The organism is Streptomyces sp. NPDC048420 (assembly GCF_040651535.1).
Lineage (GTDB): Bacteria > Actinomycetota > Actinomycetes > Streptomycetales > Streptomycetaceae > Streptomyces.
Map to the genome: position 1 here is coordinate 311,189 of NZ_JBEZKG010000007.1, position 111,422 is coordinate 422,610.

At 70.4% G+C, this 111,422-nt stretch carries 86 protein-coding genes and 2 pseudogenes; 48 read left to right on the top strand and 40 right to left on the bottom strand.

What is annotated here, in order from left to right; all coding sequences use genetic code 11:
- Nucleotides 1–60: 60 nt before the first annotated feature.
- Nucleotides 61–615, bottom strand: coding sequence for a hypothetical protein (locus AB0D34_RS14970; protein WP_362661485.1), 555 nt, complete (start codon nt 613–615; stop codon nt 61–63).
- A 368-nt stretch (nt 616–983) separates the two neighbouring features.
- Here AB0D34_RS14970 and AB0D34_RS14975 point away from each other — a divergent pair, with 368 nt between their 5' ends.
- Together AB0D34_RS14975 and AB0D34_RS14980 are read left to right on the top strand one after the other, a co-directional pair.
- A complete protein-coding gene (locus tag AB0D34_RS14975) occupies nt 984–1,718 on the top strand; it encodes a MerR family transcriptional regulator (protein WP_362661487.1) in 735 nt (244 codons plus the stop codon).
- Nucleotides 1,715–2,554, top strand: a complete 840-nt coding sequence (locus AB0D34_RS14980) for a hypothetical protein (RefSeq protein WP_362661489.1) — start codon at nt 1,715–1,717, stop codon at nt 2,552–2,554. The genes AB0D34_RS14975 and AB0D34_RS14980 overlap by 4 nt, the downstream gene beginning before the upstream one ends.
- A 68-nt stretch (nt 2,555–2,622) precedes the next feature.
- Here the strand turns inward: AB0D34_RS14980 and AB0D34_RS14985 are convergent, their stop codons facing one another.
- Nucleotides 2,623–3,018, bottom strand: coding sequence for a DUF1330 domain-containing protein (locus AB0D34_RS14985; RefSeq protein WP_362661491.1), 396 nt, complete (start codon nt 3,016–3,018; stop codon nt 2,623–2,625).
- Between the two features lie 551 nt (nt 3,019–3,569).
- Here AB0D34_RS14985 and AB0D34_RS14990 point away from each other — a divergent pair.
- Nucleotides 3,570–3,701: pseudogene (locus tag AB0D34_RS14990) on the top strand (transcriptional regulator); the annotation flags it as partial.
- Nucleotides 3,698–3,880 (top strand): DUF397 domain-containing protein, encoded by a 183-nt coding sequence (locus AB0D34_RS14995; protein WP_362661493.1) that lies wholly within the window; start codon nt 3,698–3,700, stop codon nt 3,878–3,880. The pseudogene AB0D34_RS14990 and the gene AB0D34_RS14995, both read left to right, overlap by 4 nt.
- Here the strand turns inward: AB0D34_RS14995 and AB0D34_RS15000 are convergent.
- Together AB0D34_RS15000 and AB0D34_RS15005 are read right to left on the bottom strand one after the other, a co-directional pair.
- Nucleotides 3,870–4,427, bottom strand: a complete 558-nt coding sequence (locus AB0D34_RS15000; protein ID WP_362661655.1) for an N-acetyltransferase — start codon at nt 4,425–4,427, stop codon at nt 3,870–3,872. The two genes, AB0D34_RS14995 and AB0D34_RS15000, sit on opposite strands and share 11 nt — an antisense overlap.
- A 160-nt stretch (nt 4,428–4,587) precedes the next feature.
- Nucleotides 4,588–5,103, bottom strand: coding sequence for a putative immunity protein (locus tag AB0D34_RS15005; RefSeq protein WP_362661495.1), 516 nt, complete (start codon nt 5,101–5,103; stop codon nt 4,588–4,590).
- A gap of 277 nt (nt 5,104–5,380) precedes the next feature.
- On the opposite strand from AB0D34_RS15005, the gene AB0D34_RS15010 reads away from it, so the two are divergent.
- The 3 genes from AB0D34_RS15010 to AB0D34_RS15020 are packed head-to-tail and all read left to right on the top strand — an operon-like array spanning nt 5,381 to nt 10,781.
- Nucleotides 5,381–7,498, top strand: coding sequence for a serine/threonine-protein kinase (locus AB0D34_RS15010; RefSeq protein ID WP_362661497.1), 2,118 nt, complete (start codon nt 5,381–5,383; stop codon nt 7,496–7,498).
- 14 nt (nt 7,499–7,512) lie between these two features.
- Nucleotides 7,513–8,037: a hypothetical protein gene (locus AB0D34_RS15015; RefSeq protein ID WP_362661498.1), complete on the top strand. Its 525-nt coding sequence runs from the start codon at nt 7,513–7,515 to the stop codon at nt 8,035–8,037.
- Entirely contained in the window at nt 8,034–10,781 is a 2,748-nt protein-coding gene (locus AB0D34_RS15020; RefSeq protein ID WP_362661500.1) for a M48 family metalloprotease, read from the top strand. The genes AB0D34_RS15015 and AB0D34_RS15020 overlap by 4 nt, the downstream gene beginning before the upstream one ends.
- A 35-nt stretch (nt 10,782–10,816) precedes the next feature.
- Here the strand turns inward: AB0D34_RS15020 and AB0D34_RS15025 are convergent, their stop codons facing one another.
- Complete coding sequence (locus AB0D34_RS15025) at nt 10,817–14,161, bottom strand: BTAD domain-containing putative transcriptional regulator (RefSeq protein ID WP_362661502.1); 3,345 nt, start codon at nt 14,159–14,161, stop codon at nt 10,817–10,819.
- 133 nt (nt 14,162–14,294) lie between these two features.
- Nucleotides 14,295–14,600, bottom strand: a complete 306-nt coding sequence (locus AB0D34_RS15030; protein WP_362661504.1) for a hypothetical protein — start codon at nt 14,598–14,600, stop codon at nt 14,295–14,297.
- A gap of 146 nt (nt 14,601–14,746) precedes the next feature.
- Here AB0D34_RS15030 and AB0D34_RS15035 point away from each other — a divergent pair, with 146 nt between their 5' ends.
- Nucleotides 14,747–15,520, top strand: coding sequence for an intradiol ring-cleavage dioxygenase (locus AB0D34_RS15035; protein ID WP_362661506.1), 774 nt, complete (start codon nt 14,747–14,749; stop codon nt 15,518–15,520).
- A 44-nt stretch (nt 15,521–15,564) separates the two neighbouring features.
- On the opposite strand, the gene AB0D34_RS15040 is transcribed toward AB0D34_RS15035, so the two are convergent.
- Nucleotides 15,565–16,215: a DUF4360 domain-containing protein gene (locus AB0D34_RS15040; protein ID WP_362661508.1), complete on the bottom strand. Its 651-nt coding sequence runs from the start codon at nt 16,213–16,215 to the stop codon at nt 15,565–15,567.
- Between the two features lie 313 nt (nt 16,216–16,528).
- On the bottom strand, nt 16,529–16,939 hold the full coding sequence (locus AB0D34_RS15045) for a MarR family winged helix-turn-helix transcriptional regulator (RefSeq protein WP_362661510.1): 411 nt from the start codon (nt 16,937–16,939) through the stop codon (nt 16,529–16,531).
- Between the two features lie 64 nt (nt 16,940–17,003).
- Here AB0D34_RS15045 and AB0D34_RS15050 point away from each other — a divergent pair, with 64 nt between their 5' ends.
- Nucleotides 17,004–17,777 (top strand): alpha/beta fold hydrolase, encoded by a 774-nt coding sequence (locus AB0D34_RS15050; RefSeq protein WP_362661512.1) that lies wholly within the window; start codon nt 17,004–17,006, stop codon nt 17,775–17,777.
- 84 nt (nt 17,778–17,861) lie between these two features.
- On the opposite strand, the gene AB0D34_RS15055 is transcribed toward AB0D34_RS15050, so the two are convergent.
- On the bottom strand, nt 17,862–18,320 hold the full coding sequence (locus AB0D34_RS15055; RefSeq protein WP_362661514.1) for an Rrf2 family transcriptional regulator: 459 nt from the start codon (nt 18,318–18,320) through the stop codon (nt 17,862–17,864).
- A gap of 104 nt (nt 18,321–18,424) precedes the next feature.
- On the opposite strand from AB0D34_RS15055, the gene AB0D34_RS15060 reads away from it, so the two are divergent.
- Nucleotides 18,425–21,412 carry a beta-galactosidase gene (locus AB0D34_RS15060; protein ID WP_362661516.1) on the top strand — a complete coding sequence of 996 codons (2,988 nt, stop codon included), beginning with the start codon at nt 18,425–18,427 and terminating at the stop codon, nt 21,410–21,412.
- Nucleotides 21,413–21,463: 51 nt separating this feature from the next.
- Entirely contained in the window at nt 21,464–23,383 is a 1,920-nt protein-coding gene (locus AB0D34_RS15065) for an endo alpha-1,4 polygalactosaminidase (protein WP_362661518.1), read from the top strand.
- Nucleotides 23,384–23,401: 18 nt separating this feature from the next.
- Here the strand turns inward: AB0D34_RS15065 and AB0D34_RS15070 are convergent, their stop codons facing one another.
- The 5 genes from AB0D34_RS15070 to AB0D34_RS15090 all read right to left on the bottom strand — a co-directional run bounded on the left by AB0D34_RS15070 (nt 23,402) and on the right by AB0D34_RS15090 (nt 29,317).
- Nucleotides 23,402–24,919 (bottom strand): alpha-N-arabinofuranosidase, encoded by a 1,518-nt coding sequence (locus tag AB0D34_RS15070; RefSeq protein ID WP_362661520.1) that lies wholly within the window; start codon nt 24,917–24,919, stop codon nt 23,402–23,404.
- 21 nt (nt 24,920–24,940) lie between these two features.
- On the bottom strand, nt 24,941–25,906 hold the full coding sequence (locus tag AB0D34_RS15075; protein ID WP_362661522.1) for an arabinan endo-1,5-alpha-L-arabinosidase: 966 nt from the start codon (nt 25,904–25,906) through the stop codon (nt 24,941–24,943).
- Between the two features lie 272 nt (nt 25,907–26,178).
- Complete coding sequence (locus tag AB0D34_RS15080; protein ID WP_362661524.1) at nt 26,179–27,036, bottom strand: carbohydrate ABC transporter permease; 858 nt, start codon at nt 27,034–27,036, stop codon at nt 26,179–26,181.
- Nucleotides 27,033–27,971 carry a sugar ABC transporter permease gene (locus AB0D34_RS15085; RefSeq protein WP_362661526.1) on the bottom strand — a complete coding sequence of 313 codons (939 nt, stop codon included), beginning with the start codon at nt 27,969–27,971 and terminating at the stop codon, nt 27,033–27,035. The genes AB0D34_RS15080 and AB0D34_RS15085 overlap by 4 nt, the downstream gene beginning before the upstream one ends.
- Complete coding sequence (locus tag AB0D34_RS15090; RefSeq protein WP_362661528.1) at nt 27,968–29,317, bottom strand: extracellular solute-binding protein; 1,350 nt, start codon at nt 29,315–29,317, stop codon at nt 27,968–27,970. Before AB0D34_RS15090 ends, AB0D34_RS15085 begins: the two co-directional genes overlap by 4 nt.
- Before the next feature lie 180 nt (nt 29,318–29,497).
- Here AB0D34_RS15090 and AB0D34_RS15095 point away from each other — a divergent pair, with 180 nt between their 5' ends.
- The 3 genes from AB0D34_RS15095 to AB0D34_RS15105 are packed head-to-tail and all read left to right on the top strand — an operon-like array spanning nt 29,498 to nt 32,770.
- Nucleotides 29,498–30,124 carry a toxin-antitoxin system, toxin component family protein gene (locus AB0D34_RS15095; protein ID WP_362661530.1) on the top strand — a complete coding sequence of 209 codons (627 nt, stop codon included), beginning with the start codon at nt 29,498–29,500 and terminating at the stop codon, nt 30,122–30,124.
- A gap of 8 nt (nt 30,125–30,132) precedes the next feature.
- A complete protein-coding gene (locus AB0D34_RS15100; protein ID WP_362661532.1) occupies nt 30,133–31,365 on the top strand; it encodes an MAB_1171c family putative transporter in 1,233 nt (410 codons plus the stop codon).
- Nucleotides 31,358–32,770, top strand: a complete 1,413-nt coding sequence (locus AB0D34_RS15105; protein ID WP_362661534.1) for an FAD-dependent oxidoreductase — start codon at nt 31,358–31,360, stop codon at nt 32,768–32,770. The genes AB0D34_RS15100 and AB0D34_RS15105 overlap by 8 nt, the downstream gene beginning before the upstream one ends.
- 24 nt (nt 32,771–32,794) lie before the next feature.
- Here the strand turns inward: AB0D34_RS15105 and AB0D34_RS15110 are convergent, their stop codons facing one another.
- Together AB0D34_RS15110 and AB0D34_RS15115 are read right to left on the bottom strand one after the other, a co-directional pair.
- Nucleotides 32,795–33,643, bottom strand: coding sequence for an SMP-30/gluconolactonase/LRE family protein (locus AB0D34_RS15110; protein WP_362661536.1), 849 nt, complete (start codon nt 33,641–33,643; stop codon nt 32,795–32,797).
- Entirely contained in the window at nt 33,640–34,413 is a 774-nt protein-coding gene (locus AB0D34_RS15115; protein WP_362661538.1) for an IclR family transcriptional regulator, read from the bottom strand. Before AB0D34_RS15115 ends, AB0D34_RS15110 begins: the two co-directional genes overlap by 4 nt.
- A gap of 210 nt (nt 34,414–34,623) precedes the next feature.
- Between AB0D34_RS15115 and AB0D34_RS15120 the strand changes: the two genes are divergently transcribed.
- Complete coding sequence (locus AB0D34_RS15120) at nt 34,624–39,510, top strand: tetratricopeptide repeat protein (RefSeq protein WP_362661540.1); 4,887 nt, start codon at nt 34,624–34,626, stop codon at nt 39,508–39,510.
- Nucleotides 39,491–40,876: a hypothetical protein gene (locus AB0D34_RS15125; RefSeq protein ID WP_362661542.1), complete on the top strand. Its 1,386-nt coding sequence runs from the start codon at nt 39,491–39,493 to the stop codon at nt 40,874–40,876. Before AB0D34_RS15120 ends, AB0D34_RS15125 begins: the two co-directional genes overlap by 20 nt.
- A 15-nt stretch (nt 40,877–40,891) precedes the next feature.
- Here the strand turns inward: AB0D34_RS15125 and AB0D34_RS15130 are convergent, their stop codons facing one another.
- Nucleotides 40,892–42,115, bottom strand: a complete 1,224-nt coding sequence (locus AB0D34_RS15130) for a helix-turn-helix domain-containing protein (protein WP_362661544.1) — start codon at nt 42,113–42,115, stop codon at nt 40,892–40,894.
- A 3-nt stretch (nt 42,116–42,118) separates the two neighbouring features.
- Entirely contained in the window at nt 42,119–42,271 is a 153-nt protein-coding gene (locus AB0D34_RS15135) for a hypothetical protein (RefSeq protein ID WP_362661545.1), read from the bottom strand.
- A 221-nt stretch (nt 42,272–42,492) separates the two neighbouring features.
- Here AB0D34_RS15135 and AB0D34_RS15140 point away from each other — a divergent pair, with 221 nt between their 5' ends.
- From AB0D34_RS15140 to AB0D34_RS15185, 10 genes are all read left to right on the top strand, one after another.
- The gene (locus tag AB0D34_RS15140) at nt 42,493–43,482 is read left to right on the top strand and encodes a DUF3068 domain-containing protein (RefSeq protein WP_362661547.1); all 990 of its coding nucleotides are present in this window, start codon (nt 42,493–42,495) and stop codon (nt 43,480–43,482) included.
- 193 nt (nt 43,483–43,675) lie between these two features.
- Nucleotides 43,676–44,854, top strand: a complete 1,179-nt coding sequence (locus tag AB0D34_RS15145; protein WP_362661549.1) for a glycosyltransferase family 4 protein — start codon at nt 43,676–43,678, stop codon at nt 44,852–44,854.
- A 53-nt stretch (nt 44,855–44,907) separates the two neighbouring features.
- The gene (locus AB0D34_RS15150; protein WP_362661551.1) at nt 44,908–45,660 is read left to right on the top strand and encodes a class I SAM-dependent methyltransferase; all 753 of its coding nucleotides are present in this window, start codon (nt 44,908–44,910) and stop codon (nt 45,658–45,660) included.
- Nucleotides 45,657–49,853: an alpha-(1->3)-arabinofuranosyltransferase family protein gene (locus tag AB0D34_RS15155; RefSeq protein WP_362661553.1), complete on the top strand. Its 4,197-nt coding sequence runs from the start codon at nt 45,657–45,659 to the stop codon at nt 49,851–49,853. The genes AB0D34_RS15150 and AB0D34_RS15155 overlap by 4 nt, the downstream gene beginning before the upstream one ends.
- Nucleotides 49,850–51,217 carry a condensation protein gene (locus AB0D34_RS15160; RefSeq protein WP_362661555.1) on the top strand — a complete coding sequence of 456 codons (1,368 nt, stop codon included), beginning with the start codon at nt 49,850–49,852 and terminating at the stop codon, nt 51,215–51,217. Before AB0D34_RS15155 ends, AB0D34_RS15160 begins: the two co-directional genes overlap by 4 nt.
- The gene (locus AB0D34_RS15165; protein WP_362661556.1) at nt 51,214–51,951 is read left to right on the top strand and encodes a class I SAM-dependent methyltransferase; all 738 of its coding nucleotides are present in this window, start codon (nt 51,214–51,216) and stop codon (nt 51,949–51,951) included. The genes AB0D34_RS15160 and AB0D34_RS15165 overlap by 4 nt, the downstream gene beginning before the upstream one ends.
- Before the next feature lie 24 nt (nt 51,952–51,975).
- On the top strand, nt 51,976–52,881 hold the full coding sequence (locus AB0D34_RS15170; RefSeq protein ID WP_362661657.1) for a hypothetical protein: 906 nt from the start codon (nt 51,976–51,978) through the stop codon (nt 52,879–52,881).
- Nucleotides 52,878–53,087 carry a Trm112 family protein gene (locus AB0D34_RS15175; protein ID WP_362661558.1) on the top strand — a complete coding sequence of 70 codons (210 nt, stop codon included), beginning with the start codon at nt 52,878–52,880 and terminating at the stop codon, nt 53,085–53,087. Before AB0D34_RS15170 ends, AB0D34_RS15175 begins: the two co-directional genes overlap by 4 nt.
- Nucleotides 53,084–53,917, top strand: coding sequence for an FkbM family methyltransferase (locus AB0D34_RS15180; protein ID WP_362661560.1), 834 nt, complete (start codon nt 53,084–53,086; stop codon nt 53,915–53,917). The genes AB0D34_RS15175 and AB0D34_RS15180 overlap by 4 nt, the downstream gene beginning before the upstream one ends.
- Entirely contained in the window at nt 53,883–54,479 is a 597-nt protein-coding gene (locus AB0D34_RS15185; RefSeq protein WP_362661561.1) for a hypothetical protein, read from the top strand. The genes AB0D34_RS15180 and AB0D34_RS15185 overlap by 35 nt, the downstream gene beginning before the upstream one ends.
- A gap of 132 nt (nt 54,480–54,611) precedes the next feature.
- On the opposite strand, the gene AB0D34_RS15190 is transcribed toward AB0D34_RS15185, so the two are convergent.
- The gene (locus AB0D34_RS15190; RefSeq protein WP_362661563.1) at nt 54,612–55,664 is read right to left on the bottom strand and encodes a MerR family transcriptional regulator; all 1,053 of its coding nucleotides are present in this window, start codon (nt 55,662–55,664) and stop codon (nt 54,612–54,614) included.
- A gap of 137 nt (nt 55,665–55,801) precedes the next feature.
- Here AB0D34_RS15190 and AB0D34_RS15195 point away from each other — a divergent pair, with 137 nt between their 5' ends.
- Complete coding sequence (locus AB0D34_RS15195; RefSeq protein ID WP_362661565.1) at nt 55,802–56,677, top strand: hypothetical protein; 876 nt, start codon at nt 55,802–55,804, stop codon at nt 56,675–56,677.
- A 40-nt stretch (nt 56,678–56,717) separates the two neighbouring features.
- Here AB0D34_RS15195 and AB0D34_RS15200 read toward each other — a convergent pair whose 3' ends face one another.
- Nucleotides 56,718–57,425, bottom strand: a complete 708-nt coding sequence (locus AB0D34_RS15200) for a FadR/GntR family transcriptional regulator (protein WP_362661566.1) — start codon at nt 57,423–57,425, stop codon at nt 56,718–56,720.
- 206 nt (nt 57,426–57,631) lie between these two features.
- Here AB0D34_RS15200 and AB0D34_RS15205 point away from each other — a divergent pair, with 206 nt between their 5' ends.
- The 4 genes from AB0D34_RS15205 (at nt 57,632) to AB0D34_RS15220 (ending at nt 63,451) form a co-directional block, all read left to right on the top strand.
- Nucleotides 57,632–59,029 carry an SLC13 family permease gene (locus tag AB0D34_RS15205; RefSeq protein WP_362661567.1) on the top strand — a complete coding sequence of 466 codons (1,398 nt, stop codon included), beginning with the start codon at nt 57,632–57,634 and terminating at the stop codon, nt 59,027–59,029.
- 80 nt (nt 59,030–59,109) lie between these two features.
- Entirely contained in the window at nt 59,110–60,558 is a 1,449-nt protein-coding gene (locus tag AB0D34_RS15210; RefSeq protein ID WP_362661569.1) for an acyl-CoA synthetase, read from the top strand.
- A complete protein-coding gene (locus AB0D34_RS15215) occupies nt 60,551–62,221 on the top strand; it encodes a carboxyl transferase domain-containing protein (protein ID WP_362661570.1) in 1,671 nt (556 codons plus the stop codon). Before AB0D34_RS15210 ends, AB0D34_RS15215 begins: the two co-directional genes overlap by 8 nt.
- Nucleotides 62,222–62,413: 192 nt before the next feature.
- On the top strand, nt 62,414–63,451 hold the full coding sequence (locus AB0D34_RS15220; protein WP_362661571.1) for a rod shape-determining protein: 1,038 nt from the start codon (nt 62,414–62,416) through the stop codon (nt 63,449–63,451).
- An 86-nt stretch (nt 63,452–63,537) separates the two neighbouring features.
- On the opposite strand, the gene AB0D34_RS15225 is transcribed toward AB0D34_RS15220, so the two are convergent.
- Nucleotides 63,538–64,161, bottom strand: coding sequence for a ScbR family autoregulator-binding transcription factor (locus tag AB0D34_RS15225; RefSeq protein ID WP_362661573.1), 624 nt, complete (start codon nt 64,159–64,161; stop codon nt 63,538–63,540).
- Between the two features lie 128 nt (nt 64,162–64,289).
- On the opposite strand from AB0D34_RS15225, the gene AB0D34_RS15230 reads away from it, so the two are divergent.
- Nucleotides 64,290–65,384, top strand: a complete 1,095-nt coding sequence (locus AB0D34_RS15230) for a Gfo/Idh/MocA family oxidoreductase (RefSeq protein ID WP_362661574.1) — start codon at nt 64,290–64,292, stop codon at nt 65,382–65,384.
- Between the two features lie 25 nt (nt 65,385–65,409).
- On the opposite strand, the gene AB0D34_RS15235 is transcribed toward AB0D34_RS15230, so the two are convergent.
- Entirely contained in the window at nt 65,410–66,348 is a 939-nt protein-coding gene (locus tag AB0D34_RS15235) for an anti-sigma factor RsbA family regulatory protein (RefSeq protein ID WP_362661576.1), read from the bottom strand.
- Nucleotides 66,349–66,681: 333 nt separating this feature from the next.
- On the opposite strand from AB0D34_RS15235, the gene AB0D34_RS15240 reads away from it, so the two are divergent.
- The 4 genes from AB0D34_RS15240 (at nt 66,682) to AB0D34_RS15255 (ending at nt 70,307) form a co-directional block, all read left to right on the top strand.
- On the top strand, nt 66,682–67,353 hold the full coding sequence (locus AB0D34_RS15240; RefSeq protein WP_362661577.1) for an ANTAR domain-containing protein: 672 nt from the start codon (nt 66,682–66,684) through the stop codon (nt 67,351–67,353).
- Between the two features lie 377 nt (nt 67,354–67,730).
- Nucleotides 67,731–69,269 (top strand): APC family permease, encoded by a 1,539-nt coding sequence (locus AB0D34_RS15245; protein WP_362661578.1) that lies wholly within the window; start codon nt 67,731–67,733, stop codon nt 69,267–69,269.
- Nucleotides 69,270–69,555: 286 nt separating this feature from the next.
- On the top strand, nt 69,556–70,047 hold the full coding sequence (locus tag AB0D34_RS15250) for a DUF2975 domain-containing protein (RefSeq protein ID WP_362661579.1): 492 nt from the start codon (nt 69,556–69,558) through the stop codon (nt 70,045–70,047).
- The gene (locus AB0D34_RS15255) at nt 70,047–70,307 is read left to right on the top strand and encodes a helix-turn-helix transcriptional regulator (RefSeq protein WP_362661581.1); all 261 of its coding nucleotides are present in this window, start codon (nt 70,047–70,049) and stop codon (nt 70,305–70,307) included. Before AB0D34_RS15250 ends, AB0D34_RS15255 begins: the two co-directional genes overlap by 1 nt.
- A gap of 31 nt (nt 70,308–70,338) precedes the next feature.
- On the opposite strand, the gene AB0D34_RS15260 is transcribed toward AB0D34_RS15255, so the two are convergent.
- Nucleotides 70,339–71,823 (bottom strand): ricin-type beta-trefoil lectin domain protein, encoded by a 1,485-nt coding sequence (locus AB0D34_RS15260; protein WP_362661582.1) that lies wholly within the window; start codon nt 71,821–71,823, stop codon nt 70,339–70,341.
- A gap of 446 nt (nt 71,824–72,269) precedes the next feature.
- Here AB0D34_RS15260 and AB0D34_RS15265 point away from each other — a divergent pair, with 446 nt between their 5' ends.
- Nucleotides 72,270–73,106, top strand: coding sequence for a class II glutamine amidotransferase (locus AB0D34_RS15265; RefSeq protein WP_362661583.1), 837 nt, complete (start codon nt 72,270–72,272; stop codon nt 73,104–73,106).
- Nucleotides 73,107–73,404: 298 nt separating this feature from the next.
- Here the strand turns inward: AB0D34_RS15265 and AB0D34_RS15270 are convergent, their stop codons facing one another.
- The 12 genes from AB0D34_RS15270 to AB0D34_RS15325 form a co-directional block, all read right to left on the bottom strand.
- A complete protein-coding gene (locus AB0D34_RS15270) occupies nt 73,405–73,905 on the bottom strand; it encodes a flavin reductase family protein (protein WP_362661584.1) in 501 nt (166 codons plus the stop codon).
- Nucleotides 73,902–74,402, bottom strand: a complete 501-nt coding sequence (locus AB0D34_RS15275) for an NAD(P)H-dependent oxidoreductase (protein ID WP_362661586.1) — start codon at nt 74,400–74,402, stop codon at nt 73,902–73,904. Before AB0D34_RS15275 ends, AB0D34_RS15270 begins: the two co-directional genes overlap by 4 nt.
- Nucleotides 74,402–75,808: an MFS transporter gene (locus AB0D34_RS15280; protein WP_362661587.1), complete on the bottom strand. Its 1,407-nt coding sequence runs from the start codon at nt 75,806–75,808 to the stop codon at nt 74,402–74,404. Before AB0D34_RS15280 ends, AB0D34_RS15275 begins: the two co-directional genes overlap by 1 nt.
- Before the next feature lies 1 nt (nt 75,809).
- Entirely contained in the window at nt 75,810–77,135 is a 1,326-nt protein-coding gene (locus AB0D34_RS15285; protein ID WP_362661659.1) for an NtaA/DmoA family FMN-dependent monooxygenase, read from the bottom strand.
- Nucleotides 77,136–77,140: 5 nt separating this feature from the next.
- The gene (locus AB0D34_RS15290; protein WP_362661588.1) at nt 77,141–77,836 is read right to left on the bottom strand and encodes an isochorismatase family cysteine hydrolase; all 696 of its coding nucleotides are present in this window, start codon (nt 77,834–77,836) and stop codon (nt 77,141–77,143) included.
- Nucleotides 77,836–78,897, bottom strand: a complete 1,062-nt coding sequence (locus AB0D34_RS15295; RefSeq protein ID WP_362661590.1) for an LLM class flavin-dependent oxidoreductase — start codon at nt 78,895–78,897, stop codon at nt 77,836–77,838. Before AB0D34_RS15295 ends, AB0D34_RS15290 begins: the two co-directional genes overlap by 1 nt.
- Before the next feature lie 38 nt (nt 78,898–78,935).
- The gene (locus AB0D34_RS15300) at nt 78,936–80,063 is read right to left on the bottom strand and encodes an ABC transporter substrate-binding protein (protein WP_362661591.1); all 1,128 of its coding nucleotides are present in this window, start codon (nt 80,061–80,063) and stop codon (nt 78,936–78,938) included.
- A gap of 136 nt (nt 80,064–80,199) precedes the next feature.
- Nucleotides 80,200–81,054: an ABC transporter permease gene (locus AB0D34_RS15305; RefSeq protein ID WP_362661593.1), complete on the bottom strand. Its 855-nt coding sequence runs from the start codon at nt 81,052–81,054 to the stop codon at nt 80,200–80,202.
- A gap of 14 nt (nt 81,055–81,068) precedes the next feature.
- On the bottom strand, nt 81,069–81,917 hold the full coding sequence (locus tag AB0D34_RS15310) for an ABC transporter ATP-binding protein (protein ID WP_362661594.1): 849 nt from the start codon (nt 81,915–81,917) through the stop codon (nt 81,069–81,071).
- Between the two features lie 159 nt (nt 81,918–82,076).
- On the bottom strand, nt 82,077–82,502 hold the full coding sequence (locus tag AB0D34_RS15315; protein WP_362661596.1) for a hypothetical protein: 426 nt from the start codon (nt 82,500–82,502) through the stop codon (nt 82,077–82,079).
- A gap of 196 nt (nt 82,503–82,698) precedes the next feature.
- Complete coding sequence (locus tag AB0D34_RS15320; RefSeq protein ID WP_362661598.1) at nt 82,699–83,205, bottom strand: hypothetical protein; 507 nt, start codon at nt 83,203–83,205, stop codon at nt 82,699–82,701.
- A gap of 74 nt (nt 83,206–83,279) precedes the next feature.
- Nucleotides 83,280–89,804: an RHS repeat-associated core domain-containing protein gene (locus AB0D34_RS15325; protein ID WP_362661600.1), complete on the bottom strand. Its 6,525-nt coding sequence runs from the start codon at nt 89,802–89,804 to the stop codon at nt 83,280–83,282.
- A 316-nt stretch (nt 89,805–90,120) separates the two neighbouring features.
- Here AB0D34_RS15325 and AB0D34_RS15330 point away from each other — a divergent pair, with 316 nt between their 5' ends.
- On the top strand, nt 90,121–95,196 hold the full coding sequence (locus tag AB0D34_RS15330; protein ID WP_362661602.1) for a LamG-like jellyroll fold domain-containing protein: 5,076 nt from the start codon (nt 90,121–90,123) through the stop codon (nt 95,194–95,196).
- A gap of 73 nt (nt 95,197–95,269) precedes the next feature.
- Here AB0D34_RS15330 and AB0D34_RS15335 read toward each other — a convergent pair whose 3' ends face one another.
- Both AB0D34_RS15335 and AB0D34_RS15340 read right to left on the bottom strand, forming a co-directional pair.
- Entirely contained in the window at nt 95,270–95,959 is a 690-nt protein-coding gene (locus tag AB0D34_RS15335) for a response regulator (protein ID WP_362661604.1), read from the bottom strand.
- On the bottom strand, nt 95,956–97,638 hold the full coding sequence (locus AB0D34_RS15340; RefSeq protein ID WP_362661606.1) for a sensor histidine kinase: 1,683 nt from the start codon (nt 97,636–97,638) through the stop codon (nt 95,956–95,958). Before AB0D34_RS15340 ends, AB0D34_RS15335 begins: the two co-directional genes overlap by 4 nt.
- A 232-nt stretch (nt 97,639–97,870) precedes the next feature.
- Between AB0D34_RS15340 and AB0D34_RS15345 the strand changes: the two genes are divergently transcribed.
- From AB0D34_RS15345 to AB0D34_RS15355, 3 genes are read left to right on the top strand one after another with little or no spacing between them, the layout of a single operon-like run.
- Nucleotides 97,871–98,731 (top strand): ABC transporter ATP-binding protein, encoded by an 861-nt coding sequence (locus tag AB0D34_RS15345; RefSeq protein WP_362661608.1) that lies wholly within the window; start codon nt 97,871–97,873, stop codon nt 98,729–98,731.
- The gene (locus AB0D34_RS15350) at nt 98,728–99,609 is read left to right on the top strand and encodes an ABC transporter permease (RefSeq protein WP_362661609.1); all 882 of its coding nucleotides are present in this window, start codon (nt 98,728–98,730) and stop codon (nt 99,607–99,609) included. The genes AB0D34_RS15345 and AB0D34_RS15350 overlap by 4 nt, the downstream gene beginning before the upstream one ends.
- A gap of 48 nt (nt 99,610–99,657) precedes the next feature.
- Nucleotides 99,658–100,752 (top strand): ABC transporter substrate-binding protein, encoded by a 1,095-nt coding sequence (locus AB0D34_RS15355; RefSeq protein ID WP_362661611.1) that lies wholly within the window; start codon nt 99,658–99,660, stop codon nt 100,750–100,752.
- 190 nt (nt 100,753–100,942) lie between these two features.
- Here AB0D34_RS15355 and AB0D34_RS15360 read toward each other — a convergent pair.
- Nucleotides 100,943–101,332, bottom strand: a pseudogene (locus tag AB0D34_RS15360) (DUF418 domain-containing protein); the annotation flags it as partial.
- Between the two features lie 14 nt (nt 101,333–101,346).
- Between AB0D34_RS15360 and AB0D34_RS15365 the strand changes: the two are divergent.
- From AB0D34_RS15365 to AB0D34_RS15380, 4 genes are all read left to right on the top strand, one after another.
- Nucleotides 101,347–101,715 (top strand): hypothetical protein, encoded by a 369-nt coding sequence (locus AB0D34_RS15365; protein WP_362661613.1) that lies wholly within the window; start codon nt 101,347–101,349, stop codon nt 101,713–101,715.
- 346 nt (nt 101,716–102,061) lie between these two features.
- A complete protein-coding gene (locus AB0D34_RS15370; RefSeq protein ID WP_362661615.1) occupies nt 102,062–102,760 on the top strand; it encodes an SDR family oxidoreductase in 699 nt (232 codons plus the stop codon).
- 597 nt (nt 102,761–103,357) lie between these two features.
- Complete coding sequence (locus tag AB0D34_RS15375; protein ID WP_362661617.1) at nt 103,358–104,188, top strand: enoyl-CoA hydratase/isomerase family protein; 831 nt, start codon at nt 103,358–103,360, stop codon at nt 104,186–104,188.
- Between the two features lie 400 nt (nt 104,189–104,588).
- Nucleotides 104,589–104,999, top strand: coding sequence for a DUF4345 domain-containing protein (locus AB0D34_RS15380; RefSeq protein ID WP_362661618.1), 411 nt, complete (start codon nt 104,589–104,591; stop codon nt 104,997–104,999).
- Between the two features lie 314 nt (nt 105,000–105,313).
- On the opposite strand, the gene AB0D34_RS15385 is transcribed toward AB0D34_RS15380, so the two are convergent.
- Nucleotides 105,314–105,922 (bottom strand): TetR family transcriptional regulator, encoded by a 609-nt coding sequence (locus AB0D34_RS15385; protein WP_362661660.1) that lies wholly within the window; start codon nt 105,920–105,922, stop codon nt 105,314–105,316.
- 130 nt (nt 105,923–106,052) lie between these two features.
- Here AB0D34_RS15385 and AB0D34_RS15390 point away from each other — a divergent pair, with 130 nt between their 5' ends.
- Nucleotides 106,053–106,892, top strand: a complete 840-nt coding sequence (locus AB0D34_RS15390) for an alpha/beta hydrolase (protein ID WP_362661620.1) — start codon at nt 106,053–106,055, stop codon at nt 106,890–106,892.
- A 143-nt stretch (nt 106,893–107,035) separates the two neighbouring features.
- Entirely contained in the window at nt 107,036–108,103 is a 1,068-nt protein-coding gene (locus AB0D34_RS15395) for an alkene reductase (RefSeq protein WP_362661622.1), read from the top strand.
- A gap of 542 nt (nt 108,104–108,645) precedes the next feature.
- Here the strand turns inward: AB0D34_RS15395 and AB0D34_RS15400 are convergent.
- Nucleotides 108,646–110,211 carry a long-chain fatty acid--CoA ligase gene (locus AB0D34_RS15400; protein WP_362661624.1) on the bottom strand — a complete coding sequence of 522 codons (1,566 nt, stop codon included), beginning with the start codon at nt 110,209–110,211 and terminating at the stop codon, nt 108,646–108,648.
- Between the two features lie 191 nt (nt 110,212–110,402).
- Between AB0D34_RS15400 and AB0D34_RS15405 the strand changes: the two genes are divergently transcribed.
- Nucleotides 110,403–110,996 carry a TetR/AcrR family transcriptional regulator gene (locus AB0D34_RS15405; RefSeq protein ID WP_362661626.1) on the top strand — a complete coding sequence of 198 codons (594 nt, stop codon included), beginning with the start codon at nt 110,403–110,405 and terminating at the stop codon, nt 110,994–110,996.
- The last annotated feature ends 426 nt before the right edge of the window (nt 110,997–111,422 follow it).

Below are 111,422 nucleotides of genomic sequence, written 5' to 3' on the forward strand. Positions count from 1 at the left end.
TGCGCGTCAATGGTTCGCGCACGCCTCAGTGTTGGTCAGTGGTCCTGAGCGCAGCGCGGCTCAGTCGGCGAGACCGGCCCGTCGCAGCAGCTTCAGCCAGTCGTCGTACTCCACCAGGTCGTCGTCGACCAGGGCGAGGCGCTTGTACTCGTCGAACGTGGCCAGCCGCTCCAGGAAGTACGCCTCCACACCGGACGCGAGCTGCTCGAAACGCTCCGCGTCGACCCACTCCCAGTGCTCGGCCGGGATACCGAGGACGGTGCCGGCCGCGCGGTCGAGGAAGACCGGCGTCTCCTGGGTCATCCCGATGCAGAACAGCTTCTGCGGGGACAGGTCCAGCGGGGAGTCGACCACCGGCCCGCAGTAGAACTGGTGCTCCTCGGCCTCCGCAAGCCCGAAGAGCTGCACGGACGGTCCGCAGCTCGCGCCGTCCAGCACCCGGCAGAAGTCCAGGAACTCACGCGGCACCCCGTCGGCCTCCGCGGCGACGGCCGTCTCCTCGTCGATCGTCCCGCCGAGCGTGAACGACAGCACGTCCGGACTCTCCGCCAGTGCCGTCCGCAGCGCGTCCACCGTCGCGATCAGACGGGACGACGCCGGGCTCGCGCTGGTCATCTGGCCACCACTTGATGTCGATGTTGATGGGATTGCCGTCCGGAAGATCCTTGATCTGCGGGCGTATCTGCGCGTTGCCGATGTCCTGGTTCGTGAACCGGTCGAGCATCCGCAGGTTACGCCACGCGTCCGGACCACCGGTCTGGAGCTCGTTGGTGCGGCCGGGCTCCACCTTACGGGCGGCTTCGGCGGCCTCGGGACGTGGAACTCGACGAGGACGACGACGGGTAGCGGGAGCGGACTCTGGCCAGATACGTGCGCCGGCGAGGCCGTACCACTCCGGTGTGCAGACCCGCTTGAGTTTCCTTGCACTCGACGATGCCTTCGCCGCTTGACCTTGACGCAACGTCAGGGTTTTTACTGACGGCATGCGAATCGGAGAGATCGCCGCGCTCGTGGGGCTCACCACCCGGGCGATCCGGCACTACCACCATGTCGGGCTGCTTCCGGAGCCGCAGCGGCGCCCCAACGGCTACCGGGCCTACAGCGTCCGCGACGCCGTCCTGCTCGCCCGGGTGCGTCGGCTCACCGAACTCGGCCTCAGCCTCGATGAAGTGCGCGACGCCCTCGCCGACGATGCCGGGTGCGAACTGACCGAGATATTTGAAGAACTCGACGCCGACCTGGCCCGCCAGGAAGCAGACATCAGGGAGCGCCGCTGCCGACTCGGCGCCCTGCTCGCCGAGCCGCCCAGCGCGACCGGGCCCGTCTCACCCGCCCTCGCCGCGCTGCTGGCACAGGCCCCCCGAACAGACTCGCCGAGCGCGGCCAAGGACCGCGAGTACCTCACGCTGCTGGACGCCACCAGCACCGGTAACCAAGAGATTTTCGCGCTGCTCGGAACGCTGATCGCCGATCCCGCGGTCGTCGAACTGTACGAACGCCTTGACGCGCTCGCCGAAGCCTCCACCGACGATCCGCGGATCGCACCCCTTGCAGCTGACCTGATGGCAGCCGTCCCCGAGGAGCTGTTCGCCGCAATCCCCGGGGACGGGATGGTCGTGACCGGGTTCAAGGAGGCGCTGCTCGCCGAGTACACCCCGGCGCAGGCGGAAGTCGTGGGCCGGCTCATGGAGGCTTTCGTGGAAAGGGGCCGGGGATGAGCGGCCAGCCAAGGGGCGTACGGGCGGCGCGGATCGCGGTAGCCGCCGTACTGCCGGGGGAACTGGCCCTGGTGGCCTGCCTGGTGGCCGGGATCCGGCCGCCCGGGTGGGCGCTGGCGAGCGCCGAGGCGCTGGTGCTCGCAGTGCTGCTGGTGGAAGCCTGGGTGCTGCGCTCTCTGTACGTCGCCGCGCGTGCCCGCGGCGCGGACCGCCGGGCAGCGCTGCGAGCTGCCGTACGGGAGGCGGTGCCGGTGACGGTCCGCCGCCTGGTCCTCCACGAGTTGCGCGCCCTCGCCTCCCTGGGGCGGTGGGTCCGGCGCGGCACGCACGGGGTGCGCCCCGGGGACTTCGCTGCCGCGTACACCGGGCCCCAGACCGCGATGATGTACGGGCTGCTCTTCGTGATGGTGATCGAGACAGTGGGCCTGGCCTTCCTCATCCCATGGCCGGCGGTCCACCGGGTGATCCTGGTACTCGACCTGTACGGCGTCGTCCTCGTGCTGGCCCTGCACGCCGCCTGCGTCACCCGGCCGCACGTCGTGCGCCCCGACGGTTCTCTGCGGATCCGCTACGGAGCCCTCTTCGACCTCGCCGTACCGCCGGACGCGGTCGCCTCGGTCCGGGTCGACCGGCGCTGTCCGGAGGGCAGTCTGATCACCCTCTCCGAGGACGGGGTCCTCGACCTGATCGTGGGCAGCCAGACCTCGGTGACCCTGGAGCTGAACCGGCCACTCCCCTTCACCCGCCCGCTCGGCGCAACGGAAGCGGCCCACACCATCCGTTTCCATGCCGACGACCCGCGCGCGCTGGTCAGCGCGCTCCGTCAGCCCGCCTGAGCACCCAGGCCGGTTCCGGCCGCACGGCGGAGCGGTAGACAACTTCGCCCTCCCCATGCCGAGCAGTACTACGGAGATGTGCAGGAGGTCGGACGCCCATGGCCCTCGCCGCGACGTGGCGTCCCGGCGAGCGCGTCCCGCATCGCCTTCGCGGTGACCGCCGGGTCGTATCCCTCGGGAACGCCGTCGACGAGGATGATGTCGCCCTCGATGTGCCGCGAACGCAGGGGCGCGATCTCCTGGTACGCGGCTGAGTCCCACCATGCCCGCGCCTCGGCGATCCCGGGAAACCCGATCACCACGACGTGCCCGGGCCAGCCGCCCTCCTTCACCTCGTGCTGCGCGCCATGCACGAGGAAGCAACCGCCGTACGGTTCGAAGGTGGCGGTGATGCGCTCGATGTACTCGGCGATCTCGGAATGCGGCGTGGCTTCCCGAAGGTGGGCTATGGCGTAGGCGGTCATGGTGTCCTCCCGGTCGGTAGGGCTCCGTACGCCGACGAGCCTGGCACGCGGGGCGAACCGGGATCGATTACCCGAGAGGTAAGCGGGCCGGTCGCCCGGGGATCTCAGGGTCCGGGCGTCCGAGTACTTCGGCGAGAGGGGCACCGGTCCGCACCGCCACGATCCGCCGCGCTCGCAGCTGAGCCCTGGTGCGCGGACGGAACTTGGGCTCCCTGCCACAGCCACAGGTTTCACGCCCCTCGTACCGCAGACCGGCACCGAGAACAGCGGCCACCACGCTCCAGCCCTTGACGTCCCGCCGCCGAGGCGCCGCGAAGTCACGCCCGGCGCAGCTCATCGGCTCGGAGCACCGGGGACACAGATGCCCGCCGGGCCCGGGATGCCGCTTGAACGCGACACGGCAGGACACGCAGGCGTAGTGCAGCTTGTAGGCCTTCCCGGCGTAGTGGCACATGAGCCGAACGTACCGGGCGGTGCGGCGAACGGTGAACTGGTTTCAGTAGTACGGCTCCCAGGTGACCGGCGGGCCCCAGCGCAGCCCTCACCAGCCGCGAGCCGGACTGCTCATCTCCGACCCGAAAGAGGTCAGCGTTCTCCAACGGCGGTATGCCAGGATGCGCTCACAGGCTCCCACTCTCACGGACTCGGTGAGCCTGTTGCAGCGGATGCGAGGGGACGTATGAGCAGCACCGAACTGGACTGGTTCAAGTCGAGCTACAGCAGCGGTGGCGACGGCGACTGCGTAGAGATCGCCCGCACCCCCACCACCATCCACATCCGCGACTCCAAGAACCCACAAGGCCCCCACCTCACCGCCGCCCCCACCCCCTGGACCGACTTCCTCACCCATCTCACGAAGTGACCGCACCGGCCTCGGGGTCGCGCAGGCCGACGCAGTCGAAGGCCCAGAACACCTCCGAGTACACGAACGTGCCCGTCATCCACGGCTCGTGCGCGGACAACCGGGCCACCTGGAACGCGGGTTCAGGAATGCGCAGCGACGGTGAGCGGAAGCCCACCGCGCCGGCGCCCTCGAAGCCGCGTGTGCCGTAGTAGCGCGGTGAACCCTCCAGGAACACCAGCGGCACACCCTGGCTGTCGGCCGCGGCCAGGGCGTGTGCGATGAGCCGGGTGCCGATGCCCTGACGCTGGAACTCCGGGACGACGCCCAGCGGTGACAGGGTGAGGACGTCCACGATCCGGCGCGGGGCGTCCAGCCGCGCCGCGCTCAGCAGGACATGCCCGACGACCCGTTCGTCGACGGTGGCGACGAAGGACATCGGCGCCCACGCGGCCTCCGCGACGCGAAGCGCCTCCACGAGCCCGGGAACCCGCTCACCGTCACCGAACGCCCGCGTATGAACCTCCCGCACGTCTCGGTGGTCGCGAGCGCTCTCCGGCCGGATCACGGCATCATGTGACGTCATGGCCGCGAGCGTAGGTGGCGGGGCGGGTCGTACGCGAGGCAATTGCCCGCCACGCCACTGCTCCCTCGCCGATGCCGGACAATCTTTGTGAGGCGCTCGTGGCGATCAGCTACGTGTGGATGGCCTCGCGCCCGACGTGTGCTCAGCAGTCGAACACCGACCAGCAGATGTCGTTGCGCAATCGCTGGTCGTCGAGCACGAGCTCGCGAATAGCCTCGGGGAGCTGGTCGCGCTGCCACTGGCACTCAAGGCGCCCCGCGGCCTCGCTCTCGGCCTTTGGTGCGGCAGCGCGTACGGCCTTGATCGCATAGGCGGCCGCACCGAGCTCGTGCGCGGCGACGTGTGCGACGACTGCGGCCTGGCCCGCGGCGTAGGCGGCGTGTCGCGCCGCACCACGCAGGTCTCGGGCCGCGCCCATTGCATGGCCGCCCGCCGCGCGGGCCTGCATCATCTTGACCTCGCCACGCACCCAGGCGCGGGCATGCTCGATCGCCTGGCGCGGCCGTGGGTCCTCGGGCTGAGCCGACTCGAAGAGGCCGAGGACGTGCTCCGCGCAGGCTGCCGCCCACAGGGCGAGGAGATGGTGATCCGAATCAGTGAGGCTTCCACCGCGGCGGATCGTCACGAAACGAAGGTCCCTGACCTTCGGGAGGATCACGGTCGGCATTCCTTCCTGCTGGTACGAGGCGAAGCCTGCGAACGCGGCGACGAGGGTCCTGACCGCTCGAGGGTAGCCGCGCGAAGTCGTGTGGATCAGTGTGAGTGCGTCCTCGGTGAACAGCTCAGCCCAAGCGCCGAAGTGTTCGGCGAGGCCTTCCTGCAGGGGCGCCGGCGGTAAGAGGCTCGAACCGGCAGTGCCATTTCATCGTTACTCCATCGCCCTCTCCTACCTTCCCCCTCACAGCACACCGCCATGACGAGAAGGCAAGGGGCCCATGACGAACTGGCTGGCGCCCGGGTTCACCGAGATCCGGGAGTTGGGCGCGGGAACCACCGGGCGGACGGCGTTGCCACGGGACGACGGCACCGGGGATCTCGTCGCGATCAAGTACCTCTCCGCGCGGCTCACCGACGACACCACCGTCGCCGAGCGCATCCGGAGGGACACGGCCCGGGTGACCGGCGTACGGGACCCGAACGTCGTACGGATCGACGCGGTGCTCGACTCGCCGGACGGCGGGGATGTCGCCCTGGTCATGGAGGCCGTCGACGGTCCCACCCTGCGCGCGCTTCTGGCCGCTCGGCGCCCCCTGCCGGAGGCCGCGCTGGCACTGCTGCGTGGTTCGCTGCTCGGGCTGGCCGTTCTCCACGACCAGGGCGTGATGCATCGGGACGTCAAGCCGGAGAACGTGCTCATCGATGCCGCGCGGCAGGGCAAGCTCATCAGCATCGGCATCACGGTGCCGGCCGGTGAGGATGTCGCCGAGGGCACCGCTGCCTACCGGGCACCGGAACTGTGGCACGGCCGCCCCGCCCCACCGGCCTCGGACACCTACGCCGCCGCGGTGACGTTCGTCGAGTGCCTGACCGGCGTCGCCCCGTTCCGCGCCGACAGCACGGCGGGACTGCGCGCCCTGCACGAGAGCGCATCGCCGCCGCTGGACGACGTACCGGGACCGCTACGGCCGGTGCTGGAACGCGCGTTGGACAAGGACCCGCACGAGCGGTACTCCAGCGCGCGGGCCTTCGTGGCCGACCTGGAGACCGCCGCCGCGGCCACGTACAGGCCCGGCTGGCTGGCGCAGGGTGTGCTGGCCCTGACGGACGCGGCCGTCGTGATGACCAGTCCCCTCCTCGACGCCGAAGGGGCTCCCGCGTCCCGCAGGCCCGAGTGGGCGCACCTCCGCACCCGGCACAGGAAGGTGCTGGCGGCCGTGGCGGGCGCGGCCGTCGTGCTCCTTGTCGCGCTGCTGCCCATCGACGGCGGAAGCAGCGAACGGCAGGTGGTGCGGGCGCCGTTCGACCAGGCACTGGCCGCGCTCGCGAAGTCCCCGGGGGTCCGGTACCAGGACCAGAAGACCTACTTCACGTACTTCGACGTCACGGTCACCGCCACCGGCGAGCGGCACGGCACGATGGGCAGCAAGAAGGACGGGTCGGGGGCCAGCGACCAGGCTTTCATGACCATCGACGGCCGTGACTACACCAGCTTCGAGAACGACCCCGTCACGCGCGGCTGGACGTACGACCCCGGCGACGACGAGAAGAACACCGGCCCCGCCCTCAAGCCCTACCTGACACCGGCGAAGCTGGCCGCGACCCTGAAGAAGGCCCTGGCCGACCAGCCCCGCCTCCCGGAAGTGGGCGACAAGACGGCGGCGGCGGTCACCGTCGGCGGCACGCCCACGTGGAAGGCCGACACGGTCAACGGGTACCTCTACGTCACCCAGAACGCGCCCTACCGGGTGCTGCGTTGGGAACCGCCGGGCGTGGACACCGTGCACGACGCGGTGAAGGGATACACCGCGGACGGGCAGCTGCCGCGCTCCGTGGAGGCCAAGGCTCCGCTGGCCGACTCCCGGGGCATGGACATCACCCCCATCGCCGACGCCGGGCCGCTGTACGCCGCCGTCATCAAGAACACCAAAGCCCTCTCCGACGCCACGACCGGCGGGTCGGTCGAGATTCTCCAGCAGAACGGCGGGGCCAGCGGCGTCCGTTGCAGTTCCTCCGGCTGCCAAGTCCATGTGGCGTTCTCCGGGCCGGTGTACAACGCGACCTCGAAGGCCTACGCCTTGGACACCGTCTACATCGAACTCACCGTCGGCTCGATCAGCACCGGAGGTCAGGAGGTGGGCGGCTGCTCCAGCGGCCGACAGCCCTACGAACTGACCGGAAAGACCCTCAGCTCCGAGCTGACCTGCGACAACCCGGACGCCGGCGCCACCTACGACGCCGTCTCGGCCCAGAGCCAGGAACGGGCCGATGCCACCGGCCACAGCAGCTTCTGGGACTACGCGGACGACCTCGATCTCGTAGTCCATCCGCTGAGCCACGCCGAGATCGACCGCCTGGTCGCCAAGGCGCAGAACGAACTCCGATCCCGCGACTGAGGGGAAGGCCCAGCATGACCCCCACAGGGGAATTCACCCCGAATCAGGGCGACTTGCGGAACAGCATCGTCACCGCCGTCGTCACGGAACTCGCCCCCGAGGAACTGCAGATGGTCGAGTCGCTGCGCGGGCTCGACGACGAGACGGCACGCAAACGGCTGACCAGGCGGCCCCGCTGGGACGAACCCCTGGGTTTCGGGGTCGAGGTCGCCGCCGCGCTGCTGACGCCGGTCCTGTGGATCGCCGTGGACGAGGCGGTGCGCCGGGTCGTCTCGTCCGTCGAGCAGGAGGCGCGGACCAGGATGGTGCGGCTGCGGCTCTGGCCGTTCGGCCGCCGCCAGGAACCCGTGCCCGTCAGCGTCCCCGTGCTCACCCGCGAACAGCTGGAGACCGTGCAGCAGGCCGTGCTCGCCGCGGCCCAGCAGGCACGGCTGTCGAACGAGCGCGGCGAGCGGATCGCCGATGCGGTGGTCAGGCGGCTGGCACTGGCCCAACCGGCAGGCGGGCAGCAGGAGTTGCCGACGGGAGACGATGCGTGACCGCGAAGCCCGGCGCGGGTACCACCCAGCGTTTCGTCCTCCTCGTCGTCCTGTTCATCGCCGGCTCCCTGTCCATGCTGTCGGATCTGCTGTCCTCGCTCACCGATCCGCACAACTGGATGTCCGGCTGCGCGCTGGCCGGGGGCGGCAACCCCGAGCGCGACACCCCCGCCAACGTACTGTCCCAGGCCACACCGGCCTATCACGCCTGCATCGACCACTTCGTCGGCCGGTGGAAACTGCTCTGGCTGCCGATGGCCGCCACGGCCGCGGTGATCGTCCTCGCACTCGTGCTGTACGTGTGCATCCCTCGCTGGAAGGGGCGGCGGGCCCGGGGGGCGCCGCTGGAACAGCCCGATGTCATCGGCTGGTTGGCCGACCTGGCCGCCACGAGCGAGCTGCGCCGGACCCCTCGTTTCGTGATGGACCCGAACGCCCTGTTCAGCGCGAACGCCGTCGTCTTCGGCCGGCCGGGGCGCTACACGGTGCGGCTGGACCTGGGTCTGGTGAAGCTGTTCCACCAGGACCGCAGCGCGTTCGAGGCGACACTGCTGCACGAGTTCGCGCACATCCGCAACCGGGACGTCGACATCACGTATCTGACGGTCGCGCTCTGGCGGGTCTTCCTGATCGGGGTGCTGCTGCCGTTCGTCGCGGTGAACGGCTGGAAGCTGGTCGGCTCCGACCCGGCACCCCACCTGGCGCGCAACCTCGTCCTGGCCGCCTTCATGGTCGTACTGATGTATCTGACCACAGCAGATGTGCTGCGCACCCGGGAGATCCACGCCGACCTCGACGCGGTCGCGCAGGGCGCCGACGTGGCCTACTGGACGCGGCATGAGCGACAGCGCCCGGTGCGCCGTAGGGCCGTCTCCCTCCTGCTCACGCACCCCGACTGGGAGGAGCGGGTCGCCGCGCTGACCCGCTCCGCCGCGCCCGTCGCGGTCGGCGCCCTGCCCATGGTCCTCACCGGGGTGTCGGTCCAACTCCTCGGCCATCTGGTCTCGTTCGCGCCCGGGTTCGTCAACTACCTGCCGGTCTGGCTGGTCCCGATCGGGGTATGGCCCGCGGCAGCGCTGGCCACCGCCGTGGGCGGCTTCGCCGTATGGCGCGATGTGGTGCGGGCGGGTCCGGAGGGGCCCAGGCCGTCCGGGCTGTCCGCCGGACTCTGGCTTGGGGCGGGTCAGTTGGGAGGCGAACTCGCCGCCAGTTCGTTCCTGGCCATGCAGTGGGCTCCCGCGTTCCCCGAGGGGTTTCTGCTGCTGTTGCTGGTCGTCGTGCCGGCGGCGGTGCTGTGGTGGACCGCCGGATGCGCCGCGCTGTTCGCCGGTCTGCCACGCGTCCCCCGCCGGGTGGCCGCGGTGGTGACGCTCGCCGTCACCGGCACGGCGTTCGCCTGGTGGTACGGCTGGTGGCAGTCCGCCGGCACGATCTTCAGCGGCGGCCTGCCGTACTCGGCCTCCACGGCGCTTGCGTTGCTCAACACCGGTTACGCGCCCGCGGACCAACTGGTGCCGTCGACCACCACGCACGTCATCGCGGTCCTGACGGTGGTCGTCGTGTCCTTGTCGAGTCACGGCTGGAGCCTGTGGCTGACGGCCGGGCTGTGGATCCTCCCCCTGGTCGGCCTGGCTCGGCGTCCGTCACCGGCGGGGACGGCCCTCGGCCTGTTCTTCGGCGCCGCGGGCGGCGTCGGCGTCGTCTCCGTCACGCTCCGAGCCCATCAGTGGATCTGGCGCGCCCGCGAGCCGTTCGTCCCGAGCCTCAACATCTACACCGCCTGGTTCTTCGCCGTCTGCTTCTGCGGTGTCGTCGGGGCCGCCCTGGCCGTCGCGGTCGTGAGCCGCGGCAACGCGGGAGCGACGATGGCCGCGGCGGGCTCCGCCATGGCGGTCCAGCTGGCCGTCCTGCTCGCGATCGTCGGCACCGACGGCTGCGTACGGCCGCTGAACACCGTGCACTCAGAATGCGAGATCGCCGCCGACGGCGACTGGCAGGTGCTCACACTCTTCCTCCCGCAACTCCTCGCGTTCGCCGGGATGGCGACGCTGGCGGCGGCGCTTCCCGCCGCCGTCGCCACCAGGCTCGCCCTGCGTCTCCGCGGCGCCGTCGTCACCACCAGGCCTGCCCTACGCTTCCGCGCCGCCCCCGACCGCCCGCACCCACCACGCGGTCGCCGCCTCCCCCACCTCCGCCTGGTCTGCACGGCCGCGGCCTGCGGGATGCTGGTGACCCTGTGCGCGGCGGCCTACCCGGAGACGCGCGCCGCGGCCGGGCGCTCCGACCAGGCCGGTTTCGACCCCCTCATCACGCAACTCCAGAGGCCACCGCTGTCCAGCCGGAACCTGGGCCTCCAGGTCTGGGCCTGGGTGTCCTTCGGCGGGGCGGACCTCATGAGCGACTACGAACAGGCCCTGGCGGACATCGACCACAGCGTCAACCTGGACGGCAGCGTCAACGCTACGGCGATGAGGCGCGGCTGCACCGACATGCTCCACACCGTCGACCGGGCCGAGGCCTACTTCCCGATCCCCGCCGCCGCCCAGCAGTCTGTCTGGGCCGGTGTCCTGACCAGCTCCCGCAAGTCCGCACAGACCTGCCTCAACACCCTCCCGGTGACGGACTGGACGGAACTCCGCCCCGTGCTCACCGCACTCAATCCCCCCACACCCCCGGTGGCCGCCCTCTTCCACCAGCTGGTCGAACTGGCGAAGCCGAGCGGGATGAAGCTGGGGAAGGGGTGACCGCCACCCGTACGAGGGGGTCCCGGTCCCACCAGTCAGCCCGCGGGACGCTGCGGCCCGAAGTCCGGCTCCTCGGGTACTCCGACGTCCGCGAAGACGGCCCGCGCCTGTTGGCCCAGCAGTTCGGCGGCGGTGCCGTCGGTCGCCCGGTGGAGGCGGGCGAGTGCCATGAGGGTGCGGGCCTCGCCGAGGCGGTGGCCGGTCTCGCGGTGCACGGCGAAGGCCTGCTCGGCGAGTTCGAGGGCGGTGGCGTGGTCCTGCCCGGACTCGGCCGTCGCGGACAGCGCGGTCAAAGCCTGGCCCTCCACCACCCGGAAGGAGAGGGCGCGGGCCAGGTCCAGGGCCTGCTCGGCGTGGGCGCGGGCCGCGTCGGTCCGGCCCAGGTGCTGGTGGGTGAGAGAGAGGCTGACGAGGGTGTCGGCCTCGGCGCGTTTGTAGCGTGCCTCGCGAGCCAGGGCGAGGGCCTGCCGGTCGGCTTGGAGGGCCCGGTCCGGACGCGCCAGTCTTCGGTGGGCGGCGGCCACGGTGTTGAGAATGCCGGCCTGGATCCAGTACCGCTTCGTGTCCTTGACCTTGGCCAGGGTCCGCTCGGCCTGTTCCAACCCCTCCTCGTGGTGGCCGAGTTCGAGCCTGATCTTCGCGACGGCGTTGAACATCATCCCGCGGCCGTCGCTGTAACCGGCCCTCTGGTCCGAGATCACCGCCCGGCCGAGGAGGTCGATCCCGTCGGTGAGACGGCCGAGTTCCCAGTACACCCCGCCCAGCACCTGTATGGCCGGGCCGATGTCCCAGCGGGTGCTCTCCGCGTCGAGGGCGACGGCCCGCTCCAGATGACCGGCGGCCTCATGCAGCCGCCCCAAATCCCGGCAGGCCATACCGAGGCCGGTCAGCCCGAACCCTTCGAAATAGGGAATCCCGACCGCACGGAAGAGGCGTCTGCCGACGGTCATGTCGTCGTACGCGCTGCCGAGGCGGGCCATACTCCAGTTCGAGCAGGCCCGGACGGCGAGGGCCGACGCCTCGCCGGCCGCCCAGCCGAGTTCCCGGCTGATGTCCAGCGCGCGGGTGGCGTGCTCCATCGCCTGCGGGATGTGCCCCCAGTGCCACCGGGGTGCCGAGAGGCTCGAGTGCATCGCGGACTGGCCGAACAGGTCTCCTTCGGCCTCGGCCGCCTCCAGTGCCGTCTGCGCGATGGACTGCCAGGTCTGCCGGGACAGATGGACCCAGAACTCGTTGAACAGTGCGGAGGTCAGGTACCAGGCCACGGGACGAGGTCCGTGCCGGCCGGCGTGGTCGATGACGGCGAGGAGGTTCGCCCGTTCCGCGTCCAGCCATCGTCCGGGCTCGTCGGCCGACGGTACGCCCGGATGCTCGCCGGACCGGAGGCTCGCGGGCAGCTCCGGGAACAGCCCGGCCCCCGCGGTGGCACGTACGGCGTGCAGATACCAGAGCAGCACCCTCTCCAGCGCGGCCTCGCGCTCAGTCGCGGTCTCCTCCACAAGCGCCCGCTCCCCGGCGTACTCGCGCAGAAGATCGTGGAACCGGTACCGGCCCGCCGTCACCGGCTCGATCAGATGCGCCGCGGCCAGCGCGCCGAGCAGCCGGCGGGCCCGCGACAGCGGGGTGTCCAGGAAGGCCGCTGCGGCCTCGGCGGTGAAGTCCGCTCCCGGGAACAGGCCGAGCAGCCGGAACAGCCGGCGCGCGCCGGGTGCCAGGGCGCCGTACGACACAGAGAAGGCCGTACGCAGCGGAGAGCCGACGTCGCCGTCCGGCTCCAGGGCGTCCAGTCGGTTGCCCTCGGTCATCTCCGCGACCAGGTCGGCCGTCCGCAGCGCCGGATCGCCCGCGAGCCTCGCGGCGGCCACGCGCAGGGCCAGGGGGAGGCTGCCGCACAGGCGGATCAGTTCGTCGACCGCGGGCTTGTCCTCGTCGACCCGGTGCGCCCCGAGGGTCCGGCTGAGCAGAGCGCGGGCCGCGTCCGGCTGGAGGAGGTCCAGGGGCAGGGCGTGGGCGCCGTCGCGGGCGACGAGGTCGCCGAGGCGGTTGCGGCTGGTGACGAGGACGCAGCAGGTGGGGCCGGCCGGGAGCAGCGGCCGTACCTGATCGGCGGAGGCCGCGTTGTCCAGGAGGACGAGGACCCGTCGGCCGGCCAGCAGGGTCCGCAGGACGCGGGCCTGGGCCTCGTGGTCCGGGGGGATCTCCGAGGCCGCGAGGCCCAGACCGGTCAACAGCAGTTCGAGGGCCTCGCGCGGTTCCAGGGGGCGGCGGTCGTGGTCGAAGCCGTGCAGGTTGACATAGAGCTGGCCGTCCGGGAAGCGGTCGCGGACCTGGTGGGCCCAGTGCACGGCCAGCGCGGTCTTGCCGATGCCTGCGGCGCCGCCGATGGCTGAGATGACGACGGCGTTCGCCGGGCCCCGATCGATGGGCAGCAGTGCGTGGAGCCGGGCCAGTTCGCTGCCGCGGCCCGCGAACCCCGGTGTGTCGTGCGGGAGTTCGGCGGGGACGATGCCGTCACGCGTCCCGAGGGGAGCCGGCGGGGGAGGCAGCAGGAACGCGTCGTCCTGTCGCAGCACCGCCTCGTACACCCGGCGCAGTTCCTCACCAGGGTCCGCGCCGAGCTCGTCGCGCAGGAGTATGCGCAGGCCCTCGTACGCCTTGAGCGCCTCCGCCTGGCGTCCACGGCCGTACAGGGCCCGTATCCGCAGGGCCGTCAGCGACTCGTCGTAACGGTCGGCCTCCGAGGACGCGGACGCCCCGCCGACGGCGTCGAGGGCGTCGCCGAACCGGCCCAGCAGGACAAGGCACTTGACCCGTTCCAGCCGGAGCGTCCGCCGGCGTTCCTCCAGCCGCCGCCGCTCGTCCCGCGCGAACGGTCCCGGCAGGCCTGCCAGTGGCTCTCCCCTGAACAGCCCGATGGCGGACGCCAGTTGGTCCACGCCGGTGGCCAGATCCCCGGCCGCGACGGTGCGCAGCGCCTCGCCGCCCCGCTCCTCCAGCTCCACGGCGTCGAGCCGGACATCCTCGACGACGAAGCGGTACCAGCCCTTGCCGCTGCGGATCACCGACTCCGCGGGCGGTGTTCCTCGCGGATCGAGCGTCCTGCGGAGGGAGTTGATGTGGGTGGGGAGCACCTTGGGGCCGCCGGCGGGCGGCTCCGGTCCCCACACCGCGTCGAGCAGCCACTCATGACTGACCACGGCGCCCTGTCTCAGCAGCAGCGCGGCCAGCACTGCCTGCCGTTTGACCGGGCCCAGCTGCAGCGGTGTCGCGCCGCGCCAGGCCCGTAACGGTCCGAGCACCTCTAATCGGAGCAGATCGGGAGATCCCCCGTCCACAGCCGTACCTTCCGTCCCGTGGATCACCGGCATGTTCACCAGCATTGCAGCACCCCCGGCCGCGCTCAGGGACCGACCATCGCACAACCCCCACATTCCAGGAGCCGAGGAGCAGGCGACCCCACGGTCGCCCCGGCACCAACGGTGCGGCAGCGACAGTGGGGCCCGAAGCCGTGGGTCAGCCGGAAGCGACCGCCGGTCCGAAGTCCGCCTCCAACCGCTCCCTCCACCCCGCATCGGCCAGCCCCGCCCCCACCAGCACATCCCGCCAGTCCTCCTTGGCCAGCTGGACGGCGTCGAGGATGCGGTCCACCCGGCCCTGGCCGCACAGCAGTGTGGCGGCGGCGATCCGTTCCTTGTCCTCCTGGTCACCCCGGTCGGTCAGGTGGTTGACCAGCTCGGTGAGCAGATCCCCCACCACCTCGCCCTCCCGGCCGGGGAAGTCCTCCGCGATGCGCCGTTCGACCCGCATGGTAAGCCCCATTTACCCTCCTTGTCGGCATACGCCCCGATACGCTACCGCGCCCACCCCGTCCGACACCGCAACCTGTCTCGCAAGAAACTTGACGGTCCCTCACTTTGCCGAACTGACAGCCCACCTACAGAAACCGTCCCTAGGGTGCCGTGTTCATGACAGACACCCCCGCGAACGAGACCCCCGCGAAAGCCGTCATCACCCGCCGCACCGTCCTGGTCGCCACCGGCGCCACCGCCGCCACCCTCGCCGTCGGCGCCACCACACCGCCGCGGACGGCCGACACCACCGAAACGACCCCCGTGGCCGCCGCGGCGGTCTGCACCCTCACGAAGGAGATGACCGAAGGCCCCTACTACCTCGACGGCCAGTACGTCCGCGCCGACATCACCGAGGGCAAGACCGGCTTCCCGCTCAAGCTGGCCCTCACCGTCGTCGACGACGACACCTGCGCCACCATCAGCAACGCCCTCGTCGAGATCTGGCACTGCGACGCGCTGGGCGAGTACTCCGGCTACGTCGGCAACAACGGCCACGACGAGCCCGACAGCGGCACCTTCCTGCGGGGCGGAGTCCTGACCGACTCCGCCGGGGTCGCCAACATCACGACGGTGTACCCGGGTTGGTACGTGGGCCGCTGCGTCCACATCCACGTCAAGGTGCACGTCGGCGTCACGCTCACCTCCGACGGCTCCTTCACCGGCGGCACCGAACTCCACACCGGCCAGCTCTTCTTCAACGAGACGGTCACCGCCAAGGTCGGCGCGCTCTCGCCGTACTCGGCGAACAAGGTCACCCACACCACCCTCGCCCAGGACGGGATCTACGACGACGGCGGCGCCGCGTCCGGTCTCCTGACCCTGGCCGCCCTGGGCAGCAGCCCCTCCGCCGGCTACTCCGGCACCCTGACCCTCGGCGTCGAACGCTGACCACGCGTCGCCCGCCGCCCACAGGAGCGGCGGGCGACACCCGTTCACTTGGCCGGGCACTCCTTCCACGCCATGTGGTACACGGTGCTGATGTCGCCGTCGGTCGAGTCCATCGTCATGAAGCTGACCTTGGACGGCGAGGAGGTGCCCGCGCTGACGCGGATCTCGGTGTTGATGTTGAAGTTGCGCTGAACTCCACAGGGCGCCCAGACCAGTTGGGCCCAGTCGGTGGTGTCGGTCGCCTGCCAGTTGTCGTTGTAGGCGCCCGTGAAGGGATGGGTCTTCGCGGCCGTCTGTGACGAGCCCTGGAAGTAGTACGAGGCCCTCTGCACGGCGCTCGCCCCGGACTGGAGCGAGGCGAAGCCCCGGTAGTCCGCCTTGGCGATGGCGTACGTGAAGCCCGACGGGACGTGGACGATCAGGTTGAGCTGGCAGTTCTTGCGGAACGCGGTGGGGTCGGAGTTGCCGCCGACCTGCGCGAGGTAGTCGCTGTAAGTGACCGTGAACGCGGTGTTGTCCTCGGAGACGGCGACGGCCGCCGTGCCCGCGGGACAGCCGGAGCCGTTCACCGTGGCGACGTTGATGACGATCTTGTCCGGGGGCGGGTCGACGAACCCGCCGGACGGGTTGTGCGCGGGCACCGCCGCGGTCACGAGAGCGGCGACGGCGCCGCCCAGGAGCAGTCCACTTGCCATGGGGGGTCTCTCCTCTTCGCTGAAGGTTGAAGCGTGGAGAACCTGTGTGGTTTCTGTGAAGCACCGCGGCGATCGAATCGTAGGGAGCACCCTGTGGCGCCACCAGGGCGAACTCCAGCCATTCCGCGCGGTGCCCGAACTCACGTGTAACCAGGGCCAGTTGGGCAGCCCATCCACAGGTCATTCACAGCAGCAAGCAAGGACTTCGGCGACCAGGGCAACGCGACGGCGCGCCGCCGACCGACGACTCATACGGGTCAGGGCGCCACACCCCCGAACAGAGGCGCACCACACCCCTACCCGACCCGATCGCTCACCCGCCCTCGATCTTCCGCAGCAGCCCCAGCAGCGCCTCCCGCTCCGCCTCCGCCAGCCCTTCGAAGCACTCGGCGAGCACCGCGTTCGCGACCTCGTGGCCCACCTTCAGCACCCGCTCCCCCTCGGCGGTGAGGTGGTGTTCGATACGCCGACCATGCCCGGGCCGCCGGTCCACCAGCCCCTGCGCCACCAGCCGTCCGGCGAGGGTGCCGAACGCCTGCTCGCTCTGGAAGGTCGCCGCCGCCAGCTCCCGAGCACTGGCTCCCGGCGCACGGCCGATCGCCCGCAGCGCGTCCCACTGCGCGAGCGTGCTGCCGACGGACCCGAGGCGACTGTCGAGCGCCCGGTGCTGGCGGTACTGGACGGCTTTCACGGCCCGTCCGAGGATCTGCAGTTCAACGGCCATGTCCACCAGGTTAGCACCATGACTAAGCTTGCTTATATAAATATCCTTAGTTAGAGTCCGAGGCATGACCACGGACCTCAGCACTCTCCTGACCGTCACGGCATCCGGCCCCGCCACCGGCCGCCCCGTCCTCGTCCTGCACGGCGGCGGCGGTCCCGCGACCGTCGCCCCGATCGCCGAGCACTTCGCCCGGACCGCTCCCACCCTGCTGCCCACCCACCCGGGCTGGAACGGCACCCCCCGCCCCGAGAACCTCGCCCGCGTCACCGACCTCGCCGGCGCGTATCTGCGTCTCCTGCGCGAGCGCCGGCTGTCCGATGTCCTCGTCGTCGGCTCCTCGCTCGGCGGCTGGATCGGCGCCGAGCTGGCCGCGGCCGACCCGGACGGTCTGATCAGCGGGCTGGTCCTGATGAACTCGGTCGGCATCGAGGTCGACGGCGAACCGGTGCGGGACTTCTTCAGCCTCGACGCTCGGGGTCTCGCCGAGTACGCGTACCACGACTCCGAGCGCTTCTACGCAGACCCGGCGAGCCTCCCGGCCGAGCGACTCGCCCTCGTCCAGGGCAACATGGCCGCCCTGCGCGTCTTCTCCGGCGGCCCGGCCATGAGCGACCCCACGCTCCGGGCCCGCCTCGCGGCCGTCACCGTCCCCACCCTCGTCCTGTGGGGCGAGAGCGACCGCATCACGACCCCGGCCTACGGCAAGGAGTACGCCGCGTCGTTCCCGGTCGCGCGCTTCGAAGTGGTCGCGGAGGCGGGCCACTTGCCGCATCTCGAACGGCCGGAACGCACCTTCGCCCTGCTCGACGACTTCGCGGAGCGGACCGGGCGCGGCTGAGGCGGATCAGGGAGCGCTCGCCTCGACCCGTTCCCCCGCCGAAACCGCCGGCTCCCTCTCCGCCACCTGAGCGTGACCCGAGGATCAGGGGTTCTCCCAGGCCGCAGGCTCGGCCGCGAGCGTGCGCACCGGCTCCGGCAGTGCGTCCCCCGCGATGTCGGCGATGGTGACGCCCTCCAGGATCTTTCGGACGTTGGCCCGCAGGGCGATCCACAGCGGGAGCAGCGGCTGGGCGGAGCCGGTGTACTCCAGACCGGTGGGCCGCTCACCGCGCACCGACACGATCGGCCCGTCCACGGCCCGGATGACGTCCGCGACGGTGATGGCCGCGGCCTCCCGGGCGAGCCGGTAACCGCCACCCCCGCCACGCCTGCTGTCGACGATCCCGCCGCGCCTGAGGTCGCCGAGAATCCCTTCCAGGAACTTGTGCGGAATACCCTGGACCTCGGCGATGGCCTCGGCCTTCACCGGCTCCGCGCCCTGCCTCACGGCAAGCTCCAGCACCGCCCGTACCGCGTAGTCCGCTCGTGCAGAGATCCTCATACGACAATTGTGCTGCGTCCGGCGGTGGACAATGGCCACGCCACAATGGCACCACCGCTCACAGCCGCACCGCACGAGGACGGGCACGACCAGGAGGCGCTCCCTTGGAGCTGAGCAGACGTACATTCAACGCCCTCGCCGGCACCACGGCGCTGGGTTTCGCGCTCAGCGGCAGCGGCGGCGAGACGACCAGGGCGTACGCCTCCCACAGTGTGCCCACCGGGCCCGCGCCGGGCCCGCCCGCCGCCGACCGGGCGCGGCACACGGTCGGTTTCGACAAGTACTCGCTGCTGGTCGACGGCCGCCGCCTGGTGCTGTGGTCGGGCGAGATGCACCCCTTCCGGCTGCCGAGCCCCTCGCTGTGGCGGGATGTCCTGCAGAAGATGCGCGCCTACGGCTTCAACGCGGTGAGCGTGTACGTCGCCTGGAACTACCACTCCCCCGGCCCCGGCCAGTACGACTTCACCGGCGTCCGCGACCTCGACCTGTTCCTGCGCACGGCCACCGAGACCGGCCTGTACGTCATCCTGCGCCCGGGCCCGTACATCAACGCCGAGGTCGACGGCGGCGGCTTCCCCGGCTGGCTCGCGGCCACGGCGGGCCGGGCCCGCACCTCCGACCCGACCTATCTGTCGCACGTCGACGAGTGGCTGACCGAGGTCAACGCCATCGCCGCCCGTCACCTGTTCACCCGGGGCACGGGCACGGTCCTGCTCTACCAGATCGAGAACGAGTACGACGCCTTCGTCGACGAGCCCCTGGGCCGCGACTACATGTCCCACCTGTACAAGAAGGTGCGCGCCGACGGAATCGACGTACCCCTGTTCCACAACGACAAGGGCAGGAACGGTTATTGGACCCCCGGGTCCTTCAACACCGGGGGCGAGGAGCGGGGTTGGCTGTACGGCTTCGACGGCTACCCCTCGCCCGGCGAAGTACCGCCGGACTGGGGGGACTTCGGTGAGGGCGGTCTGAAGGGCGGGGCCACGGCCAGTCCCAGGACGCCCGGGTTCGTCCCGGAGTTCGGCGGGGGCTGGTTCGACCCGTGGGGCGGGGTCACCTTCGGCGGCAAGGGGTACGCCGAGGCGCGGTACACCCGGGACGCGGCCTACGAGCGGCGCTTCCAGCTGACCAACCTCGCCAACGGCATCACCGTGCACAACGTCTACATGACCTTCGGCGGCACCTCCTGGGGCTGGCTGCCCGCGCCGCAGGTCTACACGTCGTACGACTACGGGGCGGCGATCGACGAGGCCCGCCGGCCGACGCCCAAGCTCGCTCCCCAGCACCAGCTGGGCCATCTCCTGCGCACCGTGCCGGACTTCGCCAAGCTGGACCGGGCGGACGCCGTCAGGGCCGAGGACGAGCGGCTGAAGGTGTACCACCTGACCAACCCGGACACCGGCTCCCATGTCTACGTCGTGCGCAACGACACCGACGCGCCGATCACGACGTCGATCCCGGACGCCGGGATCGACGTGGCGTTCACCGTCGCCGCCCATGACGCCCGACTGCTCACCACTAACCTGCAGTTGGGCACCCCCAGGCTCAAGTACGCCACCGCGCAGCCCATGATGTACCTGAAGGTCGGGCGGATGGACGTCGCCGTGTTCACGGCCCCGCACGGCGAGATGGCGCAGGTCCTGCTGGAGTACCCGGAGGAGCCGCTGGTCACCCGGGGCGACGCGGAGCCCGCGTGGAACTACGACCTCGGCGTCCTCAGGATCACCGTGCCGGTGGGCCTCGACGGGCCGGCCCGGGTGCGGGTCGAGGGCGGCGGCAGCGACACCCCGCTGCTGCTGATCTTCGCCGACGACCCCTGGTCGCTGCGGCTGTTCCCGGTGGACACCCCGACCGGGCCGGTGCTGGTGTACGGGCCGTCGATGGTGCGCGGGGCCACCCTGGACGGCGCGACCGTCCATCTGACCGGCGACACCGTCCGCGGGACGGGCATGGAGGTGTGGGGGCCGCGCGGCCTGGACCGGGTCACCTGGAACGGCCGCCCGGTGCCCACCGACGTCACCCCGATGGGCAGCCTGCGAGCCGTGATGCCTCTTACACCGGGGCAGTTCCCGATCCCCCCGGTCGGCGAGGTGCGGCTGCCCGCGCTGGGCAACTGGCGGCGCCGTGACGAGAACTTCGAGGCCCTCCCGGACTACGACGACTCCGGCTGGACGAGGGTCGACCGCACGAGCTCGTACAGCGTCACTCCGGTCCCGAAGGGGCAGCCGGTCCTCTTCGCCGACGACTACGGCTTCCACTACGGCGACGTCTGGTACCGGGCGCGGCTGACGGACGCGGACGGCCTGGAGTCGGTGTCCCTCGCCTACAGCACCGGCACACAGGGCTTGCTGATGGCCTGGCTGGACGGGGAGCCGCTGGGTACGCACCGGATGCCGGTGCCGGACAAGGACACGGCACGGAAGGGGAGTTGGGCGGCGACGGCCACCTTCGAGACACCCCCGCCCGCGGGGCGGTCGCCCCGCGTCCTGTCCGTCCTGGTCCGGCGGATGGCGCACGACATGGACGGCGGGTCCGCCGACTCCCACAAGGTGGCCCGCGGGTTGACGTCGGTCACCTTCAAGGGCGGCTCACCGAGGGCGAGTTGGCGTATCCGGGGCGAGACGGCACCCGACCCGGTGCGCGGGCCGCTCAACAACGGCGGACTGTACGGGGAGCGCAAGGGCTGGCACCTGCCGGGATTCGCCGAAGCGCACTGGGAGGACACGGAGTTGCCGCGCGCCGACCGGCGCCAGGGGGTCACCTGGTACCGGACGACGTTCCGGCTCGCTGTCGACGCCGGCATCGACGCCTCGATCGGCCTCACCCTCGACGACGACCCGGAGCGCGCCTACCGCGTCCAGATCTTCCTCAACGGCTGGAACATGGGCCAGTACGTCAACGACGTGGGCCCGCAGCACACCTTCGTCCTGCCGAACGGCATCCTGCGCACCCGCGGCACCAACACCCTGGCGCTCGCGGTGCTGTCCGACGGGACGACGGAGTCCGGGCCGGGGGACGTACGGCTGTCCCTGCTGGGGACTTCGGCCGGAGGTGTACCGGTCGCACGGGTGGACTCCCCCGGCCGCTAGCCTGATGTCCTTGAACTTTCGATCACCCGTACTTCGGAAAGGTGACCCGCGATGTCGCTGAGCCCCGGCGACCCGGAGTCCATCGGCGGCTACACACTGGTCGACCGGCTCGGCAGCGGCGGCATGGGGGTCGTCTACCTCGGCCGTTCGGAATCCGGGCGGCAGGTCGCGGTCAAGCTGGTGCACCCCGCGTACGCGCTGGACGAGGAGTTCCGCACCCGTTTCCGGCAGGAGGTGGCGGCGGCCCGCCGGGTGAGCGGGGCGTTCACCGCCCCGGTGGTGGACGCGGACCCGGACGCCCCGCAGCCGTGGATGGCGACGCTGTACGTCCCGGGCCGTACCCTCGCGGAGGTCGTGGCCCAGGACGGCCCGCTGCGCGGAACCGCGCTGCGGGTGCTCGCGCTGGGCCTCGTCGAGGCGCTGCGGGACATCCACCGGGTCGGCATGGTGCACCGGGACCTGAAGCCGAGCAACGTCCTGATGGCCGAGGACGGGCCCCGCGTCATCGACTTCGGCATCTCGTACGCCGTCGACAACGAGGCGCTCACCATGACCGGGCGGCTGATCGGCACCCCGCCCTTCATGTCCCCGGAGCAGTTCGCCGCGCCGCGCGAGGTCACCGGGGCCTCGGACGTCTTCTCACTCGGTTCCCTGCTGGTCTACGCGGCCACCGGCAGCCGCCCGTTCGACGGCAGCAGCCCTTACCTGACCGGTTATCAGGTGATGTACGAGCCGCCGGCCCTGGAGGGGGTCACGCAGCCGCTGCGCGGCATCGCCGAACGCTGCCTGGACAAGAACCCGGGCGCCCGGCCGGAACTCGGTGAACTGCATGAGCTGCTACGGGCGTTGCCGGACACCGAAGCGACGGCCGCGTCTGCCCTGCCGGTCTCGCCGGTCTCGCCCGAGTCCTCGGCTCCTCCCGGCTCCGTGGCGACCAGCCATCAGGTCTCCGGAGCGCGCCCTGCCGCCAGGCACGCGGCCCAGGACGGAACCGCAGCGGTGGCGGACGTCATCCGAGCGAGCCGGGGCGGTCGGGGCAGCCGAGGCGATCGGGGAGGCAGCGGATCCCGGCGGCGCGTCCTCGTCGGGCTCGTCGGACTCGTCGCCGCCCTGGCCGTCACCGGGCTGGGCATCGCGGCGGTGCGGGCCGGGTCGGACAGCCGGAGCGCGTCCCCGTCACCGACAGCACGGGCGACCACCTCGCCCGGGTCCACCGGCCCCGCGTCCGGCGCCGGGTCATCGCCGTCCGCGTCCGCCGCCCACGTGACGCTCCCGCCCAAACACGTGCCCTGGGACTACCAGATCGGCGGCGCCTACCCTCCGGCGGCCGGTGTCCGGGTGGTGAGCCGCAGCTACGAGGACGCGCCCGCTTCAGGGCTCTACAACATCTGCAACATCAACGCCTTCCAGGCGGAGTCGGACGAGGAGCAGGACTGGCCCGCCGACCTGCTGCTGCGCGACGCCGACGGGAAGGTCGTCCACGACACGGACTGGGACGAGGCCGTCCTGGACATCCGTACGGCCGCCAAGCGCGAGCGCATCGCCGACCGGCTGGACACCTGGATCGACACCTGCGCGGCCAAGGGCTACCGGGCCGTGGAGCCCGACAACTACGACTCCTTCACCCGCTTCCCCTCGTATCTCAAGGCCGCGCAGGCCGAGGCCCTGATGAAGCTGCTGGCGGCGCACGCCCACGCCAAGGGCCTGGCCATCGCGCAGAAGAACACCGCGGAGCTCGTCTCCGACCGCGCGTCGGTGGGCCTGGACTTCGCCGTCGTGGAGGAGTGCGCGGAGTACGACGAGTGCGGCACGTTCGCCGACGCCTTCGACGACAACGTCCTCATGGTCGAGTACACGAAGAAGGGCCTGGCCAAGGCGTGCGCCACCTGGAGCAGCACCCTCAGCGTGGTGCGCCGGGACGAGGAGGTCGTGCCCGAGGGCGCCGACGGGTTCCTGCGCGAAACCTGCTGACGCCCTCGGGGACCTGGTTCAGCTCAGCCTGATCACGTTCCAGGACAGCGGCTCCAGTACGGCGGTGAGGGTGCCGTCCTTGAGCGCGGTGCCCTCGGCCGCGTGCGGGGCGACCCGCTCGGGCTCGTCGAGGGTGTTGCGGGCGTCCGGGTCGGCGTCGGCGAGGACGCTGTGCTCGACGATGTCCGTCAAGTCGAGTCCGGTCAGGGCGACTTCGAGCGGCAGCGGGTCGGTCCGGCTGCGGTTGACCGCGAAGACGGTGACCGTGCCGTCCTCGGCGCGCACGGCCGTGGCGTGCAGGAGGTCCGTCTCGCCGTACTTCTTCGTCTCGTACGTCGGCGAGTCCACCCGTACGTCGAGGACCTCGCCGCGGCCGAACCGCGCGGCCTGGGCGAAGGGGAAGAACGTCGTCTGGCGCCAGGCCGGACCGCCGGGCTCGGTCATGATCGGGGCGATGACGTTGACGAGTTGGGCGAGGCAGGCGACGGTGACGCGGTCGGCGTGCCGCAGCAGGGCGATGAGGAGCGAGCCGAAGACGACGGCGTCCAGGACGCTGTAGTTGTCCTCCAGGAGACGGGGGGCCTCCGCCCAGTCCCGCGCGCCGGAGTTCTCGATCTCGTGCCACTCCGAGATGTACCAGACGTTCCACTCGTCGAAGGAGAGGTTGATCTTCTTCTTCGACTTCAGCTTCGCACCGATGTGGTCCGCGGTGGCGACCACGTTCTCGATGAAGGACTCCATGTCGACGGCGGAGGCCAGGAAGGAGTCGACGTCACCGTCCTCGGGCTGGTAATAGGCGTGCAGGGAGATGTAGTCGACGAGGTCGTACGTCTCCTCCAGGACCGTCGCCTCCCAGGCGGCGAAGGTCGGCATGGCCTGGCTGGAGGAGCCGCACGCGACGAGTTCGACGCCCGGGTCCATCTGGCGCATCGCGCGAGCGGTCTCGGCGGCGGTCCGGCCGTACTCCTGGGCGGTCTTGTGGCCGGTCTGCCAGGGGCCGTCCATCTCGTTGCCGAGGCACCACAGCTTGATGCCGAAGGGGTCCTTGTCGCCGTGCGCGGCACGGAGGTCGGACAGGGCCGTGCCGGCGGGGTGGTTGGCGTACTCCTGGAGTTCGAGGGCCTCGGCGACGCCCCGGGTGCCGAGGTTGAGGGCCATCATGGGCTCGGCCTGGGGGCCTATCTTCTTCAGGAAGGCGATGTACTCGGAGAGGCCGAAGCGGTTGGTCTCGGTGGAGCGCCAGGCGAGGTCGAGGCGGCGCGGGCGGTCCTCGGCGGGGCCGACGGAGTCCTCCCACTTGTATCCGGAGACGAAGTTGCCGCCGGGGTAGCGGATGGCGGTGACGCCGAGTTCGCGGACGAGGTCCAGGACGTCGGTGCGGATGCCGTCCTCGTCGGCGCTGGGGTGGCCGGGCTCGAAGATGCCGGTGTAGACGCAGCGGCCGAGGTGTTCCACGAAGGAGCCGAAGAGCCGGGGGTCGACCTCGCCGATCCTGAAGGCGGGGTCGAGGGTGAAGCGGGCGGTGGACTTGCTCATGGAGACCTTTCAGGAACGGGGTTACTTGACAACGGGCCAGTCGTGAACCCAGCCGAGGCGGTTGAGGCCCAGCTTGGGGGTGCCGTCGTCCTCTGCGTCGTAGTAGTGGTACGCCAGCCAGTCCTGACCCTTCGCCTTGAAGACCGACTCGCCTCCGGTGCCGACGTACCTGCCGTGGCCGGCCAGCAGCAGGTCGCCGCCGCCGTCGAGCAGCGGCTTGCCCGTGCTGTCGAGGTAGGGGCCCGTGATCGTGGTGGATCTTCCGACCTTGATCTTGTACGTGGAGTTCACTCCCGCACAACAGGCGTCGTACGAGGCGAAGAGGTAGTAGAAGCGACCGTGCTTCAGGATGTACGGCCCCTCGACCGCGTACGGGGCGTCGGGGCGGGTGGCGAGGTGATGGACGGTGGCGCCGGCAAGGGCCTTACCGGTGCTCGGGTCCAGCTCGACCATGCGGATGCCGGTCCAGTACGAGCCGAACGACATCCACAGCCTGCCGTCCGCCCGGATGATCGCCGGGTCGATGGCGTTCCAGGAGTCGGTGGTCTCGGAGGTGAAGACCTTGCCGTGGTCGGTCCAGGTGCCGGGGAGGCCGCTGGGGGAGGTGGCCACGCCGATCGCGGAGTGGTTGGTGCCCCAGGACGAGACCGCGTAGTAGAGCCAGAACCGGCCCGCGCGGTAGGAGATGTCCGGGGCCCAGGGGTCACCGGTGCCGTTGTACTCGTACCACCAACTCGGCGGCTCGGCGAAGGCGTTGCCCGCGTCGGTCCAGTTCCGGAGGTCCTTCGAGACGCGGGCCCCGATCACCCCACCGGTCGAATAGGCCACGTAGCCGCCCGACTTGAGGTGGATGAGGGTGGGGTCGTGAATGATCTGCTGCCCGGCGAGAGGCAGCGGGTCGGGGTAGCCGGTGTCGGCCCGGGCCGTGGTCGGCAGCAGGGCCATGAGGGCGGCGACCATGACGGCCGCGAGTCTGAGACGCGTCAACTGAGGCTCCGTGTGTGGGTGGTGGCCCGCCGGGGGCGGGTCATGACTGACGCCGCTGCACTTTGCACCGACGCCGCGCGACCGCTACGGGGGCGGGGCGGGGGGCTGCCGCCGAGGCACGGCCGCAGCGGACGGGCCCGCCGTCCTTCGGCAACCACTGACGGGCCAGACCCTCGACTCACGCAGCCGCACCCTGCCCCGCCACCGGCTGCAAGGCACAGGCCGCCGCAGCGCGGCGTGATCCAAACGCGCAGGCCAACCCCCTTCAGCGATCACTGGCCCGCCAGGCCCGTGTGGGCCACGCCCGCCACGATCCGGCGTTGGAAGAAGACGAAGACGATGATCAGCGGGAGGCCTGCCATGAGGCCGCCGGCCATCAACTGGGCCCACTGGATGCCGTAGGAATTCATGACGGTCGCGATGCCGTTCGGCATGGTCATCAGGTCGGGGTTGTTGGTCACCATGTAGGGCCACAGGAAGTTGTTCCAGGAGGCGATGAAGGTGAAGATGCCGACCGCCGCCAGGGAGGGGCGGGCCAGGGGGACGACGATCGTGAAGAAGACCCGCCAGCGGCCCGCGCCGTCGATGAAGGCCGCCTCCTCCAGTTCGCGCGGGATGCCCTGGAAGAACTTGTAGAGGATGTAGACCATCGCGGCCGGCGCGCACTGGGGAAGGATCATGCCCCAGTAGGTGTCGACCATCCCCATCTGCTGGACCGTGGTGAACAGGGGGACGCCGAGGACCGCCGGGGAGACCATCAGGCCCGACATGACCAGGCCCATCAGCACCCCCTTGCCCCGGAACTCCGTGCGGGCGAAGCCGTATCCGGCGAGGGCGCTGACCGCCAGCACGACGGAGGTGACGCAGACCGACACCACCAGGGAGTTCACGAACCAGTTGGTGACGTTGCCGGTCTCCCACAGCGCCTTCCACGCCTGGACCGTCCACACCTTCGGCAGCCAGTGCGGCGGGATCTCGGCCGCCTCCGCCTCCGACTTGAGCGAGGTGAACAGCGCCGCGGCGATCGGCGCCACGAAGACCGCGGAGACGGCGACACCGATCAGGGTCAGGACGATCTGGCTGGGGGTCCAGGAACTGCGGGGCTTGAGCCGTATCTCGGTGCTGCTCATCGGGCTCCCTCCTCACGGGTGCGCAGCAGCCACATCCGCGCCAGCGCGACGACTGCGATGATCACGAAGAAGATGATGGACATCGCGGAGGCGTAGCCCACGCGGTAACTGGTGAAGCCCTGTTCGAGGGTGTACTGGACGAAGGAGCGGGTGCTCAGTTCCGGGCCGGGGCCGAAGTCCATCATCACCACGGCCTGGTCGAAGAGTTGGAGCGAGGCGAGGATCTGGAGCGCGATCACCAGCCCGGTGATGTTGCGCAGCATCGGCAGCGTGATGTGGACCATGCGGTGCCAGGCGTTCGCCCCGTCCAGCTTCGCGGCCTCGTAGAGGTGCCCGGGGATGCCCTGGAGGGCGGCAAGGTAGAGCAGGAAGCTGAAGCCGACCGTCCACCACAGGGTCATGATGACGATGGCGAGCATGGCGTACGACTTGTCGGTCAGCCAGGGGATGGCGATCCCGAAGGTCTCGTTGATCAGACCGATGCCCTGGGTGAACAGCCACTGGAACATGTTCGCGGCGACCGTCGAGGGCAGCAGGAACGGCACGAAGAAGCACAGCCGGAACAGCCACTTGCCGCGCTCGATGTGGTGGGCGAGCATCGCGAGCAGGAAGGCGAGAACCGTGATGCACGGCACGACCAGCAGCGTGAAGTACGCGCTGTGCCCGAGCGCGTCCCACATCGCCTGGTCGTGCAGGGCCTCGCGGTAGTTGTCGAGGCCGACGAAGCTCGCGCCCTCGCCGGAGATGTTGGCGTCCGTGAAGCTGAGGTAGACCCCGCGCAGCAGCGGCCAGACCACGAACAGCACGAAGAGCACCAGGAACGGCGCGACGAACCAACCCCCGTGCTGGAAGCCCTGTTTGCGGCGCACCGTTGCCGTCGCGGTCGCGGTCCTGGCGCGTGCGCCCGTGAGAACGGTCTGAGCACTGGTCGTCATACGACCGCACCTCCCTGCGCGGCGGTCCTGCCGTCCATCGGGTTCTTCGAGGCGAGGAGCTTGGTGAGGTGTTTCTTCATCGTCTGCGCGACCGAGGCGGGCTTCGCGGAGCCCATCGTCGAGGAGACGACGACCGGGCCGAGATCCTGGGCCAGCACCCCGGTGGAGCCCGCGAACCACACCTTCGGCTCGGTGGCCTGGTGGTCCATGGCGCTGACGTACTCGTTCTGCGGGGTGAGCTTCTTGTACGCCGCGGTGGACAGCGTCGGTGTGTACGCGGGGATGTGACCGCCCGCCGCCCACTGGAGGGCGTGGGTGACGACGTACGCGGCGAGTTCGTGGGCGCCCTCGTTGGTGGCCCCGCCCCGGTTCGCCTGGTGCGGCAGGACGAAGGCGTGCGACTCGGCGTGGGTGGCCTGCTTGCCGAAGACCGGGGGCAGCGGGGTCGCGCCGTAGTCGAGCTTGGCGCCGGTGAAGACCGGCACGGACCAGTTGCCCTCCCAGGTGAAGGGGGCGCCGTTGATGAACTGTTCGCCGGTGGGGGCGCCGGGGATGACGTACCCGTCGGTGACGTGCCTGCGGAGGAACTCCAGGACCTGGGTGGCCTTGTCGGGGTCGAAGAGGACCTCGGTGTTGGCGTCGTTGAACCACTTGCCGCCGAGCTGGGTGTAGAAGGCGACGAAGAACCACCACTGGAAGTTCTGGTCGTTGGTCCACAGGCCGATCGTCTGCAGGCCCTTCTTCTGGGCGGCCTTGGCCTTCTTCAGGACGTCGAACCACTCGTCGGTGGAGGTGACCGGGATCATCCGGCCGTCGTCGCCGAGCAGGTCGGCCTTCTTCAGCACGTCCTTGCGGTAGAAGCAGAGCTGGACGTGGATGTCGAGGGGGAGGGCGTAGAGCTTGCCGTCGATGACGCCGCGCTTCCACAGCGCGGGGTTGTAGTCCTGTTCGCGCACGCCGTACTTGGCGAGCAGGTCGACGTCCCAGGGGTCCAGGAGGCGGCCGGGCGAGAAGCCGGTGACCCGGCCCATGTGCATGACACCGAGGTCGGGTGCGCGGTTTCCGGCCGCCGCCATGGCGAGTTTGGTGTAGAAGGGGTTGCCCCACTGGAGGGTGGAGTCCTTGACGTCGATGTCCGGGTTGGCCTTACGGAAGGCGTCCAGCATCGCGATCATGTTGGCGCCGTCGCCGCCGCTGAAGAGGTTCCAGTAGCGCACCCGGGTGTCCGCGCCGGAGGCGAGCGCGTCGGCGCCGGTGCCGAGAGCCGCGAAGCCGAAGCTCGCGGCGACGGTCAGGCCGCCCGCCGCGGCGAGAAGTTGCCTGCGGCCCAGGTCAGGTCGTCCCATTCCCTGCCCTAACTGTTCGAGATTTCGAATTGCGCCCGTAACTTCGAACGTGGACGCTAGACAGGAAGCGCTTTCTGGTCAATGGGGTACGCAGCAAAAAAGGATCGCGTGACGGGATGGGGCAGGGCGCGTAGTCTCGAACAGCCCGTCCTGTGGCGGCGGGAGAGTTCAGGGGGTGGGATGGACATCGCGGGCGCGCGCAGGAGTGCGGCCCGGATCGCCTCGGCGCTACGACGCACCCGTGCGACCTCGGCCATGCGCGATCTGGTCTCCCACCTCACCGCCGCGGTCCGGGCCAGACCCCGTCCCCCGGTCGACGTGCCCGAGCTGTGCCGGGCCCTGTGCCAGGAGATGAGCGCCCGCCGCGGCGGCCGGCCCGTCGATCTGCGCTTCGAGCGGTTCCCCGACGAGATCGCGGTGACCGGACTGTGGGTGGAGTTCCAGGACTTCGACCTCGTCATCGTGGAGGAGCGGGCCGAGGAGATGCAGCAACTGGTCATCCTGGGCCACGAGTTGTGGCACCTGCACGCGGGCCACACCCACCATCACGCGGCCGCCGCGAACGCCCTCGCCGGGCGGCCAGGCTGGGACGCGGTCGCCCTGACCGTGGCAGCCCGCAACGGCTCCCGGGAGGCGGACGAGGCCGAGGCCGACGACTTCGGGCACCGGCTCGCGGCCGCGTTCCGGCCCTTCGTGTCGGGCCGGGGCTCAGGCGCGCCGTCCGGCCTCGTGTCCGACCGCGACCCCGGCACCCGGCCCGGCGCGGTCCAGCGAACCCTCGGCTACCGCGGAGGCGGAGCGCGGTGACACACCCCGTGACCCACCCCCACCTGGCCGAGGGGACGCTCGGGTCCCTCACCGGACTGAGCATCCCCTTCTGGCTCCCGGGCCTGGTCCTCGGGGCGGCCCTGGCGATCAAACTGCCCAGCATCGTCAAGCTGTGGCGGGACCCGCTGCTGCGTGCCGTGGGCGGCCTGCTGCTGTTCGCCTGCGCGGTGTTCCTGTTCGCGGCGCCGAGCACCGTCGCCTGGACGAACCGGGTCACCGGCGTCCCGAACATCGCCGCGCCCTGGGTGTACTCCCTGCTCACCGCGCTCTGCGCGTCCTGGCTGCTCCTTGTCGTGCACTGGCGCGACGGCCGCAGCGAGCACCATGCCCGCACGCGCCGGGCGACCCGGTGGGTGATCTGCGTGTACGCGGGTGTGGTCGTCGCGATGTGGGTGCTGTTCGCGCTCGCCGACGTGCCCGTGGAGCGGATCCGGGACCTCGACACCTACTACGCCGACACGCCGTTCATGCGTGAGCTGATCCTGCTCTACCTGCTCGCGCACACCGTGGCCAGTCTGATCACCTCCGCACTGGTGTGGAACTGGATCCGCACCGACGGTCTCGACGCCTGGCTGCGCTGGGGGCTGCGGTTCCTCGGGATCGGCTTCGCGACGAACCTGCTCTTCAGCGCCGCAAAGCTCACGGCCGTCGTGGCCCGCTGGACCGGGCACGACCTGGACTGGCTGAACACCAACATCGCGCCGGCGGCGGCCTGCGTCGCCGCCACCCTGGTCGCGGTCGGCTTTATCGTGCCGCACGCCGGCCAGTACCTCCACGAGCGGTGGCTGGTCCGCCGCCGCCACCGCGATCTGAAGGCCCTGTCCCGGCTGATGCGGACCGTCGCGGGCAGCCGCGAGCCGCTGGCCCTGCGCGCCACCGCCGAGATGCGGCTGATCCGCCGTGAGACGTTCATCCGCGACGCGCTGCTGCAGCTGTCCCGGTTCATCGACGAGGACCTGCGCGTGCGCGCCTACGACACCGCCGTCGCCCTCGGCTTCGAGCGCGGCCGGGCCCAGGCCCTCGCCGCCGCCGTGACGATCCTGGACGCCGTCGAGGGCAGGCGGGGCTCGCCGGACGCCGTGGGCGACGGCGACCCCGACACCACGTACCTGCTCCAGGAGATCGCGGCCGTGTCCGAGGTCCTGCGCAGCCCCGACGAGATCAAGGCGGTACGCGCCCGCGCGGCCGTCCCGGCAGAGAGCATGTCCACGCATGACTGAACGTCCCGACCCCGCGAGAGTCGCCGTCGTCCTCGGGGGATCCCACACCGGCATGCTCGCGGCGGCCGCGCTGGCGGGCCTCGCCGACCGGGTGGTCGTGGTGGAGCGCGACGCACTGCCCGAGGGGCCCGCGCCCCGCAGGGGTCTGCCGCAGGCCCGGCACGCCCACATGCTGTGGTCGGGCGGGGTGAGGGCGATGGAGGACCTCCTGCCGGGCATCACCGGCACGCTCCTGGACGCCGGGGCGCGCCGGGCACCGGTCACCACCGACATGGTCGTCCACTCCGCCCACGGCTGGTTCCGGCGCTGGCCCGAGTCCCACCACGTGATCCTGGCCGGCCGGGACCTGCTGGACGCCACGGTCCGGGCCCGGGTCCGCGCGGACGAACGGGTCGAGGTGCTCGGCGACACGGAGGTCCTCGGGCTGGTCGGCGACGCGCAGGCCGTCACCGGGGTCCGGGTGCGGGCGGCCGACGGCCGCGAGTCGACCATCGAGGCGGGGACGGTCGTAGACGCGACCGGGCGGGCCTCCGGGACGCCCCGCTGGCTGGCGGAGCTCGGGCTGCCGGAGCCGGAGCGCCGCGAGGTCGACTCGGGCCTGGCGTACGCGAGCCGTCTCTACCTCGCGCCCGAGCAGGCCCGCGACGGCTTCCCCGTCGTCAGCGTCCAGCCCGACGCCCGGGAGCCCGGACCGGGCCGGTCGGGCTTCCTGCTGCCGATCGAGGAGGGCCGCTGGATCGTCACCCTCAACGGCACCCGCGGCGGCGAACCCACCGCCGCCGACGCCTCGGGCGACGACTTCGTACGGTTCGCCCGCGAGGAACTCAGACACCCGCTGATCGGCGATCTGATCGCCCGGGCAGAGCCGCTGTCCGAGGTCGCCTTCACCCGTACGACCGTCAACCGGCGCTACTTCTACGAGCGGGCGGCGGCCTGGCCGGAGAACTTCACGGTGCTGGGCGACGCGTTGGCCGCGTACAACCCGGTCTACGGGCACGGGCTGGCCGTCGGTGCCCAAAGCGCCCTGCTGCTACGGGACTTGACGCGGCGGTACGGCTTCGGCGCGACCGGGCTGTCCCGTCGGGTGCAGAAGGCGGTGGCCCGGCCGGTGGGGGCGGCGTGGGACCTGGCCACCGGGCAGGACGTGTTCTATCCGGGGGCGACGGAGGGCGGCCCGACCCTGCGGGACCGGCTCGTGGCCGCGTACGTCTCCCGACTCATGTACACGGCCACGGGGAACGGTCGGATCGCCCGCCGGGTCACCGACGTGACGTCGCTGGAGCGGCGGGCGGAGGTGCTGTTGTCGCCGACGGTGGTGCTGGCGGCTGTGGTGGGGCCGTTGAAGCCCACACTTCCCGAACCGCCTCTGACAGCCGAGGAGTTGAAGAAGGCGGGTCTTCAGTAGGCCGGAGAAGGGGCGGCCCGTCGCTCACCCCGCGAACGACGGCTGCCGTACCCCCTTCCCCGCACCCGGCACCACCAGCAGCGAGCCCGCCACCGGATGCGGTGCGTCCAGGCCCACCCGGGCCGTGGTGATGTACAGGTCGGTGAGGTCCGGACCGCCGAACGCGCAGGCGGTGACGCGCGGGGTCGGGAGGGTGATCACCCGGTCGAGGGTGCCGTCGGGGGTGTAACGCCGTACGGCTCCCCCGTCCCAGAGGGCGACCCAGACACACCCGTCGGCGTCGACCGTGAGGCCGTCGGGGAACCCGGCGCCGTCCTCGATCCCTACGAAGGTCCGGCGGTTTTCGAGGTGGCCGTCGTCGTGGTCGAAGACGTCGACGCGCCGGGTGGGCGAGTCGATGTAGTACATGAGCCGCCCGTCCGGGCTCCAGCCCGTGCCGTTGCTGACGGCGACATCGTCGAGGACGGTGTGGTGCGTCCCGTCACCGGTGATCCGGGACAGGGTGCCGCCGCCCGGGGCCTCGTCGTAGCGCATGGTGCCGGCCCACAGTGAGCCGTCGGGGGCGACGGCGGCGTCATTGGCGCGGCGGCCGGGGACCGGCTCGTGGTGCAGCCAGCGGAAGGTGTCGTCCGGGTCCAGTACGGCCACGCCGTCCCGCAGGTTGAGGACGAGCCCGCCGCCGGTGCGCGGCTTGACGGCACCGATGTGCTGGTCGAGGACACGGACCGTGCGATGGCCGGAGACGGGGTCGTAGCTGTGCAGCCGGGCCCCGAGGATGTCGATCCACAGGAGCCGGTCACCGTCCCAGGTAGGCCCCTCCCCGAGGGTGGCCTCGGCCCGTACGGCGACCTCGTACTTCGAGAGGCGGGTCATCTCACGCTCCGGTGACCGAGGCGCTCGGAGAGTTCGGCGGCGCCCTTGGCGGCGAGCTGCTCCAGTTCGCCGCGGCGGTCCTCGCTCCAGCGGATCATCGGCACGGAGATGGAGAGCGCGGCGACGACCTGCCCGGTGCGGTCGCGGACCGGCGCGGCCACGCAGGAGACGTCCGGGTTGGACTCCCGGTTCTCGACGGCGACACCGCGCTGCCGGATCTCGTCGAGGGCCTCGCGCAGGGCGGTCGGGTCGGTGATGCTGTTGGGCGTCATGGCGACGAGCGAGCCGTCCTCCGGGATACGGGAGGCGAGCTGCGGCTCGGGGAGGGAGGCGAGGAGCATCTTGCCGACGGACGTGCAGTGCGCGGGCAGTCGCCGACCGGCGGCCGACACCATCCGCACCGCGTGCGTCGAGTCGACCTTGGCGATGTAGATGACGTCGGTGCCCTCCAGGATCGCCACGTGCACGGTCTCGTCACAGGTCTCGGCGACGGACCGGGCGACCTGCTGCCCCTCGGCAGCGAGGTCGAGCTGCTCGGCGTACCGGCTGCCCAGCTGGTACGGCCGAACCCCGAGCCGGTAGCGTCCCGGCTGGCCGGGGACCTGGACGATGTACGACCGGGCGGCGAGAGTGGTCACCAGCTCATGCACGGTGGTGCGTGGCAGCTGCAGCCTGCGCACGATGTCGGGGGCGGAGAGCGTCCCGTCCCCGTCGAGGAAGAGCTCGAGAATGTCGAGAGCCCGGGTCACGGCAGGTACGAGGCGTCCCACAACCGGCCCCCTCCCTTTACGTCTAAGGCGTCTGCGTTCGAAATTTCAACAGACGATCGGCATAACGAACACAGGCTAACGACAGGCTGTTTCCTCAGGCAATGGGCGTGCGGTTCATGAACTCCGCATCCGGCCCGTTTCCGCAGGAAGAGCACGGGCGGGAGCTGTCGGTACTACTGTATTCGTGTGCGACACGTCACATTGCGTCGCATGCGAATCGGGGGAACGGGGCACACGGGGATGATCAACGGGCGTCTGGCCGGTATCGGGGTCGGCGACTACACGGCGGGGATGCACAAGCCGCTCAAGTACGCCGTCGACGACGTGGTGGCGCTGTCCGAACTGCTCGGCGGCTCCTTCACCCGGAAGCTGCTCAAGAACCCGACGGAGGAAGAGGCTCGGGCCTTCCTGAAGTCGCTCAAGCGGTCTCAGCAGACGGAAGCCGGCTCCAGCCCGACGGACGGGCCGCTGGTCATGGTGTGGAGCGGGCATGGGTTGCCGGCGGCAGGAGGACTGCGGCTGCTGGCCAAGAACAGCGGCGCCGACGCGGATGACGGGCTGGCCGTGGCGGACATCGTCGCGCCGTGCGCGCTGTCCGGTGCGAACCAGCTGCTGTTCGTATTCGACACCTGCTTCTCGGGGGACGCGATCTCGGCCGAGGATCTGGCCACGCAGATCATGCGGGAGACCCAGGAAGCGGGCCAGGTGTGGGTGGGTGTCGTCACCTCCTGCCTGTCGCTCGAAACCGCGCGGGACGGCCTGTTCGGACAGCGCCTGCGCAAGGTCCTCGAGTCGGGGCCGGACATGCCCGAGCTTCAGGTGCGCTGGTCCGCACACAACCAGTACGTACGGGGCGACGACGTCTGCGATGCCGTACTGAAGGAGTGGGGCGGCGGGACGCAGTCGCCGGATTTCCGGTCCAGGGGAAGTGCGTGGTGGATGTTTCCCAATCCGCTGTACCGGGCGGGCGCACCGGAACAGGTGGTCGAACATCTGCTGCGGGCCGCGCGCAGCGGTGCGGAGTTGGACGAGCAGACGTGGTTCACGGGGCGCACGGCGGAAGTGAACACGGTCGTGCAATGGGTTCGGGAGCGGCGCCCCGGGGTGTACGTGGTGACCGGCTCGGCGGGGACCGGCAAGTCGGCGATCCTGGGGCGGGTCGTCAGCCTGTCCCACCCCGAGGAACGGGAGCGGCTGCTTTCTGACGGACATCCGTGGAGCCATGAACTGCCGGAGGAGCGGTCCGTTTCGGCTCATGTGCATGCCCGGGGACTGACGGCAGATCTGGCGGCCGATCAGCTTGCGGGGCAGTTGGTGCAGCGGGGAGTGCTGGCCGCTCAGGATGCCCGGCGTAACGCGAGCGAGTTGGTGGGGGAGATCCAGCGGGCGGTTGAGGACGGGGCTCCCCCGCCGGTGCTCGTCGTCGACGGGCTGGACGAGGCGCGGGGCCAGGCCTTCAAGGTCGCGGATGAGTTGCTGACGCGGCTGGCTGCGTATGCCGTGGTGATCGTGTCCACGCGGGAGATGCAGCGCGGGGACGAAGGGGCCTCGTTGCTGCGGACGTTGGCGCCCGAAGGGGCCGGGATTGACCTTGACGATGCCAGTAGGCGAGAGCGGGGCAGGGAGGACCTGACCGACTACCTGCGGCTGCGGCTGCGCGACATCGACTCCCTCATGGACCCTGAGGCGATCGCCGGCCATCTCCTCGGGCGGGACTCCATCGGTGCGCAGCAGACGTTCCTTCTTGCCCGGTTGGTGGCGGACCAGTTGTCCACGGCTCCGGTGGACACTTCGGCGAAGGGATGGGGGGACGCGGTCAGCCGTTCTGTAGAGCACGCGCTCGACTCGGATCTCTTCGGGGTTCTCCCGGCGCCGGGCGGAGAAGCTGCTGAGAGTCCGTCGCCTGCGGATCTGGCAAGGGTGATTCTGCATGCCCTGACATGGGGATTCGGTGCTGGACTCCCTGAGGAGGAGTGGCTCGTCGTCGCCAACGCGGAGGCTCCGGAGGGTGTCGAGGTGACCCGGGAGCACATCATCTGGGCCCTCGGCCAGTTGGGACGTCACATCGTGCAGGACGGCGAGGACGGGATCGCGGTCTATCGGATGGCTCATCAAAGTCTCGCTGATCATCTGCGTCCGGTGTATCGAGGATCACGTGAACTGCCGTTCAATCCAGATGCGTTGGCTGTGTCCCAAGCGCTGTTGCGCAGGTATCGAGCACGGCTCGATGCGGGTATCTCGGCGAAGAGTTCCTCCTATTTGTGGTTCTACGGCTGGCGTCACGCTGCGGATGCCGGGCCGGCGGGCCTTGCCTTGTTGCGCTCGTTGGCGGGGGAGACTGCTGCTCTGCTGCCTGACGTCGGAATGGCTGCGACGTCCATCGGTGATCGGTTGCAGTACTGGGGGCTCATGGTGGAGGCACTGCCTCACGCCGAGGAAGCCGTCGACTTGTGGCGGGCTCTGGCCGAGGAAAACCCCGCCCACCTCCCCAGCTTCGCCAACGCCCTCAACAACCTCGGCTCCAGCTACAGCGACGTCGGACGACCAACTGACGCCCTGCCCCCCACAGAGGAAGCCGTCGACATGTGGCGGACCCTGGCCGAAGAAAACCCCGCCCACCTCCCCAGCTTCGCCAACGCCCTCAACAACCTCGGCGTCCGCTACAGCGAGCTCGGACGACCAACCGACGCCCTGCCCCCCACCGAGGAAGCCGTCGACTTGTGGCGGGTCCTGGCCGAAGAAAACCCCGCCCACCTCCCCAGCTTCGCCAACGCCCTCAACAACCTCGGCAACCGCTACAGCGACCTCGGACGACTGACCAACGCCTTGCCCCCCACCCAAGAGGCCCTCGACTTGTGGCGGGTCCTGGCCGAGGAAGACCCCGCCCACCTCCCCGACCTCGCCGGCGCCCTCAACAACCTCGGTATCTGCTACAGCGACCTCGGACGACCAACCGACGCCCTGCCCCCCACCGAGGAAGCCGTCGACATGTGGCGGACCCTGGCCGAAGAAAACCCCGCCCACCTCCCCAGCTTCGCCAACGCCCTCAACAACCTCGGCGTCCGTTTCAGCAACCTCGGACGACCAGCCGACGCCCTGCCCCCCACCCAAGAAGCCGTCCGCCTACGACGGGTCCTGGCCGAAGAAAACCCCGCCCACCTCCCCGACCTCGCCGGCGCCCTCAACAACCTCGGCGTCCGCTACAGCGACCTCGGACGACCAGCCGACGCCCTGCCCGCCACCCAAGAAGCCGTCCGCCTACGACGGGTCCTGGCCGAAGAAAACCCCGCCCACCTCCCCGACCTCGCCGGCGCCCTCAACAACCTCGGTGCCAACTACAGCGAGCTCGGACGACCAACCGACGCCCTGCCCCCCACCCAAGAAGCCCTCGACATGTGGCGGACCCTGGCCGAAGAAAACCCCGCCCACCTCCCCAACCTCGCCAACGCCCTCAACAACCTCGGCAACCGCTACAGCCACCTCGGACGACCAACCGACGCCCTGCCCCCCACCCAAGAAGCCGTCCGCCTACGACGGGTCCTGGCCGAAGAAAACCCCGCCCACCTCCCCAGCCTCGCCAACGCCCTCAACAACCTCGGCGTCCGCTACAGCGACCTCGGACGACCAACCGACGCCCTGCCCCCCACCCAAGAAGCCCTCGACATGTGGCGGACCCTGGCCGAAGAAAACCCCGCCCACCTCCCCAGCCTCGCCAGCGCCCTCAACAACCTCAGCATCCGCTACAGCGAGCTCGGACGACCAACCGACGCCCTGCCCCTCGCCGAGGAAGCCCTCGACATGTGGCGGACCCTGGCCGAAGAAAACCCCGCCCACCTCCCCAACCTCGCCAGCGCCCTCAACAACCTCGGCATCCGCTACAGCGAGCTCGGACGACCAACCGACGCCCTGCCCCCCACCCAAGAAGCCGTCCGCCTACGACGGGTCCTGGCCGAAGAAAACCCCGCCCACCTCCCCGACCTCGCCAACGCCCTCAACAACCTCGGCAACTATTACAGCGAGCTCGGACGACCAACCGAAGAAGCATGGACAACCGTGCTCACCCAGGTCACGCCGGACGATGCCGCATTCCTTCTCCTGTCACGCTCGGTCAATGCAATGCCTGGCAACCCGGCCGCAATCGCATGGCTTGTCGACGTCGAGCAGATAGCCGCCACGGCCCCGGACTTCGATCTGGCGGACGTCCTGCACTCAGATGGCCGTCGACACCGAGCGGTCGACCACGAAGGGTTCGACAGCGCTTGGCTCCGACTCACCGGCAAAGAACCACCTGCCTGGCTGACGGTCGACCCCGAGCTGCTCGCGCAGGCAGCGGCCTGGATCGACACCGAGTCCTATGAGGCCGAACAGGACCATCTCGCAACACACCCCGAACTGCTCTCGCCAGAAGCCGACAACGCCGTGGACGAAGCTCTGCTCGGCCTCGGGCAGGAAGTAGCCGATCGCTATCGAGACCTGCGCCAACAGGCCCGGAGCACCGGCGTCGAAGCGGCCTACCGTCCTCTGTTGAACACGATCCTCGCGAGCGAGTTCGTCACAGCCGAGCCAGGCGTCCAGCGCACTCTCCTCGAAAGCCGTCACGTCGATCTGCTGGACGACAGCACACGCCAGGCGGTGGCCCGCTACACCTCCGACGACGACCCAGAAATCTCTCGAAGGGGCTACCGGGCGAACGCCCTCCTCACACTCGCACAACTCAACGCACAACACTCCGCGCTCGACGCCCTCGACGCTCCCGCCAAGTTCCGCGCCCTGCTCAGCGAGTCAGCCCGTAGCCCCCAAAGCCCCGCACTGGAAGCGATCGCGATTCTCGCCCTGACCGCAGCCACAGACGACGCCCTCGTAGCCACCGCCGAATACCACCTCGCCCTCGCCGCGGCCATCGACAACGACCTGGACTACGCCGACACCCTCCTGGCCTCCGCCTGCGACCGCCTCCCCGAAGCCGTCCCCGCCTGGATAGCCGACCTCGCGGACATCGCCCGCCACCACCCCGCCGCCCTCACCCTCATCTCCCGTCTCACCGAACGACTGTCCGCCGCGCAACCCGAGGAGCACGATGCCCCACTCCCCGACTGACCTGGTAGTCGTCCTCCCCGGCATCATGGGCAGCACCCTCCGCAGCCCCGACGGCCTGGTCTGGTCCCCCTCAGCGGGCGCCCTGCTCAACGCCGTGAAGACCTTCGGCCGCTCCCTCACCCGCCTGCAACTCCCCGAAGGCATCAGGGACGAGCACCCGGCCGACGGCGTCCACCCCGTCGCCCTCATGCCGGACCTCCATGTGCTCCCCGGTATCTGGACCCCGGTCAAGGGCTACGACCTTCTCCTGGAACGCCTGCGCTCCCTGGGATACCGCGAAAGTGCGAACACTCCCGACGCACCCGCCGGCAATCTTCTCCCCGTCCCCTACGACTGGCGCCTGTCCAACCGCTGGAACGGCCGCCACCTCGCCACCCTCGTAGAGCCGGCCCTCGAACGCTGGCGTGCCCAGGGCGGCCCCTACTCCGACGCTGAACTCGTCTTCGTCTGCCACTCCATGGGGGGACTGGTGGCCCGCTGGTACATCGAGCAGTGCGGTGGCGCCGAGATCACTCGCAAACTGATCACCTTCGGCACGCCGTACCGCGGCGCAGCGAAGGCACTGGAGCAACTGGTCAACGGGGTACGACGGGGTATCGGCCCGCTCGGTGTGGATCTCACCGCCTTTGCCCGAAGCCTTCCCTCGCTGCACCAACTGCTCCCGGAGTACGCCTGCGTGGAGACCTCGGGCCCCCTCGCCAAGACCACCGAGATCGACATCCCGGATCTGGACCACAAGCAGACAACCGACGCCATGCGCTTCCACACCCAACTCCGCGATGCCGAAGCAGCGCGCCCCGCCTCCCTCACCGCCACCCACGCCCTCGTGGGCATTCACCAGAACACCCCGACCACCGCGAAGGTCACGACGGACGGCGTGACTCTCCACCCCACCTACGAGACCCGGAACCTCTTCGGCGACGGCACCGTCCCCATCGTCGGCGCGTCCCGCTCCGACGTCCCCATGGCCAGCAACACCCTCCGCCGCATCCCCGACCAGCACGGAAACCTGCATCGCAATCCCGCCGCCCTCGATGAACTCGAAGGCATCCTCACCGCCGCCGACATCGTCGTACGCGCCTCGGAGACCACGGACCTGCGTGTGCATGTCCCAGAACTGATCACTGCGGACGAGGACTTGACGGTCACGATCTCCTCGGTCGGCGGAACGCGTGCGACCGTACGGCTCACCGTCTCCGACGAAGCCGGGCGACTCGAACAGGCCCGTGTCGTCACGATCGGCGCGGACCCCGTGGAAGCCGTCTTCGAGGAGCTTGCTCCCGGCGCCTACAGCGTCGACGCCGTCGGAGCGTCCCCCGCCGCCCGTATCGCGCCCGTCAGCAGCGACACGCTCGTCTGGGAGTGATCCGCCGAGCCCTCATCACGCCAGCTCCCCCCGCAACCGCCGAGCCCGCAACACCAGCTCCAGTTCGAAGCGCCGGTCGGGATCGTCGATCTCGTCGCCCCACAGTTCGCGGATCTGGCGGAGGCGGTAGCGGACCGTCTGGGGGTGGACTCCCAGGCGGGCCGCCACCTCCGGTGCCCCGCCCCGGGTCTCCAGCCAGGCCAGCAGGGTTTCCGCGAGGCGGCGGCCGTGGGTGGGGCCGCAGTGGCGCAAGGGGGCCAGGCAGCGGAGGGCCAGGTCGTCTATCAGTTCCTCCGGCTGGAGCAGGACCAGCGCCTCGGTGTGTTCCGTGCAGTAGAGGACGTCACCGGCGGGGAGCAGGTCGCGTTCCATCAGGTGTACGGCCGCCTCGGCCCAGCGCAGTGACTTCGCCGCGTCGGGCAGCGGGACCGGGGGGCCGATCGCGCCCGCCCAGCCGGTCAGGGCCCGGTGCAGGAGTTCGGGGCGGCCCGCCGCGTCCGGTTCCGGTACGACCATGCGGGGCTGTTCGTAGTCCATGTCCAGGAGGACTCCCTGGCCCACTGCGGGGGGCACCGCCTCCCGGGCCGGGCGGAGCAGGACGCCGACCGCCACCTTCTTCGGCAGGGGCCAGCCGATCCGGGCCGCGCGCTCCGTCAGCGCGTCCGCCGGGTCGCCCCGGTGGCGTTCGGCCAGCAGTAACTCCATCAGGCGGCGTTGGAGGCGAAGGCGTTCGCCCGCCTGGCGAGCCGCCGCCTCCGCATAGCCTCGGACCGACTGGTCGACCAGGCCGTCCAGGTACTCGTAACCCGCGTCGACCAGCTCGTACATCGCCGGCGGCGGGATCTCCACCCGCTGGCCGATGTCGGCGAAACGGCGCCAGGCCAGCCGTACGCCCATGCGGTAGATCGCCTGGAGGGAATCCAGGCTGCGGCCGTTCAGGCCCTCGCCTCTGCCGAACTCCTGGAAGACGCCCGGGGGGACCGTGGGGCGGCCCTCCGCCGTCTCCAGGTGCTGGACGAAGACCTCGATCGCGCGGCGGATGCCGACCAGGGCCATCGGTTCGCCGGACTCGTCCAGGACGACCGGCAGATGGGGGTACTCGCGGCGGATCTCGCGCAGGATCTCCTCCGCGAGGGCCGGCGCCTCGGACATGGCGATGGCCGCGAACCGGCGGACCTGGAGACGGGGGACGTCATGCCAGGCCGAGCGGGAGTTCACGGCTGCCGGGCGGGCGGCCACGGGTCAACTCCCCTGGTCCGCTTGCTCGTAGGTGATCAAGGGGGTGTTGGGCTGCTCGGGCGTCGCCTCCAGCAGCGCGACGATGCCGAGCGCGGCACCGAGGGCGAGCAATGCGGCGGCCACGACGGTCAGTGCGGCGGCGAGCAGTCTGGACATCGCAGGGGCAGCCTCTCTGAGCGGCTTCGGTCCGGCGCACGTCCCCACCCGGGACCCGGAATCCATGAGGACCCGGCCCGGTACCCACCCTGCCTGTCGGCCCAGTCTCGACACGACACTGATGCCCCGTCAAGACATTGACACTCCGTCTACGAACGCCTACGGTCTCCGGCCCATAGAGCGGCCCGAACTCCGTCATCTCACGCCCCAGGAGTGTCCGGATGCGCCGTACAGCCTCTCCAATCTCCCTGATTCTGCTGGGACTCGGCACGTTTCTGCTGGTACTGGCGCCGCTGCTCGCCTGGTACGTGGCACCGCGGGCGGCCGTGAATCCGATCGACATCGACCAGACCGCCGTCTACCGCGGGACGGGCAGCGTCTTCGACACCGAGGAGCTGGAGACGGTTCCCGATCAGCGGATCACCGTCACCCAGCGGGTGCGCGGAGACGTCGAGGACAGTGAGCGCAGCGGCCGGGCCGCGGTGTGGGACGTCACCACCACCGTCGACACCGACAAGACGCTGCCGGCCGCCGACCCGCACGACGCGCTGGAGTTCGTCCCGCACCGGTGGGTCATGGACCGGAAGACCACCAGGCCGGTGCACTGCTGCGGCGAGAAGCCGTACATCGAGGGTGAGGCCTACCTGAAGTTCCCCTTCGACGTGCAGCGACGCTCCTACCAGTGGTGGGACAACTCCCTGGGTTCGACAGTGACTTTGCGTTACCAGGGTACGAAGAAGGTTCAGGGGTACACGGGTTACCGGTTCACCGGCACGGTCGCCCCCACGCGGACCGGGACACGGCTCGTGCCGGGCACGATCGTGGACGAACCCGACCGGCCGCAGGTGCTGGCCGAGGAGTGGTACTCCAACCACGGCATCGAACTGGTCGTCGACCAGCGCACCGGCCGGGTCGTCTACGCACAGGTGGCCCCCAAGCGCACCCTGCGGGCCCCCGGCGCGAAGAAGGACGCCGTGGTCCTGCTGGACAGCCAGAAGATCGCGTTCACCACCGCGACGCAGAAGGAGGCCGTGCGGCTGGCGAAGCGGGACAGCGGACAGCTGCGCGCGGTGGGCGAGACGTTGCCGGTCGGGGCGGCTGTGGCCGGATTCGTGCTGACGGCCGTGGGGGGCGTTTTGGTGGTACGGGGACGCAGGCGCCCCGAGTCCACCGATATGGACAGTACGCCCCAGCCTGTTCTCACGATGTGACTGGACGTCAGCTCTAATAACGCCGGAAATTGTCACCTGCGTGAGTAGCCACGGCGAACGGGTGGGCGAAAACTGTGCCACCCCACCCGAGCACAACCCGTCCACACCCTCCTCCTAGGAAGCGCTCAGTCCCCCCACAACCAGCCTGAAACCCACCGCTGAGTTCCGCACCCTGAGACGAGTTGGAGCACCCATGCCCCAGCACGTGCCCCACCCGCTGCACACGCCTCCCCAGGCGTCGCAGCGGCAACCCTCATCGCACACCCCGCACCACCTTTCGGCGCTCCCCCCACCACCACGCCGAATCGTTTTTCTCGCCCATCGTGACCTCGACAACCCGGCCGCCGGCGGCTCCGAGCTCCTCGTCGACCGGCTCGCCGACGGACTGACCCGGCTCGGCCACCAGGTGACCCTGCTGTGCGGCGGGCCCGCCTCCTACCGGGACTACCGGGTCGTGTCGGCGGGCGGCGAGTTCGGCCACTACCTCCGCGCCCGTACGGCCTTCGCCCGCCAGGTCGGCGAGACCGACCTGCTGGTCGAGGTGTGCAACGGCATGCCGTACCTCGCGCCCCTGTGGCACCGCGGCCCCACCCTGTGCCTGGTCAACCACGTGCACACCGACCTGTGGAAGATGCGGTTCGGCGGGCCGCTGGCCCCGGCCGCCCGGATCGGCCGAAGACTCGAACACTGGGCCCTGGCGGGCGCCACCCGGCACCGGAGTCTGCTGGTCGCCGTGTCTCCGTCGACGGCTCATGCGCTGCGGGCGATCGGTGTCGAGAGAGACCGTATCCGGGTCGTGCACAACGGCGTCGAGGAGCCGGAGCCGCTCGTCCGGCGCTCGCCGGAACCGTTGTTCGTGGCCGTGGGCCGGCTGGTCGAGTACAAGCGGGTCGATCTGCTGCTGAGGCTCTGGGAGCGGGTACGGCCGGTGACCGGCGGTCGCCTGGTGATCGTCGGTGACGGGCCCGAGAGGGGCCGTCTGGAGCAACTCGCCGGGCCTGGCGTGGAGTTCGCCGGGCATGTCTCCGAGGCCGAGAAGCATCGGCTGTTGTGCGAGGCGTGGCTGCTGCTTCATCCCTCGGCCGTGGAGGGGTGGGGGCTGGTCGTCACCGAGGCCGCGACCCGGGAGACGCCGACCATCGCCTTTGATGTGCCTGGGCTGCGGGATTCCGTCGTGGACGGGGAAACCGGGGTTCTTGCGCAGGGTGAGTCCTCGTTCGCTGCCGCCTGGTGCACGCTGGCTCTGTCTTCGCATCGGCGGGAGTTGATGGGCAAGGCTGCTCGGGATCGGGCGGCTCGGTATCGCTGGCATCGGACTGTCAGACAGTTCCGGGCTGTTGCCGCCGAGGCGGTGAGGGGCTGGGGGCCGTGAGGCGGCCTCAGGTGCGTCGTGGCTGGTCGCGCGCACGCGGCGGTAGCCGCAAATTGAGCACTGCCCCGCGCCCCCAGACACTCAAGGACCCCTCGTTTCGACGTTCCCTGAGTCTCCTCCGTGCCTTTCGCCACGAGCAGGACGACCCCGAAGCCTGCTACGCACTGCTCGCCCGCGACGCCGCCGACCAGGTCGAGGCCTACGACGGCCCCGTCGCCGGCCGCACCGTCGTCGACGTCGGCGGAGGCAGCGGGTACTTCACCGAGGAGTTCCGCAGACGGGGCGCCGACGCCTTCCTCTTCGAGCCCGATCCCACCGAACTGGGAGAGAAGCCCCCCGACTCCACCGTGATCGCCGACGGCTACCTGCTCCCCCTGCGGGACGCCTCCGCGGACGTCACCTTCTCCTCCAACGTCCTTGAGCACGTGGCCGATCCGGAGATCTTCCTCAGTGAGCTCATCCGGGTCACCCGGCCCGGTGGGCTGATCTACGTGTCGTTCACCAACTGGCTGTCCCCGTGGGGCGGTCACGAGTGGGCACCCTGGCACTACCTGGGGGCCGAGCGGGCACGGGCCCGCTATCGGCGCCGTACCGGAAAGGCCGCCAAGCACACCCTCGGCGAGAACCTGTTCGCCGTGCACATCGGCCCGACCCTGCGGCAGGTGCGTGCCCGGGACGACGTCACGGTCGTCTCGGCGCGCTCCCGCTACTGGCCCTTCCTCGCGGAGACCGTCGTACGGGCTCCGGGGCTCCGCGAGGTCGCCACCTGGAACCTCCTCCTCATTCTCCGGCGGTGTCCACCATGACGACGTCCACGGTCCAGGCCCCTCCTCCGGCGGCCGCCCCCAGCACCGCGATCATGTCGGGCCCGCCGGAGGGTCCGAGGTCGCGGGGCTGGCTGCTGGGGTTCTGGGCCGTGGTGTTCGTGCTGTTCCTGGCGGTGCACCCCGGCAGGCAGACCTTCGACACCAAGCTGGGTGTCACCACGGACCCCGGGCGGTTCCTCGCCGATCTGGGGCAGTTGTGGCACGACCAGGGGTCCTTCGGCGGGATCCAGGACCAGTACGTCGGCTATCTGTGGCCGATGCTGCCGTTCTACTGGCTGGGCCACACCCTCCAGTTGCCGGTGTGGCTGGTGGAGCGGCTGTGGCTGTCGCTGATCGTGTCGGTGGCCTTCTGGGGTGCGCTCCGGCTGGCCGAGCGGCTGCGTATCGGCAACGGATCGGGAAGGCTGCTGGCCGCCGTCGCCTACGCGCTGTGGCCGACCTTCACCATCGTCATCGGCTCGACCTCCGCCGCCGCGCTGCCCGGCGCCTTCCTGCCCTGGGTGCTGCTTCCGCTGACCGACGAGCGCTACAGCGCCCGGATCGCCGCCCTGCGTTCGGCGCTGGTCGTCCCGTTCATGGGCGGGGTCAACGCGTCCTCCACGCTCGCGTGTCTGCTGCCCGTCGGGCTGTATCTGCTCTCCCGGCCACCCGGGCCCCGGCAGCGCAAGCTGATCGTCTGGTGGGTGCCGGGGTTGGTCCTGGCGACCGCCTGGTGGGTGATCCCGCTGCTGCTGCTCGGCCTCTACGGCGAGAACTTCCTGCCGTACGTCGAGAGCGCGCGGACCACGACCGAGACGATGTCGGCGACGGAGGCCCTGCGCGGGGGCGGGAACTGGGTCGCCTATCTGCATCTGACGGAGGCGTGGCTGCCGGCCGGCTGGACCGTGGCCTCCTCGGTGGTCGTCATCATCTGCTCGGCGTTCGCGGCCGGGCTCGGTCTCGCGGGCCTCGCGCGGCGGGACATGCCGGAGCGGCGATGGCTGGTGCTGACCGCGCTGACGGCCGTCCTGGTGCTGCTCGCGGGGTACGGGGGCGCGTTCGGTGCCCCCTTCCACGGGCTGGTGCAGGACTGGCTGAACGGCGGCCTCGCCCCCTTCCGCAACATCTACAAGTTTCAGCCGGGCCTGGCGCTCGCCCTGGTGCTGGGCCTCGCCCATCTGGTGGGCGTGGCCACCGAGCCGCGCGGGGCGAGAGAGATCAAGGGCCGCCGGTACGCCCCACTGATCGCGGCCGTCCTGATCCTCCCCGGGCTGATGTGGCCGTATCTCAACGGCTCGATCCTGAACCCGGGTTCCTTCCAGCAGCTCCCCAGGTACTGGCACACCACGGCCGACTGGCTGGAGAAGTACTCCCCCGACTCCCGCGCCCTCGTCGTCCCCGCCACCGCGCACGGCATCTACACCTGGGGCTCCCCCATCGACCAGCCCCTCGACGTGCTCGCCGAGTCCCGCTGGGCGCAACGGGACTACGTCCCCTTCGGCACCCCCGGCAACCGGCGTATGACGGACGCGGTCGAGCAGGCGCTGATGACGGGCGGCGAGATCCCGGGCCTGGCCGACTACCTGAGCAGGGCCGGGGTCTACTACGTCGTCGTCCGCAACGACCTCGACCCGGACCAGATCGGCACCGTGTCGTCCTCGGTCGTCAAGCGGGCCCTCGAACAGTCCGGCTACGAGCGGGTGACGGGCCTCGGGCCCCTCATGACGGGCGGGAAGATCGCACACGACACCCCGCTCCAGATCGAGGGGCTGTACCCGAGGCAGCGGGCGGTGGAGATCTTCCGGCCGGTGGAGTCCTCGGACGTGCCGCGGCCCGGGCAGGCCGGCCTGCTGCCGGTCGCCGACACCGCCCAGGTCTCCGGCGGCCCCGAGTCCCTGCTGCCGCTGGCCACCGAACTGCGCGGCCGGGCAACGGTGTTGACCGGCGACAACCATCCCGGGCTCGGCACCCCGCCGCTCCAGATCGCCGGCGACGGACTGCGGCGCGCCGACACCCGGTTCGGACTCGTCAACGCGAACACGTCGTACACGTACACCAGCGACGAGCGCAACGCCTCCGGGGCCGCCCAGGACGCCGGTGAGAAACCGCACCAGATCCTGCCGACGAAGGGCCAGGACCACCAGACGGTGGCCGAACTGCGCGGCGCCCGGTCGGTGACGGCGTCGTCGTACGGCAGCTGGCTGTTCCACCTCCCCCAGTTCGACCCGGTGAACGCCTTCGACGGCAACCCGGACACCGCCTGGGCGGAGGGCGTCGCGGGCTCGCCGGACGGGCAGTGGCTGCGGATCGGCTTCTCGGATCCCGCGTACGACATGCCCTCGTCGTTCAAGGTGACGCCGTTGCCGCAGGAGAGCGTGCGGTCGGCGGCGACGAAGGTGCGGGTGGAGACGGAACGGGGGTCGCGCACCAGCTTCCTGCGGGCCGACGGATCGACGCAGAGCATCAAGTCCCCGCCCGGGGCGACGGCCTGGATGAAGCTGACGATCACCGACTCGGTGGCCCGGCGGACCGGTCTCGCCGGTGCCGGGTTCTCCGAGATCGCCCTTCCGGACGTACAGGTGACGAGGCTGCTGCGGCTGCCGACCGACGCGGACACCTCGGACGCCCCGGCCGAGGTCGTCTCCCTGCACCGGGTTCCCGACCCGGCCGGGATCTCCCCGACCGGCACCGAGGCGGGCCTGCACCGGCGCTTCGACACGGCGACCGCGGGAACGTACTCGATCAAGGCGAGCGCGGTGCCGGTGACCGGCGAGGAACTCGACCGGATGCTGTACGAGGTCGCCCCCGACCAGCGCAACCGCATCACCGCCACCGCCGACTCCACGGCCACCCTCGGCACGGGTCTGTCCGCCCGCAACCTCACCGACGGCGACCTCACGACGGCCTGGATCGCGGGCGACCGCCCGACCATCCATCTGAGCTGGAACGGCAAACAGCCGGTGGGAGAAGTGGTGTTGGCCGCCGCGGGCGGCCTGTCCACCCGCCCCACCGAGGTGGACATCACCTCGCCGGACGGTGCCGCCATCGCCGGTGTCGACGAGAACGGCGCGGTGCGCTTCCCGCCCATCACCACCGACCGTCTCGACATCACGATCACCGAGACGGCCCCGCTGACCCTGCACAACCCGGTCGCCGACGAGGACCTCCAGCTCCCGGTGGGGCTCACCGAGGCGTACATCCCGGTCCTCGACCAGTACCGGACCCCGCAGCCGAAGGCCACCCGGAAGTTCTCCCTGCCGTGCGGACAGGGGCCGACGATGGCGGTCGACGGAAAGCTGTACCAGACGGGCGTCTCGGGCCTGGTCCGCGATCTGACGGATCGCCGCGCCCTGTCGGTGACGCTCTGCCAGAGAGGGCGCTCCGAGGCGAAGTTGTCGCTGAATGCCGGTGAACATGTCGTCGAGGGCGGCGACGCGGGCCCACTCGCCCTCACCGACATCACGCTGACCCGCGGCACGGTCGCCGAACCGACCTCCCTCACCCGGGAGTTGCGGATAGACGACTGGCTGGGCGACAAGCGCGAGGTGACCGTCGGTTCGGGCGCGGCCTCGTACCTCACCACGTACGAGAACTACAACGACGGCTGGAAGGCCACGTTGAACGGGAAGTCGCTGTCCCCGCTGCGGCTGGACGGCTGGCAACAGGGCTGGCGGATCCCCGCCGGCGCGGGCGGCACGGTGAAGCTGTCGTACGAACCCGCCACGACGTACGACGGCGCACTGATCGGCAGCGGGGTCGCGCTCGCGGTGCTGGTCGGCCTGGTGCTGTGGCGCCGCCGCTCCCCGAACCCCGACGAGCCGCAACGGGTGCCTCCGGCGCCGGGGCTGTGGCTCGGGCTGGTGGCGCTCACGCTGGTGGGCGCGGTGATCGCGGGATGGTTCGCCCTGCTGGTCCCGGCGCTGGCACTGCTCGCGCACCGGCGCCACGACCTCCTGGTGCCGATCGCCTTCGTGGCGTTGGCGGGAGCGGGGATCGCCGCGGCGACGGGCGCGGGTGAGCCGGTGGGCGCGGCGGAGGGCGCGTTCGGTCACGCGGCCCAACTGCTCGCCCTGATCGGGCTGTTCGCGGCACTGGTGAGTGTGCGGGAACCGGAGACACCACCCGACTCCGAGGCACCCACCCAGCAACTCCCGTCGGCCCCGGTGGAAAAGGGAAGGGACGAACCGGCATGACGACTCCCGCACGGATCCCGTTCCCGGTCGTGGACGAGGTGTCCCGCCACTGCCTCCAGGAGGAGGAACCGGAGACGGTCCACATCGAGGTGCATCTGCCGGGGCGACTGGATCAGGCCCGGCTCCGGAAGGCGTTCCTGGAGGCCCTGCGCAGGCATCCCCGGATCCTGATGAGGGAGGCCCCCGGGGGCTGGTACCGCCGCCGCTACGAGTGGGAGCTGACGGAGGAACCGGACGTGGAGGTGGTGAGCTTCCCGGCGCCGGGCCGCAACGCACTGCGGGACGCGAGGACAAGGGCCCTGACGGAGGCACCACCGCTGTCACTGTCCCCACCGATACGACTGGAGGTGGTGGAAGGAGCGGGTCCGGCAGAGGGCAGCGAAGCCACAGACTTGGTCGGCCTGCACCCACCTTTCAAGGGGCGCGGGGAACTGCGCGACCAGCCCCCACCGCCCCGCACCCGCAACACAACCGTCCTCTTCGTCACCATGAACCACACAGCCCTGGACGGCCCCGCCTGCCTACGGATCCTCGCCACGGCGGCCGAAATCTACGGCGGCAAGGACAACTCCCCCGCCGCGCCCCCCACCCGCACCCAAGGCCCCCCAGCACCCCAGGAAAACACCCCGTCCACTTGGACCCGCCCCGCCCGCGTAGCGCAAGGCACCCCGGAACCCTCCCCCGGCAACGGCCTCCTCGTCACCGAACTCCCCCTCCCCCAACGCCCCAAGGGCTCCCCCTACACGGTCAACGACCAGCTCATGGTCGCCACCGCCCTGACGATCGCCCACTGGAACAGAGAACACGGAGAAGCCCCCCGCCCCCTCCGCATCACCATGCCCGTCGACGACCGCCCGAGGGACACCACGATGCCGATAGGAAACGGCACCCGCCTGGTGGAAGTCCCCTTCTCACCGGCCGAGTTGACGACCGACGAAGACGACATGCCCGAGTTCCTGCGCCGCACGGCGGCCCGCACACGTGCCCTCAAATCCCTCCCCCGCCCCCAACTCGGCCACGGCGCGAGCCTGCTCACCGCCCCGGTCACCCCGGTGACCTGGCGCGCGGCACTCACCCGTGGCCTCCGCAAGGCGGCGGCCCCCTGGACCTCCACCACCCTGCTCAGCAACATCGGCCGGGTCCCCTACCCGCTGGACTTCGGCGAGGAGGCCGGCCGCGCGCACGCGGTGTGGTTCTCGGCGCCCGCCAGGATGCCCCGCGGCCTCACGGTCACGACCGCCTCGACCGTGGGCCGGCTGCACCTGGCCCTGCGCTGGTCGCGGGCGCTGCTCAGCCATGGCGACGGCGCCCATCTGCGGGACCTCTTCGAGCACTACCTGCACACCACGGAGGTGGCCCCGTGAACACGACCGCGCCTCCGCGCCGAGGCGGCCTCAGAGACTTCTACGAGAACCCCGCCGTCCCCGTCGCCTCCGGCACCCCCCGCTCCCTGCGCCAAGCCCGCATGCTGGCCAGGGCACTCGGAACCGACGCGGCAGCTCCCCGCACCGTCCTCGACATCGGCTGCGGCGACGGCACCGCGGCCGCCACCGCGGCCCCGTTCCTCACCGGTCACCGGATCGTCGGCGTCGACTGGTCCCAGGACGCCCTCCGCCGCGCCCGCACCCGGCTGCCGTACGCCGTCCGGGGCGAACTGACCGGTGTCGGGCTGCCGTTCAAGGACGGCTCCGTCGACGCCGTGCTGTTCAGCGAGGTCGTCGAGCATCTCGTCGACCCGGACTCCGCGCTCGACGAGATCCGCCGCATCCTGCGCCCCGGAGGTCATCTCATGCTGTCCACACCGAACCTGGCCGCCTGGTACAACCGCGGACTGCTGCTGGCCGGGGTCCAGCCGGTGTTCTCGGAGGTGAGCCTGCGGGCGATCCACGGCAGGCCGGGCCGGGAGGTCGTAGGGCATCTGCGGCTGTACACGGCGCGTGCGCTGCGGGAGTTCGTCGCGGCGGCCGGCTTCGAGGTCGTACGGCTGGAAGGGGCCCCGTTCCACGGAGTGCCGCGGCCGCTGCGCGCACTGGACCGGCTGGCGTGTGCGAGACCGTCCCTCGCGTCGATCCTGCTGCTGCACGCGCGAAAGACCTAGGGAGCGTGGACCGTGTGGTGGGGAGTGGCGGCGGCCCTGTTGGCGAACACCCTGTACAGCGTCGGATTCGTGCTGGAGAAGCGGGCGTTGAGCGCGCTGCCGGAGGTGACGATCCGTCAACCGGCGCGGCTGCTCGGGCTGGTGCTCAGAAGTCCGCTGTGGATCGGCGGCTCGCTCTCGCTGGCGGCCGGGTTCGCGGCACAGCTCGCGGTCTACCGGACGCTGCCGATCGCGGCCGCGCAGGGCATCTTCGTCTCCGGCCTGGTGCTGCTCGTGCTGCTGTCGGCGCGGCTGCTGGGCGAGGAGACGAGCGGGCGGGAGCGGTACGCGCTGGGGGCCATTCTCGCCGCGCTGCTGATGGTCGTGCTGTCGCTGAAGGAGGGTTCGGACCAGGTCAGCCGGGACGCCCCCTACCAGCTGATCCTGCTGGTGTGCGTGCCGTCGCTGGCAGCGGGCGTGTGGCTGTACGGGTCCGCCGAGCGGCGCGCGAGGCACCGGCACCGGATGCCGACGACCGGCGTCGAGTACGGCGTGGCGGTGGGCCTGCTGTACGGCGTCAGCTCGCTGGCGATCAAGGGCGTGTCGAGCTTCCTGTCGTCAACTGGATTCGGTGGAGCGGTACTTGAACTCCTGAGGTCTCCCTATCCGTATCTCCTGTTGTTCACCGGAGCCTTCGGCCTGGTGATGTCGCAGGCGGCACTGCAACGCTGCCGGGCCTCGCTGATCGTGCCGGTGTGCACGACGGTGACCTGCCTGTACACGGCGGTGCTCGGCACGCTCTCGTTCGGCGAGTCCCTGCCCCACGACCCGCTGCGGCTCGCGCTGCGCCTCGCGGGCACGGTGCTCGCCGTCTCCGTACTGCTGACCATGCCCAAGCACGATCCGGCACCCCAGCCCCCCATCGGTGCCAAGGAGTTGACGCCCCCATGAACCCCGACGACCCGCTGCTGCGGATCCTGGCCTGCCCGCTCGACAAGGGGCCCCTGCACCTCGTACCGCCGGACGAGGCCCTGTACAACCCGCGGCTGCGGCGCCGTTATCCGATCGTCGACGGCATCCCGCAGTTGCTGCCGGCCTCCGGCGAGCAGGTGACGGACGACGAGCACGAAGATCTCCTGAAACGGATGACTCCATGACCGGACCGGCTCGTACCTGGGCGGCGAGACTGGCCCCCCATCTGCCCACCCGCCTGGTCGCGGCCGCGGCCCGGGCCGTCTATCCGCGCTTCGAGCCCGAGTTGGCCCGCCTCGCCGACCTGTGCCCGGCGGACTGCGGGACGGCGGTGGACGTCGGCGGCTGGTACGGGCCGTGGACCCGGCGGCTGGCCGGTCGGGCGCGGCGGGTGGTGGCCGTGGAGCCGGTGCCCCATCTGGCGCGGCTGCTCGACGCGGCGGCCCCGGCCAACGTCGAGGTCGTGGAGGCCGCCGCCGCGGACCGGCAGGGCGTGGCCCAGCTGTGGCTGCCGCCGGACGACGCCGGTGACCGGGGTGTGTCCTCGCTGGTCCGGCGCGACATCCACGGCCACTGGCTGAACGTCCGCTGCGTCACGCTGGACGAACTGGGGCTGCGGGACGTCGGTTTCATCAAGATCGACGTGGACGGCAGTGAGCTGGCGGTGCTGCGCGGGGCGACGGGACTTCTGACCCGGGACCGGCCGGCGCTCTTCGTCGAGCTGGAGTCCAGGATCCAGCCGATCGCGCCTGTGGTCACCTACCTCGCCCTCCTCGGCTACAGCGGCTGGGTGCTGCCCCGTGCCGCCTGGGTCCCGTTGGCGGGCTTCCCGCTGGAGGCGCACCAGGCGACGGCGTCGTACGTCGTCACCCAGGGGCTGCTGCGCCGCGTCCTGCCGTTCCGCCACCGCCCGCGGTACATCAACTCGGTGCTCTTCCTGCCCGACGGCCGCCGCCCCGGTGTCAGTGCGGTGGGGGACGATGGGGGGCATGCCCTCCGGAAAGCCCCCGGCTAGTCCTTTCACCGTCCATGACTTCCAGCTGGTCCTGCTGCGCCGCATGGCCGACCACAATCCCGGCCTGGTGGAGGACGCCCGGCACACGCTGGGCGTCTCGATCGCGGACATGCGGGAGGCCAACAAGCGGTGGCAGGCGATGGTCCGCTCGCCCCGGGCCCGCGCCGCCGCCTCCCGCTATCGCTCCGTCCTCGGCACCCCGGAATCCGTCCTGGTCCGCAAGGTCGGCGACCTGGAGTGCGAGGCCCTGCTCTGGCCCGTTCCGCTCTGGCCCGACCTGCGCTTCGAGGTGCTCCTCTCCCCGACCGGCGCGGTCTGGAACGAGTGGCTGATCCGCGCCCCCGACGCCCCCGCCCCCACCCTGCGCACCCTCGCCGACCTCACCCCCTGGTCCTGCACGGTCGACGAGGCGGCCCACGCCTTCGCCCCGGCCCGCCCCCTGGAGGGCACGGCCCCGACCCGCTGGGGCCTGTCCTTCACGGCGCCGGACGAGCAGGGGGTACGGCGGGAGGTGGTCGCCGAGTTCACGTGGGGGTTGCTGCAGCGGATGAGCGTGCGGTGATCGCCCCAGGGGGTGCGTCAGGTCGCCCGGCAGACCGGCGCCGCGTCCCCGCGAGAGTGGCCGGTCCACGGCTCCCTCGTGCCGGGTCGGCCGGGGTGTCGGTGGGGGTCTTGCCGGTGCCGCGGCCAGGCGTCAGGCCGCTGTCGCCACCACGTCCGCGACCACGCAACTGACGTTGTCCGGGCCGCCGGCCGCGTTCGCGGAGTCGACCAGGGAGTGCACGGCCGCCTCGGGGGCGGGGGCGGCGGTGAGCAGGTCGCGGATGGCGGCGTCGGGGACGACGGCGCACAGGCCGTCGGAGCACAGGAGATAACGGTCGCCGGGCTCGGCATCGTGCAGTTTCAGATCCGGGGTGCCGGTCGTGAGCGCCTTCAGGAGCAGCGCCCGCTGCGGGTGGGTGACGGCCTCCTCCACGGTCAGCCGGCCCGCGTCGACCAGCGACTGCACCACCGTGTGGTCGTGGGTGATGCGGAACAGGGCCCCACCGCGCAGGAGATAGGCGCGCGAGTCGCCGATGTGGACCAGGGCGAGACGGGAGCCCGTCCACAGCAGGGCGGTCAGGGTCGTGCCGTTCTCCTCGGCCCCGGCGTCCACGCCCCGCACCGCCTCGCTCGCCCCGTGCACGGCGTCCTCCAGCAGGTTGAGCACGTTCCCCGCCGGGACGTCGTCGCTGTCCAGGAACCGCAGCGCCGCCACGGCCGCACTGCTGGCGGGCGCCCCCGCGGGGCCGTATCCGTCGGCGACCGCGAGCAGCCGGCCGCCCGCGTAGGCGGTGTCCTGGTTGGCGGGGCGGACCCGGCCGGGGTCCGAGTGGGCGGAGTAGCGCAGTTCGAGCATCCTGGTGTCCTTCCTCGGCGTCGCCGCCAGCTCGTCGGCGAGGAACGCGGCCAGATCCCGTCGTACGGCCGTCTCGGCCTCCACCTGCGCCCAGTACGCCCGGATCTCGTCGGCGGCGGCAGCGGGCGGCAGGGCGCACACCGTGCGGATCCTGGCCAACGGCATGCCGAGCCGCCGTAGCCACGCCACCTGCCGGGCCTGTTCCAGCTGGCCCGGTGTGTAGTAGCGGTAGCCGGAGTCCGGGTCCACGCGTGCCGGACGCAGCAGCTCCAGCTCGTCGTACAGCCGCAACGCCTTCGGCGACAGCCGGCTCGCCCTCGCGAAGGCACCGATCGTCAGCCATTCCATTCGGCTCCTCCGTTCCTCGTCGTCCCGATGGTGGGGCTTCACCGAGGGGGAAGGTAAATGGGTTGCCGCGGTTTCCTCCGCCACGGTTAGCCTGCCGGTCGAGCCGGAGCTGCAGCCGTACGAGAAGGGAATCCGCCGTGCCCCGAGTCGCCCTCGTCACCTACGACCCCCGTCCCGAGCCCCACCGCGACCGGGACCTGCCCGTGCTGGCGGCCGCGCTGCGCGAGGCCGGGGCCGAGGCGGACACCGTGTTCTGGGACGACGGTGACGTCGACTGGGCCGACTACGACCTGGCCCTCATCCGGTCCACCTGGGACTACAGCTGGCGGGCGGCCGAGTTCACGGCGTGGGCGGAGCGGTGCGGCAAGGCGACGCGGCTCGCCAATCCGGCGGAGGTGGTGCGCTGGAACACCGACAAGCGGTACCTCGGGGAGCTCGCGGAGGCCGGGGTGCCGGTGGTGCCGACCCGCTACCTCGCGCCCGGCGACCCGCTCGACCTCCCCGACGCGCACGAGTACGTCGTCAAGCCGACCTCCGGAGCGGGGGCGCGGTACGCGGCGCGCTACACACCCGACCAGCACGAGACCGCCGTACGACAGCTGCGGCGCATGCACGTCGAGGGGCTGACCGCGATGGTGCAGCCGTACATGCGGGGCATCGACGCGGGCGGTGAGCGGGCGTTGCAGTTCTTCGGGGGACGGCTGCTGCACGCCAGCCGCAAGCGGGCCGTCCTCGCCCCCGGTACGGCCTTCGACGCGGACAAGGTCGCCCATCCGGGCCTGGAGCCCTGGGCCCCGACCCCGGCCGAACTCTCCGTCGCCGAGCGTGCGTTGGCCGCCGTACCGGACGCTCCGGAACTGCTGTACGCGCGCGTGGACCTCGTCGACGGGGAGGACGGACAGCCGCATGTGATGGAGCTGGAGCTGGTCGAACCGAACCTGTTCCTGTTCCTGCATCCGGGGTCGGTGGGGCGGGTGGTGGAGGCGGTGCTGGCGGCGGCCATGCGGCGGTAGCGTCGAGCTCAAGTCGCCCGCGGGCAAACGCCGTTGCGGCTCAGCCGTCCTCCTCCGGCTCCCAGTCAAGCAGCCGTACCTTCGCCACCGTGCGGACATGGCGGCGCATCGCCGAGGCCGCCTGGCCGGGGCGCTGGAGGGCGATCGCGTCGAGGATCGCGCGGTGCTGGGCGAGGGAGCGCTCGGGGCGGTGCGGCTGGCGCAGGGACTCGGTGCGGCTCTCGGCGATCTGGTCGGCGATGGAGCGCATGAACTCGGCGAGCAGAGAGCTGTGCGCGGCCGCTGTCACCGCCGCGTGGAACAGGCGGTCGCCCTCGATGCCGTGGCCGCCGTCCTCGATCTCGCCGGCCATCTTCGCGAGAGCCGTTCGCATCGCGAACAGGTCCTCGTCCGTGCGGCGTTCCGCGGCCAGTTCGGCGAGCTTGGTCTCCAGGGCCTCGCGGGCGTCCAGGACGTCGGGCAGGCGTTGCCGCCGCTCGACCATCTTCTCCACGGGCTCGACGTCGAGGCTGTCCCGGACGAGATAGGTCCCGCCGCCGTGCCGTGCCTCGACCAGGCCCTGGACCTCGAGGACCACGATCGCCTGCTTCACGGAGGCCCGGCTGACACCGAGGCGGGTGGCCAGGTCGCGCTCGGGCGGGAGCCGGTCACCGGCCCGGAGCCCGGCCTCGGCGACGTACTGACGCAGCCGGTCGAGCACCTGCTCGTAGAGGCGTTGCTTGGTCATGGGGCGCAGGGCGTCGGTCACGGGTCCCCCTCTCGTTCGTCGGGAGAGTAACACCCCGTAACGCCCCCATAGGTGGCCAATTGGTCGAGTGGCTGAGCCAATTTTGCTCGCCCTCTTGACGTTCGGCACGCCCCGCACCACGCTAACCAGCCATCCCCATGTGGCTGAGTGGCTAAGTGGCTCAGCCAATTGACCAATCGCTCCGGGGCCCAACGACGGGAGCCCGTATGTCCCCCGAACTCATCTCGATCCTCGTCCTGGTCGTGGTGTTCGTCATCGCCACCACCCGTTCCGTCAACATGGGCGCCCTCGCCTTCGCCGCCGCCTTCGCGGTGGGCGAGCTCGTCGCCGACCTCGACGCGGACGGCATCTTCGCCGGCTTCCCGGGCGACCTGTTCGTCGTCCTCGTCGGTGTGACGTACCTGTTCGCGATCGCGCGGGCCAACGGCACCACGGACTGGCTGGTCCACGCGTCCATCCGGCTGGTGCGCGGGCGGGTGGCGCTGATCCCGTGGGTGATGTTCGCGATCACCGGCGCGCTGACGGCGATCGGAGCGGTCAGCCCGGCCGCGGTCGCGATCGTGGCGCCGATCGCGCTGAGCTTCGCCGCGCGGTACGGGATCAGCCCGCTGCTGATGGGCGCGATGGTGGTGCACGGCGCCCAGGGCGGCGGCTTCTCGCCGATCAGCATCTACGGCACGATCGTCAACGGCATCGTCGAGCGCGAGGGCCTGCCCGGCAACGAGGTGTTCCTGTTCCTGGCCTCGCTCGTCGTCAACGTCGTCATCGCGGGCGTGATGTTCGTGCTGTTCGGCGGGTTGAAGCTGTGGGCGCAGGGGGCGGTGCCGGTGGACGGGGCGACCGGGGCCACCGAGGGGGGCGGCAGTCCCGCCCAGCGCGACGCACCGACCGAAGGCACCGGCTCCACCACCCCCTCCGGCACAGCCCTCAGCGCCACCGGTACCGGCCCCGCCACCGGCCCCGCCACCGCCGTGTCCACCCGCCCCGAGGCCCCCGACACCACCCGCCTCACCCCCGCCCGGATCGCCACCCTCACCGCCCTGGTCGCCCTGGTCGTCGCCGTGCTCGCCTTCGACCTCGACGCGGGGCTCACGTCGATCACCCTCGCGGTGATCCTGAGCGCCGCCTGGCCGGAGGACAGCCGTAGGGCGGTCGGACAGATCGCCTGGTCGACGGTGCTGCTGATCTGCGGTGTCCTCACCTACGTCGGTGTGCTGGAAGAGATCGGCACGATCAAGTGGGCCGGTGAGGGCGTCGGCGGCATCGGCGTCCCGCTGCTGGCCGCCGTACTGCTGTGCTACATCGGGGCGATCGTCTCCGCGTTCGCCTCGTCCGTGGGGATCATGGGCGCGCTGATCCCGCTCGCCGTGCCGTTCCTCGCACAGGGTGAGATCGGGGCGGTCGGGATGGTGGCGGCGCTGGCGGTGTCGGCGACGGTGGTGGACGTGAGCCCGTTCTCGACGAACGGCGCGCTGGTGCTGGCCGCGGCACCGGACGTGGACCGCGAGCGTTTCTTCCGGCAGTTGATGATCTACGGGGGCATCGTGGTGACGGTGGTACCCGCGGTGGTGTGGCTGGTGTTGGTCGTACCGGGCTTCGGGTAGGAGCGACCGGCGGCCGCCCGCGGCAACCGGCCCGGCGGCCTCCGCGGCAGCAGAGCAACGACAGTTAAGGAGTACGACGCGTGTCCTCTCTCTTCCCGGCCCTGACCGGCGACTCGGCGGGGCGGGTCGCCCTGCGGTTCGGTGACCGCTCCCTGACGTACGCGGACCTCGCCGCTGCGACCGGCACGCTGGCGCGTCGGCTCACGCCCCACGACCGCGTGGCCGTCTGGGCGACAGCGGAACTGGAGACCGCGGTGGCCGTGGTGGCGGCGCTGGAGGCCGGTGTCGCCGCGGTGCCGCTCAACCCGAAGTCCGGGGAGCAGGAACTCGGGCACATCCTGAACGACAGCGCGCCGGGTCTGCTGCTCGCCGCACCGGGTGCCGAACTCCCCTCGGCCGTACGGCACTTGGAGCGCGTCGACATCGACGTACAGGGCACCGGCGCCGGCCCCGCCCCCGATCCCGGCACGCAGGACGACGCCCCCGCCCTGGTCGTCTACACCTCCGGCACCACCGGCCCCCCGAAGGGCGCGGTGATCCCCCGCCGGGCCGTGGCCACCACTCTGGACGCCCTGGCGGACGCCTGGCAGTGGACGTCGGACGACGTCCTGGTGCACGGTCTCCCCCTCTTCCATGTGCACGGCCTGGTCCTGGGCATCCTCGGCCCGCTCCGCCGCGGCGGCTCGGTCCGCCACCTGGGCCGTTTCAGCACGGAGGGTGTGGCCCGTGAGCTGAACGACGGCGCGACCATGCTGTTCGGCGTCCCGACCATGTACCACCGGATCGCCGAAACCCTGGCGCAGGACCCGGAGTTGACGAAGGCCCTCACCCACGCCCGGCTGCTCGTCTCCGGCTCGGCGGCCCTGCCCGTGCACGACCACGAGCGCATCGCGGCCGCGACCGGCCGCCGGGTCGTCGAGCGCTACGGCATGACGGAGACCCTCATGAACACCAGTGTGCGCGCGGACGGCGAACCGCGCGCCGGGACCGTGGGCGTACCGCTGCCGGGGGTGGAGCTGCGGCTGGTGGAGGAGGACGGGGCGCCGATCACGTCGTACGACGGTGAGACGGTGGGCGAGATCCAGGTGCGCGGCCCGAACCTGTTCACCGAGTACCTCAACCGTCCGGACGCGACGGCGGCCGCGTTCACGGCGGACGGGTGGTTCCGTACGGGGGACATGGCGGTACGTGACCCGGACGGCTACGTCCGGGTCGTCGGCCGGAAGGCCACCGACCTGATCAAGAGCGGGGGTTACAAGATCGGGGCGGGCGAGATCGAGAACGCGCTGCTGGAACACCCGGGCGTGCGGGAGGCGGCCGTGACCGGGGAGCCGGACCCGGACCTGGGCGAGCGGATCGTGGCGTGGGTCGTCCCTGCGGACCCCCAATCGCCCCCTCTCCTGGCCGAGTTGGCGGACCACGTGGCCCGGCGCCTCGCTCCGCACAAGCGCCCGCGGGTCGTCCACCACCTCGCCGCCCTCCCCCGCAACGACATGGGGAAGATCATGAAGCGGGCGCTGCATGCCTGAGCGCCTGTCCGCACGCGAGATCGTCGCGCTGGTCACCGACGACTTCGCCGAAATCCCGTACCCCGAACGGCAGTCGAAGCCCGACGGCCCGCTGGCCTGGCAGGGTTACGACGCCTCGCGCGCCCGCGCCGCCGAACGCACCGGCGAGTCGGAGTCCGTCATCTGCGGCACCGCGCATGTCGAGGGCACGCGAGCGGTCCTGATCGCCTTCGAGTTCGGCTACCTCGGCGGCTCGCTGGGCGAACGCACCGGTGACCGTCTGGAGGCGGCGTACACGTATGCCCGCGAACACCGCCTCCCGGTCGTCCCGTTGGTGGCCACGGGCGGCAGCCGTATGCAGGAGGGCATGCTGGCCCTCACCCAACTCCAGCGCGTGGCCCGCGAGTCGGCCCTCACCCGCGAGGCCGGCCTCGCCCAGATCGCCGTACTGCGCGACCCCACCACGGGTGGCGGCTGGGCCACCCTGGGCGCCGGCGCGGACGTGATCCTCGCCCTCCCTGGCGCGCAGGTCGGCTTCGCGGGCTCCCGGGTCCGGCCGCCGGACGCGGACCCGTCGGCGTACACGGCGGAGGCGCAGGTGGCGGCGGGGGCGGCGGACGGGGTCGTCAGGCCGGACGAGCTGCGGGCGGCGCTGGGGCGCTGGCTGCGGCTGCTGGGGAGGCGGGCGGTCGGCCCGACAGCCGCGCCGACCCACAGGCCCGCCACCGCAGCGCCCGACGGACACGCCGCGGTGCCGCAGGACGGAACCACTTCCGTACCGCCCGGCGAGAACACCGCGGTGCCGCAGGGCGGAACCACTCCCGTACCCCCCGGCGAGAACACCGCGGCCCCGCAGGACAAGCCCGCTGCAGCACCCCCAGACGGAACCACTCCCGTACCCCCCGGCAAGAACACCGCGGCCCCGCAGGACAAGCCCGCTGCAGCACCCCCAGACGGAACCACTCCCGTACCCCCCGCCGGACACGCCGCCCCGCCCGAAGACGGACGCGTGCCCACACCGCCCCGCGGAACACTGTCCGCGCCCACCCCCGCCCCGGTCCCCCCACCCCTCGGCGCCCCCACTCCCCCCGCCACCGGCTGGCACGCCGTCCAGCGCGCCCGCTCCCCGCAACGGCCCCGCGCCGAAAGCTACTTGGACGCCTACATCACCCACCGGGCCGCGATCTCCGGCGACCGCTGCGGCGGTACCGACCCCGGCATGCTCTGCGGCTTCGGTGAGCACGAGGGCCGTACCATCGCCTATGCCGCGCAGACCGGCACCGCGACCCGCCCCGCCGGCTACCGCACCGCCACCCGCCTGATCCGTCTCGCCGACCGCCTCGGCATCCCCGTGCTCACGCTCGTGGACACCCCGGGCGCGGCCAACGACGCGGAGGCCGAGCGGCAGGGCGCGGGCGCCGCGATCGCCGAACTGTTCACCACGGTGGCCGCCGCCCGCACCCCGATCACCACCCTCCTGATCGGCGAGGGCGGCTCCGGCGGCGCCCTCGCACTCGCCGCGCCGGGCGCCACGTACGCCACCCCGGACAGCTACTTCTCCGTCATCGCCCCGGAACTCGCCGCCGCGATCCTCAAGCGCCCACCGGAGGACACCGAGACCACGGCGGACCAACTGCGTATCCGGCCGCAGGACCTGGTGGAGCTGGGGGTGATCCGTCCCTGACGCGGCCGCCACTCGTGACCCCCCGTCACAACACTTACGCCACCTTTACGGGGTATAACAGACAAAACCCCCCATTCAGCCGCACCCCACCCGGCCCCCTAATAAAGGCGCCCCCTCCCCCACCCCCCGCACGATGCCACTAAGCCCGCCACCCGGCGGGCCGCACGGTCTGTGTTCTCGGGAGGACCCGCCATGACCGCCAGTCTGGAGCAGCTGCGTCGCTGCCACTTCGCCGTCGACCTGGGCGCGGCGCGGACGCGGGTGTACGTGAAGGGGGCCGGGCTCGTCGTCGACCAGCCGTCGGCCGCCGCCGTGAACACCAAGACCGGCGCGCTGATCGCGGTCGGTGAGTTCGCCGAGAAGATGACGGGTCGGACCCCCGACTACATCCGGGTCGTACGGCCCGTCTCCGGCGGCACCGTCGTCGACATCGAGATGGCCCAGCGCATGCTGCGCCACCTGCTCGGCGACAAGATCCGCCGCGCGCTGCGCCGCAAGCCCATCCTGCGGGCCGCCGCCTGCACCCCGCACGACGCCGACCCGCTCGCCCAGCGGGCCGCCATCGAGACCCTCGTGGGCCTCGGGGCCCGCCGCGTCGAGCTCGTCGACACCCTCATCGCCGCCGCGGTCGGCTGCGGACTGCCCGTGGAGCGCCCCGAGGCCACCATGATCATGGTGTGCGGGGCCGCCGCCACCCAGGTCGCCGTGCTGTCGCTGGGCTCGATCGTGACCGCCGAGCGCATTCCCGTCGGCGGTGAGGCCGTGGACCACGCGATCGTCCAGCACCTGCGTCACGAGCACGAACTGATGCTGCCCAGCCAGTCCGTACGACCGCTGCAGCTCGCCCTCTCCGGAAACGGCCTCACCTCGCAGGGCCCCGCCTCCACCGAGATCCACGGGCGGGACGTCGCCACCGGCCTCGCCCGTTCCGTGCAGGTCGACACCGCCGCCGTGCGGGACGCGATCGAGACCCCGCTGACCGCCGTCCTCGACGGTATCGGCCGGGTGCTGCGCAACTGCCCGCCCGACCTGGTGGCCGACCTCGCCGACCGCGGCATCATGATGGTCGGCGGTTCCGCCCTGCTCCCCGGCCTGGACCAGATGCTGCGGCACGCCACCGGGATGCCGGTGCACATCGCCGAACGCCCCGGCGTCTGCGCCGTACAGGGACTGGGGTACATGCTGGAGGGCAAGATCGAGCCCCTGTCTCTCGACCCGCTGGCCACCTGAGGCACAGGACAGCGCGGCCCGCGATCCACGCACCGAGGGACACCCGGCACAGCTCCCTCGACGTTCGCCTCGACATCAAGGGCGCCTCACACCGTTTCCAGCACACTGCCCTCCGGACGGAACCGCTCCATCCGCCTCGGCGGCACGATGCTCGGCAGCAGCATCTCCCACATGAGCGTGGTCTCCTCCGTCAGGTCGGCCCGCCCACTGAGGACTTGGGAACTGAGCTGCAGCCCGGTCCAGGAGCCGACGATCAGCCGCGCCACCCGGCCGGGGTCGAGGTCCGCCTTGACGTCCCCGCGCTGCTGCGCCTGGACCAGGCACTCCCGGAAGAGCTCGATCCACCGGGTGTACGGCTCGCTGACGATGCCCGTCTTGGAGCTCTGGTCGATGACCAGGCGGATACCGGCCCGCACCCGGACGTCGGCCACCAGCCGGCGTGCCATGGCGTGCACGATGTCGATGACGGTCTGCACCCCGGGCTTCGTGCCGTCGGTGACCGGCTCCAGGGCGGCGAACTGCTCGTCGATGAGGGCCTGCGCGAGCTCCTCCTTCGAACCGAAGTGGAAGTACAGCGCGCCCTTCGTCACCCCGGCCTCCCTGACGATGTCCCCCAGCGAAGTCCCGTGGTAGCCCTCGGCGTCGAAGGCGCGGGCCGCCCCGTCGAGGATGGCGGACCGGGTGACCTCCGCGCGTTCCTGCCTGACCATGCGTCCGTCCTCTGCCTGTGTCGCGACGAGCTCTCGGGATCAGTCTGCCTTCCCCGCCCACAAAAAAACCAACCGACTGGTACTTTTCTCGGCGGCCGGCAAAACACCGATCATCAGAGGGAGTTCACATGGCGGACAGGATCCGGGTGGGCGTCGTCGGCGCCCATGCCGAGCGGGGATGGGGTCGCAACATCCATCTCCCGGCGCTCACGGCGCTGGACGACTTCGAGATCACGGCGGTCGCCGGTACGACGCCGGAGTCGGCGCGGGCGGCCGCGGGAGTGTGGGGCGCGCAAAGGTCGTACGACGACGCACACGCACTGCTGACCGACCCGGACGTCGATCTCGTCACGGTCGCCGTCCAACTCCCCTCCCGGGACGGGCTGGTGGAGGCGGCCATCGCCGCGGGCCGCCATGTGTACAGCGAGTGGCCGCTGGCCCCGGACACGGCGACCGCCGAGCGCCTCGAGTCGGCGGCGCGGGCCGCCGGCGTACGGCATGCCGTGGGGCTGCAGAGCCGGCACCATCCCGAAGTGCGGCTGCTGCGGGACCTGTTGGCGCAGGGGCTGGTCGGCGAGGTGCTGTCGGCGTCCCTGCTGTACTCGCTGTCCACGGCCGAGGTGTGGTCCACCCGGTACGCGGCGCTGTTCGACGCGACGAAGGGCGTCAACCATCTCGCCGTGGTGGGCGGACACTCGCTGGACCTGTTCCAGTACGCCGTCGGGGAGTTCACCGAGGTGTCGGCCACCCTGGCGACCCGCATCGACCGGGTCACCATGGCGGAGACCGGCGAGAGGATCGAGGTGACCTCGCCGGACCAGATCGTGCTGGGCGGTCTGCTGGAGTCCGGTGCGGCGGCCTCGGCGCACTTCATGACGGGCGGTCCGCGCGGTGACGGCTTCCGGATCGAGGTGCACGGGCGGACGGGCCGGCTGGTCCTGGTGTCGTCCGACGACTCGCTGGTGGGCCCGCGGTTCACACTGACCCACGAGACGGCGAACGGCTCCCCCGCCCGGGAGGTCACCGTCCCGGACGCCTACCGGCCGCTGCTGGGCGACCCGTCGCCGGTCAGCAATGTCGCCCAGGTGTACACGGACCTGGCCCGGGCGATCCGTACGGGCGGTGAGTCCGGCCCGGACTTCTCCACCGCGGTCCGTACGCACCGACTGCTGGACGCCGTCAAGTCCTCGGCGCACAGCGGCAGTCGGGTGCGGTTGGGCTGAGCGCACGCGCGTCAAGGGGCTCCTGTCAACAGACGAACCAGCAGCGGACGGTGGTGCCTTCGGGCCCGGTGTACACGCGGACGAGGTCGGCGACGAGGTTGACGATGAGCAGGCCCCGGCCGCCCTGCCGGTCCCGGGAGGGCGGCCGGCGTCCTGCCAGCAGGTCGGTGAGGTGGCCCTTGTCGCGCACCTCGCACACCACGTACCCGTCCTCGGCCCACACCCGCAGGGAGCCCGAACCGCCGCCGTGCAGCACGCTGTTGGTGGTCAGTTCGGCGGCTGCCAGCGCCAGGTCGTCGAGCCGGGGCCGGACCAGCCCGAGCCGCGCGCCCGCTTCGGTGGCGAGGTGGCGGACCTCGCCGAGCAGGTCGGCGACGAAGGCGTGGGCCGGTACGCCGGGGGCCGGCGGCAGCGGTTCGTTGTAGCGGGCGTGCACGGCCTCGAAGTCGTACCGTCCGCTCTCCCGCTCCCGCCCGGAGTCGGCGTCGATGACCACGGGATGGGTGGCGTAGGCGTCGGCGACGACCTGCGGATCGAGGCGCCGGGTGTCGTACGGGCACAGGATGGTGACGTCACGGCCCTCGAAGGCCGCGTTGATCAGCGCCTCGTGCTGGACGCAGGCGGGGTACTCGGTGGCCGAGCGCCCGGCCCAGATCGGTTCGCCGACGATCCGCACCGGGATGCCGGGCGGCTGGGCGTCGGCGAAGGCGCGCAGCACGTTGGGGATGATCCGGCCGGGGTTGCGCCCGGCCTCCCGCATGTCGATGAAGCGCACGCCCGCGTCGGCACCGATCTCCGCCTTCAGCAGCCCGAGGTTCTCGGTGGGCACGGCGACGGCCACCGGTTCCCCGGCCGCGAGCGCCTTGCGCACGAACGGCACCACGCCGGCGAGGTACTCCCGCTCGTCACGGTAGAACAGCGCGGGATGGACGAACGGATCCGCTGATTCGGCTACGGCGTTCACTGCGGCGTCACCACGCTCCCGCTCACCGGAAGGCGGCGCCGTGACGCCTCGTGCCCGATGTCCACACCGACTCCCTAGTACTGACCGGACTCTCTCTCCTCCGATACGTCTCCCCTCCCGAAACGTCTCCCCGTCGATACCTGGACGAGACCGCGTTTACCCCCGGAGGGCGCCAGTCATTCCCCGAAGGGCCGGGTGTAGTCCTCGGCGGGCCGGGCAGGCGCACCCAAGCACCGCCCGGACCTCGCGCGGCCACACCCACGGCCCGGCCCGGGGACCGGCGGCGATCGGTGACTCAACGTCGTGACGACTGTGGGGAGCAGCGAGGCGGACATGAGCTCAGCGGCACACACATCGCTCGCGGGGCGCCTGAACAGCCTGACCATCGACGGCCGCGTGGAGGGGGACCGAGCCGTGCTCGTCCCGCGCGGAGACCTGGTGCACGGCTGCGCGGACGCCCTGGCCAGGGCCCTGAACGGGCTTCCGGACGGCATCGGCCGGGTCGACCTGGACATGGTCGGCGTCTGCTTCATGGACACGGCGGGACTGCAGTTCCTGGAGGTCCTCGACAGCTACGGCCGCCACCATCGCGTGCCCGTGACGGTGACCGGCTGGAACGGCCAGCCGCGCGGCGTCCTGGAGATGGCCGGCCTGGATCCCGAGGACCCGCTGAACGGCCCCGGGACGCACCGCGAGCCCGTGCCGTCCGTGGTGGTCCTGGAGCGCACACAGCAACTGGCCCTGCTGCGCACGGAGGTCGAGCAGCTGCGCCGGGCGATCGTCACCCGCCCGGTCATCGACCAGGCGCGTGGGGTCCTGATGGCCACCCACGCCTGTTCCCCGGACGAGGCGTGGAACGTCCTGCGGGAGGCCTCCCAGCTCTCCAACACCAAGCTGCGCAAGGTCGCCGCGATGGTCACGGCCGATGCCGGGGGCAGCGGCCCGCCGCCGACGCCCGAGCTGCGCCGGGCGCTGCGGACCGCGATCGACAGGTGTCTGAACTGACCTGGACATCGGGCGCCGGTCCGGCCGGCGTCAGTACGGCAGCAGTCGCCCCGACGGCGTCCTGCGGTCGATCTCCGGCTGCCGGGTGTCACGGGAGGACGAGGGGCGACGGCTGACACGAACACGGATCTGACGGTTCATGGCGCCCTCCTAGGGCCTGGTTTCCTGTTCCCCGACACCCCGGGACGACGGCCCGCCCTCGCGCTGCTCCCGGGGGTGGAGATCTACCCCCGGCCAGGAGAACCCATGCACGTACACCCATTCCCATAAGAGGGCATCAACCAGTCAAAACTTCCCAATGAACGCTTGTGAGCTTGTGCGGTGACGCCGATCATTGGCCGAATCCCGCCTGTACCGCTCATCCGCAGGAGCCCCTGGTGACCGCTGGCCCCATAACCTCCGAGCCGGCCGGTCCGCCGGCGGCAGCCGAGTCCGAACGCCAGAAGCTGCGCAAGCACTTCGGCCGTTTCGACATCCTGTTCTTCCTGCTGTGCACCATCGTCGGCGTGGACACCATCGGCTCGGTGGCGTCCTCCGGCGCGGAGGCGTTCACCTGGCTCATCGTGCTGGCCGTGGTGTTCTTCGTCCCCTCGGCCCTGCTGACCGCCGAACTCGGCGCCGCCTTCCCCGACGAGGGCGGCCCCTACATCTGGACCAGCCGCGCCTTCGGCCGCCTGGCGGGCGCCGTCAACAACTTCCTCTACTGGATCACCAATCCGGTATGGCTCGGCGGCACCCTGTCCGTCACCGCCGTGACGGCGTACACGACCTTCTTCAACGACGGCAAGGACCTGAGCACCCCCGCGTTCTACGTCTTCACCCTCGCCTTCGTCTGGATCGGGGTCCTCGCCGCGATCCTCTCCTTCGACGTCGGCAAGTGGATCCCCACCATCGGCGCCTGGAGCCGCTTCCTCCTGCTCGGCCTGTTCACGGTCACCGTCGTGGTCTACGGCGTTCAGCACGGCCTGCACGGATTCGGCCTCGGCGACTTCTCCCCGACGTACGCGGGCTTCGTCGTCCTGGTGCCCCTCCTGATGTTCAACTACGTCGGCTTCGAACTGCCCAGCACGGCGGGCGACGAGATGACCGACGCCCAGAAGGACGTGCCGTACGCCGTCTTCCGCAGCGCCGTACTCGCCGTACTCCTGTACGCCCTGCCGATCCTCGGCATCCTGCTCGTCCTGCCCGTCAAGGCCATTACCGGCCTCGGTGGTTTCATCGACGCGATCCGCCAGGTCTTCACGGTGTACGGCGGCCATGTCGCCGGCGACGGCACCGCGAGCCTGAGCGGCGCGGGCAGCGTGCTCGGGGACCTGGCAGCGATCCTGTTCATCCTCACGGTGCTGTCCTCGGGTGTCACCTGGGTGATGGGCTCCGACCGCGCCCTCGCCGTCTCCGGCTACGACGGCGCGGCCCCCCGCTTCCTCGGTGTCATCTCCAGCCGCTTCGGCACCCCGGTCCGCGTCAACATCCTCAGCGGACTGGTCTCCACGGCCGTCCTGATCCTGGCCCACGAACTGACCGACGGCAGCGCGGCGAAGCTCTTCGGCGCGGTCCTGGGCCTGGCCGTATCCACCACCCTGGTCAGCTATCTGGGCATCTTCCCGGCGCTGGCGGTGCTGCGCCACAAGGCCCCGGACGTGCCCCGCCCGTACCGGGCGCCCGCTCCCCTCGCCATCAGCATCGTCCTCACGCTGCTCGTCCTGTACGCCTGCGTGCAGTTGGTCGCGCCGGGGGCCCCTTTCAACTGGTTCGACCCCGCCTACGCCCCGGACGGCTGGACCCACGCCGAGCGCGGCAAGTACCTGCTGACGGAACTCATACCGCTCATCGGATTCATGCTGCTCGGCGTCCTGTTCTGGGCACTGGGCAAGCCGACCCGCACGGCCCGCACGGCCCGCACGGCCCGCACCTGACGATCGGCCGGGGTCGCGGTGGGCGAGGGCGAAGGCCGCCCTCCAGCGCGGCAGCCCACAACGGCGCCCGCGGCAGGACGAGTTCGGTGGTCAGGAGGTGCTTCATGGCCTGCCGGGCGATCGGGACGGCGGACAGCAGTCGGCCGACCGCCTTGGAGTGGACCTTGACCAGGACGTCCGCCGCCCGGCACACCTCCCGCGAGCCGATCCTCGCCGCCATCCACCCCCTTGCCCGATCTATCGAAACTCGATAGATTCCCATCGTGATTCGATGGGAGAAGAGGTCATGGGACAGCTGACCGTGCGTGCGCTGCGCGCCGTGCTGATGGTGGTGCTCGTCGGCACCGTACTCGTACAGGCATTGATGGTGTGGACGTTGGCCACCGGCAACGACCCGGAGGACGGGACGCTCCCGCTGACCGCGCTGCGCGTGATCACGGTCCTGGGCATGGTGGCGGTCCAGGTCGCCGTGGTCTGCGTAGGGCGGCTGGTGACGATGGTGCGACGCGGAACCGTCTTCTCCCACGCCGCCTTCCGGTACGTGGACGGAGTGATCGGCGCGATCGTGGCGGCCGCGCTCCTGTGGTTCGCGGTCACCGCCGTCAACGCACCCGGCCAGCGGGACGACCCGGGCGTCACCGTCATCATGGCCGGGATCGGCGTGGGCATCCTCGGCATCGCGCTGATCGTGCTCGTGCTGCGGATGCTGCTCGCCCAGGCCGTCGCACGCGATGTCGAGGCCTCGCAGCTGCAGGCCGAGCTGGACGAGGTGATCTGATGCCGATCGCCGTCGACATCGACGTGATGCTGGCCAGACGGAAGATGTCCGTGGGCGAACTCGCCGAGCGGGTGGGCATCACCCCAGCCAACCTGGCCGTACTCAAGAACGGCCGCGCCAAGGCCGTACGCTTCGCGACCCTCGCGGCACTCTGCGAGGTGCTCGAGTGCCAGCCGGGCGACCTGCTGCGCTGGGAGGCGGAGGACACCGCGGGCGGGGTGGTCCGCGCGAGCGCCGAAGCGCCGCCGGCCTCGCCGTGAGGCGAGGCGCGACGGCGCCGGGGGTTCGGTGTCAGCTCCTGGTCCACTGCTGGTTGGCGCCGCCGTTGCAGTACCAGACGTCGACCGACGTGCCGTTGCCGGTGCCCGCTCCGGCCGCGTCCAGGCAGAGCTCCGGGTTCGCGACGCTGGTCACGGAGAGGTCCGCGTTCACGTTCCACTGCTGTGCGGCCGCGCCGGTGCAGTCGGTGATGACCACGGGGTCTCCCGCCGTGGTTCCGGTGCCTCCCACCGTCATGCACTTGTTGCCGTAGACGGTGAGCTGCTTGTCCGCGGTCCAGTTCCAGGTCTGGTTGCCGCCGGCGTTGCAGTCCCAGAGGTCGAGCTGGGTGCCGTTGGCCGTGCTGAAGCCGGGCACGTCGACGCAGCGGCCCGAGGCCACACCGCGCAGGACCTCACCGGGAGGCGCGGGCGGCAGGTCGTTGACCGGCGGGGTCGTGCCGAAGCCGTAGCCCCAGCGCAGCAGCGCGACTCCGGTGGCGCTGTTGTCCACCAGGTTGCCGTCGGCGTCCAGCGACTCGATCGAGTAGGCGTCGCCGAAGCGCAGCCCGGGCCAGTACACCAGCCCCATCCCCTTGCTGCGGGCGGTGTTGGCCACGGCCGCGAGGTACGAGGTGTAGATGTTGCCGTTCCACGCGCCGTAGTTCAGGCCGATGGTCATCGGGGAGCCGGCCTCGTCGATGACGGTCCGCCCGGCGTACTTGCCGATCCGGGCTTCGAGGTCGGCGGTCCAGTCGGACTGCTGGGTGTAGCTGTTCCAGAAGCCGTAGAAGTGCAACGACAGCAGCGTTCCCCGCAGTTCGGGTGCCGCGCCGACGCCGGTGACGTTGTCGTTGTAGCCGGTACCGCTGATCACGACACGGCCGCGCGGGACGTCCTTGTGCTGGGCCAGCCAGCCACTGGTGACGGACACCCACTGGTCCAGGGTGTAGCCGTGCGGCTCGTTCATGGGCTCGAAGTAGACCCGCGGGTTGTACTTGTACTCCCGCACCACGGTGTTCCACATCGTCTTCCAGGCGGCCGTGTCGTCGACCAGCCCGTCCTTGCTGGAGTCGGCCTCCCAGTAGCTGACGATGACCTTGTCACCGGAGGCCGTGGCCGCGTCGATCGTCGCCCGGTACGACTTCCACCAGGTGGTGCCCACGCTCGCCGGGTTGATCGGCAGTCGCAGCGTGTTGGCGCCCAGGTTCTTCCTGAACCCGCTCACCATCTTCTGCGTGGTGCGGTACACGGTGCGGTAGCTGTCGGTCACCTTCAGCCCGCTCGGCACCACGGCGTCACTGGCGTAGTTGTCGCGCGGGTCGGCCCAGTTCACCCCGCGGAAGTCACTGGTACCCCCCTTCGAGGCGGGCTGCACCGGCGCGTACGAGGCGGCCGGCTTCTCGGTGGCCTGCTGGGCGAGGGCGGGGCCGGGGGCGGTCAGCAACAGGAGCGTCGCGCCGAAACCGGCCGTGAGCACACTGGCCAGTCTTCGCGACCTCGTCGGGGTCTTGGTCATGTCGTCTCCAGTGACGGGAAATCGTGGAGGGCGGAGTGCGGGTTCGTCACCTGAGCCGAGCCACGGATGAGCCAGGGTTCGTTACAGATGTCCCAGACCTGCGTAAACCAACGATGGTTACGTAACCATCGCCCGGACACTCGCACGGTGCGCGCGCCGGTGACAAGACCCGTGACGCATCCGAAACACGCCGGAAGCTCGCGGGACCCGGAGTCAGTTCACCGACGACGGGGCTGACCGGCCGATCCGCGCCCCCATGGCGATGCGCCGCGAGGGAGGCGAAAATGGGATCGGGACAGGAGCCAACCGGTCATCGGCCACGGCGTCGCCCTCGGCGCAGTGCCGGAGTGACCAGGTGACCGGCGGACTCGTCGAAGACTCCGGACGCCGCGAGCGGGAGATCAGGGCGCTCCCGCGGGTGCGGGCAGGAACACAGGTGATCGTTCATGTGCCGATGGCTCGCTTACTCGGGAACACCCCTGCTTCTCGACACCATCCTCTACAGACCGGCCCACTCGCTGATCGATCAGAGCCTCCACTCGCGACTGGGTGTCGAGACGACGAACGGCGACGGTTTCGGCGTCGGATGGTACGCACAGGAGAGCATCGGCACCCCGGCCCTGTTCACGGACGTCGGACCCGCCTGGAACAACCGCAACCTGAGGGAGCTCGCGGATCATGTCCGCTCCCCGTTGTTCTTCGCCCACATCCGGGCGACGACCGGCACCGCGGTGCAGCAGACGAACTGCCACCCGTTCCGGCACGGCCGCTGGATGTGGATGCACAACGGCGCCATCGCGGATTTCCACCTCATGCGCCGCGACCTGTCCCTGCTCGTCGCCCCCGGGCTGTACTCCGACATCGAAGGGACCACGGACTCGGAGCTGATGTTCTACCTGGCACTCACCTTCGGCCTGGACCAGGACCCGCCGGGCGCCGTGTCCCGGATGGTGGGCGTGGTGGAGCGCAGCGGCCGCGACCACGGTGTGGAGTTCCCGCTGCAGATGACGATCGGCGTGACCGACGGCGAACGCGTATGGGCCTTCCGCTACTCGAGCGAGGGCGCTTCCCGGTCCCTGTTCTACAGCACCCGCGTGGACGCACTGCGCAAACTGCACCCCGATGCGGCGTTCCTGAGGGAAGTGTCCGACGACACCCGCCTCATCGTTTCCGAACCTCTCGGCGACCTGTCCGGCGCCTGGAACGAGGTACCGGAAAGCAGCTACAGCGTCATACAGGACGGGGCGGACGACCTGTATCCCTTCGTCCCGGAACCTGCGTGACGTGGCGGGCACGTTCTTCTTACGCGTGGCCTTCTCCATGCCTGCGGCTGAAGCAGGTCCTCGATTTCGGGCAGACCGAGGTCGGGCGGCGACGTTCGTGGTTGTGGTCTCGGGCTGGGTCGGTGCCGGCAGGCGGACGGTGTTGGGGTGCGCCCGGCCCGCCATACTCCCAGGTTGGACGGCGTCGGTAGGCGCAGGGCCGACCGGCAGCCGTACCCCGCCGCAGCCAAGCCCGGCGGGGTGGTGAGATGCTCCCGCCACGCGTCGGCCGCGCGGACGTCATGGCACCGGCATCGCCTCAGTCGGCCAGCATCTTGAACGTCCGTTGGTGCCAGACGAGCGGATTGCGGTCGTCGTCGGCCATCATGGCCAGCACCCGCAGAACGATGATGTCGTGGTCGCCGGCCGGGTAGTGGTGCTCGATCGCGCATTCCAGCCAGACCGGCGCGCCCTGAAGGAAGATCGCGCCGGATGCCGCTTCCGCCGTGTCGAGGCCCGCGAACCGGTTTTCCTTGCTGGGGGACGCGAGTTGCCTGGCCCTGTCGCCGTGTTCCTCGCCCAGGACGGACACGCCGATCGTCCGAGCGCGGGACAGCACCGGCCAGGTCGTCGAACTGTGCTGCACGGCGAAGGAGACCAACGGCGGATCGGCGGAGACCCCGACGGTGAACGACGAGACGATCATGACGATCGGTTCGCCGTCGACGCGCGCCGACAGGGCGGCGACTCCTGAGGGGAACGCGGCGAACGCCCGCTTCAACTCGCCGAGATCCGAGGTGAGGGTTTCCATGGTCGTCATCGTGCGGTCCTCGTCTTCGCGGCGTCGAGCACGGTCCGGCTCCACTGCCCGGTCCAGCGGGCGAGTGAGTCATCCGTCGTGTAGGTGGAGTCGAGCTGGTAGAGGCCCTGCGCGGGGCAGGTCGCGCCGAGTTCGACGAGTACGGGTTTGAGGGTGAGTTCGGGGGCGAGGGCGTGCGCGGGTCCCGCGCCGAGCATGAGGGGCAGCGCCACCTGGCCGGCGAGGCCGGTCGCCGTGGGGAACTGGTCGAGGAAGAGCTTGAGCAGGCCGGTGTAGGTGCCCTTGTAGGTGGGAGTTGCCGCGATCACGATCTCGGCGGACCGCACCCGCTCGACGGCCGCGGTGACGTCCGGGTCACCCCAGGCGAGCAGACCGGCTCCGAGTTCGGCGACTTCGAGGACCTCGCAGTCCAGCCCGAGGGCCGCTGCGAGGCGTTCGGCGGCATCTCGGGTGCGCGAGCCCGCCTTGGGGTTTCCTATGACGGCGACAGCCTTCATCAGGCGACTCCTGTCGGTAGATGGGGAGCGGCGGCGGACGCCGCGGGAGAGTGGGCCCCTGGCCGGTCGAGCCGGAGGGACACGGAGGCGAGGAGACAGAGCAGCCCGGCGGCGGCGAGTCCGCCGAGGGTGGCGGCGTAGCCGAATCCGGCCAGGAGGACTGCGCCGGCGGCGCTGCCCAGCACCGCGCCGAGTTGCTTCACGGCGTTGAAGGCTCCCGACGCCGCCCCGACCTCGTCCGCCGCGACCGTGGTCACCGCCGCGATCGACAGTGGTGACCAGACGAACGAGTTGCCCACTCCGTACAGCGCGAAGGCGGCGGTCAGGGCGGGAATCGGCGCGTCCGTCGCGACGAGTACCGCCGAGGCCGCGATGGACAGGACGAGTGAGGACGAGCCGAGGACGGCTACGGCGCGGGGCCCGATCGTGTTGTTGAGCCGGGCCGACAGCGGAGCGCCGAGCAGGCACACCACACCCATCGGTACGAGCGTGAGTGCCGCCGCGCCCGGGGCGAGCCCGCGTTGCTGCTGGAGGTAGAGCATCAGCGGGATCATGGCCGAGCCCGCGCAGAAGGCCGCGGCGGCGCCGCCCCAGGCCGCGGTGACGAACCCGCGGCTGCGCAGCAACGAGACCGGCAGGAGCGCCCGCAGCCCGTCGCGGCGCTGCATCCACACCACGGCCACGACGACCAGCGCGCCGGCGGCGGCGAGCACCCAGCGCGGTACGCCCCACGCGTCGGCGCTCACGGCATCCGTGCCCTGGATGCCGAGGACGAGCGCGCCGACGCCGGTGGCGTTCGCGCAGATCGCCCACACCGGGATGCCCGCCTCCTGACGGGGCAGGGCGGGGACGAACGCGGACACGGCGACCATCGCGGCCACGCCGACCGGGACGTTGACCCAGAACACCGCGGGCCAGCCGCCGACGGCGACGAGCAGGCCGCCGACCAGCGGCCCGACGGCCACCGCGGCGCCCCCGACCGCGCCCCAGACGCCGAGCGCTACGGCGAGGCGCGGCGGCTGGAACAGCGCCTTGATGAGGGTGAGGCACTGCGGTGTCATCAGCGCGGCACCGACGCCCTGGACCACCCGCCATCCGATGAGTGCCTCGATGGTGGGAGCCGACGCGCACAGCAGCGACCCGAGCGTGAAGGCGGCGAGTCCGATCAGGTGGACGCGCCGGTGGCCGTAGCGGTCGCCCAGTCGTCCCGCGGTGAGCAGGGGCACCGCGTAGGCGACGAGGTAGCCGCTGTTGACCCAGATCGCGAGGGTCTCGCTGGTGTGCAGGCCGGTGATCAGCGCGGGCAGCGCGACCGAGGTGACGGTGCTGTCCAGCAGCAGCATGAAGAACCCGGCGCACAGGCTGCCGAGGGCGAGCCAGTCGCGTCGCCCGCTTGCCGCGGTCATCTCACACCGCCAGGTTCTCGCGGAGCGTGGCGCCGGGGTGGGCGGGCGCGAGGGCGCCACGGCGGCGCAGCTCGGGCAGCAGCAGCTCGCTGATGTCGTTGAAGCCGGAGGGCATGGCCAGCGGGCAGGAGATCATGTAGCCGCCGCGTGATCCGGTCGCGGCGAAGTTCTCCTCCAACGCGTCGGCCACGGTGGCGGCGCCGCCGACGACGCTGTGATCGAGTCCCGTCGCGCTGCCGCGACCGTGGGTGAAGAACTCGTCGCGGCTCATCGTGTGGTCCTCGCCGAACTCCGCGATGAGCGAGCCGATGAGACCCGCCGGGCTGGCGTTGGCCGCGACGATCTCGTCGCGCAGCTCGGCCAGTCGGAAGGAGTGCGGCAGCGTCGAGAAGTCGTACCCGGCGTTGTGCGACAGATAGGTGGCGACGGCTTCCTCGTTCCAGAACTCGTGCACCGCGTCGCGGCGGGCCCGTGCCTCGGCCGTCGTGCGGCCCACGACGACCTGCGTGGCCCACAGGATGCCCACGCGGGCCGGGTCCCGCCCCTCGGCGAGGAGTGCCTCGTCGAGCAGCTTGCGGTGGCGCTGCTGGCCCGTGAGGCTGCCACCGAAGCCGAACACCAGATCGGCGAACCGTGCCGAGGCGGCGATGCCGCGGGGCGAGTTGCCCGCCTGGACGACGAGCGGGTGGTGCTGCGGACTCGGTACCGACGCCAGCGGGCCCTTGACGGTGAAGAAGCGCCCCTCGTGGTCGATCGGGTGCACCTTCGCCGGGTCGGCGAACCGGCCCGTGTCCCGGTCCCGCACGATGGCGTCGGGTGCCACCGAGTCCCACAGCGCGCGGCAGACGGCGACGAACTCCTCCATCCGCTCGTAGCGCAGGCCGTGGTCCATCAACTCGCCGAAGCCGTAGTTCGCCGCGTCCGCGCCGCGCGTCGAGGCGACCACGTTGAAGGCGATACGGCCGCCCGTCACATGGTCGAGCGAGTTCAGCAGCCGGGCGACGTAGAACGGGTGCATGAACGTCGAGGAGTACGTCAGCCCGAAGCCGACCCTCTCGGTCACGGTGGACATCGCCGCGATGACCGGTGACATGTCGTGGCGCGGCCACTGGATGCCCCACTCCACCGCCGGCTCGATGCTCCCCCGCCAGGTGCTCGGTATTCCGCTGCCGTCGCCGAAGAACAGCATCCCGACGCCGGCGCGCTCGGCCGTCCGCGCCAGCTCCATGTACATGCGTACGTCGGGGAAGTCCCGCCCGACCCAGGAGCCCTGCCGGGCCCAGGCGCCCTCGGTGTGGGTGAAGGAGAGGTCGAAGGCGATGTGCATGCCGGTCACAGTGCTGCCTTCTTCCACAGTTCGACGACCTCGTCGGTGTCGCCGAGCACGGCCACATTGAGTCCCAACTGCACGAGTGCTGCGGCATGGACGTCGAGGTCGTAGGCGGCCGTGGCGTCCCGGGGGACGACGACGGGCCAGTCCAGTTGCACGGCGTCCTGGGCGGTCGCGTAGACGCAGCACTCGCTCGTCAGACCCACGACGGTGAGCCAGTCGCAGCCGGCCGCGCGCAGCAGCGCCTCCAGTTCGGTGCCGAGGAACCCGCTGTACGCCCGCTTGACCACGCGCGGTTCGCCCTCGGCGGGCCGCACCCGGTACCACTCGGCGCCCGGCGTACCGAGCACGCACGGCTCCTCCGGGCCCATAGGGGCGTCGTGGTCGCCCCCGCGCAGCCAGTTGCTCGACCGCCAGGGCCGCGCGGGGTCACTGCCCAACTCGACCCAGACGACGGGCACTTCGGCCGCACGCGCGGCGTCGACGAGTTCGCCGATCCGAGTGATGGCCTGGTCGAGCGCCGACAGCGCGGCATCCGTCAGGCCGTATTCCGTGAGGCACTCCGGATCGGCGAAGTCACGCTGTACGTCGACCACGACCAGCGCGGGCCTGCTGCCGGGCCGGGTGAGGTGGGCGAGTTGCCGTTCACGCAGATCTTGTTTGTCATGCAGATCTTGTCTGTCACGCGAGTCGGACATCAGGACGCCACCTCGTCACGGGCGCGCAGCGCCGGCAGCACGGTCTCGCCGAACAGCAGCATGTCCTTGTCGTACTCCGGGAAGATCAGCATGAGTCCGTCCAGGTCGGCCTCGCGCACGATGTACTCGATGTGGTCGGTGACCGTCCGCGCCGATCCGGCGACGTACGGCGTCTGGAACGCCGCCTCACCACCCGCGCCCTCGGCCCACGCGCGGGCCTGGTCCTCGGGCATGCCCCAGGTGCGGCGCATCTGGGTGAGCGCCTCCCGGTCGAGACCCGCGCTCCACTCCTTCACCTTCCGGGCGGCCAGTTCGTCGGTCTCGTCCTGGACGACGGTGAGCATCGAATAGGTCTTGCAGACCCGCCCGTTGGCCTTCGCCCGCTCGTGGACGTCCGCCGAGAGCTCCCGCATGTCGTCGAGGCTGTCGGCGGCGAGGAAGGCGCCGTCGGCGTACCGGGCCTGGAAGCGGCGGGCCTCCTCCGACCGGCCCGCGTTGATGAGGGTCGGGCGGACGGCCGGATGCGGGCGGGACTCGCAGTCGACGAGGTCGAAGTACGGCGTGTCCATGGTGACGGAGTCCTCGCTCCACAGCCGGGTGACCGCCTCCGTCCACAGCTCCGTCATGTCGTAGCGGTCCTCGTGACTGAGCCGCGGGTCCCACATGCCGAACTGCTCGAACTCCCCCGCGTAGGCGCCGTTGACGATGTTCATGCCGGCCCGGCCGCCGGAGATGTCCTGGAGGGTGGTGAACATCTTCGCCGCGATGGCGGGGTTGTGGACGTTCGCGTGCATGGTCGCCCAGATCTTGACCCGGCTGGTCGCCTCGGCGAGCGCCGACATCATCGTCATCGACTCCAGCGAACGGCCCCAGTGGTCGGTGCTGCCGCCGAAGCCGCGCCACTTCGCCATCGACATGATGAAGTCGAGGCCGATGGTCTCAGCGTGCAGGGCCGCGCGCTTGTTCCACGCGTAGTCCGCCTCGGGGTGGGGAGCGGTCGTGGACAGCATCCATCCGCCGTTCCCGATGGGGAGGAAGATTCCGTACTCTTTCGCGGGCATGTGTGCGCCTTTCGTGAGATGTCTGATCCGCGACGCGGCTACGGGGCGGGCCAGACGAGCTTGCCGCCTGCGCCTGCTCCTGCGTAGACGTCCTTGACGTAGGAGGTGTCGAACCAGCCCTCCGCCCGGGCGGCGGTCACGCTGCCGGGCACGATCTCGAACTGGTGCAGCATGTCCACGATCCCCGCGACGTTCTTGGGGTCGATGCCGCCCAGCGGCTGCCCGGGCGTCGGATGGTCCTTGACGTACTGCGTCTCGGTCTTCCAGATGGTCGTGTTCAGTTTCTTGTCGTACGTCGGTCCGGACAGCCCGGCCGCGAACCCGACGCACTCGGCGATGTGCGCCTCGCCGGCGTTGCAGTAGTCGTAGGCGTGCAGCGCCGCGCGCAGGATGTCCTCGACGGCGTGCGGGTGCGCCTTGGCGAAGGCCGGGTTCACCGCCATCGCGCCGAGCGAGCTCGGGACGCCGTAGTCGACCGGCTTCCACACCGTGACGGGGTGGCCGGCCGCCTGGAGCTGGTTGGGCTCGTTGGAGAGGAATCCCGTGAGCGCTGCGAGGCCGTCCTGCCTGCGCGGCAGCACGGAGGGGTCGTAGCCCTGCTTGACCAGCTTGAGCGAGTCCCACTTGACCCCGGCCTTGACCAGCATCGCCCTGACGGTGGCGGGGACGTAGCCCTTGTGGCCGACGACCTTGCCGTCGAGCTGCGTCAGCTTGGTGATGTCCTTGTTCGTCATCAGGACCTCGAGGCCCGCGTTCGAGTACGAGGAGATGCCGGTGATGTCGATCCCGTTGGCCCGGGCCTGGATGAGGTCCTGCTCGGCGACCGGACCCACGGTCGCCTGACCGCTGGCGAGCAGCTTGGTGTTCTGCGCCGTGTCGCCGCTGCCGGGCTTGAGGTCGACGTTCAGGCAGAGGTCCCTGAAGTAGCCGAGCTTGCTCGCGGCGACGTATTCGAGGATCGACACCGACGACTGGTACTGGTAGCCCGACAGGTAGGTGATCTTGCCGGCGGCCTTGTTCTCGGCGCAGCGCTTCGCGGAGATCGCGGAACCCGCCGAGCCCGCCGAGGTGTCGGCGGCGGAGTCCGCGCCGCATCCCGCGAGGCCGGCCGTCAGCGCGACGGCGGCGAGGGAAGTGAGGCTGGTTCTGATGAAGCGGTACGGCATGGGTGACTCCAAACTGGCGGTGGCCGCCTGGAAACGGTGCACATGAGGGCATGGGTCGCCGAGCGCCCCGCCGTTGCGGGCCACTGGCTGAGCGGGGAAGCGGGGGAGGAGAGAGCGGGGAGGGACGGCGGCCGAGTCAGTCGTGCGCGCTGTCGTGCCAGTGCAGCACGCGGCGTTCGACCAGCGTCACGGCGAGCAGCAGCAGCACACCCATGACGGCCAGGACGAGAATCGAGGCGTATACGACCGGCAGCTGGTTCATGGACGAGGCCGTGCTGATCGCGGTGCCGAGGCCGCGGGTGGATCCCGACGCCGACATCTCCGCCACCACGGCGCCGACGATCGACAGCGGGAAGACGATGCGCAGCGCCGCGAACAGGAACGGCAGCGCGTTGGGGATGCGCACGTGCCACAACAGCTCGAAGCGGCCCGCGTCCATCGTCCGGTACACCTGCAGCACTTCCTTCGGTACGGAGCCCAGACCGGCCGCGGTGTTGATGAGGATCGGGAAGAAGCAGATCAGGCCCGCGATGATGAGCTTGGGCAGCGGACCGAAGCCGAAGGCCACCACCAGGGCGGGAGCGATCGCCACGAGCGGGGTGACGTTGAGCACGACCGCCATCGGCATGACCGCCCGGCGCAGGAGCGGCAGTTCACTCGTCAGCACCGCGAGGACGAACGCGGCGACGAACCCGATCGCGAGGCCGGCCGTCGCCTCACCCAGGGTGACCAGCGCGTTGTCGAGGTAGTAGCCGAACTGGGCGGTCAACGAACTGCCGATCTTCGGCAGCGGCGGCAGCAGGTAGGGCAGTTCCTCGGCCGCCCACTGCCACAGGACGGCGAGGAGCACCAGCATCACGAGGAGGGGCGCCCATACGGAGGGGCGGATCCACGCGATCCGGGACTTCGGATGCCTGAGGCTGAAGCGCGACGGCTCGACGGGCTGCTCGCTCTCGGCCGCCGGGGTGGCGCGTTCGTCGGTCACGGTCATCTCCGGGCCCCCACTCATGCGGCTTCGCCGCGCCAGGCACGGCGCAGTCGGTCTCGGACCATGTCCTCGTACTCGTGGAAGCGGCGCTCCCCGAAGAGGCGGTCACCGCGGGGCCGGGGCAGGTCGACATCGATGACGTCCACGATGCGGCCGGGGCGCGGGGCCATGACGACCACGGTGTCGGAGAGCCGTACGGCCTCGGACACGGAGTGGGTGACGAACAGCACCGTCGTCTTCAACTCGTCCCACAGGTCGAGCAGTTGGTCCTGCAGGCTCTCGCGGGTGAACTCGTCGAGCGCCGAGAACGGCTCGTCCATGACGAGTACGTCGGGTCGCAGACCGAAGGCGCGGACGATCGCCGCACGCTGCCGCATGCCACCGGAGATCTGCGCCGGGAGCTTGTGCATGGCCTCGCCGAGACCTGCCTTGACGAGGAGTTCCCGCATGTCGGGGGCGGACGGCGTGGACTGTGCGGGCTGTGCGGACTCGTGCTCCGCGAAGCCGGCGATGCGCTCGCGACGCCTGGCCGACCCCTTGTTGATCTTCTGTGGCAGCGTCACGTTACGGAGCACGGACAGCCACGGCAGCAGGGCGGGGCTCTGCGGCACGAGCCCGATCATCTTGGCGGCGCACGCCTGCGCGGGCGGGACGCCGTGCACCCGGACCTCGCCCCGGTCGGGCAGCTCCAGGCCGGCCGCGAGACGCAGCAGTGTCGACTTGCCGCAGCCGCTGGGCCCGATGAGGCTGACGAAACGGCCGGACGGCACCGTCAGATCAACGTCGTCGAGGGCATTCGTCGCTTGCGGCCCGAATCCGTAGACCCGGTGCACCGATCGCAACTCAAGTGCTGGCGTACCAGTCACCTTCACGCTCCCATCCATGTAGCGAGCGCGAAGGCTCGATCCTGGAAGTCGGAGAGCGTGCGTAGCGAGTGCGAGACTGCGACGCGGAAATCCGCTTAGGTGCTCCGGACACTAGGAGCCCTGTGTTACGGCGCCCGACCGCGCCGTGTTTCGTGAACTTTACGTTCGGCCGCCCAGTGTTACGACCGTGCTTCCGTCGAAGACGTAGACCTCGATGCCGAGGTCCGCCGCCGCGCGTGCCACCCAGCCGCCGAGAGCCTGCACGATCACCTCGGTGACGAGGAGCACCGCGCGCTCGGCGGTCGGCACCGAGTCCCGCAGCCAGAGCAGCTTGAACATGTCCGCCATGACCTTGTTGCGGTAGGCGGGCTTGTAGGCCCCCTGATTGCTGACGAGCTGCACGAGCACACGGCCCGCCGCGTCGATTCCCTCGACCTCGACGCGGCTGTTGTCGGGCAGCATGAGCGGCTTCGGACGCAGGCTGGTGCCGAGTCGGTCGCCGAGGGCCAGCAGCATGCGGCGTTCGATGGACCCCTCGGTGAACCGGCTCCACTCGGTGGAAGCGTCAAGGACGGTGATGTGCACGCGCCGGAGTCTAGGAAACGCCCGTTTCGCCCGTGTTTCATGCTGCCGACGCCGTCCAGGACAGGACCCAGGAATCCACATCCGGGCTCCGCCTGTAGAAACCGGCTCCCGGATCTCGGCGAACACCAGGAGAGTCCGCGAGAACAGGCACGCTGAACCGTGACCCTCTGTACCCCTGCTCCTCCCCCTACGGCTCTCAGCCGACCGCCATCCAGACGGCGCCGGCGGCCGCCACCACGGCACACAGGAGCAGAGCCCCGTCGGCGAGGGGGATCCAGGTCCAGCGGACAGCCCGGACTGCCTCGGCGTCCGTGTCGGCGTGGTTCGCCGCCCGCGCCGTACGGAGCCAGTCGTTGATCTTCCGTGCCGCCTCGCCGCTGGTGCCCCGGAAACGGTCGACGACGGAGCCGCCGAACCCGAACACCCGGATGCCCCGGCCCCCGGCGAGACGCACCACCAGCGTGCCGTCGTCACCGACCGCCCCCGTACGGATCCTCGACGCCGGGACGACATGGGTGCGCAGCGGGTTGACCACCAGCAGCTCGGTCTCCCGCAGGACGACCTTGCAGTTCGCGATCCTGCCGAGGATCCCCACGACGGCCAGGTACACCGGAATGCCCTGCCATCCCTCACGGAATCCGTGTGCCGAGGTGACTCGGTACACCGCCGCGACCAGTCCGATCCCGAGGCCGACGATGACCACCCCGGAAAAGGCCGGCCAAGAAACCCGTCTCAGTACGACTGAATTCATCACCGTCGCCTCTCGTTCTCCAGACCTCAACAATAGCCCGTGTGATAAACGGGGCTTGCGGCACCGGCTCCGCAGAATGTCGTCGAGAGGCCCGTATTGATGCTCACATTGGCATAGGTGCGACCCCAGTCGACCACGTGTCGGTAGCCGTAGATGGTCACGTTCTCGTCCTGGAAAACGCTCTTGACTCGAATACGGCTCGCGATGGCGGACTCCGACCAGGAACCTCCGAGCGCCCTTGCCGCGACCCCTCCGGCAAGGGTCCAGGCGAGGCTCCGGCCGGCTGCGGTGTAGTTCCACTTCCCTGTGGTCAGGCCGTCCCCGACGAAGGTCGCCCCCACGATGGCCACTCCCACTCCGGTGCACAGGCCCGCCGAGAGCACAAGGCAGGCGCCGAAGCCGGCGACGGGCAGGACCCGGTTCTTCCAGCCGTCCCACGTGCCGAACGTCTGCTTCGTCCAGCTCCAGGACTTCGACCACCAGGACCGGTGCGGCTGGGGCTTGGGCGCGGGCGGCGTGTAGCCGCTGTCGGTGACGGGGTTGCTGTAGTGACTGCTGATGGAGGCCGCCGTGCCCTTGGGGACCACCGTCCCCCGGCGGTAGTCGGCAAGGCCCGTCTTCGGGTCGTAGCCGACTTCCTTCTGGACCTTCTTGGAGCAGTACGACAGGTCGTACTGGCAGGAGTTGGGGCGCGAGCCGATCTCCTGGCCGGTGGGGTCGGAGAAGGTGACGGGGTTGTCCGAGGCGTAGGCGTAGCCGCCGAGTTCCTGCGGGCTGTCGTCCTCGAAGACGGGGTCGAGGCTGACGAAGCGGCCGAGGGCGGGGTCGTACTCGCGGGCGCCGATGTCGGTGAGCCCGGTGGTGGTGTCGGTGGTCTTGTCGAGGAAGGTGCGGTTGTCGGCCCAGCTCGTGGTGGTGCCGCGGGGGTTGCCGTAGGGATCGAACTGGCGCCAGGTGGGGGTCTGGGCGGTGTTGTCGAGGTAGAGGCTGTTGGTGCCGTGCTGGTCGGCGGCGAGTTCGAAGCCGTAGGCGGTGCCGGTTCCGGTGCGGACGATCGTGGCGCCGCCGGGGGCGGAGTAGTAGCGCACGCCGGTGGCGGTGCCCGCGGTGTTGTCGAGGGTGATCTGCTCGCTGCCGAGGTAGAGGGTGGTGGTGGTCGGGTCGGTCTGGAGGAGCAGGTTGCCGTCGGCGTCGTAGATGTAGCTGGTGGCGGTGCCGGCGGTGGCGTCGGCGACCTTGGTCAGCTGGTCGTCGTTGTTCCAGGTGAGGGCCTGGTCGGCGGTGCCGGTGTGACGGGTGGTGGTGTTGCCGGCGTTGTCGTAGCCGTAGCTGGTGGAGGCGCTTGAGCCGCCGGTGGTGGTCGTGCTGGTCAGGGTGTTGGGCTGGCCGCTGGAGTAGCCGCTGGTGGTGACGGTGTCGCTGCCGGTGCCGGAGACGGTGTGCTGGGTCTGGGCGAGGCGGTTGCCGACGGCGTCGAAGGTCCAGCTGGTCCAGTAGGCGCCGCCGGTGATGCCGTCGCCGACGGTGCTGTGGTTGCCGCTGGTGGGGGTGGCGGCGCAGTTGTCGGTGGCGGTCCACGCGGTGGTGAGGCGGTCGAGGGTGTCGTAGGCGTAGCACTGGGTCTCGGCCGTCGTGCTGGAGCCGGAGCGGGTCTCGGTCTGGCGGGTGATGTTGCCGGACAGGTCGTAGGTGTAGGCGGTCTCGTCCACGCTGGACGGGGTGGCGGTGGAGCGGGTGACGAGCTGGTCGGTCAGGTCCCCGGTGTGGCTGTCGTAGGCGTCGGTGACAGTGGCGTAGGACGTTGAGGAGCCCAACTGAACCTGCGCGACCTGGTCGTTGGCGCTGTACGTGGTGCTCTGGACGTAACCGTAGGCACCGGCCAGGGCGTTGGGTTCGTCGTCGTTGTTGTAGCCGTGGGTGACGGTCTCGGCGGGCAGACCGCCACCGAGGGCGTAACCGTCGGTCCACAGCAGGCCGTTGACACTCGTGTACGAGTGCGTGATCTTCCAGGTTCTGCCGAGGACCGAGCCCTGTGCGGCGGAGGGCACGATGGTCTCCTCGCCCAGGGACTCGCCGAAGACGTTGAAGCCGACGGCCTGTCGGACGTAGGCGTAACCGCCGCTGTACGAGGTCGCCGTGGTGACGTGGCCGACCGGGTAGGTCATGCCGGAGACGGCGGAGTCGGCGTTGTCGTACACCCAGGCGGCCGTCTGGTTGCCCGGTGAACTGCTCGACGTGTAGGCGGTCTGGTCGGCGGTGGCGGCCGCGTACTGGCCGGTCTTGCGGTCGAGCGCGTCGTAGGTCAGGGAGACGTACGCGCCGCGGGAGTCCTTGGTCTGGAGCAGGTTGCCGTCGGAGTCGTAGGTCATGGTGGAGGTGCCGGCGGTGGGGTCGGTCTTGGCGGTCACCTCGTCTGCCAGGTCGTAGGTGCTGGTCCAGGTGTCGCCCTTGGCGTCGGTGGTGGTGGTCTGCTGGCCGTGACCGTCGTAGCCGTAGGTGGTGGCGCTGGTCGTGCCGCCGGTCAGGTAGAAGGTGCCGGTGGTCGTGTTGAGCGGGGTGGTCAGCGAGGGGGCGGCGGTGTACTCGTCGAGTTCGCTGGTACGGCCGAGCGCGTCGGTGCGGGTGGTCTTGATGACGCCGCCGGTGGGCGGGATGACGGTGGTGGCGTCGCCGTTGTAGACGGTGGTGGTCGTCGAGACGAGCGAGCCGTTCTTCTCGGCGGCGTCGTAGATCTGCCGGCCCAGGCCGTCGTAGGTGAACACGTCCTGGTCGGAGACCTGGTTGTCGGCCACCGACTTCAGCGACAGGGCCGGGGTGGTGGCGGAGTCCCAGTAGTCGTTGTTCTGCTTCGCGGTCCAGCCGCGCGAGTCGTACAGGGTGTCGTCGATCAGCCGGCCGCCCTGCGGGGTGTACGCCTGCGTCTGCCGGGTGCGGCCCAGGGAGTCCTCGATGGTGGCCGAGGTGAGGTAACCGCTGTTGTCGTTCAGGGTGTTGGTCACCACGCCGGACACCGAGGTGTTCGACAGCGTGTAGGCATAGGTCTCGTTCGCCAGGGAGCTGGTCGCGCGGGAGTTCTTCCACACCGAGGTCGTCCGCCCCAGCGCGTCGTAGTGCGTGGTGGTCACCACGTGGTCGGCGTCGGTGCTGGTCAGGGTCAGCCCGCGCTCGGGGTCGTACGTCTCGCTGGTGGTGTGGGCGACGCCGGAAACCGTGGGCTGGGCGACGCTCTGTCCGGTGGTCAGGTAGGCGGAGTCGACCGTGTAGGTGGTCGTGGTGGTGTTGCCGTTGCCGTTGGTGGTGCTCGCCAGGCGGTGGTAGGTGCTGTCGTAGGTGTTCTGCGCGGTGGTGCGCCAGGTGAACGCGCCCGCACCGTAGTCGGTGGCTGTACGGGTCATGGTGACCAGGCCCATGGTCGGGGCGCCGGCCTGCGGGAACGTGGTGGAGAAGCTGGTGTCGTCGTAGTACGTCCGGGTCGCGGAGACGACCTGGTCGGGTCGGGTGACACTCGTGGGCGCGCCGAGGGTGTTCAGTCCGTCGGGAACGGAGGAGGTGGAGCCCTCGGTGAAGCCGGAGCAGGCCACCGAGTCCTTCTCGGTGCCGGAGACCAGGCCGACGAGGTTGGCGCCGGTGTTGGCCGGGGCGTAGGTGGTGGCGGTGCACGTGTCGTAGTGGGAGTCGGCCGGCACGGTGTGCGCGTAGGTGTAGGTCGCCAGGCCGAAGTCGTCGTCGGAGCGGGTGGCGTCGTAGGTGGTGTCGGTCTCGTCGTACCGCCAGCCGGTGGTGCCGCCGTCGGTCAGGCGCTGTCTGCTCCACTCCTCCGCGGTGCCGGTCGCGTTCGCCGTCAGGTCCGGCAGCCCGGAACGGGTACGGGTCGCGGTCGCCGCCGAGATCCAGTACGAGGTGATCGTGGAGTGGTCGACGCCACCGCCGTCACCGAGGTACGACGTGGACTCCAGTACCCGACCGGCGAGTTGGGCGGAGTCGGTGTGGTGGCCGCCCTGCGAGTCGGTCAGCGAGATGCTGCGGGTCGAGGTGGCGGAGAGCCAGTCGCCGTCCATGCCCTGGTAGTAGGAGTCGACCTGCTTGGTCTTCGCGTCCCCCGAGCCGTTGCCGGTGGTGGTGGTCACCTGCTGGTAGCCGCGCCACTGCCCGTACGTGCGGTACTTCGCCTTGGTGTTCTCGTCGTCGTCGTAGTGCCAGGCCGCACCGCTGTAGGCGTAGTCGGTCTCCTTCGTCGCCGACCCGCCGGTGGTGTCGGTCTCCAACACCTCCTGCACGGCGTACTTGTTGAACCAGTCCAGCATCGGGCTGATGTAGCCGCTGGGCGTCCAGTACACCGGGAAGCAGGACGCCGTGTTCGAGGACGGGGTCGCCGAGGTCGAGCACGCGGTCGGCAGCGTGTACGAGACACCGATCACGCCGCCCATCTCGGTGGTGATCGCCGTGATCCGGTAGCGGAACAGGCCCGGATAGGTGGCGGTGCTCACCCGGTTCTCCAGCGCCGAACCGGTGAACTGGACCGCCGGCATGGTGATCGAGGAGGTCGAGCCGCCCGCGGTGGTGTCCGCGCCGGTGCGCTGGACGGAGGACAGCCACAGGGTGGCACTGGTGGCGTCGCCCGTGGACGGCTCCGTCTGGGTCAACGCATAGGAGTCCACGGTCACGTACGCACCGGAGGAGGCCGAGTACTGCTGGGTGGTGATCGAGCTGAGGCGGACGGTGGAGAAGTACGACGGCGCATGCGCACTGCACGTCGCTCCGGAGGCACAGCTCAAGTCGTAGGGCACGTCCGGGTAGTAGGCCGCGTTCGACGTGGTCTCCGCGCTGCCGCAGTTGGCGCTGGTCGAGGTGCAGCGCACCGACGTGCCGTAGACGATCTTGTCGGGGACGGTGCCGTAGGGGCCGGTGGCGGTGGTGAAGCCGTAGTCGACGTGCGCGAGGTAGGAGTCGCGCACGTACTTGACCTCGGAGTCTCCGTTGTGGGCGCCGTAGTAGTTGGTGTCCTGCTTGTAGTAGTACGCCATCGCCGCACCCGTGGCAGTGGTCACGTAGTCCAGGTGCCACTTCGAGGCCATCGTGCAGTAGCTGCTGGTGGCCGTGGAGTCGTAGCAGGGGTCGCCGGAGTGGGCCGCGTACACCCGCTGGGAGTCCACCGAGTTCGTCGTGCCGTCCCCCGACGCCCAGCCGGGCAGCTCGTTGCGGCCGAAGTAGTACTTGGTGCCGTCCCGCTCCGTGATCACCCAGTACGACGTGTCATACGTACCCGAGCCGTTGGAGGAACCGGTCACCTTGCTGACCGTCGCGCCCTTGTCGTCGGCCAGCTTGTAGGTGGACGTGTCCTTGTCGTAGACGATCGACGTCGAGGAACCGTTCAGCGACAGGGTCAGGACGGGGCCGTCGTAGCACTCGTCCGAGGTGGTCACCGACCCCGCACTGCCTTCCGGGGAGTCGTCGCACGGGGTGAACTCCTGTGCCACGAAGGAGTCCTGGGTGCTCCAGCCGTCGCCCACCCAGGAGGCCTGGGCCTCGGTGTTGGCCGTTTTCCCGTCCACGCTCCCGGAGTCGTAGCTCAAGGACGCGTCCGGCGCCAGCGACGTCGAGGCGCCGGGCACCTCCACCTTGTAGGTGTAGGTGAAGTCGCCCGACGAGCCCGACTGGGCCCAGGAGCCGGCCGAGGAGAGGGTGGAGGCGTAGGTGCCGCCCGCTCCGCCCTCCTGGCCGGTGGAGTCGGTGGCCGCGATCACGGTCGCCGCGCCCGAGGTCGAGGCCGTCTGTGCCGAGGCGACGGCGGAGGCCGGGCCGTTGTAGACGGCCGGCACAGCCGCCCCCGCCCCAGGCCGACCGGCTCCCGTCGAGGCGGGCTGCACCGAGGAAGCCGCGGGGAAGGTGACAGCCGCCGACACGGCCGCGTTCTTGGTGTCGTTGCGGGAGGTCAGCGGGGTCTGCCGGCGGCACTTGGCCAGTTGCGGGGTCGTCAGCGCGCAGGCGGGCAGTTCCACCAGACGCAGGCGTGAGGCGTAGTTGCCGCCGACGGCCTGGCTGAACGCCCCGTAGTCCAGGCCCACTTCCACCCGGCCGGCAGCAGGGGTCCGGCCGGGGGTGAGGGACCAGACGGGGCCGGAGACGCCCAAGCGCGTGGACAGCGACCTGGGCCGGACCTGGACGCCCAGCGTCCTCGGGCCGCTGTAGGAGCCCTTGCCCGGCGCGACGGCCTGCGCCCACACGGGCGTTCCCGACGCGGTGGCCTTGGAGCCGGTGGTCGCCGGGTGCCGGGGCACTCCGAGTTCCAGGGTCGCGGTCCTGGCGACAGGCCACGCGGTCCGGGTCGGCGCCGCTGTGTGACGCGTGGCGTCCGAGGTGCGCACGTCCTTGCGCGGAACGGACTTCAGGCCCGTGACGGAGCGGCCGAGGTCCGGTTTCGGCTTCGCAGCTGTCCTGTGGGGGGAAGGAGGTGCGCCCGCCGTCGACCCGAAGGCCGGACCCACACACAGGGACCAGGCCAACAGCGCCGTCCATCCCACCGCCACGAGCCGCGTGCGTCTACCGGACACCGGATCCCCCCTTTTCACTCACGACCATCAAGCCGAACTGAAGAAATACCCGAAAGTTCAATCGCGGAGAATATGGGATTGGAAAAAACCAACCCATGAAGAATCCGCAAACGGCGACAGATCCATACATCCACGACGCCTATTCCGTGTGACCTGGATCACATCGACTCGCATGCTGCCTCAACTCCCCATACGGTGACGCGGCCTTGGATATCCGCGATGCGGGCCCATCAGCGGGCCGATCACCAAGGGTTTCCCAACCGGATTTTGCAGAACGCTTTGACTTCTTTAGCAACCCAGGAATTGGGGGAAAGAAATGCAAAAGAATGGGTCGGCTTCTCCGCCCCGCTCATGGGCGCGCCGCGCGGTCGTCGGCGCCACCGTTCTCGCGGTCGCCGGCGCGGTCGGCAGCCCCGCTCTCGCCAACGCCGCCGTCCCGGCGCACTCCCCCACCGCCACCAGGACACCGGCCGGCTCCTCCCCGGGCCTGACCGAGGACCAGGCGCTCGCGAAGGCACGCTCCACGGGCAAACCGGTCCAGGCGACTGCGGCCACGACGGACTCCTCCACGCTCACCGCCAACCCGGACGGCACACTGACGCTCAGACAGACGATCGCGCCCGTACGCAAGTTGGTGGACGGGAGATGGAAGAGCCTGGACGCGACGCTGGTCCGGCACGCGGACGGCACGATCTCCCCCAAGGTGGCGACGAGTTCGCTGACCCTCTCCGGCGGCACGGCGGGTACGCCCCTGGCCACCATGCGGGCCGGCAGCGGCTCCCTGGCCGTGTCGCTGCCCTCCGCGTTCGCGCTCGGCACTCCCACCCTGTCCGGCCCCACCGCGACGTACCACGACGTGCTCCCCGACGTGGATCTCGCGGTCACCGCACAGGACAGCGGCGGGTTCAGCGAGGTCCTGGTCGTCAAGAACGCCAAGGCCGCCGCGAACCCCGCCCTCACCGCCCTGGCCCTCGCCACGAAGGCCACCGGGGTCACCCTGACCGGCGACAAGGCCGGTGACATCACCGCCAAGGACCGCGCCGGTCGGACCCTGTTCTCCGCCACCGCCCCCACCATGTGGGACTCCACCCGGCCCGCCGCGAACACCCCGAAGGCGACCGACCCGCACACCGGCCAGAGCGTGGACCGGCACAACGGCGCCCCCCTCGCCTCCAGTGCGGCCGCTCCGGGCGACGCGGCCCGCAGGGCGAGCCTGAAGGCCACCTACCGCGCGGGCCGCATCGGCCTGTCCCCCGACCGCGGCCTGCTGACCGGCGGGCACACCACCTACCCGGTCTACATCGACCCCACCTTCACCGCATCCGGCCAGACCGACACCGTCCAGGCATGGGCGTTCGTCGACAACGAGTGGCCGAACACCGCCTTCTGGAAGCCCGGCTCCTCCAACCCCGGCCCCCTGCACGTCGGTTACACCGACTGGACCTCCGACGTCTCCACCAACCGGTCGTTCTTCCAGACCAGCGTCCACAGCGCCCTGTGGAACTCGACGGTGATCTCCTCCGACATCTCCTTCTACGAGAACTGGTCGGCCTCCTGCACCGCCAGGGCCCTCGACCTGTACTGGACCGGCTCGATCTCCTCGTCCACCACGTGGAACAACCAGCCCTCCCGGCTCAGCAAGATCGGCTCGCAGTCCGTCGCCCACGGCTGGTCCACCTCCTGCGGCCCCGCCGACGTCACGTACTCCCTCACCTCGCTGATGCAGCGCGCCGCCGACAACCACTGGTCGAAGGCCACCTTCGGCCTGCTCGCCGCCGACGAGAGCGACGACCTGGCGTGGAAGCAGTTCAGCAAGCAGGCCACGATCACCACGACCTACGACCACACCCCCACCACCCCGACCTCGCTGACCACCAGCCCGGCCACCAACTGCACAGCCACCACGCCGACTTCACTGGGACTGGGTGACGTCACCCTGCGCGCCGCGGTGTCCGACCCGGACGGCACCACCAGCCCGCTCACCGCGAACTTCACGCTGAAGAACATGGCGAGCGGTACGACCTACACCCGGGCGATCAACGCCACCAGCGGCACCACCGCGAGCACCCTCTACTCCCACACGGCCTCCGGGCCCTTCAACGCGCTCACCGCGAAGACCGAGTTCGCCTGGTATCTCACCGTCACCGACCAGCATCTGACGAGCAGTCAGTCCAAGACCTGCCACTTCTACTACGACCCCACCGCCCCCGGCGCCCCCACCGTCAACGCCGTCACCTCCACCACCAGCGAGTGCGCCGAACTCACCGACAGCCCCTCGGGCGACAGCCTGTGCACGGTCGGCACATCGGCGAGCTTCACGATCACGGACACCAACACCACCAGCGCACCCGGCAGTTACCGCTACCAGCTCAACGGCGGCAACCCGGTCACCGTCAGCGCGTCCGGCTCCAGCCCCTACACCGCCACCATCTCGCTCAAGCCCACCACCCAGACCAACGTCCTGACCGTCACCGCCGTCGGCAGCAGCGGCAACGTGGGCGACACCTACGACTACCGGTTCATCGCCCAGGCCCCCGCCACCGCCACCGGCGACGACCTCAACGGCGACGGCAACGCCGACCTGCTCACGGTCGGCGGCAAGAACTCCCTGCCCGCAGGACTCTGGCAGGCCACCGGCAACGGCGGCGGAAAGCTCAACCCCGTAGCCCGCAACATCGGCATCGACGGCAACGGCGTCTCCACCACCCAGACCGCCACCTCCTTCACCGGCACCCAGGCCGTCACCGGCCACTTCTTCACCGGGAACGGCTTCAACGACGTCCTCGACTACGGCTACGACAACTCGACCGGCGCCGTCAGCGGCGAGATCCTGCGCGGCCAGGGCGACGGCACCGACCTCCAGCCCGTCGACTCCCTGCCCGTCACCAACGCCACCGGCGTCTTCGCCCTGACGACGACCACCTTCAACGACGACGGCACCACCACCGACACCACCACCCCGGCCACCTCCATCGCCGGCGGCGGCGGCCTCTACAACACGGTCAACGGCAACACCGCCACGGGCTATCCGGACCTCCTCCTGGTGATCAACGGCTCGCTCTACGACGAGAACTCCGCGCCCGCCGCAGGCCTGTACCCCGGCGCCGACCAGGCCACCGACCTGGCCGACTACAACCCGTACTGCCTCGCCCAGAACACCGCCACCACCACCGGCTGCACCACCGGCTGGAGCGGCTGGACCCTCACCAGCACCCTCGACGCGAACGGCATGCCGGAACTGTTCGCCCGCGACACCAGCACCGACACCGGCGATCCCTCCCACGGCCAGCTCTGGTACCTCAGCCCCGCCAACCTCCAGACCCTGACCTACGACGCCCTCTCCAACGGCGCCACCGACACCACCCTCACCTCCACCGAGGCCGCCGCCTCCGGCTGGGACTCCAGCAGCCAGCCCACCCTCCAGGCCGCGGACATCAACAACGACGGCACACCCGACCTGTGGACCGTCGGCAGCACCGGCACCGCCACCGCCCATGAGATGACCCTGTCCGGCACCACCGCCACCTTCACCACCCCCACCGGCCAGGCCCTGAGCACCGACACCCACGACTGGCCCCTCAACGACTACGACACCACCGCACTCACCGCCGACGACGCCGGAACCAGCGCCATCACCCTCACCGGCACCAGCGGCGTCACCGCCCCCACCGGCGGCTTGTTCGACCCCGACGTCGCCCTCGACGCCGGCGACCACGACTACCTCCAGGGCGCCAAGGCCCTGGACCTGACCAAGTCGTTCACCGTGTCCCTCTGGGCCGACCCCACCGCCTACGGCGGCGCCGTCCTCTCCCAGAGCGGCAGCGCCGACTCCGGCATCCTGCTCCTGCCCACCACCGGCGGCTGGCAGTTCAGCCTCAACACCGGCTCCGGCACCGCCTGGACCTTCGACACCGTCACCGGCGGCACCGTCCACCTCGGCACCTGGGCCCACCTGACCGCCACCTACGACAAGACCACCGGCGTGATGAACCTCTACGTCGACGACGTCTTCGTCGCCACCGGCGACCACACCGCCCCCAGCACCGGCGCCAGCGGAAACCTCCAGCTCGGCGACGCCCTGAACGCCTCCGCCCGTACCGACTACTTCACCGGCGAACTCGCCCGCGTCCGCACCTGGACCGGCTCCGTCGTCCCGCCCGCCCAGCCCTACACCCCGGCCGGCTACCACCAGGCCGTCACCCCGACCCGCATCCTCGACACCCGCAGCAGCAGCGGCCTGACCTACACCACCGGCGTCACCGCGGGCACCAGCACCATCGCGTCCGGCTCCGTCACCAGCCTGAAGATCGCGGGCGACAGCGTCACCTCACCGGTCGGCGGCGTCCCCAGCACCGTGCCCGCCTCGGTCACCGCGGTCGCCGTGGACGTCACCGCCACCGGCGAGAGCGACTCCGGCTATGTCACCACCTACGCCGACGGCACCCAACGCCCCATCACCTCGTCCACCAACTTCGCCTCCGGCGTCACCGCGACCGGCTACCAGATCGTCCCGGTCGGCAACGACGGCAAGATCGACCTCTACACCCACGTCGACGGCAGCAGCGGCACCGCCGCCCTGGTCGTCGACCTCACCGGCTACTTCACCAGCGACCCCACGATCACCGGGGACCAGACCTACACACCGCTCACCAGCGCCGTCCGCGCCCTCGACACCCGCTCCAGCGTCGCCCACACCAGCCTGACCAGCACCGGCACCGTGGCCGCCGGCGCCAACTTCACCCTCCAGATCACCGGCCTCAACGGCGTCCCCGCCAACGCCACCGGCGTCGCCGTCGACCTCGCCGCCTCCGACGCCGTAGGCACCGGCTACCTCCAGGCATACGCCACCGGCTACGCCCCCACGACCGACACCAGCCTCAGCTTCAACACCGGCAACAGCATCGCCTCACTCTCCGGAGACGTCCCCATCGGCACCAACGGAACCATCACCATCTCCGTCCACGGCAACGCCACCGCAGTCCTGGCCGACATCTCCGGCTACTACACCACCAGCACGACCGGCCAGAAATTCCACACCCTCAATCCCACCCGCCTGGTCGACACCCGCAGCGGCATCGGCGGAACCAGCATCCCCGTGGCCGCCAACAGCGCGTACACCCTCACCACCGCCATCACCCAGCAGGTCACCATGGCCACCACACCCACCCTCGCCGCGATGGTCACCGTCAACGGTCCGACCGCGGGTGGATACGCCACCGTCTACCCGACCAGCGTCGGCAAGCCGGCCACCAGCAACCTCAACTGGGGCACCGGCGACACCATGGCCAACCTCACCCTCACCCCTACCGACACCAACGGACAGATCAGCATCTACAACAACAGCGACGGCACAGCCGACTTCATCGTCGACACCAGCGGCTACCTCAGCTGACCGGCACTCTTCTGTGAGACACCGAGGCCGGGCACCCGACAGGTGCCCGGCCTCACCAGCCACCTGCGTCCGCTCAGTGCGCGATGCGGTAGAGGTGCTCGGGGCGGCCGGTGGCCCCGTAGCGAAGTTCGAGCCGGACCATGCCCTCCTTGACCAGGTAGGAGAGATATCGCTGAGCCGTGGCACGAGAAACCCCGGTGCGTTCGGCGGCCTCCGCGGCCGACAGGGCGTCGTGCGCTCCGCGCAGGGTCTGGTGCAGGAGGGCGAGCGTCGGCGCGGAGTGCCCCTTCGCGGGGACGCGGGGCACGGCCGGCGGCCGGGCGGCGCTGAACAGCGCGTCCACGTCAGCCTGTTCGGTCTCGGGGACCGCGCCCAAGGCGTCCATACGGTGCTGGAGCTCCCGGTAGGCGGTGAGCCGCTCGGCGAGGTCGGGTGCGCCGAAGGGCTTGACCAGGTATCCGACGGCGCCGAGCTTCATCGCGATCCGTACCGAGGTGATGTCCCGGTCGGCGGTGATCATGATGGCGTCGGGGCGGTCGCCGCCCTCGTCGCCGCTGAGCCGGCGCAGCACGTCCAGTCCGCTGCCGTCCGGCAGGAAGATGTCGAGCAGCAGCAGGTCGGGATGGAGGTCGCGCACCGCGGCCAGTGCCTCGGCCACGGTCGCCGCCTGGCCGACCACCTCGAAGCCTCGGACGCGGGAGACGTAGTCGCAGTGGATGTGGCTCACCCGGAAGTCGTCGTCCACCACCAGGGTCCGGATCACCAGCGATCACCTCCTGCCACGCCGTCCAGTACCGGCGAAGCCGTCGTGAACAGGGCGCCTCGCGGGCCGGGCGCGTTATCGGGCACCGGCAGCATCACGGTGAAGACGGCGCCGGGGCCTTCGCTGACGGCGATCGTGCCGCCGTGCCGCTGCACCAGCCGGTGGACGAGCGCGAGGCCGAGGCCGCGCCGGGCGGTGCCGCGGTCCGGACGGGTCGACCAGCCGTCCTCGAAGATGGACTCGGCGCTGTCCGGCGGGATGCCGGGACCGGTGTCGGCCACCTCCACCCGCACCGCGCCGACGGCCTCGATCAGCGTGAGACAGACCTCGGCACCGCCCGACGGCGCCGGTCCGGTCGCGGACGCGTCGATCGCGTTGTCCAGCAGGTTGCCGACGATGGTCAGCAGCCGACGCAGATGCGGCGGGTCCTCGCCGAGGGCGGAGTCCTCGCTGAGGACGATCCGCACCCCGCGTTCCGCGGCCACCGTGATCTTGGCGACGATCAGTCCCACGAGCAGCGGGTTGCCGATCCGTTCCCGTACGGATTCGGTCAGCGCCTGCTCGGCACCGGCCGTGTCGACGGCGAACTCGTAGGCGGCGTCGTGGTCGCCGATGTCCAGCAGTCCGGCCACCGTGTGCATACGGTTGGTGAACTCGTGCTGCTGGGCGCGCAGCGCGTCCGTCAGCCCGCGCACCGAGTCCAGTTCGCGCAGCAGACCGATCAGCTCGGTGCGATCGCGAACTGTGACCACGGCGCCCAGTTCCCGGCCGTGCAGGGCGACCGGCATCCGGTTGACGACCAGGCAGTGGTCGTCGGTGAGCACGCTGATGTCGCCGCCCGCGAGGGTGCCGTCCAGGGCGCGGCGAAGCCGCCCGTCGGGCAGGACCTCCGCCAGCGTGCTGCCGAGCGCGGTGCCGAGTCCCAGCAGGTGGCGGGCCTCGTCGTTGACCAGCGTGATCCGGCCGTCCGGGTCGAAGGCGACGACTCCCTCACGGATTCCGTGCAGCATCGCCTCCCGGTCCTGCAGCAGCCCGGCGATCTCCTCCAGCTCCAGCCCGAACGTCGTCCGCTTGAGCTGCCTGGCCAGGAGGAACGCGGCGGTGGAGCCGAGGGCGACGGCGACGGCGCTGTACAGGCCGAAGGTGGGCAGCTCACGCCACAGCTCACCCAGCACATAGTGCTCGGGGATCCCCGCGGACACCTCGCCGACCAGCTTGCCGGTGGGCCCGTACAGCGGGGCCTTGCCGTTGGCGGAGCGCCCGGTCGCGCCCTGGTCGGTGCCGACGTGCGTCCTGCCGTCCAGCACCACGATCCGGTCCCCGGTCGGTTCACCGACCAGCGCCGGGTCGGGGTGCGAGTGGCGGACACCGCGCAGGTCGAGCACGACCACGTACGACGCGCCCGACGCCTTGCGGATCCGCTCGGCCACCGTCTGCACCACGTCGCCGCCGCCCCCGTACTGCATGGCGTGGCGGATCTGCGGTTCCGCCGCCGTGGTCTCGGCGATGGCCAGGGCCCGCTTCTCGTAGGCACGGTCGATCTCGCCTCGCTGTGCGAAGGCGAACAGCACGAAACCGATCAGCCCGGTCAGCGCCAGGATGACCAGTTGGTTGGCCAGGATCCGCGCGGAGAGCCGCCCCTTCCCACCGCGGCCGATCGGGATGCGGATGCGTGTCACGGGTGTCTCTGCCTGTCGTGCGGGGCCGGGGGCGGCCCCTGCGCCGTACCCGTGGTGGCGTGATTGTGCTCCCGGCACCGGCCTTCTGCCCACCCCCGGCCGTTGAGCAGAACGAGCAAAAGCACGGCTAACACGGCTAACGCGGGATACGGAGGAAACAGCGACGTAACACCCGGCGGCCTCTAGCGTCTGCCTTCCTCGACCTCCGAGGTCAGGAAGGAGACGATCTCAGATGGCTTCGCGAAACGACGCGGCGGTGAGCCCGGTCGCCGAGAAAACCGGCCAGGACAGCGCGCGAGTCGAGATTTCCGGACTCACCAAACGGTTTCTGACTCCCGCGGGCGAGGTGTTCACGGCGCTGCAGGACGTTTCGTTCACCGTGGAGCCCGGCCAGTTCTGCGCGGTGGTGGGCCCGACCGGCTGCGGGAAGTCCACGACGCTGGGCATGGTGTCCGGGCTCGACCGGCCCAGCGAGGGCTCGGTCAAGGTCGGCGGCCGTGAGGTGAACGGCGTCACCGACGGCGTGAGCTTCATGTTCCAGGCAGACGCGCTGCTGCCGTGGAAGACCGTCCTGGGCAATGTGCTGATGGGCCCGGTCTTCCGCAGGGTGCCGAAGCAGCAGGCCCAGGCGACGGCGCGCGACTGGCTGCGCCGGGTGGGTCTGTCGGGGTTCGAGGACCGCTACCCGCACCAGCTCTCCGGCGGCATGCGCAAGCGCGTGGCGATGGCCGCGGCGCTGATCAACGAACCCCGGATCCTGATCATGGACGAGCCGTTCGGCGCCCTGGACGTGCAGACCAAGGCGATCATGTCGACCGAGCTGCTCGGTCTGTGGGAGCAGATCCGTCCGTCGGTCATCTTCATCACCCACGACCTCGACGAGGCGGTGGCGCTCGCCGACCGGGTCGTCGTCATGACGTCCAGCCCCGGATCGGTCAAGGCGGTCTTCGACATCGACCTGCCCCGTCCGCGCGGCTCGGTCCAGGAGATCCGTTTCCAGCCGCGGTTCACCGAACTCCAGCACCAGATCTGGGACTCGCTGCGCGAGGAGGTGGAGCGCGCCTACGCACGCACCGCAGGAGGTACGGCATGAGCACGACGTCCGCTGTTTCGCCCGCTCCCGTCGAGGTCGGCGCGCCGGGCTCGGGCGCGGCCGCCGCCAAGCGCGCTCTGCGGCGCCGCGTCGCCCTGGTGTGGGCGGGCCGTATCGGCCTCGCGATCCTCGTCATCGGCGGCTGGCAGGCCTTCACCACCTGGGGGATCGTCGACCCGTTCTTCTTCGGGCAGCCCTCCGGCATCGCCAGACGGCTGGTCGACCTCTTCCAGAACGGCACCGAGTTCGGTTCCTTCTACGCCAACATCTGGACGACGATCCAGGAGGCGCTCGCCGGCTTCGCGCTCGGGGCCCTCACCGGAGTGGTCTTCGGTGTCGCACTCGGTCAGAGCCGCTACCTCTCCGACGTGCTCGGCCCCTACATCAAGATGGTCAACGCGATCCCTCGGATCGTCCTCGGCTCGATCTTCATCGTCGCGTTCGGCATCGGCGTGCTGCCCAAGATCCTGCTCGCCGCGGTACTGGTCTTCTTCATCGTCTTCTTCAACGCCTTCCAGGGCGTGCGTGAGGTCGACCGCAACATTCTGGCCAACGCCAGGGTGCTCGGCGCCTCCCAGATGCAGATCATCCGGCACGTCATCGTGCCGTCCGCACTGACCTGGATCATCGCCAGCCTGCACAGCGCCTTCGGCTTCGCCATCGTGGGCGCGCTGGTCGGCGAGGTGCTCGGCGCGCAGAGCGGCCTGGGCCTGGTCATCAAGACCGCGCAGAACAACTTCGACCCCAACGGCGTGTTCGCCACGATGCTCGTCATCTCGGTCATCGTGCTCGGCGCCGAGTGGCTGATCGGCAAGCTCGAACACCGGCTGCTGTCCTGGCGCCCGCCGGCCCCCTCCGAGGCCTCGAACGCCCTCTGACCCCCTCCCTCCCCTCTGATCCACCTCAGCAAAGGAATGTGGCCCGCCATGTCCAGACGACCCGTCGCCGTCGCCGCGTCTCTCCTCACCGTCCTCGCCCTCGGTGCGGTCAGCGCCTGCTCCGGCAACTCCAGCGCCGGCACTTCGAGCGGCGGTTCCGGCGGCACGCCGACCGTCAAGCTCATGGCCGGCGGCCTCGACAAGCAGATCTACCTGCCGTACCAGCTCGCTCAGCAGCTGGGCTTCTACAAGAAGTACGGCGTCGACGTCCAGCTCAGCACCGAGCAGGACGGCGGCGTCGGCGCCGAGGAGGCCATGGCCTCGGGGCAGGTGGACATGGCCGGGGCCTGGTACAACCACACCATCGAGTTCCAGGCCAAGGGCAAGGCGGTCGAGGACGTCGTCCAGCTCTCCGGCGCGCCGGGCGAGCGCGAGATGTGCGCCAAGAAGTCGGGCGTCACTTCGGGCGCCGACTTCAAGGGCAAGACCGTCGGCGTCACCGACCTGGGTTCCGGCACCGACACGCTCACCCAGTTCCTGGCCGCCAAGAAGGGCGTCAAGACCAGCCAGTTCCACCGGATCGGGGTCGGCGCGGGCTCAACCGCCATCGCCGCGCTGCAGAACGGCAAGGTCGCCTGTGTCATGACGACACAGCCGACGGTCGCCGCGATCGAGAAGAAGGGCCTGGGTACGTCCGCGATCGACCTGGCCACCACGAAGGGCACGACAGCTGCGATGGGCGGCGCCTACCCCGCGGCCGGTGTGCTCGCCCGCACCGACTGGGTGAACTCGCACAAGGACACCGTGCAGAAGGTCGTCGACGCGCTCGTCGCCACCATGCACTGGATCGACACCCACAGCGCGGCCGACATAGCGAACAAGCTGCCGGCATCGTTCGTGTCGAACCAACTGGTCAGCAAGGCCGACTACATCACGGCCCTGACCCAGGACAAGGGCCAGTTCCTCCCGGACGGCATCATGCCGGCAGGCGGCCCGAAGACCTCCCTGGCCACGGAACAGCTGGTCGGCGACGTGACGGGCTCGGTGGATCTCAGCAAGACGTTCACCAACGAGTTCGCCCTCCAGGCCGACAAGACCGAGGGCTTCAAGACCACCACGGCCCCGGCAGGCCCGACCGGCTGAACCCCCACCCGACACGGGGCCGCCCAGGTGACACCCACCTGGGCGGCCCCGTTCAGCCATCGTTGTGCGTCCGACCTGCGCCCAGAACGCGCCCTGGACGGAGGCGCACACCCGGTCCAGGAGCAGATGCTGGGTCCATGAGCGGCCCGGGCCGGGGTGGAGTGCGGAGGTTCACACCTTGGCCCGGGTCTCATCGGATGTGCTTCGCAGGCTTGGTGGCGGCGTTGAGCAGGTACTCCAGGGGGCCGCGGCGGAAGAAGCGGGACCAGATCGCGGCGAACAGGATGGCTGCGAGGACGTACATGATCAGGGGCAGCCAGGACTGCTGGGTGCCGGTTCCGGCGGGCGTGGACAGTGCGGTCTGTGCGAGGAAGTGGCCGACGTGGGCGGTCAGGGACATGGTGCCCACGGCGACGACCGGCCTGGCCAGGCGGCGCAGTCTCGGGAGGCGGTCCATCGCCACCGTCGCGCCCACGATCACGAGGATCGCGATTCCGACGCTGCCGATGATGTCGAACGTGGTGCCGCTGTGCGGGCCGGCCGTCAGGGGCGTCGACGACGGCATGTCGGGGGCGGATCCCGCCGGGCGATCTGATGTCGAGGGTCGCCTCGGACACCACGCTGCCGCGGGCGGTCAGCACCCAGGCGGTCGTCTCCGCGGCCACCGGCGCGATGGCCTTCGTCGCGGCGGTCGTGGTGATGGCGTTCCTGGACGTCGTGCTGCTGGGGGTGACGCTCGGTGTGATCGTGTTGGCCGGTGCGACCGGCCCGCCCGGCGTGGGCCGGCTGATGGGGGTGGACCTGGCCCGCGGCCTGGCGTCTTCGGCATGTACGCGGTTCAGGCGGAGCGGCGTACAGGCGGAGAAGTCGCCAGCTGCCGGCGGTCGACGTGGCGCATGTCGTGACGTCGCGTTCGTCGGCGGGTTTGGCGGTGCCGGTGACGAAGCCGCGGCTGAGAGGTGAGTGGACGACGGAGCCGAGGCCCAGTTCATCCACGACCGTGAAGAGCTGCTCGACGTCCCGCTCGAAGAGGAGTGCTCGGCCTGCAGACGAAAGCCGGGTGCACGGCATGCGCCTTGCGGATGGTCTGCGGGCCAGCCTCGCTCAGGCCGAAGCGCTTGGCCCTGCCCGCGTCGATCAGCTCCTTGACGGCGCTCTGGCAAGGTGCCCGGCGCAGTGTTTCGCCAGGCGCATCGGTTGCGATCACCGACTCGGCCTGCTTACTATTACGACCGTAATTCAATTGACCTGGGTCACACCACACCATCAGCGCTCTGGTCGCCTCCTCTCCACTTCACCGGGAACCCTCATGGACCTCTCCGCCAGCACCGCCCTTGTCACCGGAGCGAACCGGGGCTTCGGCCGGGCCCTCGCCGCCGAACTGCTCAGCCGCGGCGCCACCGTCTACGCCGGCGCCCGCAATCCCGACCAGGTCGACCTGCCCGGCGCCAAGCCGATCGCACTCGACATCACCGACCCCGCCTCCGTCGCGGCAGCCGCCGCGGCCACCGGCGACGTGACCGTCCTGGTCAACAACGCCGGCTCCTCCACGGGAGCCGACCTGCTCACCGCCGACCTGGACGACATCCGCCTGGAGATGAACACCCACTACCTCGGCACCCTCACGGTGGCCCGCGCCTTCGCACCCCAGATCGCGGCCAACGGCGGCGGGGCCATGCTGAACGTCCTGTCCGGCCTGTCCTGGGTCAGCTTCCCGGAGATAGGCGCCTACTGCGCCGCCAAGTCCGCGGAGTGGTCGCTCACCAACGCCCTGCGCGTGCAACTCGCCGACCAGAACATACGGGTGGCCGGACTGCACGTCGGCTACATGGACACCGAGATGGTCCGAGCCGTCGACGCGCCCAAGTCCGACCCGGCCGACATCGCGCGCATCGCCGTGGACGGCATCGCCGCCGGCGCCTACGAGATCCTCGCCGACAACGCGGCCCGCCAGGCACAGGCAGCACTGTCCGGGGGCGTTTCGGCGCTCTACCCGCAGCTCCCCTGAGGAGCCGCGCCTCCACCGGCCAACCGCCAGGTGCGTCCACCAAGGGACCGTCACGACGCAGCAGCACAAGCAACCGGTTCGAGGCGGCAGCTCCATCCGGGCGTGGTCATCACCAGCGTGGCCGGATTCATCACCGCACTGGACAGTCTGATCGTCACTACCGCCCTCCTCTCCATCCGTGAGGATCCCGGCGGCGGCGTCGCTCGACAGTGAGGATCTCTTTCGCCCGCCCGACCGTTCCCGCTCCCATGCGTTTCCGGACGGTCTCGACGGCTGCGGTTCGCCGGTCGGCCATACGTGCGAAACGGCCGGCGATGATTCCCCCGCATGTCGGGTCTTGCCTGGCGAGTCACTTCCCGGCATATTGCATTACGATCGTAAGATAAATGGTGGGAACGAGCGCCGGCTCGCCATCAGCTCGAACGAACAGAGGCCACACCCTGCCGCACGGGTGCAGGCGGGGCCGGCACAGCCGATGCAGCTCCGACTGACAAGTCGGCGACACCCGCACCCCACCAGACCCCACAGCCCCGTGGTCACCGGACGCGATCACGGCCACGCAAGCCCAAGCCCCCTCCATGAAACGGAAACCACGCCATGAGCCAGCCCAGCACGATCCGCCTTGAGCGGACGACTCCGCGGACCGCGAGGATCACGTTCTCGAATCCTCCCGTGAACCTGGTGGTTCCCGAGTCGATCGTGACGCTGCACAAGATCGTCTCGGAGCTGGAGAACGACCCGGACATCCAGGTCGTCGTCTTCGCCAGCGAACTCCCCGACTTCTTCATCAACCACTTCGACGCCGCCGCGGCCGCCGACCTTCCCTTGCCCGAGCACGAGGACGACAACCCGCTCTGGACCGACATGGTCCTGCGGCTGAGCAAGGCTCCGTTCGTCAGTATCGCGGCCATCCGGGGCCGTACCCGGGGCGCCGGCAACGAGCTGGCCCTCGCCTGCGACCTGCGCTACGCCAGCCGCGAGAAGGCGTTCTTCAGCCAGCCCGAGGTCGGCCTCGGCCTTGTCCCCGGCGGAGGCGGCGCCGAGCGGCTCCCGCGCTCCATCGGCCGCGACCGGGCGCTCGAGGCCATCCTCGGCAGTGCCGACTACGACGCCGACCTGGCCGAACGCTGGGGATGGGTCACCCGGACCCTGCCCGACGCGGAACTCGACGCCTTCGTCGACGCGACCGTCGCCCGCCTCGCCTCCTTCGACCGGCAGGCAATTGCCACCGCGAAGTCCCAGGTCAACCGGGCGACACTGCCGCCGGACGCCCACCTGGTCGCCGCCTTCGGCGAGTTCGCGGGCACCCTGACGCAGCCGGGGTTCGCCGCGCGTGCGGTCGGGCTCGGCGCACTGGTCGCCGAAAAGGGCCTCGACGTCGAGTACCAGCTGGGCGAGTACATCGGCCGGGTCAGCGAAGCCCTCTGATCGCCCCGGCGGCGCCCACGACCGACCGCAGCGCCCCACTGGGCGCCCGTGGGCGCCGCGACACCCCGGGCGGGTTCCCTCCCCGGCCCACCAGGGCCCCATGGCGGCCGGGCACGCTTCCACGGCGGCCCGGCCGCCAGCTCCCGGCCGGAGGGCACCGCCCCGCCCGCCGGGGCCCGAACACGGAGGCTGTGTCCGGCACCTCACCGAGAGGGTTGGACTTCCTTGATCCGGCGTCCCGTGCTGGTCGCGTACGGCGAGGACGACCGCAGGCTTCCCACACGAGCTACCCCGATGCCGGCCATGGCGGCGTCTTCCAGCACCACAAGCACCACGAGCAGTTCGTGCCGCATGTTCCGGAGCTTCTTCGATGAGCTCCCACGCCGGAGGTATCAGAAAGATGCGTCTGAAAGAGCTGGTTCTTGGTTCCGCGGGCCTCGGGCTCGCCGTGATCGGGTTGATCTATCTCCTGGCTCCCCACCTCTTGCTCGACGTCTACGGGGTCGACATCCAGTCACCATCGGAGGCGAACATTTTCAGGAGCGGTTCCGGGTCACTGTTCGTAGCCATGGCGATCTTGTTCTGCCTGGGAGCCTTTAACGCGCGTTACACCAGGACTTCGCTCATCACGCTGTTCACCTTCATGAGCGGCCTGGCTGTGGGGCGCCTGGTCAGCATCGCGGTGGATGGGTGGCCCCATGCGCTGCTCATCGCCGTTCTTGTCGTCGAGGCTTCCTACGCCGGCGCTGCGGCCTTTGCGTTGCGGGTGGAGGACTCCTCCCCGCAGCTGAAAGAAACCGCCTGCCAGTAGTGTCACGCGATACCGACCGCACTGCCTGATCGCTCGTTCTCGCAGTACAGAGGCGTGACCTGCGAGAACGGGGACCTGCGGCTCGATCGCACACTGGACCGGCTCGGGAGGCCGACCGGCGTGCCCCTGGCGTGGGGCGTTGCACGCCCCACACTGTTCGGACCCCGACGGCTCTCGAACAGCCCAGGCCATCAAGCCCATCATGGAACGTCTGCCCATGGCGCTGTTCAAAGAGTGCATCGTCCGGATCGACGGTGACACCGCCCGCCTGCGCTGCCGGCCTCAAACGAAACCGCCGACCACGAAGGACAAGCTCAGGCTTTCGGGCCCAGTGCCGCCGACTGGTCACCGCTGCCGTCTGCCAGCGAGGCGAGAATCTCCTTGCGGCAGACATCGAGGATTTCGTCCGCCAGCGGAGAATCGTCGGGACATGCCCGCGACAGCATGATCGCTCCGACCGAATGGGCGAGCATGTCGATCACCATGGTGCGGGCCGCAAGCTGGTCTGCATCCCCCGATGTGCCGCTCGCGGGCTGAAGGGCCGTCAGCAGGTTCTCGATCCCGGCTGCGAACTCTGTTTTGATGTCCGCCGGCTGACGTGCGGCATCGCCGCTGAGAGCCCCGATGGTGCAGCCGTCGCCGCGCCCGTCGCGATGCTCCCGGGAGACGTAGCTCTCGACGAACTCGGCGGGGCCCAGGCCTTCTGCCCGCGCCGCGATCTGCGAGAGCCCGCTCGCGGACGCTTCGGCCATCAAGTCGGCCTTGGAGCGGAAGTGCTTGTAGAACCCGCCATGGGTGAACCCGGCGGCCGCCATCAGTTCCGCCACGCCGACACCGTCATAGCCGCGCTCGCGGAACAGCTGGGCGGCCGTCGCGACGATGTGCGCACGGTTCTGCTCCGCCTGTGCCTTGGTCACTCGCATGTCCAGCCGCCCTTCCACGGTCGACGCTCGACAGCCAAGCATACATAGATGTCGTTCGACATCTAAGAGCTTGACTTTTTGAATTACGACCGTCATCGTATTGCTCATCCCCTCCAGAAAGGCCCAGGCCATGAGCGATACGCACGCGACCGCACCGACCCAGTACGTCGAGGTCGACGGCGACCGGTTCGCCTACCGACGCTGGGGCAAGCCCTCCGGCGTCCCGATCTTCCTCGTCCAGCACCTCCGCGGGGGAATGGACCACTGGGACCCGCTGCTCACCGACGGCCTGGCCGAAGGCCGTGAGGTCATCCTGTTCAACGGGCGCGGCATCGCCTCGTCATCCGGCACCCCGCGCAACCGGATGGAGGACATGGCCGACGACATCGCCGCGGTCATCCGGGCGCTGGGGCTGGAGCAGGTCGATCTGCTCGGCTTCTCGATCGGCGGCTGGCAGGCAGAGGAAGTCGCGCTGCGCCACCCCCAGCTGGTGCGCAAGCTCCTCCTGCTCGGCACCGGCCTCCGCGGCGGGGACCCGACGATGGACCCCAAGGTGCCCGAGGTGGCGACGAATCCGGTCCCCACCGTGGAGGACTTCCTCTTCCTGTTCTTCGGCCGCTCTGAGGCCGCGGTCGACGCGGGCCGGGCCTTCTGGGAGCGCCGCCACCAGCGGGCCGACCAGGACCCGCCGAGCTCGCTCGCAGTCGCACAGGCGCAGCTCGAGGCAGTTGCCGCCTACGCCGAACCCCTGCCCGGCGAGAATCCCTACGCCTACCTGAACGCGATCACCCAGCCGACGCTGGTCCTCAACGGCGAGAACGACGTGATGATCGCCTCGATCAACTCCTGGCACCTCGCCCAGAACATCCCCAACGCCCAGCTGCTGATCTACCCCGACGCCGGGCACGGAGCGCACTTCCAGTACCCCGAGCGGTTCCTGAAGCACGCCCTTCAGTTCCTCGACGAGTAAGCAGCCGCGCAAAGGATTATGTTCGTAATGTAAATATTCATCCTCATGGCGGATGCCTCATCGGATTCACATGCCTCATCGGATTGACAGCCCGGAACGCGGGTCTGCCGGATGTCCGCCACCAACAACCTGAGGAATCACGCATGCTCGACAGCCTGTGGACCCCGACCGTCGCCGGAAAGATCTCCCTGCCGCACCGTCTCGCGATGTCCCCCCTGACCCGCAGCAGGGCCACCCCGGACGGCGTGCCGACCGATCTCAACGCCGAGTACTACGCCCAGCGCGCCTCGCACGCCCTCATCATCACCGAGGGCACCCAGCCCTCCGCCGACGGCCAGGGCTACCCGGTGACCCCGGGCATCTACACCGACGAGCACATCGCCGGCTGGCGCAAGGTCACCGACGCCGTACACAAGGCCGACGGACGCATCGTCATCCAGCTCATGCACGCCGGGCGGATCTCCCACCCCGACAACACCCCCCACCACCGGCAGCCGGTGGCTCCCTCCGCGATCAAGCCGGCAGGCCAGACGTTCACCGGCTCCGGGATGCAGGAGATGCCGGAGCCGCGCGCACTGTCCACCGAGGAGGTCACCGCGACGGTGGACGACTTCCGGCGGGCCGCCGCGGCCGCCATCGCGGCCGGCGCCGACGGCGTCGAGATCCACGGCGGCAACGGCTACCTGGTCCACCAGTTCCTCTTCCCCAGCACCAACCAGCGCACCGACCAGTACGGCGGCTCCCTCGACAACCGCATCCGCTTCGCGGTGGAGGTCGCCACCGCCATAGCCGACGAGATCGGCGCCGACCGCACCGGCATCCGACTCTCCCCCGGCAACCCCTTCCAGCTCGGCGACCTCGCGGAGCACGACACGCACGAGCTCTACCCGCACCTCGTGCGCGCCCTCGCCCCCCTCCACCTCGCCTACCTGCACCTCGCCCACGGCGGCGACGAAGAACTCCTGGGCACGCTGCGTGAGCTGTGGCCCCACACGCTGATCCTCAACCGTGCCGGCACCGACATCGCCACCCGCGCCAAGGACATCTCCAACGGCATCGCCGACGTCATCACCGTGGGCTCGATGGCCCTCGCCAACCCCGACCTGGTCGAGCGCCTACGCGCCGGCGCGCCCCTGAACACCCCCGACCCCGCCACCTTCTACGTCGGCGGCGCGGCCGGCTACACCGACTACCCCGCCTACGCCGCCTGACCCAGCCCCCTGCGCCCGGCGCCCGAGGCCATCGCCTCCTCGGGCGCTTCGGCGTACGCACGGCACAGCCAGGCAGCGGTGAACCTGCGCTCGCGACGCGAGCGGTATGCCGGCGATGACCACGAGGTCCCGCCCCGCGGCAACGAATCCGCACTCGCCGCACGGGACGTGGACTCAGCCCCATCCCATGCCCGTCGAGCTTGCCGAGGATCGCGTGCACCACGCGATCACGTGCCAGACGCCCCGGCGGCACCGGCGGACCCGGCAGCGCCACGGCCCGAAGGGCGACCTCGGCGCCGTCCACGGCCACTGCACCGCGGCGCCGGGCTCAGGCGGGCGGGCGGTCGTCGGCATCTTCCGGGTGCGGGACCGGAAGATCGTCGAGCACTGGCTCTCCGGACAGAAAGGTGCCGGAGGCCTCCGTCAACGACCACATGATGTTCTGGGACAACGCGGTTCTCTGCCGTCGCGGACCCACCTCAGATTCGGCCGCCTGGCTCGGCCGGCCGGCCCTGCCGCCTGAGCAGAGCCAGCCGGCCTGCTCAGGTGAGTTGGCGCTTGAGGATCTTGCCGGTGGAGGTCAGGGGCAGCTCGTCGACGAACTGGAGGATGCGCGGGTACTTGTACCCGGCGAGCCGTTCCTTCGCCCAGGCCATGAGTTCGGCCTCGGTCGTGCCGCTGCCTGCCTCCTTCACCACGACGGCCTTGATCTCCTCGCCGTGGGACTCGTGCGGCACGCCGATCACGGCGACCAGCGACACCGCGGGGTGCTCCACGAGCACTTCCTCGATCTCGCGCGGGTAGACGTTGAAGCCACCCCGGATGATCATGTCCTTGGACCGGTCGACGATGTAGTAGAAGCCGTCCTCGTCCCTGCGGGCGAGGTCGCCGGTGCGGAACCAGCCCTCCTGGATCGCCTCGGCCGTCGCGCCGGGCCGCTTGTAGTAGCCCTTCATGACGTTGTGTCCCCTGATCGCGATCTCCCCGATCTCCTCGGGGCCGCCCTCGGCATCCGACCAGTCGTCGCGGACGAGCTTCATCTCCACGCCCGGGATGGGCACTCCGATCGAGCCGACGCGGGGTTCCTCGCCGAAACGGGAGAAGGACGCGATCGGCGAGGTCTCGGACAGCCCGTAGCCCTCGAGGATCGTCACGCCGAAACGGTCCTTGAACTGCTTGTGGATCTCGGCGGGCAGCGCCGCGCCGCCGGCCGCGGCCACGCGAAGGTTCGCCGCCAGGCGGGCGACGTCGACCGTCTCGTCGAGCGCCGCGAGCAGACCCCAGTACATCGTCGGGACCCCGGCGAAGAACGTCACGTCGTGGTCGAGCATGAGACGCAGGGCCGCCTGCGCCTCGAACCTGGGCTGCAGCACGATCGTGCCGCCGAACGCGAAGGCCCCGTTCTGGACGACGGTCTGGCCGAACGCGTGGAACAGCGGCAGCACACACAAGTAGGTGTCGGGGCGCCCGGAATCGGCGGCGAACAGGTCGCGGCCGATGAGCGCGTTGTCGTACACATTGCGGTGCCGCAGCTCCGCGCCCTTGGGACGGCCGGTCGTACCGGAGGTGTAGAGGACCACCGCGGTGTCGTCCTCGTCGCGTTCGACCGTACGGAACGTCACGGGCTGCTCGGCGACGACCGCCTGATACGACTCCGGCGTCCCTCCCCCGGCCGGCGCGGCGGCACCGCTCTCGATCAGGAAGAACTCGGTGCAGCCCTCGGTCGCCCCGAACCCCTCCCACGCGGCCTGCCCGATCGGCAGCTCCGGCGTGCCCTCGAACGCGAAGTACGCCTTCGCGTCGGAGTCGGCGAGGTGATAGGCGATCTCGCCGGACCGCAGCAGCACGTTCAGCGGCACGACCGCGGCACCGGCCTTGAGGATGCCGAAGTAGACGCTGGAGAAGTGGGGCAGGTTGGGGCAGGACAGCGCGACCTTGTCGCCCGGCCGGATCCCGCGCGAGACGAGCAGGTTCGCGACCTGGTTGGCGGCGGCGTCGAGGGCGGCGTACGTGATGCGGTCGTCACCGAAGACGATCGCGGTGCGCTCGGGATATCGGGACGCGGTGTCCGTCAGCAGTCGCGACACGTTGCGGCTCGGGCTGAGCATCATCGCTCTCCTGGTTCTGCGGGTGGGGGCGGTCGCGCCGGGTAACGGTCACCACGCGGGCCCATGGTCTGCCGTCCGCTGGGCGGCAGACCGGTCCCACCATCACCTGTCGACCGTAATATTACATACGTCAGACCATAGATTAGGATGGGATACGAGGCAATGGCCCGGCAAAGTTGGGGAGGAACCCTGTGGCGCGCTACACCAAGGAGCACAAGCAGGTGACGCGGCAGCGGATCATCGAGCGGGCCGGCCACCGTTTCAAGCAGGACGGCATCGACGGCTCCGGCATCTCCACGCTGATGTCGGACGCCGGACTCACCAACGGGGCCTTCTACGCCCACTTCGAGTCCAAGGACGACCTCGTCGCGCACGTCGTCGCCGAGCAGCTGCGCGCGCAGGTGGAGCAGTTCGGCACGCTGCGGCCCGGCCGCGAGGGCCTCGAGGATCTCATCCGCTCGTATCTGTCGCCCGAGCACCGGGACAACCCCGGCAACGGTTGTCCGAACGCCGCCCTGCTGGACGAGATCGGCCGCTGCGGTGACGGAACCAAGGACGCCTACACCCACGGTGCCAAAGCCATCGTGGACGAGTTCGCCGCCCGCCTGGCACCCGAGGATCCGCAGTCCGCCCGCGGTCAGGCCGTCGGGCTCTTCACCCTGGCGGTGGGAACGCTGCAGCTGTCCCGCGCGCTCTCCGACCAAAAGCTCTCCGACGACGTCCTCGAGCAGGGAATCGAGAACGCCCTCGCCTTCGCGCGATGCACGTCAGCACAGGCTGGATGACCTGGCACGGGCCCGGACGCCGGTGCCGCGTTAGCGGGTGGTCCCCGGGGCAACTGCGATCCCGGGAGCGGCCGGCGCGGGGGTCCTCCGCTCGTACGGCGGCTGACTCTGCGCCTGTTCGAAATACGCCGTAGCGGCAGTGCGGGTCCTGGGCCTGGGTCCTGGTGGCCGTACGGGACGTCGACCGGTCTCCGCATCGCCATCCTGCACGACGACCGCCTCGGCGCCACAGAGCCGAGAGGTGAGCAGGTCGGTTACGTCGAACAGGTGACGAGAGCCGTGACGCCCACCGGGTGTCACGGCTCTGAGTCAAACGTCCTCGGCCCGTTCACTGACCGCATCGCGGCCCTACGGCCGGCCGAAGAACTCGAGGGCTGTCGGCACGAACTGCTCGTGGTACTGGAAGATGCCGCCGTGGCCGCCGTC

Coding starts and splice junctions, on each gene's coding strand:
- AB0D34_RS15400 (WP_362661624.1), bottom strand. CDS start 110,211: ATGCTCAGCCCGAGCCGCAACGTGTCGCGACTGCTGACGGACACCGCG.
- AB0D34_RS15280 (WP_362661587.1), bottom strand. CDS start 75,808: ATGACCGCGGCAAGCGGGCGACGCGACTGGCTCGCCCTCGGCAGCCTG.
- AB0D34_RS15240 (WP_362661577.1), top strand. CDS start 66,682: ATGAGCTCAGCGGCACACACATCGCTCGCGGGGCGCCTGAACAGCCTG.
- AB0D34_RS15300 (WP_362661591.1), bottom strand. CDS start 80,063: ATGCCGTACCGCTTCATCAGAACCAGCCTCACTTCCCTCGCCGCCGTC.
- AB0D34_RS15365 (WP_362661613.1), top strand. CDS start 101,347: ATGTCGAGGGTCGCCTCGGACACCACGCTGCCGCGGGCGGTCAGCACC.
- AB0D34_RS15275 (WP_362661586.1), bottom strand. CDS start 74,402: ATGAAGGCTGTCGCCGTCATAGGAAACCCCAAGGCGGGCTCGCGCACC.
- AB0D34_RS15370 (WP_362661615.1), top strand. CDS start 102,062: ATGGACCTCTCCGCCAGCACCGCCCTTGTCACCGGAGCGAACCGGGGC.
- AB0D34_RS15175 (WP_362661558.1), top strand. CDS start 52,878: ATGAACCCCGACGACCCGCTGCTGCGGATCCTGGCCTGCCCGCTCGAC.
- AB0D34_RS15040 (WP_362661508.1), bottom strand. CDS start 16,215: ATGGCAAGTGGACTGCTCCTGGGCGGCGCCGTCGCCGCTCTCGTGACC.
- AB0D34_RS15125 (WP_362661542.1), top strand. CDS start 39,491: ATGCCCCACTCCCCGACTGACCTGGTAGTCGTCCTCCCCGGCATCATG.
- AB0D34_RS15385 (WP_362661660.1), bottom strand. CDS start 105,922: ATGCGAGTGACCAAGGCACAGGCGGAGCAGAACCGTGCGCACATCGTC.
- AB0D34_RS15090 (WP_362661528.1), bottom strand. CDS start 29,317: ATGGGACGACCTGACCTGGGCCGCAGGCAACTTCTCGCCGCGGCGGGC.
- AB0D34_RS15070 (WP_362661520.1), bottom strand. CDS start 24,919: ATGAGCAAGTCCACCGCCCGCTTCACCCTCGACCCCGCCTTCAGGATC.
- AB0D34_RS15050 (WP_362661512.1), top strand. CDS start 17,004: ATGACCACGGACCTCAGCACTCTCCTGACCGTCACGGCATCCGGCCCC.
- AB0D34_RS15350 (WP_362661609.1), top strand. CDS start 98,728: ATGAGCACGACGTCCGCTGTTTCGCCCGCTCCCGTCGAGGTCGGCGCG.
- AB0D34_RS15345 (WP_362661608.1), top strand. CDS start 97,871: ATGGCTTCGCGAAACGACGCGGCGGTGAGCCCGGTCGCCGAGAAAACC.
- AB0D34_RS15250 (WP_362661579.1), top strand. CDS start 69,556: ATGGGACAGCTGACCGTGCGTGCGCTGCGCGCCGTGCTGATGGTGGTG.
- AB0D34_RS15285 (WP_362661659.1), bottom strand. CDS start 77,135: ATGCACATCGCCTTCGACCTCTCCTTCACCCACACCGAGGGCGCCTGG.
- AB0D34_RS15035 (WP_362661506.1), top strand. CDS start 14,747: ATGACAGACACCCCCGCGAACGAGACCCCCGCGAAAGCCGTCATCACC.
- AB0D34_RS15015 (WP_362661498.1), top strand. CDS start 7,513: ATGACCCCCACAGGGGAATTCACCCCGAATCAGGGCGACTTGCGGAAC.
- AB0D34_RS15110 (WP_362661536.1), bottom strand. CDS start 33,643: ATGACCCGCCTCTCGAAGTACGAGGTCGCCGTACGGGCCGAGGCCACC.
- AB0D34_RS15270 (WP_362661584.1), bottom strand. CDS start 73,905: ATGACGACCATGGAAACCCTCACCTCGGATCTCGGCGAGTTGAAGCGG.
- AB0D34_RS15055 (WP_362661514.1), bottom strand. CDS start 18,320: ATGAGGATCTCTGCACGAGCGGACTACGCGGTACGGGCGGTGCTGGAG.
- AB0D34_RS15105 (WP_362661534.1), top strand. CDS start 31,358: ATGACTGAACGTCCCGACCCCGCGAGAGTCGCCGTCGTCCTCGGGGGA.
- AB0D34_RS15260 (WP_362661582.1), bottom strand. CDS start 71,823: ATGACCAAGACCCCGACGAGGTCGCGAAGACTGGCCAGTGTGCTCACG.
- AB0D34_RS14975 (WP_362661487.1), top strand. CDS start 984: ATGCGAATCGGAGAGATCGCCGCGCTCGTGGGGCTCACCACCCGGGCG.
- AB0D34_RS15045 (WP_362661510.1), bottom strand. CDS start 16,939: ATGGCCGTTGAACTGCAGATCCTCGGACGGGCCGTGAAAGCCGTCCAG.
- AB0D34_RS15305 (WP_362661593.1), bottom strand. CDS start 81,054: ATGACCGTGACCGACGAACGCGCCACCCCGGCGGCCGAGAGCGAGCAG.
- AB0D34_RS15390 (WP_362661620.1), top strand. CDS start 106,053: ATGAGCGATACGCACGCGACCGCACCGACCCAGTACGTCGAGGTCGAC.
- AB0D34_RS15265 (WP_362661583.1), top strand. CDS start 72,270: ATGTGCCGATGGCTCGCTTACTCGGGAACACCCCTGCTTCTCGACACC.
- AB0D34_RS15145 (WP_362661549.1), top strand. CDS start 43,676: ATGCCCCAGCACGTGCCCCACCCGCTGCACACGCCTCCCCAGGCGTCG.
- AB0D34_RS15220 (WP_362661571.1), top strand. CDS start 62,414: ATGACCGCCAGTCTGGAGCAGCTGCGTCGCTGCCACTTCGCCGTCGAC.
- AB0D34_RS15375 (WP_362661617.1), top strand. CDS start 103,358: ATGAGCCAGCCCAGCACGATCCGCCTTGAGCGGACGACTCCGCGGACC.
- AB0D34_RS15140 (WP_362661547.1), top strand. CDS start 42,493: ATGCGCCGTACAGCCTCTCCAATCTCCCTGATTCTGCTGGGACTCGGC.
- AB0D34_RS15155 (WP_362661553.1), top strand. CDS start 45,657: ATGACGACGTCCACGGTCCAGGCCCCTCCTCCGGCGGCCGCCCCCAGC.
- AB0D34_RS15120 (WP_362661540.1), top strand. CDS start 34,624: ATGCGAATCGGGGGAACGGGGCACACGGGGATGATCAACGGGCGTCTG.
- AB0D34_RS14970 (WP_362661485.1), bottom strand. CDS start 615: ATGACCAGCGCGAGCCCGGCGTCGTCCCGTCTGATCGCGACGGTGGAC.
- AB0D34_RS15065 (WP_362661518.1), top strand. CDS start 21,464: ATGTCGCTGAGCCCCGGCGACCCGGAGTCCATCGGCGGCTACACACTG.
- AB0D34_RS15185 (WP_362661561.1), top strand. CDS start 53,883: ATGGGGGGCATGCCCTCCGGAAAGCCCCCGGCTAGTCCTTTCACCGTC.
- AB0D34_RS15355 (WP_362661611.1), top strand. CDS start 99,658: ATGTCCAGACGACCCGTCGCCGTCGCCGCGTCTCTCCTCACCGTCCTC.
- AB0D34_RS15395 (WP_362661622.1), top strand. CDS start 107,036: ATGCTCGACAGCCTGTGGACCCCGACCGTCGCCGGAAAGATCTCCCTG.
- AB0D34_RS15190 (WP_362661563.1), bottom strand. CDS start 55,664: ATGGAATGGCTGACGATCGGTGCCTTCGCGAGGGCGAGCCGGCTGTCG.
- AB0D34_RS15330 (WP_362661602.1), top strand. CDS start 90,121: ATGCAAAAGAATGGGTCGGCTTCTCCGCCCCGCTCATGGGCGCGCCGC.
- AB0D34_RS14985 (WP_362661491.1), bottom strand. CDS start 3,018: ATGACCGCCTACGCCATAGCCCACCTTCGGGAAGCCACGCCGCATTCC.
- AB0D34_RS15225 (WP_362661573.1), bottom strand. CDS start 64,161: ATGGTCAGGCAGGAACGCGCGGAGGTCACCCGGTCCGCCATCCTCGAC.
- AB0D34_RS15010 (WP_362661497.1), top strand. CDS start 5,381: ATGACGAACTGGCTGGCGCCCGGGTTCACCGAGATCCGGGAGTTGGGC.
- AB0D34_RS15295 (WP_362661590.1), bottom strand. CDS start 78,897: ATGCCCGCGAAAGAGTACGGAATCTTCCTCCCCATCGGGAACGGCGGA.
- AB0D34_RS14980 (WP_362661489.1), top strand. CDS start 1,715: ATGAGCGGCCAGCCAAGGGGCGTACGGGCGGCGCGGATCGCGGTAGCC.
- AB0D34_RS15095 (WP_362661530.1), top strand. CDS start 29,498: ATGGACATCGCGGGCGCGCGCAGGAGTGCGGCCCGGATCGCCTCGGCG.
- AB0D34_RS15025 (WP_362661502.1), bottom strand. CDS start 14,161: ATGCTGGTGAACATGCCGGTGATCCACGGGACGGAAGGTACGGCTGTG.
- AB0D34_RS15215 (WP_362661570.1), top strand. CDS start 60,551: ATGCCTGAGCGCCTGTCCGCACGCGAGATCGTCGCGCTGGTCACCGAC.
- AB0D34_RS15135 (WP_362661545.1), bottom strand. CDS start 42,271: ATGTCCAGACTGCTCGCCGCCGCACTGACCGTCGTGGCCGCCGCATTG.
- AB0D34_RS15205 (WP_362661567.1), top strand. CDS start 57,632: ATGTCCCCCGAACTCATCTCGATCCTCGTCCTGGTCGTGGTGTTCGTC.
- AB0D34_RS15255 (WP_362661581.1), top strand. CDS start 70,047: ATGCCGATCGCCGTCGACATCGACGTGATGCTGGCCAGACGGAAGATG.
- AB0D34_RS15180 (WP_362661560.1), top strand. CDS start 53,084: ATGACCGGACCGGCTCGTACCTGGGCGGCGAGACTGGCCCCCCATCTG.
- AB0D34_RS15080 (WP_362661524.1), bottom strand. CDS start 27,036: ATGAGCAGCACCGAGATACGGCTCAAGCCCCGCAGTTCCTGGACCCCC.
- AB0D34_RS15160 (WP_362661555.1), top strand. CDS start 49,850: ATGACGACTCCCGCACGGATCCCGTTCCCGGTCGTGGACGAGGTGTCC.
- AB0D34_RS14995 (WP_362661493.1), top strand. CDS start 3,698: ATGAGCAGCACCGAACTGGACTGGTTCAAGTCGAGCTACAGCAGCGGT.
- AB0D34_RS15085 (WP_362661526.1), bottom strand. CDS start 27,971: ATGACGACCAGTGCTCAGACCGTTCTCACGGGCGCACGCGCCAGGACC.
- AB0D34_RS15380 (WP_362661618.1), top strand. CDS start 104,589: ATGCGTCTGAAAGAGCTGGTTCTTGGTTCCGCGGGCCTCGGGCTCGCC.
- AB0D34_RS15230 (WP_362661574.1), top strand. CDS start 64,290: ATGGCGGACAGGATCCGGGTGGGCGTCGTCGGCGCCCATGCCGAGCGG.
- AB0D34_RS15290 (WP_362661588.1), bottom strand. CDS start 77,836: ATGTCCGACTCGCGTGACAGACAAGATCTGCATGACAAACAAGATCTG.
- AB0D34_RS15030 (WP_362661504.1), bottom strand. CDS start 14,600: ATGGGGCTTACCATGCGGGTCGAACGGCGCATCGCGGAGGACTTCCCC.